The sequence below is a fragment of the Nocardia sp. NPDC050406 genome (assembly GCF_044459025.1).
Lineage (GTDB): Bacteria > Actinomycetota > Actinomycetes > Mycobacteriales > Mycobacteriaceae > Nocardia.
In genome coordinates this window covers 918,973-1,031,527 of record NZ_JBITIM010000003.1, presented here as the reverse complement: position 1 = coordinate 1,031,527, position 112,555 = coordinate 918,973, and the positions used below count along the sequence as shown (strand labels likewise).

Genomic DNA, 112,555 nt, shown 5'->3' with positions numbered 1-112,555 from the left:
GAATCTGGCCCTGCCGGGGCGCGCCAACCGCGGCAATGCCGCCCAAGCCGTGGCCGCGGCCACCGCCGTGGGCGCGAATGCCGCCGCGGCCACCGCCGCCGCGGCCACCGTGCGCGAGATCGCGGGCCGCTACCGCACCGTCCAGGTCGGAGACCACACCACCCGCCTGCTGCTGGCCAAGAACCCGGCCGGATGGCAGGAGGCGCTGTCCATGATCGACCCCGCCGCAACGGGTTTGGTGATCGCGGTCAACGGCCAGGTGCCCGACGGCGAGGATCTGTCCTGGCTCTGGGACGTGCGCTTCGAACACTTCGAGGGCACCCAGGTGGTGGCGGCCGGAGAGCGCGCCACCGACCTCGCGGTGCGCCTCACCTACGCCGGGGTGGAGCACACCACGGTGGCGGATCCCTTGCGCGCCATCGCCTCCTGTCCGCCCGGCCAGGTCGAGGTGCTCGCCAACTACACGGCGTTCCGCGATCTCAACCGCGATCTCGAGGAGAAGGCAGGGGTGCGGGCATGAGCGAATCGACCGTGCGGATCGGGCTGGTGCTGCCCGACGTCATGGGCACCTACGGCGACGGCGGCAACGCGCTGGTGCTGCGGCAGCGGCTGCGCATGCGCGGGTATACGGCCGAGATCGTCGACATCTCCCTGAGCGACCCGGTTCCCGACTCGCTCGACATCTACACCCTCGGCGGCGCGGAGGATTCGGCCCAGCGCTTGGCCACCCGCCACCTCCAGCGCTACCCCGGCCTCCAGCAGGCCGCGGGGCGCGGTGTGCCGGTGCTGGCCATCTGCGCCGCCATCCAGGTGCTCGGGCACTGGTACGAGACCTCCTCGGGCGAGCGGGTGGACGGCGTCGGACTCATCGACGTCACCACCTCCCCGCAGGCCAAGCGCGCCATCGGCGAGGTGGCCACGACTCCGCTCGTCCCCGGACTGTCCCAACCGCTCACCGGCTTCGAAAACCACCGTGGCGGAACCAAACTCGGAGGCGAGGCCACCGGCCTGGCCCGGGTGACGCGGGGCGTGGGCAACGGTGTGGGCGACGGGCTCGAGGGCGTGCTGCAGGGCTCGGTCATGGGCACCTACATGCACGGCCCGGCGCTGGCCCGCAATCCCGAACTGGCGGACTACCTGCTGGCTCGGGCGCTCGGCGTGGACTCCCTTCCACCCCTTGATCTCCCGGAAGTGGAGCAATTGCGCCGCGAACGCCTGCGCGGCTGAAAACAGCTCGGACGTAGCGACTTTCGTGAGCCTGCCACCATATGGCAGGCTCACGGTCGTATTGGGCGCGTATCCCGTGTCCCCCATAGGTATCGACCCCGACGGTTGATGCGTCCGCGCTATGACCGGACCGTGCGGTCACGGTGCGGACGCGTCGGCCCGTCGGATTGTTTCGATCGTGTTGAGGGGACGAGTCGGGGCCGGTAGTGTCGCGCGCGGCCAGACTTGATGAGGGAGGTGGCCGGTTGCGCAGACGCGCCGTGTTGAAGGCTGCGGGTGTGGCCGCACTGTTGGCGTCGACCGGCGCGAGCGCCGTCGCGCGCGCCGAGGGATCGTCGAATCCCGCGTGGCCCGCCCTGTTCCAGGAGTGGGTGCCGGAAATCTTCGCCCCGCTGCCGGATCCGCCGGAGCACACCGAGGCCATCGTCATCGGCTCCGGCTTCGGCGCGGCCGTCACGGCACTGCGACTGGCCGAGGCCGGGGTGCGCAATACCGTGCTGGAGCGCGGCTCGCGCTGGCCCAACGACCCGTGGCGGGAGATCTTCACCGGCGACGATCTGCCGGACGGCCGCGGCTTCTGGCATCGCACCACCTTCACCGGCGTGACCAAGGTGCCGATGTCGTTCGTCGATTTCGGCGGCGTCCTGGATGTGACCGAATATCCCGGCATCGACGTGTGGCGGGCGGCCGCCGTGGGCGGCGGATCGGTCATCTTCACCGGAGCCATGGTCGCGCCGCCGAAGAAGCTGTTCGACTCGGTCTTCGCGGGCATCGTCGACTACGACGAACTCGATCGCGTCTACTTCCCGCGCGTGCGGCAGATGCTGCGGCTGAGCCCCATGCCCTCGGATGTCTACAACTCCGCGCCGTTCACCCATTCGCGCGTCTGGGACCAGCAGGTGCGCGCGGCGGGATACGAACCGCAGCCCAATGATTCGGCCTTCAACTGGGATATCGTCCGTGGTGAACTGGCGGGCACCACGCGCGCCTCGGCCACCGCCTCGCGCAGCAATCTGGGCAACTCCAACGGCGCGAAATTCGATCTCAACCAGAACTACCTGCGCTACGCCGAGGCCACCGGAAAGACCGGCATCTACCCCGGCCACCGTGTGGATTCCATTGCGCAGGAAGGTAATCGGTACGTGGTGACGGTGAGCAAGCTGGCGCCCACCGGCCAGGTGCTCGCCACCCGCACCCTCACCTGCGACAAGCTCTTCCTCGGCGCGGGCTCGGTGGGCACCTCGGAGCTGCTGGTGCGCGCCCAGGCCACCGGGGCGCTGCGAAACCTCAACGAGCACATCGGCGACGGCTGGGGCACCAACGGCGACGTGGTGCTGGCGCGCGGCGCGCAGGCGCTCGCGGGCGTCGGCGGCGGCGTGCCGAGCGCCAGCCGGATCTTCGATCAGTCGGGGACGCCGTTGACGCTCGAGAACTGGTATGTCCCAGGCATTCCCGTGGACACCGGGGCCATCGCCTCGCTCGGTATGGTGCTCGACCCCACCCGCGCCCGTTTCGGCTACGACAGCGCCGCCAACCGGGTCGCGCTGTCCTGGTCGCGGCGCACTCAGGACACGGTCCTCGCCGCCTGCCGCGCGGTGGACGACCGGATCGCCGAACGGGGCCGCGCCATCATCGATTACACGCCCATCGGCTACGACGCCCAGGCATTCTTCACGGCGCATCCGCTCGGCGGCGCGGTGCTGGGCCGGGCCACCGACGCCTACGGCCGCGTACACGGTCACCCGGGCCTCTATGTCATGGACGGTGCGGCCCTGCCCGGCAGCACGGCCACGGTCAACCCGTCGCTCACGATCACGGCCGTCGCCGAGCGCAATATCGAGAACATCCTCCGCAGCGGGCGCTGACCGGCCGGTCCGACCGCACGGATCGCCCGCTCGGAGCCCGGTTCCCCACCGGTCGGCTCACTCCCGGTTACTCTCGGCGGGGCCGTTTCGATGTGGAAGGGGTCAGCGGTGACCGACCTGAATGCTCCGGACGACGAGTTTCCCCGCAAGCCACCCGTGCTGTGGACCGATTTCCTCATGCTCGCGCTGGCGGTGGTGTCGGTGGGCCTGGTCGCGTGGGTGACCTTCTGGAACGTGCCGGATCGGACCTACCGCACGATCGTCGTGGTGGACACCGCCATCTGCGCGATCTTCGCCATCGAGTTCCTGTGGCGCTGGCGGCGCGAGGGCTGGCCCTGGTCCTTCCCGTTCATCTACTGGTACGAGGTCCTGGGCATGATCCCGGTGACCAGTCCGTTCTTCCGCGGCTTCCGCCTGCTGCGCATCATCGCGGTCGTCGTGCGCCTGGCCCGGGTCGCCGATCGCGCCTTCGGCGACCGCGTCACCGCGGCGCTGGTGAACCGCTTCGTCAGCACCATCGTCGAGACCATCAAACGCCCGGTGACCATGGCGGTGATGGACGAGGTCGCGGGCGTGCTGCGCACGGGCCACATCGCCCGCAATATCGCGAACGCGTTGGAGGAGAACCGCTCCGAGCTCGACCAGATGATCGTGGAGGTCATTCGCCGGGACCCGCAGATCGGCCGCATTCGCTATGTGCCCTTCCACGAGGACATCATTCGCACCATCGCCGACGCCAGCTTCCGCGTGGTCTTCGAGGTGCTGGCCGATCCGCGCACCGATGAGTTGGTCGCTGATGTGTTGCGGGAGAACGTGAATCAGATGCGTGAGTCGGTGCGCGAAGGCGTGCGGGTGCCCGAGTCCATCAACCACCGGGTCGATCCCGCACGCCTGGCCTGACTTACGCCGCGTGCGGCGCGTGCCGAATCTCCTCGCGAATATCGCCGTGCCGCACCGTTTCCCATGCGATCAGCGCCATCAGCACCGCGCACAGCATGCCCAGCGCCACCAGCGCGGGCACCGTCGCCGCGAGCGGAATCAGCGCCAGCAGCACCACCGCGGCCACCAGCCGCTGCACGCTGACATTGCCCGTCGCGTACTGCTTGAAGCCGACCAGTGCGACGAGATACGCGATGACACCGCCGTACAGCGCGAACAGTGGAATACCGGTGAGCGCGTCGTGCAGCGTGTGCCCCTGCGCCTCACCGACGTAGTTGAGCACCTTCTTCATGCCCAGCGACAGCGCGATGATGCCCACGATCATCGGGAAGTGCCAGTAGGTGTAGCAGCCGCGCGCGATCCGAATCTGCCGGTCGCCCTGCGCGTGCGCCAGCGCGTGCTCCACCGTCAGCGCGGCCACGTCGAAGTACGCCCACCACAGCAGCCCCGAAATCGCCAGTCCCAGCATGGATCCCAGCGCGATGGGCCACGAGATGGGCAGTCCGCTCACGCCGATGCCGATGGAGACGATGGATTCGCCCAGCGCCACGATGATGATGAGCCCGTAGCGCTCCGAGAAGTGTTTGGCCGAATTGAGCCGCCAGTCGGTGCCCGCGAGCAGGGTCCAGAGCATATCCCCGGCGATCGCCGCGACCCACAGGCCGATCTGCAGCGAACCGTGCGTGAAGGCCGCGCACACCAGCAGGACGCCGCCGATGGTCAGCGACCCGAAGCCCCACCGCACCACCTGCCCGCGCAATTGCGGATCGTTCGCGCTGGCGAGCAGGAAGACGACGAGGTGTACGAGACGCACCACCAGATAGCCGATGGCGAAGACCAGTGGCGCGTACCAGCCGCCCGGAAGATCGTGGAACGCTTCGGGAATGGCCAGCGCCATGAGGAAGGTCCCGCCCATGGCCACGAACATGGCCACCCGGGTGATGCCCTCGTCGGCGCGCACCACATTGCCCAGCCAGGAGTAGGCGATCCACAGCCACCACATGAGCGCGATGACCACCAGCGCCCGGAGCATGTTGACGGCGCTGATCTCGTGCGCCGCCATGGCGGTGACCATGGTGAACGCGAAGACCAGCACCAGATCGAAGAAGAGTTCGAGCTGTGTCACGGAGGAGTCCGCGGACACCGCGACCACTCGCGATCGTTTCGAATCGGCCATGGAGGACATCGTGGCAGGATTCGGACGATATTCGCAGACCTCCGGCGTTTTTCCGCCGACGGCGAAAGATCAGGCGAGACCGGGCTCGAACGATCCGCCGTACAGCCGCCCGGGGGAGCCCTGCGCCTCGTAGGCATTGTCGGTGTAGGCCACCGGCTCGGGTTCGGCCTCGATTCCGGCGAGATCCTCGACGTAGGCGATGAAGTTCTCCACCATCACCTCGCTCTCCCGATTGGCGGTGCGCTTGAGCAACAGTCCGGGCACGGGAATCGGCAGATAGGTCTCCGAGTGGAACCAGACCTCGGTGCCGTCCTCGGTATCGGTGATCTCGAAGAAGCCCTTACCCTTGGCGCCCGCACTGGATTCGCTGACCTGCCAGGAGATCCGGTCCTCGGTGCAGGTGTACTCGACGACCTGACGATCCGGTCGGCCGAGCAGGGTCGCGGAGACATAGACCCGCTTGGGACGCCCGTACTTGTCGCGGGATGCGACGCGCACATCCTGGTGGGAGGGCGACCAGTCGGGCAGCCGCTCGACCGAGAGCAGCGCCTCCATCACCGTTTCGGGTTCCACATCGACTACGAATCGGTGATCAGTCTTGGTACGCATTCCAACCTCCAGCTTCAGGGGCCGATTGTGACGAGCGTCGCTCGTGGAGTCAACCTGCCGGTCTGCTTATCGAGACCATTTCGAGACCTTCGCGCACGCGAATCTCGCTGCTACCCAACAGGATAGGAACGGCGCGGGGTGTGCTCGAGAAATATTGCCGGGCGGCGCTGAAATGCGTTGTGGGAGTGGTTGTCAGCCGGAGGGTTTCACTTCCCAATCCGGCCCGGGGAACACCAGGCTCTCGCGGCCGTCCTCGAACCGCACCACATACGGCGGGGCCCCGTCGTCGCCGCGCACCTCGATGACCTCCCCGGTGCGTTCGCGCAATCCGACCGCGTGGCTGTGGACGACAAGCTGGTCTCCGACATTCGCTCGCATGACTCGATTATCGAACCGTGGTGACGGGCGTCACAAGGATTCGCGACATTCCGCGCATTGACACCACTTCAGACGTAGTACTACATTCGTAATCACTACAAGCGAAGTACAACAATTGGGGCGGTAACATGCGAAACCTGATCTACTACGTCGGCGTCTCGCTCGACGGGTACATCGCGGGCCCGAACGGCGAGTTCGACTTCTATCCGGCACCCGACGACATGGCGGCGGAGATGACCGCCCGCTACCCGGAGGCCATCCCGCATCACCTGCGGCATCACGTTGGCATGTCCTCGGACGAACCGAACAAGGAATGGGACACGGTGCTGATGGGCCGGGCCACCTACGACGTGACGTACCTGAACGGTGTCACCAGCCCATACGCCCATATGAAGCAGTACGTCATCTCCACCACGCTCGGCGGTGTCGACGACCCGGCGGTGACGGTCGTCGGCGGTGACCCCGTGGAATTGGTGCGGCGCTTGAAGAACGAAGAGGGCAAGAAGATCTACCTCTGCGGCGGCGGTCGCCTGGCCGGGCAACTCGTCGGCGAGATCGACGAACTCGTCCTCAAGAGCTACCCGGTGATAGCGGGCGCGGGCGTCCCGGCCTTCTCCGGCAATTTCGACCCGACCCTGTTCCGGCCCACCGAGCGCAGGGAATTCAGCAATGGGGCTCAGGTCACCTGGTTCACCCGCGCCTGACCCTCACGCGGAGTCGGCGAGAAACGACAGCCGCACCTTTCGGTCCGGGTTGTCCACATTGAGATCGACGAACGCGATCGACTGCCAGGTCCCCAACGCCAAGGCCCCGTCCACCACCGGCACCGTGGCATAGGGCGCGATGAGGGCGGGCATCACATGCGAGCGCCCATGCCCCCGCGACCCGTGCGCGTGCCGCCACCGATCATCGGCGGGCAGCAGATCACGCAGCGCCGCCAACAGATCGTCGTCACTGCCCGCGCCCAATTCGATGAGCGCGATCCCGGCGGTCGCGTGCGGCACGAAAACATTCAGCAATCCGTCACCGCCGCCCGCGGTGCGCAGAAACTCCTCGCACAGCGGCGTGATGTCGTGCACCGCTTCGGTACCGCCGGTCTCGACCTCGACAACCGTGCTCTTCATGGATTACCTCCTGAGTCAGGTCTTTTCGCGAAGTAGGGCGGTCACCCGAACCGAGGTGTCGTGCAGCTTCTCGAAGACATCGAGCAGCAGTTCCATCTGTTCGGGGGTGTATTCGCCCATCACCTTGCCGAATTCCCGCGCCAGCACCTCGTAATGCGGTGCGATGTCGTCGATGCGTTCGGCCACCGCGGTGACGATCACCCGCCGCCGGTCCTTCGCGTCGTGCTCGCGGCGCACGTATCCGCTCTTCAGCAGCCGGTCGATCATGCGGGTGATCGCGCCCGTGGTGAGTCCGGTGCGCTGGGCGAGCTCCCCGGCGGTGGCCGGACCGCCCAGGCGCAGCAGGTTCAGGCACCGCAGATCGCTCACGTGCAGGCCCAGCCGGTCGGCGACCGCCTGATGCATCATCACCGCGTCGGTGGCATTGCGCTGGGCGGCGAGCGTCAGGGCCGCGCCCAGCTCCTCGTATTTCTCGCTCATTTGCTTGACAGCATAACCTGATCGGAGCAATATCTTACTAGCTCAACTATTGAGTGAGTCATCTAGTGACTGGTTCAATTTTCTCCGAGAGGTAGGCCATGACCACTCAGCAGCTCACCGACGAGGCCGCCGTCCGCGCCGTCTTCGATCGCCTGAACCGCGCCTGGGCCGACGCCGACGCCGATGCCTTCGCGGCCGAATTCACCGACGACGCCGATTACGTCACCTGGTTCGGGACCTACTATCGGGGCCGCTCCGACATAGCGACGGTGCATCGCCCGGTCTTCGAGAAGTGGCAGAAGGGCACGCGGCTGGACGGCGAGGTCGTCTCGGTCCGATTTCCGACCCCCGATGTCGCGCTCGTGCACGGGCTCGGCGCGGTGGTGAAGCCCCAGCGTCGGCGCACCGCGCGCAATACGAAGGTGAACCTCTTGGTCATGGTCCGCCAGGGCGCTGACTGGCGGATCGCGGCCTTCCACAACACCAAGCGGAACTGGTTGCTGGCCAAGCTTTCCGGCCGTCACGAGCCGACGCCGGTGGCATAACCTGGGTCACAGCCGGGGAGGTGGGGGTAAAACGGCTGGACCCGGCTCGGTAGGGTTGGGGGTCGGTAGCAGCAGTTTGTCGATCTTGTTGGAGGATTCCACCGTGGCTCTCGTCGTTCAGAAGTACGGAGGATCCTCGCTCGAATCAGCAGAGCGCATCCGTCGCGTCGCTGAACGGATCGTCGAGACGAAGAAGGCGGGCCACGATGTGGTCGTCGTCTGCTCGGCGATGGGCGACACCACCGACGAACTCCTGGACCTGGCCCAACAGGTGGCCCCCGCGCCGCCCGCCCGCGAGATGGACATGCTCCTCACCGCCGGTGAGCGCATTTCGAACGCGCTGGTGGCCATGGCCATTCACTCGCTCGGGGCCGAGGCCCGGTCGTTCACCGGCTCCCAGGCCGGTGTCGTCACCACCGGCGCGCACGGCAATGCCCGCATCATCGACGTCACCCCGAGCCGGGTCCGCGACGCTCTCGACGAGGGCACCATCGTGCTGGTCGCCGGATTCCAGGGTGTGAGCCAGGACAGCAAGGACGTCACCACGCTGGGTCGCGGTGGTTCCGATACCACCGCGGTCGCGCTGGCCGCGGCGCTCGAGGCCGACGTCTGCGAGATCTACTCCGATGTGGACGGCGTCTTCACCGCCGACCCGCGCGTCGTGCCGGACGCGCAGAAGCTCGATCAGGTCTCCTACGAGGAGATGCTGGAGCTGGCCGCCACCGGCGCGAAGGTGCTCATGCTGCGGTGCGTGGAGTACGCGCGCCGCTACAACGTGCCCGTGCATGTGCGCTCGTCGTACACCGACAAGGTGGGCACCTACATTTACGGATCGATGGAGGACATCCCCTTGGAGAAAGCAATCCTCACTGGCGTCGCGCACGACCGCAGCGAGGCCAAGGTGACCGTCGTCGGTATTCCGGACGTCCCGGGCTACGCCGCCAAGGTGTTCCGCGCCGTCGCCGATGCCGAGATCAATATCGACATGGTGTTGCAGAACATCTCGAAGGTGGAGACCGGCAAGACCGACATCACCTTCACCCTGCCCAAGAGCGAGGGGCCGCGCGCGGTCGAACTGCTCACCAAGCGCCAGGGCGATATCGAGTTCTCCCAGGTGGTCTACGACGACCACATCGGCAAGGTGTCCCTGGTCGGCGCGGGTATGAAGTCGCATCCCGGCGTCACCGCCACCTTCTGTGAGGCGCTGGCCGACGCCGGAATCAATATCGATCTCATCTCCACCTCCGAGATTCGCATCTCGGTGCTGGTCAAGGACACCGACCTGGATCAGGCCGTGCAGGTGCTGCACCGCGCCTTCGATCTGGGCGGCGACGAAGTGGCGGTCGTGCACGCCGGATCGGGGCGGTAGTCATGGGTGTACGTGTAGGTGTCGTCGGCGCGACCGGACAGGTCGGCGCCGTCATGCGAAAGCTGTTGGAAGAGCGCGACTTCCCGGCCGACGAGGTGCGCTTCTTCGCCTCCTCGCGCTCGGCGGGCAAGACCCTGCCGTGGCGCGGCCAGGAGATCGTGATCGAGGACGCCGAGACGGCCGACCCGACCGGACTCGATATCGCGCTGTTCTCGGCCGGTGCCACCATGTCCCGCGTGCAGGCCCCGCGCTTCGCCGCCGCCGGTGTCACCGTCATCGACAACTCCTCGGCCTGGCGCAAGGATCCCGAGGTGCCGCTGGTCGTCTCCGAGGTGAACCCGGAAGCCACCCGCAACCTGGTCAAGGGCATTATCGCCAACCCGAACTGCACCACCATGGCCGCCATGCCGGTGCTCAAGGTGCTGCACGACGAGGCCGGACTCCAGCGTCTGGTCGTCTCCAGCTACCAGGCCGTGTCGGGCTCCGGCCTGGCCGGTGTGGAGGAGCTGGCCTCGCAGGTGCGCGCGGTCATCGACGATGCCGAGAAGCTCACCCACGACGGTTCCGCGGTGGAGTTCCCCGCGCCGAACAAGTACGTCGCGCCCATCGCCTTCGACGTGATCCCGCTGGCCGGTTCGCTGGTCGACGACGAGTCCGGCGAGACCGACGAGGACCAGAAGCTGCGCAACGAGTCCCGCAAGATCCTGGGACTGCCCGAGCTGCTGGTCAGCGGCACCTGTGTGCGCGTGCCGGTCTTCACCGGCCACTCGCTGTCCATCAATGCCGAATTCGCCGCACCGCTGTCGGTGGCGCGCGCCAAGGAACTGCTGGCCGACGCCCCCGGCGTCAAGCTGGTCGACGTCCCCACCCCGCTGGCCGCCGCCGGTATCGACGAATCCCTCGTCGGCCGTATCCGCCAGGATCCGGGTGTTCCGGAGGGTCGCGGTCTGGCGCTGTTCATCTCGGGTGACAACCTGCGAAAGGGCGCGGCGCTCAACACCATTCAGATTGCCGAAGTACTGCTGAACAACCGCTGAGGCTGTTCGAGAAAGGCCGCCCGATCCGCGATGGATCGGGCGGCCTTCGTCTGTGGGCTCACTCGGTGGGCAATGGCCCGTGGCGGTCCAGGTGCAGATAGGTGTAGCCGGTGACGACCAGGCAGACCACGGTCGAGAGCAGGAGCAGGCCGAGGCCGTCGGTGATCATGTTGATCAGTCCGCCGATGAGCCCGCCGAACAGGAAGCTCGCCCAGATGAGGAAGTAGCCGAGCCAGTCGGCGGGGGTGCCGCCGCCCGCGAGGTGGCGCTCCAGGCCCTGGCCCATCTTCACGAGGCTGCCGGTGTAGTAGGTGATGGGCACCGAGACCTCGCCGTCTTTCACGAACGAGGTATTGAGCGCGCCTGTGCCGAAGGCCACGAACAGGATCGGGAGCAGATCGAGGTCCGGGCCGCTCATCGGGTCCACCGAGAAGTAGTCGATGGTGGTGGCGACGGCCAGGCTGGCCGTGGTGAGCAGGACCGGTCCGTGGGGATGCTGGGTCCAGAAGTGCCGCCTGCACCACGAGGCGACGAAAACCCCGGCCACGAAGCTGATGATCAGCCCGATCGCCGACAGGGCCATACCGCTCTGACCGTCGAACCAGTTCACGATGGCGCGCTCGGAGTTGCCGGTCATGAAGGTGACGAAGTAGCCGGAGGTGTGCAGCAGGGCTGCCGCGCCGATGACCCCGGCCAGGGCGGCCAGCACCCAGGACAACCGGGCCTCGTTGTCGAACATGCCCGCGTAGGGGCTGTCTTTCTGGTCCGGCACTGGTGAAGCTCCTTCCAAGGGATATGAGCTTTTCCAGTCATACCGGTGGAACCTGAGAATCCGCTGCTGCCGGGCGCTATTGCTAGCAGTTTGCTATAAGTCGCGGCTCTGTGCGGGCGTCGCCGTCGGAATTCAGTCCGCCCATAGCTCCGCGCAGGGCAGCGGGCGTAGGTGTTCCGGCACTTGGCTGTCGATGGTGACCTCGATACGGTGCGGGCGTAGTCGCGCCGCAAGACGTTCGGCAATGGCCGTGTCGCAGCGGTAGTCGAGCGCCATTCCGCCGGGAAAACGTAGGCGCACACGAACTTCGGCCATGGCTACCTTCTGTCGATGGTTCGTCGACGGTCTTCATTAAGAAGGTAAACACAGAAAAATTGCGGTGCAATAAGAAAAATCCATGTTCCATACTGTGCGCCGTAAGCTCCCCCGGTCTGCAATCCTTTACGGCAGATCCGATCGGAAGGAGTGAGCATGGGTTCGTTACGACGCCGCCCGGGGATCTACCGGGCGGGGATGCCGACACACTGGCGGTGATCGCCGGGAAAGCCGAATCGGCAGAAGGAGTTTGACCCGGTGGCCGAAAGTACCCTAGGGGCACGGGTAGCGGAGTTGCGCCGGCGTAGAGGGCTATCGCAGAAGGAACTGGGCGCTGCCATCAGGCGCTCGGAAAGCTGGGTTTCGCAGGTGGAGCGCGATGTACTGCCGGTCGAGAGACTGTCGGTACTGCAACGGCTCGCCGATGTTCTCGGAGTCGCGGTCCGAGATCTGCGACCGGAGGCGGCCGAACCGATGGCCGCCGATCGCACCGGTGCCGACCGGGCGGGATCGGCGGTTTTCGAACAATTGCGGCTACTGCTCACCGGACATCCGGCACTCGAGCAGCTGTTCGGCGCGGAGACCGGTCGCGAGCCGGTCGAGCTGTCGAGGCTGCGCGAACGAGTCGATCTGGCCTGGCAATTGGCGCACGAGTCCCGACTCGTCGAAGTGGGCAGCAGCCTGCTGGAACTCATTCCCGACCTCGAGAACGCGGCGCGCGACACGGTATCCGATACCGCGGCGCGGCACGAAGATACGAAGACCCGGCGCGAAGTGCTCGGTCTGCTGTCGCGCGCATATCAAGCCGCGGCAACGGCTTTCACGCGCCAGGAGGAGATCGATGCCGCCTGGGTGGCGGCCGATCGCGCCCTGGCCGCGGCCGAGGGATCCGGTGATCCCCTGCGCGTGGTGGCCGGAACCTACCGCATGGCACAGGCTTTCCTGCGCCTGCAACGCTTCGAGCAGGCCGAACAGGCCGCGCGCAGCTCGGTGGCGGCGCTGACGCCGCTGATCTCCGACGATCAGCGCGGCGGCCCGGAAGTGTTGTCGCTCTACGGTTCTCTCCAGCTCATGCTGGCGGTGATCGCCGCGACGGACGGCAACCGCGCGCACGCGCGCGCCGGTCTGTCCGCCGCGCGTACGGCGGCCGAGCGAATAGGCGAGGGGCGCAACGATTTCGACACCGAATTCGGTCCGACCAGCGTCGCGGTGCACGCGGTGGCGGTGGCGGTCGAATTGGGTGATGCCGGTGAGGCGCTCGATATCGCGCGGGCCGTCGACGCCAGTGCGCTCTCCGCCGAGCGGCAGGCCCGCTTCCAGGTGGATGTGGCGCGGGCACATGCCCAACGGCGACAGGCGCATCAGGCCCTGGAGGCGCTGCTGGCGGCGGAGCGGCTGACACCGGAACTGGTGCACACCCATCATCGGGCGCGGGAGGTGATGCGCGATCTACTACAGTTCGCGGGTCGTCGCCCCTCGGATGAACTGCGGGAACTGGCGGGCCGCGCGGCGGTGACGCCTTAGCTCTCTAAGCCGGTTCGCTATCGAATGCCGGGTGTGCGCGGGTCGGGGCCGACGCATGCCAGGACGAGGCAGCCGGGCGGGGCGTCGGAGAACGGCGGCGCGAGCGGAATGTTCAGGCAGGACAGCAGATTACAGCCGGGGTAGGCGGCCGGACCGACCCCGAGAACGGCCAGTGCGATATCGACGTCGATGTATCTGCGCGCATCGAAGGTGAGCGGACCTTCGACGTACTGGCCGGGATCGGATACCGGACTGTCCTGGAAGGCCGCCAACAGCTGGCGGAAGAATTCGTAGGGCACCTCGTCGCCGTATTGCAGAATTCCGCTGAGCCCCTTGGTGGTGTGGGTGCCGAAGAATCCCGTCCACACCACCATCAGATCCAGACTGGGGACGATGAAGACGTGCTGTAGCCCGAGTCCGGACATGGAATACATATCGGCGGGCAGGAACGCGGGATTCTCCGCGCAGTCGGGGCCGAGCCAGAACAGATAGCCGTAGCAGCCGTTGGTGGCCGACGGACTGAGCGCCCGGCGCAGATAGTCCCGTGAGACGACGCGTCGATCGCCCCATCGGCCGTCCTCGGCGACGAGCATGCCGAGTTTGGCGAGGTCGTTGGGTGGGATCATGAGGTGGGCGTAGCCGTAGGTGTGCCCGGAACGGTCTCGCGCCCAGTAGTAGTCGCCGCGCTCGATACCCAAGGGATCGAACAGCTCCCGTTGCGCGAACTGCTGCAAGGGTTCTCCGACGGCCAGCTCGATGACGTAGGAGAGCAGGTCCACATTCCGCTGGCTGTAGACGAAGGTCGATCCCGGCGGATGGTCGAAGGGCACGCCGAGTGTCTGTACGGCGCTGTTGGGTTCGATGGGGATGACGCCGGTGATGCCCTCGGTGATCACGCCGATCCGCAGTCCGGAGGATTCGGTGAGCAGGTTCTCCACGGTGAGGGACCGGTGTTGGGCATCGCCGAGCCCTGGCGGCAGGTACTGGTCGATGGGTGCCGAGATATCGAGTTTGCCTTGGTCCCAGGCGATTCCGGCGACGAGCGACACGATGCTCTTGGTGACGCTCCAGACATTCCAGGGTGTGTTGCCGGTCAGATGATTGGTCGGACCCTCGCCGACCAGGCAATTGTTGCGGAAGACCTGCACATTGAGCCGATTGCGGCCGCTCGCGAAGGCCAGGGCGGCCGCTAGGCGCTGGCCGTCGATTCCGACGGATTCCGGTGCGGCACGGTGGAATTCGCGGCCGTCGGGTATGCCGCAGCGCTGGCTGTCCGCCGAGGCGGCCGCATCGGGCGCCACCTGTTCGGCGGGGGCGGTCGGCCGGTCGGGTTCGGCGCTCGCCGTCCCGCTGCCGAGCAGCCATACCGCCGTCAAGGTCAGTGCCGCCACGTGGGCCAGCCCCCTGCGCACCATGCGATCAGGCTATCGGTCCAGGCCCCTTGACGGCGGCAGAAATTCCGGGTCAGCTTCGTGCGAATCCGCGAAGGGCGTAGTAGGCGGCGCCGACCGCGAGCACCGCGGCCCCGGCGAGCACCGAACCGAGCGGCAGCGAGAGCGCGACGACGCCGCAGCCGAGCGCCCCGATGATCGGAATCGCGCGTGGGGGACGGTTTTCCGCCGCCGTGAGCGTGGCCGCCGAGATATTCGCGACGAGGTAGTAGACCAGCACCGCGAACGACGAGAAGCCGATGGCTGAGCGCAGGTCGACGGTGGCGGCCAGCACGGCGACGACGAGACCGACCGCGAGCTCCGCCCGGTGCGGCACCCCGAACCGGGGATGCACCGCGGCCAAGGCGTGCGGCAGGTGGCGGTTTCGCGCCATGGCCAGGGTGGTGCGCGAGACGCCGAGCACCAGCGCCAACAGCGATCCGGTCGCGGCCACGACCGCGCCCACCCGCACCACGGGCGCGAGTCCCGGTGCGCCAGCGGCAGTTACGGCCCGCGCCAGCGGATCGGCGGCCGCGGCCAGTCCCGCCGAGCCGAGTACCAGCAGCGCCGCCATCGCGACCAGGGCGTACACCGCCAGCGTGAGGCCGAGGGCGAGGCCGATGGCCCGTGGAATGGTCCGTCGCGGATCGCGCACCTCCTCGCCGAGGGTGGCGATGCGCGCGTATCCCGCGAAGGCGAAGAACAGCAGCCCCGCTGCCTCGAGGATGCCGCGCACCCCTACCTCGTCCCCGAGCGGGCTTGCCCCACCGTGGTTTCCGAGCAGGCATACCGCGACCACGGCGGCGAGTACGGCCAGCGTCACCGCCACGATCATCCGCGTGGCGAGGGCCGACTTCTGTACGCCCACATAGTTGATCGCCGTCACCGCGGCCACCACGCCGACCGCCACCGCCTTGGCCTGCTCCGGCCAGGCGTAGGTGCCGACCGTCAATGCCATGGCCGCGCACGAGGCCGTCTTCCCGACGACGAACCCCCATCCGGCCAGGTATCCCCAGAACGCCCCCAACCGCTCGCGCCCGTACACGTAGGTCCCGCCCGAGACCGGGTACAGCGCCGCGAGCCGGGCCGACGACGTGCCGTTGCAATAGGCCACCACCGCCGCGATCGCCAGGGCGAGCAGTAGCCAGGACCCCGCCGCGGCGGCCGCCGGGGCCAGCGCCGCGAAGATGCCCGCCCCGACCATCGACCCGAGTCCGATCACCACCGAATCGGTCAGTCCGAGCCGACGCCGTAGCGCTCCGTCGTCCGTCGTCATGGGCACATCGTCGATCACTCGGCGAGCGCCCGCGAATCGGGGTCGGCCGGAATCCGCCCCGGAACAGCAGAACGCCGCCAGTCGGGGGGTTACTGGCGGCGTAGCTGGCAGCTTTCGCTGCGCTGGGTGTCGACGTCCAACAAGCGCCTCTCGGCGAGTGGTCGCTCGAAGCGACGAAGGGTGCGGCCCGGGGCTGTTCAGGACGCCGACAGTGGGGTTCAACCAAGGGCCTCCGGAATCTATTCCGGCAGTGGGGATGTGAGGTGCGTTACCGCTTTCCGGACGCGGGCGGCGTGTCTTGCTACCCGAAAATGGGGCCACTACCTGTGCTGATACCCTTTTCTGGAAATATTCCAGAAAATAATCTTGACTAATTCCAGATTAGAGGGAGACTGGCTCTATGCACACCGACTACGACGCGCGAGAGCGTTTGCGGGGAGTTGGCCTGCGGGTCACCGCGCCCCGGGTCGCGGTGTTGGACGCGGTGGCGCGGGCCCCGCACTCCGACGCGGAATCGGTGGCCGTCACGGTGCGGGAGAAGCTCGGATCGGTATCCACACAGGCCGTCTACGACGTACTGCGGGCCTGTGTGGGCGCGGGTCTGCTGCGGCGGATCGAACCGGCGGGTTCGGCGGCGCTGTACGAGGCCCGAACCGGCGACAACCACCACCACCTGGTGTGCAGGAACTGCGGCACGGTCGTCGATGTCGACTGTGTCGTCGGCGCAGCCCCCTGTCTCGAACCCGATGAGGCGCACGGCTTCACGATCGACGAGGCCGAGGTCGTCTTCTGGGGACTGTGCCCCACGTGTGGCCCGCGGAACTCCCCAGCCCCGCAGAACTCCACAGACCGAGGAGATTTGGAATGACCAAGCCGACCACCACCAATACCGGCACCCCCGTCGTCAGCGACAACGAATCGCTCACCGCGGGCACCCAGGGTCCGATCCTGCTGCACGACCACTACCTGATCGAGAAGCTCGCCCAGTTCAACCGGGAGCGGGTGCCGGAGCGGATCGTGCACGCCAAGGGCGCGGGCGCCTTCGGCGAACTGGTGGTCACCGGTGATGTCAGCCGCTATACCAAGGCCAAGCTCTTCCAGCCGGGCGCGCGCACCGAATCGCTCATTCGCTTCTCCACCGTCGCGGGCGAGCAGGGCAGCCCCGACACCTGGCGCGATCCGCGCGGTTTCGCGGTGAAGTTCTACACCGAGGACGGCAACTACGACCTCGTCGGCAACAACACCCCGGTGTTCTTCATCAAGGACCCGATCAAGTTCCCCGACTTCATCCGCTCGCAGAAGCGCCTGCCCGGCAACGGACTTCGCGATCACAATATGCAGTGGGACTTCTGGACCCTGCGTCCGGAGACCGCCCACCAGGTGACCTGGCTCATGGGTGACCGCGGCATTCCGAAGACCTACCGCCACATGGACGGCTTCGGCTCGCACACCTACCAGTGGATCAACGCGCAGGGTGAACGCTTCTGGGTGAAGTACCACTTCAAGACCGATCAGGGCATCGAATTCCTGACCCAGGCCGAGGCCGACCGCATCGCGGGCGAGGACGCCGACTATCACCGGCGCGATCTGTGGGATGCCATCGAGGCCGGGAACTTCCCGAGCTGGACGGTCAAGGTCCAGGTCATGCCGGTCGCCGAGGCCGAGGGGTACCGCTTCAACCCCTTCGACCTGACCAAGGTGTGGTCCCAGAAGGACTACCCCCTGATCGAGGTCGGCAAGTACACACTGAACCGCAACCCGGGCAACTTCCACGTCGAGATCGAACAGGCCGCCTTCGAACCGTCGAATGTGGTTCCGGGCATCGGCTTCTCGCCGGACAAGATGCTGCTGGGCCGCGTCTTCGCCTACGCCGACGCGCACCGCTACCGCATCGGCACCAACTACGCGCAGCTGCCGCCCAACCGCGCCAAGGCCGCCGAGGTGAACTCCTACTCCAAGGAGGGGCCGATGCGCTACGACTACAACGCCCCGGATGTGCCGGTGTACGCGCCGAATTCGTTCGGCGGCCCGCACGCCGATCCGGAGCGCGCCCCCGACGGCGGCATCTGGGACTTCGAGCCCACCATGGTGCACGCGGGCTACATCCAGCACGCGGAGGACGGCGACTTCACCCAGCCCGGCACCCTGGTGCGCGAGGTGCTCGATGACGCCGAGCGAGATCGCCTGGTGTCCAACGTGGTCGGGCATGTGCTCGGCGGTGTGCGCGAGCCGGTACTGAGCCGCGTCTTCGAGTACTGGAAGAACGTGGACTCGGAGCTGGGCAAGCGGATCGAGGAAGGCGTGCGCGCCGGACTCAACGGGTAGGCCCACTCTGGGATCTCGAGCCCCCAACCCTTCGGGTTGGGGGCTCGAAGTGTGTAAGCGGAGGGCTCGCGTCAGCCTGCGGGTTGCGGGGCGAACCACGTCGCGGTTCACTCGCGTCAGCCCGCGGGTTGTGGGGGAATCACGTCGCGGTTGATTGGCGTCAGCCTGCGGGTTGCGTCGTGGTGGGCTCGCTGGTTCGGTCAGCCGCGGCGGGATTCGAGGCCGTCGAGGATCAGGTGCATCTCGGATTCGAAGAACTTGGTGCGGCTCTGCACCGAGGCCATATCCTCTTGGGCCGCATAGCGTTTGCGTAGGCGGGGGTAGTCGGCGGCGACATTTTTCATGGCTCCCATGAGTTTCTCCACCCACTGTCGCTCGCTGAGGCCGCTGCGGGCGACAGTGGTGAGCATGGCGGCCTCGGTGGTGGTGGAGCCGATGACGTAGGCGAACAGCGCGTTGAAGGCGCGGTCGGCTTGTTCGTCGGAGAATCCGGCGAGCTCCAGGGCCTCGAGCGTGGCGTCGGACAGGCGCATGACATTCGGGCCGAGGTAGACCAGTCCGGCGGTGCTCACCACCGCGGGCATCCAGGGGTGGCGCAGCAGCGTGTCGCGCATGCTGTGACCGATCGCGATCATGTCCGCGCGCCAGCTCTCCGCCGAGGGCCGCTGGGGTACGGCCACCTCGCCGAAGATCTCGTCCACCGCCAGTTCGAGCAGCTCCTCCTTGTTCGCCACATGCGTGTAGAGCGACGTCGCCCCGGCATTGAGGCGGGTGCCGAGTCGCCGCATGCTCAGCGCGTCCAGACCCTCGCTGTCGAGCAGGGCGATCGCCTCGGCGACGATCTGTTCCTGGTTCAGCGCGGGGGTGTCGCGGCGCTGGCGTTGCGGGCGGGCCCACACGGTGGGGAACTGCTCGGCTTTGGCTGGCATGGCCCTCTCCTCCTGTGTCTGCGGTCAGCATAACCGCTGTTGGAACGCTGTTCGATCGTCCGCACAACGTTCCCTCTTGCGAACACTGTACGTCAGACCGTACAGTGTTCGACAACACCGAACAGTGTTCGGAGATAACGGAACGACGAGGGGTTCGACATGACTACCAATACGAATGCGGCGGTGAATACCGAAGCACTACAACGCAATCCGAAACGCTGGCTGATTCTGGTGGTGCTCTGCCTGAGCTCGCTGGTGCTGGTGATCGACAATATGGTCCTGAATGTGGCGATCCCGCAGATCTCCACCGAGCTGGGCGCCACCTCGCAGGACATTCAGTGGATCATCGATTCCTACATCCTGGTCTTCGCCGGTCTGCTGCTCACCTCCGGCAGCCTCTCCGACCGGTTCGGCCGCCGCCTGGTCATGGTGCTGGGCCTGGTGCTCTTCGGCGCGGCCTCGCTGCTCGCGGCCTATGCCAGCAGCCCCGAACTGCTGATCGCCGGGCGCGTGGTCATGGGCATCGGCGGCGCGCTCATCATGCCGAGCACGCTGTCCATCCTGATCACGGTCTTCGACGAGCAGGAGCGGCCCAAGGCCATCGCGTCCTGGAGTGCCGTGGCCATGATCGGCATGGTGGGCGGCCCCATCGTGGGCGGCGTACTGCTCAACCACTTCTGGTGGGGCGCGGTCTTCGTGCTGAACGTGCCGATCGCGGTGATCGCCATTGTCGCGGCGCTGGCGCTCATGCCGGAGTCCAAGGGCCCGTGGGCCAAGCCGGACTGGTCGGGCATGATCCTGTCGACGGTCGGCATCACGGCGCTGGTGTGGACCATCATCGAATTCCCGACCAAGGGCATCGAGGGCACCTGGGGTTCGCTCGTGATCGCCGGTGTCGGCATGGCCGCCTTCGTGATTCGTGAGATGAAGGCCGAACACCCGATGGTGCCGCTGCAGCTGTTCCGCAATCGCGTCTTCACCGGTTCCAGCTTCTCCCTGGTGCTGGTCACCTTCGCCAACGGCGGTCTGCTGCTGGTGCTGACCCAGTACCTGCAGTTCGTGCTCGGCTACTCGCCGATCCGCACCGCCCTGGCCTTCACGCCCTTCGCCCTGACCGCGCTGGTCTTCAACGGCATCGGCGCGGGCCTGGTGCAGAAGTTCGGGGTGCGGCCGGTGACGCTGGTCGGTATGGCCATCCTGGCCGGTGGGTTCGGCGTGCTGGCCACGCTCACCACGGAGTCCGGTTTCTGGTGGCCCGCCCTGGCCATGGCCCTGGTCGGCGCGGGCGCCGGTCTGGCCATGCCCGCCGCCATCGGCGCCCTGATGGGTGCGATTCCGCCGGAGCAGGCCGGTGTCGGTTCGGCCCTCAACGACACCATCCAGCAGACCGGCGCCGCGCTCGGCGTGGCGGTGCTCGGCTCGGTCCTGGCCGGTACCTACACCGACGCCATGCCGACCGAAGCCCCCGACGCGGCCCGCGAGAGCATTGCCCCCGCCCTGCTCAGCGGTGACAGCGCCCTGATCGCCGCGGCCCGCGAGGCCTTCACCGACGCCATGTCCGCCACCTTCATCGGCGGCGGGGTGAGCGTGGTGGCCGCCACGGTGATCGCCTTCTTCCTCATGAAGGGTGCGAAAGCCGCTACGGGAGAAGCGCTTCCGGACGTCGACGACGCGAAGGAAGACGCGCTCGCCAAGTAGCGGCGACGAACGAGGCCCCGGCACGGGAGTGTCGGGGCCTCGTCGCATTGTCGGTCAGTCGAGCAGTTCCTCGATACGCGTTGTGCAGAAGCCGGTGATGTTCATCTCCGGCGGGAGTTGAACGCGACTTGCCATGCGCAGCAAGGGAACCGACAGCAGCACCGCCGCCAGGATTTCGTTGAAGCGCAGATTGCGGACCGTGGTACCGGTCTTCGCTTCGTAGTAGGCGATGGTCTCCGCCCGGGAAGGTGTGCCGGGAAGCGGCTCGTGGCCTTCGAAAACGCTGCTGGCCCAGTCCAGGAAGAGCAGCCAGGCGAGGTCGGACTCGTGGTCGCCGAGGTAGGCGATCTCCCAGTCGAGCACGCCGCGGACGCGATAGTCCTTGTCGTAGAGGATATTCGACATCCGCGCGTCACCCCAGCACAGTGTGACGTGCTCGGGCTCGTAGAGATTGGCGCGCAGCCAGGCGATGGCCCGGCGGTAAGTGGGCGGTTGTTCACCGGCCGCCCAGGTGAGCGCCGCGTCGAGATAGTTGACGATCTGCTCGACGGGGCTCGCGCCGTGCTGGGGCATGGCCAGGAACTCCAGCCCGAGCGCGCGCCAATCCACTTGGTGCACAGCGGCGATCGTGTCGACGCACCCCCACCACATGCGTGTCCGGTTCTCCGGGCTCGCGCTGTGGTAGTTGCCCGCCGTGTGATACGACGGGTAGTCGCTGGGAGCCTCGCCGTCGAGTCGGTCCATGACGAAGTACGGCGTGCCCAGGGCGGCGTCGCCGCGATCGAGCCAGCGCACCGTCGGCACCGGAATCTCGGTGTCGGCCAGGCGTTTCATGACCAGGACCTGGCGCAGCAGGTCGTAGTCGGGGAACAGCGACATCTCCGGAGGGCGGCGAAAGACCAGCGGTAGCGCGCCGGTGTCGTCGGCGACCTCGAACAGGAAGGTCTCGGTGGCGAACCCGCGCGGGCTCACCGACCAATTGCGGATGCGCGCGTTGTCGGAGAGCCGAAGATGCTGGCGCAGTTCGGGTTCCAGTGCGGCCGCGATCCGCTCGGAGGGCAGACGGAAGGGTGTCACGGCTCAGTACCCCGCGTAGCCGTAGCGCTCGTTGCGGCCCATGAACACCATTTCGACCAGGCCGTGGCCGACCTTGCCATTGTGCTCGACCCGGCACAGCGTCTCGCTGAGCATGCTCACCTGTCGCAGTTCGTCGGTGTCGGACAGGTTCACCGTGAAGCCGTCGCTGTACCGCGGCCCCTTCCACAGGCCCGACGCGTAACCCCGGTACATGTCGTAACCGGCCAGCCCGGGCCAGAAGTCGTTGATCGGCGTGATGGCGAAATCCCGTGTGCTGCCGTCGGCCCCGACGGTATGGAACGTGCCGCCCCGCACGATCCGGAAATCCTCACGGAACTGGAGATCGTGCTCCACCGAGACGATGGGCATCGGCGGCGCGCCCGAATCGATGCGCGGCACCACCGTGCCCTCGAAATGCCAGCGCTGCCCGTCGGCGGTCTCGCGCTGCGCGAAATGCACCAGCTCGTCCTCGAATTGGAAGATGCCCATGAAGTACAGGACGCCGTCGGGGATATCGGAGGGCTGCAAGCCCTCACCCTCCGACAGGCTGCCGCCGCCACCGCCGTGCCGGGTGCCCCAGGAGTGGTCGCGCCCGAACCACCAGGTGTCGGGGTCGATGTCGATGCGTTCGCCCTCCACCTCGAGCCAGCCGGAGATGCGGCCGTTCTGGTAGTACCGCCGGGCGTCCTCGCGCACGCGCCCTCGACTGCGGAAGAACGCGGGTTCCTGTTCGTAGGCCGGGAATTCGGCGTCGAAGTCGAGTTGCAGGCGCAGGCCGTGGTCGTTGTCGCCGAGGGTGGCGCGCACCTTGCGCAGCGGTTCGACGACCTCGTATCGGTAGGGCCCGACCTGCCAGGAGCCCAGTCCGTCGTAGCGGCCGGAGATTTCGCGGGACAGCCGCACCACGTGCGCCTTGCTGCCGTCCACGGTGACCATGGCGTAGGCGTCCATGACATTGCGGTTGGGGTAGCGCGCCATACCGGTCATGACGTTCACCGAACCGCTGGTGTCGAAGCCGTACATGACGATTCGCTCGGTCCAGCGCAGGTCGCTCTGCAACACGTGGTCGAACGTGGTGGGGAGCTGATGGCAGAGCAGTTCGTCCTGGGGGGTCAGCATGGCTGGTACCTCTCGTGGAGCACGGCGGTCGGACCGCCTGAATTAGAATACGAGGCGTAGCGTATTCCAAAGAGGACGCGGGGATACCCTGATTCGGATAATTTTTTCGACGCCCGTGTTCGACGCCCATGGAGGATCCCGTGACCGCACCCGCAGGCACCCGCTCCGGCCCGGGCCGTCCCCGCGACCCGCAACTGGATGCCCAGGTGCTGGCGGCCGCCCAGGAACTACTGGTCAGCGAGGGTTACGAGGCGACGACCATCGCGGCGGTGGCGCGCCGGGCGGGGGTGGTCACCACGTCGATCTACCGACGCTGGCCGAGTAAGCGGGCCCTGATCGAGGACGCGATCTTCGCCCTCGACACCGGAAATCACCCGGTGCCGACCGGCGATCTGCGCGCCGATCTGCTCGCCTGGACCCGGCTGTTCCTCACCGCGGCCGCGCATCCCGCGGCGCGCTCGGCCATTCCGGGTCTGCTCGCCGCCTATCACGACGACCGCGAGAGCTATCGGCGGCTGCTCGACCGCGGTGAACAGCCGACCCGCGCCGCGCTGCGCGAGCTGCTCGCCAACGCGGCGGCCGAGGGACAGGCCGCACCCGGTTGCGATGTCGACGCGGTCTTCGAATGCCTGCGTGGCGCAACACTCATCCGCGCCCTCACCCACGGTGCCGAGGATGCCGACGCGTTCTGTCGACAGATAGCGGACGCACTCCTCGCGGTGGCGTCCGCCCCGACTCGTTAAAGCAGGCCCCACCAATAGATCAGGCAGGCCAATACGAAGACGACCACGGTTTCCATGTCGCTCCCAATCCTCTTGCCGCACTTGTCTCCATGATGCGCCGAGGTGTGGGCGGCGGACCACGCTATTACCTACAAGATCGGTCGGCGACCGGATCGTGATACACGACGGAGCCCGCCGGATCGGTGATCCGACGGGCTCCGTCTTCGGTCCCCCCGATTACCCCCGTCTCGCCGGACCGGTCACCTCCCCGTGACACGGTCCAGCGAGACTCCCACCCGACCGCCGCACCCGGCTCCTCCCCAGGACGCGCGCGGCGGTCTTCGTACCCCCCCTCCGTCGGACTCGGTACTCCCCGTAGCCGAGTCCGACGGGATTCACACCCGATCCGCCGGGCCCGACACCCCTCGTGGACGGGTCCGGCGGATCGTGGTGGCTGGTCGGCCCTGCCGCCCCCTTCGCGACAGGACCGGGTCGTTGCCCGGGCTCGACCCGACACCCCTCGTGGACGGGTCGAGCCCCGGCGTTCCACCCCCGGTGGTGGTCTACTTGCAGACCGCGAACGTGCCGAGCAGGGTGCGGCCGTCCTTGATCTGGTATCCGGTGGCATCCAGGTCGACGGCGGCGATCGGGTTCTCCTGATCGGGCGAGAGCCATTCGATCTGCTGGATCACGCGGTAGCCGTTGGGGTCACTGCGCACCACTTTGAGCTTGGTGTCGTCGACATCGGCCGCCTCGGTGGCGGTGGCCTTGCCCGAGGAGTACTCGGTGACGGCCGCGATGGTGTTCTGCGCCGCGTCGTAGACGACCGTGCGGTAGCGCACCTGCTGGTGCTCGCCCGGCTGGTAGCCCGCCTGGGCGAAGATCTTCGGCGAATCCATCGTGATCTCGATGGTGTCGTCGGAGTGGGTGCAGGTGGCCGAGGCGACCACGGCATTGCCTGGCGAGCCGTAGGTCTCGGCGGCGGCGGTGCCGGTGGCCGCGAGCGTGAGGGCGGCGGTCGCGGCGGTGAGGGCGATGCCAGCGGTCAGTTTCGCGATCATCGTGTGTCTCTTTCGGTTCCGGTGGTTCCGGGGTGATCCGGTGTCGAGACAAACAATGCGGTGCGGCGCTTGGCGGGCCCTTAACAAGATCTTGCAAGTGTGAAAGTCGCTGAGAACAGCATCCTTTCGGACTCTGTCTCGTAGCTGATGAGTTGCGGATCAAGGAAGAGTCACACCCGCACGATCCGGGGCGGAGGTGAGGTTGGCGAGCTTCAGATTTCTCGCAGACATGTCATCTGTGTAGCAGAGGCACTGGTAGAAGAGGTATCACCAACCGCTTTCGGCGTGGCGCGCAAACCTGTTGTACGGCGAGTCGCGGCGTGTCGGCGACCCTCGCGCGGCGTGTGTCTTCCGATAGCGAAATATTCGCCATTCATTGGGTATCGTCCGCCGCGAATTCGCTCGGCACCCTTCCTATTCGGCATCGGTCGCATTTCACATGTGGCCGAAGCCCTTTCACACCCATGTCCCATTCGAGGAGGAGCAATGAAGTCGTGCTGTGCCCGATGGTGGCTGCCGCTGGCCGTACCGGTACTGGCCGTCACGGCCGGAACCGCACCGGCCGCGGGGGAGGTGATCACCGACTCTCCGCAGGTCATCGATGTCAGCACCGTTCCGGGTAGCCTGTGCGACGGACCGCTCCAGGGCACCGCGGCGGTGCACTTCCCGCCGGGTGTGCCGTTGCGAGCCGATATCGAATGGCGCATCCTCTCCGGCGACGAGGCGTTGCGCTCGGGCGTCGCGACCATGACCGAAGACCTGCTCACCATTCCCTTCGAGATCGACCGGCACGAGCTGCCCGCGGACGGCATCCTGCGCGTGGACGCCCGCGCCCTGATTCCCGGCGGCACCGCCACCGGGTTCGGCGTTCCGTGGCCGGTGCATCCGGTGCGCGATTGCGGTCCGCTGCATGTGGTTTCGGTAGGCGACTCCATGCTGTGGGGCCAGGTGCTGGACCTGGAGCGCAAGTTCGCGCACCTGACCGCGCAGGCCCTGGGCGAGCGCACCGGTCGCGGCGTGGAGCTGCACGACTACTCCTTCTCCGGCGCGGTGCTCGACGCCCCCACCCTGCCCGCGGGCAACGACGACGGCTCCTGCCTCACCCAGCACTACCCGCAGGACGGCTACGGCAGCACCGACGTGGAGATCGTCGAGATCGCCGACCGTATGCCGGATGTGTTCTGCCAGTTGGAGAAAGCCGCCGCCGAGGCGAGTACGGGCGGGTACCGGATAGACCTGGTGCTCGTCGACGGCTGCGTCAACGATCTCGATCCGTTCTTCGGCATCCCGATCGGCGTCACGCCCGGCAGTACCGACCTCGCCGCCGCCGTGCGGCGTGAATGTGGCGGCACGGGTGCGGATTCGGTGAATCCGGCCGCGGGTGTGCCCTACTTCAGCGGTGCGAAGCTCGGCTACGGCGGTCGCGGCATGCGCGAGGCCATCGAGAAGGCGCACACGCTGCCGGGAGCGCCGAAGGTCCTGGTATCCAACTACTTCCACGGCGGGCACGCCGACCATCTGCCCGACGGTGTCGCCCGCTGGGCCGAGTTCGTCCGCCTGTCCGCCGACACCTTCCGCCAGGCCGCCGCCGCGGCCAATGCCGCCGCCGGAGAGGAGTACGCGGTGGCCGCCGACGGCCTGTTCGCACAGGACGGACCCGTGGGCGTCACGCGTCGACCGGCCATGAATCCCTTTGGCGACGAGGCGATCTCACTGCGTGCCCTGGCCTGCCCGGAGGCCGACAGCCTGCCGCTGCTGTGTCGCACACCCGCCGTCGGGCACCCCGATGCCGAGGGCGCGCGCCAGTACGCCGACGCCTTCCTGCTGAATCCGCGCATGCGCGAATGGTTCGGCGGTGGCGGACCCGCCGGTGACGGGTTCACGGCCTCACACGAATCCGGCCCGGTCGGGGTGACGGTGCACTTCGACGCGGCTCCCGCGGGTGGGGCGGTGCGCCAATACGACTGGTACTTCGGCGACGGTATCCACGTCACCACCACCGCGCCGAACGTCTCGCACACCTACACCGGGCGCGGGCCGAGCCTGCCCCGGCTGGTCGTCACCGATATCCAGGGCAACCGCAGCATGTACGAGGCGCGTCAGCCCATCGTGGTCGGCTGAGTTCAATCGTGCAGCGCGGCGGCCAGTTCCGCGATCGCCTCGTCGGAGACCGGATAGCCCGGGAAGTAGCAGCACACCCGGGATGCCGTGTCTCCGAATCGATCTCGAATGCCCGCCGCGCAATCGGCGGGCGTGCCGCTCACGGTGATGGTGTCCACCATGGTGTCATCGACGAGCGCCGCCATCTCCGTCCAGCGGCCCTGCTTGGACAGCAGGTTCAGCTCCGGTTGCAGATCCGCCCAGCCCTCCACCTCCATGACCGGGCGGTAGGCCGGGGTGGAGCCGTAGAACGCCAGCAGGTGCCGCACCGCCTGGCGTGCGGCCTCGATCTCGCGATCCGAGACACCCATGGCCACAATGGCTTCGGCGATGATCTCGAAGGGGCGGTCGGAACCGCCGAGTCCCCTGCCCACCGCCGGAAGCGTCCGCTCCCGGTAGTGTCGGGCGCTGTTGAACGGCATGACGAGTACGCCGTCGGCGACCCGCGCCGCCATCTCGGTCATGCGCGGTCCCAGCGCGCCTATCAGAATCGGCGGCACCCCAAAGGGATTCGGCCCAGGGTTGAACTGCGGCGGCATGAGCGTGTGCGTCCAGAACGGTCCGCGGTGCTCGAGCCGCTCCCCGGTCTGCCAGGCGTGCAGAATGGCCTTGACCGCCAGCACGGTGTCGCCCATGCGCTCCACCGGCCGCGACCAGGTGGACCCGTACCGCTTCTCGATATGGGCCTGGATCTGACTGCCCAGGCCGAGCCGAAATCGCCCGCCCGACAACAGCTGTAGATCGTAGGCCGCGTGCGCGAGGTGAATCGGGCTGCGCGGGAACGCCATCGCGACATTCGTCATGAGCGCGATATCCGGCTCCCGACTGGCGGCGACCAGCGGGAAGAACACATCGTGCGGACCTTCGAAGGTGAACACCCCGTCCACCCCGAGCGCGCGCAGCCGCGCCGCCCGCGCACCCGCCTCGGTCGCGGGTCCGTCGAGCCATACGTCGATCGGTAGGCGCACCGCCGACTCCTCACGCGTCGAGGGGATGAGAACGCACCCCTCCCAGCGCCGCGGAGGGGGTGCGATGAGCGCTGGGAGGGGCGGCCGAGGTACCGCCGGGGCAGGGAAGCAACCCGGCGGTACCGCCAGTCACATATCCGCGGTGATGAACTCCGCGGCCTTCTCGCCGATCATGTAGCTCGGCGCGTTGGTGTTGCCGCCGGTGATGCTGGGCATGATCGACGCGTCGGCGACGCGCAGGCCCTCGATGCCGTTGACCTTCAGTGTCGGATCCACCACCGCGCGCTCGTCCACGCCCATGCGGCAGGTGCCGACCGGGTGGTAGATGGAGTGCACGCGGTTGGGCAGTTCGCGGCGCAGTGCGGTCTCGTCCATGAGATCCGGTCCGGGCGCGAGCTCTTCGGTGACATCACCGGCAATGCTCTTGTGCGCCATGACCTCCCGAATCATCCGGATGCCCTCGATGAGGAATTCGGTATCGCGCGGATCGGTCAGGTAGCCCGGGTCGATGAGCGGCGAGGCGTAGGGATCGGCCGAGGCCAGCCGCAGTTCGCCGCGGCTCTTCGGGTAGATGAGGCTCGGGAAGATGGTGAAGCCCGGCCGCCGGTCCACCATGTGCAGCTTGTCCTCGTCCTGGTTCGGGATCGGGTACGACCACGGCAGGGTGTGGATCTGCATATCGGGGTAGTCGCCCTCGGCGAACTTGGTCTTGACGAAGCCGCACGCCTCGAACACCGTCCGGCCCATCCACGAGCTGCCCGGATTGCGCAGCTCGCGCATGATGCCGCGCGCGAAGTAGGTCGGGATGCCGCGGTGGATGGCCTTCTTGGAGATGTAGGTCATCGGCACGAACAGGTGGTCGTGCAGGTTCTGGCCCACCGGCAGATCGGCGTGCACGGTGATGCCGTGCTCGCGCAGCTGCGCGGCCGGGCCGATGCCCGAGAGCATGAGGATCTGCGGCGAGCCGACCACGCCGCCGGAGACCACGACCTCCTTGGCGGCGCGAATGACGCGGCGCGCGCCCTTCTTGTCGGCGACCTCGACGCCGGTGGCGCGGCCGTTCTCGATGACCACGCGGGTGACGTGCGCGTGCGTGACGACGGTCAGGTTCGGGTTCGGCCGGTCGGTGATGAAGCCGCGCGAGGAGCTGTAGCGAATGCCGTTGCGCACGCTCTGCTGGAAGATCGAGATGCCTTCCTGCGATTCACCGTTGTAGTCCTCGATGATCGGCGTGCCGAGCGTCTCGGACGCGGCGACCATGAACTCCTGGGTGATCGGGGTCAGGTCCTGCTGCCGGGTGACCTCGATGGGTCCGCCCGCGCCGCGCAGGTCGGAGGCGCCGTCCTGCCAGTTCTCCAGCCGCTTGTAGGCGGGCAGCACATCCTCGTAGCTCCAGCCCTTGTTGCCCTCGGCGGCCCAGGAGTCGTAGTTGGCGCGATTGCCGCGCACGAAGAGCATGCCGTTGACCGAGCTGGAACCGCCCAGCACCTTGCCCCGGGTCATGGGGATGAGGCGCTCGTTGGCGTGCTTCTGCGGGGTGGAGTACTGCTTCCACACCACGCGCTGCTTCAGCTGCGGCACGGTGTGCACCATGGTGATCATGCCGGGGCTGGTGACCAGGCGGGTGTTGTCCTTGCGGCCCGCCTCCAGCAGGATCACGCTCGCGCCGCGCTCGGCGAGTCGGCCCGCCACCACTGCACCGGCGCTACCCGCGCCTACGACGACGTAATCGGCTTCGGTTGCGGCGTCCGCGGAGCGCGGCGTAGCGGTCATGTTGTTACCTCATCCTCGAGTGTGCTTGCGATCACTGTAGAACAAGTTCTAGTTTCAGCACAGCGGGGTGTGCTTGTCCAGATCCAACCGGCCGAAGCACTGGTTCCAGACACGTGTCCATGGTTGAATCTCTCGTAGAACCTGTTTCAATTCCGTATCTTTGGGGCGATCAGCCCAGGAGGAACAATGACTGTTCCGTCGATACCGGTCGGCTTCGATTTCACCGATCCCACGCTCTGGGCGGATCGAAGTCCGGTAGAAGAGTTCGCCGCGCTGCGCCGTACCGCACCGGTCTGGTGGAATGCGCAGACACCCGAACAGGCGGCGCCATTCGACGACGGCGGCTATTGGGTGATCAGCCGCCTCGAAGACGTCAAGGAGATCTCCCGGCATCCGGATGTGTTCTCCTCCAATGCCAAAGGCGCGATCATTCGCATCCCGGGCGACAGTACGCCCGAGCAGGTGGATCTGACCCGCAATGCCTTGCTGATCAATATGGATCCGCCGAAACACACCAAGGTTCGCCGCATCGTCTCGAAGGGATTCACACCCCGCGCCGTAGAAGGATTGCGGGCCGCGCTCACCGAGCGGGCGCAGCGAATAGTGGCCGCCGCCAAGGAGACCGGCGGCGGTGATTTCGTGGAACAGGTCGCCTGCGAGTTGCCGCTGCAAGCCATCGCGGAGCTGCTCGGGGTGCCCCAGGAAGACCGGCACAAAATCTTCGCCTGGACCAACGAGACGCTCAACTACGACGATCCCGAGTACGGCGGCGACTCCACCGCCGCATCGGCCGAGATCCTGGGCTACGCCTGGAACATGGCCGAACAGCGGCGCTCCTGTCCGGTCGACGACATTGTCAGCCAACTCGTCAATGCCGATGTGGACGGCGAGGCGCTGGGCTCCGACGAATTCGGATTCTTCGTCATCCTGTTGGCGGTGGCGGGCAACGAGACGACACGCAATGCCATTACGCACGGGATGAAGGCTTTCGTCGACAATCCCGAGCAGTGGGAGCTCTACAAGGAACGGCGGCCGCGCACCGCGCCCGACGAAATCGTGCGGTGGGCCACCCCGGTGACCGCGTTCCAACGCACCGCGACCCGCGATACCGAAATCGGCGGACAGCGGATTCTGGCGGGCCAGCGGGTCGGATTGTTCTACAGCTCGGCCAATTTCGACGAGGACGGGTTCGACGATCCGTTCCGCTTCGATGTGCTGCGCGATCCGAATCCGCACGTCGGATTCGGCGGCACCGGAACGCATTTCTGTGTCGGAGCCAATCTGGCGCGTCTGGAAATCGACCTCATGTTCAATGCGATCGCCGACGTGATGCCGAATCTCACCGAGGTGGCCCCGCCGTCGCGTTTGCGGTCCGGCTGGATCAATGGCATCAAACACTGGCCGGTGCGCTACGGGTAACTCGTTCTAGGATCGGTGATCATGACCGATCTTCGCGAGATTCCCGTGCACACCCTCTCCGACGAGCCCACCACCCTGGCCGACCTGGCCGGGGACAAGGTGGTGCTGCTGGTGAACGTCGCCTCCAAGTGCGGGCTCACCCCGCAGTACGCGGGCCTGGTGGAGCTGCAGCAGACCTACGGTCCGCGCGGTTTCACCGTGGTCGGCGCGCCGTGCAACCAGTTCATGGGCCAGGAGCCCGGCACCGCCGAGGAAATCCAGACGTTCTGCGCGCGCAATTACGGCGTGGACTTTCCGCTGCTCGAGAAGCTCGAGGTGAACGGCGACGGGCGGCATCCGCTCTACGCGGAGCTGACCGAGACCGCCGATGCCGAGGGCGCGGCGGGCGATATCCAGTGGAACTTCGAGAAGTTCCTCATCGGCCGGGACGGCAAGGTGCTCGGCCGCTTCCGCCCCCGCACCGAGCCCACCGACGCGGCCGTCACCGGCGCGATCGAAGCGGCGCTGTAGCGACCTGAAAAAGCAGTGCCCCCCTTCCTGTTCGGAAGGGGGGCACGGTCGTCTCAGCGGCGGCGGCGATAGCGCACGGCGCAGGGCTGTTCGAGCTGCACCACCATCTTCGAATGGTCGTTGCGGTAGCTGTCCGATGGTTGCGCGAGTTCGAATTCCCAGTCGCGCAACAGAATCGAGAAGATCGCCTTCAGCTGCATGAGGGCGAAGGCCGCCCCGACGCAGCGGTGACGGCCCGCCCCGAAGGGGATCCAGGTCCAGCGGTTGGCCAGATCCTCCTGGTTCGGATCCAGATAGCGGCTCGGGTCGAAGCGGTCCGGATTCGGGAAGTCCTCCGGAATCCGGTTGGAGACAGCGGGAGTCGCGGCCACCAGATCGCCCGGCGCGATACCGTGCCCGCACACCTCGAACTCCTCGCGCGCGACCCGCATGAGGATGATCAGCGGCGGATGCATCCGCAGCGTCTCCTTGAGCACCGCCTCCAGGTGTGGAATCTGGCGCAGGGCATGGAAACTCACGTCCTGGCCGTCGGCGTAGAGCGTATCGAGCTCGGCCACGACGCTGTGCAACACCTCGGGATTGCGCAGCAGTTCGATGATGGTCCAGGCCGCGGTGCCGGAGGTCGTATGGTGCCCGGCGAACATCATGGAGATGAAGATGCCGGTGACCTCGCTGGCCGAGAAGCGCGGATCGCCCTTCTCGTCGCGCACCGAGACCAGCACGTCGAGCATGTCCCGATCCTCTTTGCCCTGCGGGGGATTCGCGATACGCCCGGCCATGATGTGGCGCACCAGCTTCACCAGCTGACGGCGCGCCTCGTCACGGCGGCGGAAGCTGTCGATGGGCGCGTAGGGGTCGACGTAGCAGTAGGCGTCGGTGCCCTGCTCGAGCTCGTGGTACAGCTTCGCGAATCGCTCGTCGAGCTCATTGCGGAACTTCACGCCGATGAGACAGGCCGAGGACGTGTAAATGGTGAGTTCGGCGAAGAATTCGAGCAGATCGATCTCGCCCTCGTCGCCCCACCGCGACAGCATGCGGTCCACCTCGTGGGCGATGGTGCTGGCGTGTCCGCGCATCTGCTCGGCGCGCAGGGCGGAGTTGTGCAGCATCTCCTTGCGGCGCTCGGGCGGGGCGTCGAAGACCACGCCCTCGCCGAAGATGGGCTTCATGAAGGGATAGGCCGCGGCCTGGTCGAGTTCGTCGTCGCTGGCGCGGAAGAAGAACTCGTTGGCCTGCGCGCCGGACAGCAGGATCACATCCTTGTCGGCCAGCCGGAAGGAGCCGATATCGCCGCACTCCGCGCGCACCCGCCGCATGAGTGCGATGGGGTCGGTGCGGAACTCCTCGAGATGGCCGTGCTCGTGTTCGCCGCCGGAGACCTGCTGTGGTCGCACCAGGGTCATCGAAAAAACCTCCCACCGTCCCGGTGTTGGACACCTGTCTGGACGGTACTACGGAAGCTGTTGCACGGCAAGAGATCCCACCGAATTCGGCCGTAATTCGAAAGGGTCAGTTCGGCAGCACGTGGCGCGCGGACTTTTCCAACTGATCGGCGATTTGCGCATAGGACGCATAGCCCATTCCGGCGCGCACCAGCGCACCGGCGTAGAGCGATTCGAGGGTCTCCACGATTTCCTCGTCGGCCTCGGATCCGAGGGCGTCGATGAGTCGTTTGCGAATCTCGCTGCCGATGCGGAAACGCAGATGTGCCACATCGGGATCGGTGCCGAGCAGCGCGCTGGTGACGGCACCGGCGAGCGCCGGTTCATCGGCCACCAGCATGGCGATCTGGCGCAGCACCGCGATCACCCGGGTGCTCGGATCCGCGTCGGAATCCTCCGGCGCGGTGGCGGCCAAGCGCCGCCAGAAAAGCTCCGCGACCAGGTGCTCCTTGGAGGAGAAATAGGTGTAGGCGGTGGCCGTGCCGACCCCGGCGGCCGCGGCCACCATGCGCACGGTGAGCCCCGCGAAACCCTCGCGCGAGAGCACTTCCATGGCCGCCCGGGTCAGCTTGTCGACGGTGTCGGCCTGCTTCTCGGTGAGGCGGCGGCGGGTAGCCTCCATGTTCACCACAGGCCGGGCGGAAATGGAATCAGACACGTGTCCGGATGCTACTATGGGTGCGCTCCACAGGCAACTCGTCGATGTTCACCGGACATCAATACGGATGCCACAGAACTGTTTTCGATGAGGCGGGCATATTCAGATGACTCATGCCGATACGGCGATTTCCGCTGCCACCACCGAATTGTTCGCACTCGCCGAACAAGTCACCGGATTCATGCCGCCGGAGGAGGGTCGCGCCCTCTACGAGGCGGCCCGCGCGTACGCGGGTGACGGGGTGATTCTCGAAATCGGCACCTACTGCGGCAAATCCGCGGTCTATCTCGGCGCGGCCGCCCGGGAGACCGGGGCCACCGTCTTCACCGTCGACCACCACTCCGGTTCCGAGGAGCATCAGCCCGGCTGGGAGTACCACGACACCTCGCTCGTCGACCCCGAGACCGGCGTCTTCGACACCGTCACGGCCTTCCGTCGCACCATGGTTCGCGCGGGACTCACCGATACCGTGGTCGGCATCGTCGGCTCCTCGTCCGCCGCCGCGAGCGTCTGGCGCACGCCGCTGCGCATGCTGTTCGTCGACGGCGGCCACACCGAGGAAGCGGCGCAGCGCGATTTCGACAATTGGGCGCACTGGGTGGCGGGCGGCGGGCTGTTGGCCATCCACGACGTCTTCCCCGACCCCGCCGACGGCGGGCAAGCGCCGTACCACATCTACCGTCGCGCCCTCGACTCCGGAAAGTTCCGCGAGCTCTCGGTCACGGGTTCGCTGCGCATCTTGCAGCGCAACGCCGCCTGCAACTGACCCGGGCTTTGTGGATTCAGCGCGAAAGCTGTCCGATTTCTTCAAGACCGGACCACCCGGCGGGATCTAGCTTCGAGATATGGCACCTCAACTCAACGTAATCGGACTGGTGGTCTCCGATCTGGACGCCACTCTCACCTTCTATCGCCGCCTCGGCGTCGAATTCGGCGAGCCGGTCGGCGGGGGGCACTGTGAGGCCCAACTCCCGGGTGGTTTCCGGCTGGCGCTCGATACCGAAGCCGTTATTCGCTCGTTCAATCCGGAGTGGCAGCGACCCGAGAGCAGCGGGCGGATCGGGTTGGCCTTCGGCTGCGCATCTCCCGCCGAAGTCGATGCGGTCTTCTCCGCTCTCATCGCGGCGGGCTATCACGGCGAGCTGAAACCTTTCGACGCCCCGTGGGGGCAGCGGTACGCGACCGTCCAGGACCCCGACGGGAACGGGGTCGATCTCTACGCCGCCTTGGAGTCCTGAGCCGACAGCAGTCGGCGCAGCGGCATGCCGGTGAACTCACGGACGTCCCGCGCCAGGTGCGCCTGATCCGCGTATCCGGTGCGGGCGGCCGTCTCCGCCAAGGGCGTACCCGCCCTGCTCAGAGCCAAGGCTCGCTGCAACCGCAATACTCGTGCGAGGGTCTTCGGCCCATAGCCGAAGGCCGCCAGTGACATTCGATGCAGCCGACGCGCGCCGAGGCCGGAATACTCCGCCACCTCGGTCACCGAACGGCCCGAATTCAGTTGGGCGACAACCCAGCTCAGCAGCGGGTCGACGGGATCGGCCGTGGTGAGCCGCTGGGCCGCCAGCTTTTCCAGACCGATCAGCGGATTCGCGGCCGCCTCGACGTACTCCGCGGATTCTCGGGCCGACGCCGACGCCCACAGCTCGTCGAGTTCGACTCTGGTATCCCGCAATTCGTGTGCGGGCACCCCCAGCAGCGTGGGTGCGACGCCCGGCGAGAAGCGAATACCCGTCACCCGCTGACCGATTCGGAGCGGCTCGGCCGCGGCTCGGGTATCCGGCCCCGCCACCCGCAACCGCCCATCCATCCACAGCAGGTCCATACAGCCGTCGGGCAGCACCGGCAGCTCATCGGCGTCCAGCACCGTCCGAGTCCACACCACCGCCCCGTCGACCAGCGTCGACGGCCACTCCCGATATGCGCTCACGGGCGGGTGAGTCTCCACGCCCCGAGGCTACGCTTCCCGCCCGACAAGCTCGATCGCCGAGCAGACCCCGCACCACGTCATTCCGCCGAGCACCACTGTGGGTCGCCATCTGGCGGCCCGTACCCGGCACCATCCGCCGGACGGCTGGCTGGCTGTCAGGACCGTCGGACCGCTCCAGGCAGCCTCCGCCGAAGCGCCTACTCGGGCTGCCAGGTGATCTTGCCGCCCTGGAAGTCCTGGGCCTTGCCGCCCTCGTAGTCGTACTCGTCGCCCTTGGGCAGCCCGTAGCGGCCGTTCTCGCCGCCCGCCGCGACCCACTGATCGCGAATCGCGCCCCACACGATGTGCGCGCCGGTCGCCTTGGACCAGTAGATGACCCCGCCCTCGAACATGTTGTAGCGACCCTCGCCCTTGCTGGTCTTGGCTTCGTCGCTGATGGGGAAGCCGAGCGGGCTGCCTTCCCATCCGGCCTGGCCCCACTTGTCGCGGATGACGCCGCCGATCTGGTGCGCGCCCGCGCCGACGGACCAGTAGATGGAGCCGTTCTGGAAGTGGTTGAACCGGCCCGTGTTCGCGGGTGTGGACTCCTCGCGGGTCACCGGGTAGCCCAGGACGCCGCTCTCGGAGCCGAGGTTGCGCCACTTGTCGCGAATGAATCCGGCGACGGCGTGCGCACCATCGGTCGGGTTCCAGTAGATCGACGCGTTGCGGTCGAACTCCTGGTACTTGCCCCCGCGCGCCGCGTCCAGCTCGGGACCGCTCGGCTCGCCGAAGACCGCGCCGCCACCGGCCGCGTCGTACTCGGCCTCGATGGCCCCGCCCACCTCGAAGGCCCCGATCGGGCGGGCGGCGGCGGTGTTCACGGTGAGCGTCACCGCGGTGGCCGCGAGGGCCAGCGCGAGCGCGCTCCTGCCGCGCAGGGACGAATTGTTCTTGCGACGCAGCGGACTCACGGCTTACCTCGGACTTCCCGGCTCGGACAGCTACCGCCCGCCATCCTGCAAGGCTGGGCCCACGTCGGCAAGGTGGGAAAGCGGACACCTCGAGAAGTTGCCCGGAATGTCTTGCCTACCCAGTCCGTACCCCAAACTATGAACTACGTCACCTCGACGCACTCGCAGGTGAGATGAGCGGTGACCGGGGGAGCGGGCAACAGGTCCCGGAAGATCCCATTGGCCGGTGTGCCGCGGGTGAGCGCGTCGGCGGCCAGGATCACGGCGGCCCCGGTCCAGGTGGTGCGCTCCTCCGGCCAGCGTTTGCCGTCGGCGAAGACCAAGCCGGTCCAGTAGGACCCGTCGGTTTCGCGTAGATGCTGCATATTCGTGAACAGTCGCAGCGCGCGTTCCTGGTCGCCGAGCGCGTCGAGCGCCAACACCAGCTCGCAGGTCTCCGCGCCGGTGACCCACGGCTGATCCGAGACGCACCGGATACCGAGGTCACCGACCACGAATTCATCCCAGCGAGAATGGATTCGAACGTATCCGGCGCGACCGCGCACCGCCCCGCCGAGAATGGGGTAGTACCAATCCATCGAATAGCGGTTCTTGTCGAGGAACGCCTCGGGATGTTCGCGCAGCGCGTGGCCGAGGCGCATGGCCGCGACCTCCCACTCCGGCTGCGGATCGCCCACGTGCTCGGCGAGCGCGAGCGCGCAGCGCAGGCTGTGGAAGATGCTCGAACAGCCGGTGAGCAGGGCCTCGCCGGAGCTGCCCGATTCTCCTAGGGACCAATGGATTTCGCCGTAGCGTCCGCGCTGGAGCCCGAGCACGAAGTCGATGCCGCGCCGCACCGTGGGCCACATGTCGAGGGCGAAGGCGGAATCGCCCGTGCTGGTGAGGAAGTGGAGCACGCCGGTGGCCAGGTAGGCGCAGAAATTGGTGTCGGCGTCGGCGTTCTCCACCGCGCCGTCACGAAACTGCATGGGCCAGGACCCGTCCGGCCGCTGCGTGGCGGCGGACCAGGCGTACGCCGCGCGGGCCTGATCGCGCAGTCCGGCGACGGTGAGCGCCATCGCACTCTCGATATGGTCCCACGGATCGGTGTGTCCCCCGGTGAACCAGGGGATCGCGCCATCGGATTCCTGTGCGGCGGCGATGGTTTCGGCGGTGCGCAGGCAGTCCTTCGCGCTCAGCACACCGGGCACCGCCGGTAGCTCAGTGTCCGCCACGGCGCACCGCGGGCTTCGAGAAGTACAGGGCCACGCTCTTGCCGATCAGCGGATCGAGCAGTTGCTCCGAGACCCGGGTCAGCCGCGGCGCGGACATCATGTCCCACACCAGCATTCGGTGATAGGCCGCGACCAGCGGATGCTTGTCGTTGGTGACGCCGACCGCGCACTTGAGCCACCAGTACGGCGAGTGCAGCGCGTGCGCGTGCTCGGTGCGCACGTACCGCACGCCCCGCGAGGTGATCTTGTCGCGCAGCTCGTCGGCGCGGTAGATGCGCACATGCCCGCCCTCGTTGGCGTGGTACTCGTCCGACAGCGCCCAGCAGATGCGCTCGGGCAGCCAGCGCGGCACCGTGACCGCCAGCGCCCCACCGGGTTTCAGCACCCGCACCAGCTCGTTGATGGCCTGACCGTCGCGGGGAATGTGCTCGAGGATCTCCGAGGCGATGACCACGTCGAACTCCCCGTCGCCGTAGGGCAGATCGAGGGCGTCGCCGCGCACCGTCTCGGCCTTGGCGTAGTCGGGGGCCTCCCCGGCCTCGGCCATGGCCTCGAACATGACCGCCACGTCGGCGAGGTCGTCGGCGTTCTGGTCGAAGGCGACGATATCCGCGCCGCGCCGGTACGCCTCGAACGAATGCCGACCGGCTCCGCAGCCCACATCGATGACGCGGGTGCCGGGCCGGATGCCCAGCCGATCGAAGTCGACGGTCAGCATGTCTGCGCCTCCTGGCGGGTGGGTGCCGCGCCGACGGGCGCGATGGCGGGACGGAACAGGTGCCGGGCAATGGCCTGCTCGTAGACGGAGACCGTCTGCGCGGCAACGGCTTCCCAGCTGAAGACCTCGAGCACGCGGCGACGCCCGGCCGCGCCCAGTTCGGCGCGGCGGGTGGGGGAGTCGAGCAGCTGCCCGAGCACTCGGGTGAGGTCGTCGACATTGCCGGGCTCGACCAGTTCCGCGCAGTCGCCGACCACCTCGGGCAGCGCCCCGGCCCGGCTGGCCACCAACGGCGTCCCGCTGGCCATGGCCTCCACGGCGGGCAGCGAGAAGCCCTCGTACATGGAGGGTATGCAGGCGATCTCGGCGGAGCTGAGCAGCCGCGCCAGCTCCAGATCGTCGAGTCCGCTGACGGCCGTGACGATATCGGAGATGCCGAGTTCGGCGATGAGCTTCTCGGTCGGCCCGTTCGGCTCCAGCTTGGCGACCAGCCGCAGCTCCAGTTCCTGGGTGTTGCGCAGTCGCGCGACCGCTTTCAGCAGGTGCGCGATGCCCTTGAGAGGTTTGTCGGCGCTCGCGACGGCGACGATGCGCCCGCGCGTACGCGGTTGCTCGCGCGGGCGGAACAGCTCGGTGTCCACCCCCAGCGGCACGGTGCGCAGCTGCTGCGGCTGCACCCCGAAATCCGCACGAATATCGGCGGCCGAGGAGGAGGAGACCGTGATCAGGTCCGGAATCTGTCGTGCCACCCGCATCTGCATGCCGAGGAAGCCGTACCACCTGCGCACGAAGGGTTTTCGTCGCCAGGGCGCGGCCGCGAGATCGACTTCACGATCGCGGGTGATGGGGTGGTGGATGGTCGCCACCAGCGGCAGTCGGCTCGCGATATCGAGCAGTCCGGAGCCCAGGCACTGATTGTCGTGCACCACATCGAATTCCGCCGCCCGCGCCCGCAACAACCGCGCGGCGCGCAGGCTGAAGGTGCGCGGCTCCGGGAATCCGGCCGTCCACATGGTGGCGACCTCGAGCAGATCGATCCCGTCGCGAATCTCGCGGGGATGCGGGGTGCGGAACGGGTCGGGTTCGCGGTACAGGTCCAGGCTCGGCACCTCGGTGAGCCGCACCCGGGGGTCGAGCGATTCGGGATAGGGCTGGCCGGAGAACACCTCGACCTGGTGTCCGAGATCCGCGAGGCCCTGGCTGAGGTACCGGACGTACACGCCCTGCCCGCCACAGTGGGTTTTGCTGCGATAGGACAGCAGAGCGATGCGCACGTCGGTGTGGCCTTTCGAATCAGGGGAACAAAGGGGCGGACCGGCCGCACCCGAGCGGGTGCGGCCGGTCGGTGCACGCCACTATTTCGGCAACGCCTCGAGTTTGGCGGCGAGCCGGTCGAGGTAGGCGAAGACCTCGTCCTCGGATTTGTCCGGCAGGCCGTACAGCACGTCGGTGACGCCCGCATCGGCCCAGCGGGACAGCTTCTCCGGATCCGGCTTGTAGTCGAGGGCCACCACCCGCGGGGTGCCCGCGCGCCCGGCCTCCTGCCAGCACTTCATGAGCAGCGCCGTGGAGGCCTGCACATCCGATTCGTACGGCGTGGTGATCCAGCCGTCCCCGGAGCGGGCGATCCACTTGAACGTCTTCTCGGTGCCGCCCGCGCCGATGAGCACCGGCACATGGGCCTGCGCCGGTTTGGGGTAGGCCCAACTCGGCCCGAACGAGACGAAGTCACCGGAGTAGCTCGCCTCCTCTTGCGTCCACAGCGCCCGCATCGCCTCAACGTACTCCCGCAGCACCGTCCGCCGCTTGTTTCCGGGCACGCCGTGGTCGGTGAGTTCATCGGTGTTCCAACCGAATCCGGCCCCGAGGGTGACCCGCCCGCCGGAGAGGTGGTCCAGCGAGGCGATGGTCTTGGCGAGGGTGATGCAGTCGCTCTCGGTGGGCAGCGCCACCGCCGTGGCGAGTTCGATGCGCGAGGTCACCGCCGCCGCGGTGGCCAGCGCCACCCAGGGGTCGAGGGTGCGCGCGTAGCGGTCGTCCGGCAGATCGGCCCCGCCCGTGAGCGGATGCGCCGCTTCCCTTTTCACCGGAATGTGGGTGTGCTCGGGCACGAAGAACGACTCGAAGCCGCGCTCCTCGGCGGCCTTGGCGGCGGCCGCGGGCGCGATACCCCGATCGCTGGTGAACAGGACGATGCCGAAACGCATGTGCGCCAACCCTTTCAGTTGCCCTTGGCGGCGGAGACGCCCGCGCGTCGGCCGTAGAAGCTGCCGTCACCCAGTGAACAACCCGAGGCGTAGCCGCCCGCGCAGATTCCGGAGGTGACTCGGCCCGCCGCGTACAGCCCCGGAATCGCCTCGCCGTCCACGTGCAGTACCCGCGAATCCAGATCGGTGCGCAGCCCGCCCAACGTGAAACCGCCGGTGTACCCGCGCAAGTCGTACGCGCCCAGCGGGGTGCCGATGGGCTTCACCCACTCCGGCTTCTTGTGCAGGTAGGGGTCCTCACCCTTCTCGGCGTGGTGGTTGTAGAGATCGATGGTGGCCTGCAGCGTGTTCTCCGGCAGCCCCATATCGCTCTCGAGTTCGGCCACCGTCTCGCCCACCCAGGTCGGCGCGATGCGCAGGAACGACATGGAGGACTGCGTCTCGAACGCCTCCTCCAACGCGGCCTCGTCGATGATCAGGTACGCCTGGTTGTCCTGGTCCTGGAGCACCGCCTGGCCCATGCGGCCCGGGTAGGTGTCCTCGGTGATGAAGCGCTGGCCGCGCCCGTTGACGAGAATGCCGCGCACCGCCACCTGCGGGTCGACGATCAGCGCGACCTCGGTGGCGTCCATATGGGCCAGATCCGCGCCGAGCGCCTGCGCGACCTTGATGCCGATGCCGTCGTGCTCCTCCACCGTGGCGGCGGGGCGGCCGAAGATCTTGGGCGCGAACCGCTCCACCATCTCGTGCTCGTAGGCGAAGCTGCCGGTCGCCAGCACCACGCCGCGCTCGGCGCGCACGTACACCGGTTTGCCGTAGCGGGTGGCGGCCACGCCGACCACGCGGCCGGAGTCGTCGACCACCAGCCGCCGCAGCCGCACGTCGTATTCGTGTCGCACACCCAGCTTTTCGGCGGTCTGGGCGAGCGGCTCCATGAGCATGTAGCCGCCGCCCTTCTCGCCGAGCTTCTTGTCCTTGGTCCAGGCGAGGTGGCCGCGCGGCGCGGGATCGGCAATGGTGTTGAACGGCGCGGCGTTCTCGCCGCCGGAGTACATCAGGCCCTGGTCGGCGGGCGGCTCGTAGCCGGGCTCGCCCCAGAACTCCTCCTTGAACGGCACGCCCTGGGCGACCAGCCAGTCGTAGTGCTCCACGCTGCCCTGGCAGTAATCGTGGATCTTGGCCTTGTCCACGCCCGGGCCCAGCGCCGCGGTGAGGAACTTCTCCATGTTCTCCGGGGTGTCGGAGAAACCCAGCGCCTTCTGCAACCCGGTGCCGCCACCGAGGTAGATGAAGCCACCCGACATGGCGGCCGCGCCGCCCCAGCCGCCGGTGCGCTCCAGCACCAGGGTGTCGGCCCCGGCCCGGGCGGCCTCGATGGCGGCGCAGGCCCCGGCGACGCCGAAGCCGACCACGACCACATCGGCGGTCTGGTCCCAGTTCTGCACCTCACTGGCCCGGAGTGGTCGCACGCTTGCGGTTTCGGCCATGGTTCTTCGAATTCCTCACTGGTGAAGGGGATTACTTGCGGTTCTTCTTTTCCTGCGCGACGACCTTGCCGACCTTCTGGTCGAGGGTGGTCCCCGCGGGCCAGCCCACGTAGTGGCACAGGAACAGCGCGATCTCGCGCAGCTGTTCCTCGTCGAGCTCCTCGTTGCGCAGGGCCGCGCCGATCTGGATCTCCGCGATGTCGAACAGTCCCTGCGCGGTCAGCGCGCCGATCAGCAGCAGCCGCCGATCGCGAATGGAAAGCCCTGGGCGCGACCAGATATCGGCGAAGAGGTGATCGGCGGTGACCGCGAAGTGCTCACCGGGCCCGTCCTGGAACTCCCAGCCGTAGACCTCGGACATCTTCTTCAGTCCGCGTTCGCGGCGCTCATCGGTCATGCCTGCTCCTTGGAGATATGTCCCTGTCCCACACCGAGTCCCGGCCCGAGATCGCCCAGCGCGCGCCGCGCCAGCGGCAGCTCGACTCCGAGGCGACGACCCAGGTCGAGGGCGAGCGAGAGGTCCTTCTCGCCCAGATCGCGCACATGGCTGAGGATGGGGAACCAGAAGTCGTCCTCGCGCACGGGCGCGGTGGTGTCGCGCAACATGATCGAGCCCGCACCGCCGGTGTGCGCGTCGGAGTGCCGTACCACCTTGCCGAGTTCGGTGATGTCCAGCTCGGCCGCCTCCGCCAGCCGCTGCGCCTCGGCGGCGGCGGTGAACGCGATGAAATGCAACAGATTGCGCGCCAGCTTCATGCGCGTGCCCGCGCCGACCGCACCCGCGTGCACGATGAGCGAGGCCCACAGCTCGAACGGCGCGCGCACGGTGGCGAAGGCGTCGTCGGAGCCGCCGACCATCACCGCCAACGCGCCGCGCTTGGCCGCCGGAGCCCCGCCGCTGACCGGCGCGTCCACGAATTCCACACCGCGCTCGGCACATTCGGCCGCGAGTTCCACCGCCGTGCCGTCGGCGATGGTGGAGTGCACCGCGATGACGGTCCCCGGCTTCGCGGTCTGGAGTACTCCGTTCGGACCCGTGACCACCGAACGCACCTGCGCGTCGTCGAGTACGGCCACCGACACCACCGCACAGCGCTCGGCCACCTCCGCGGCGGTCGCGGCCGAACTCGCCCCGCCGGTGGTGAAGGGCTCCAGGACTTCGGGGCGGGTATCGCAGACCACGAGCCCGCCCGGCCACTCCAGCAGCCGCTGTGCCATGGGGCCGCCCATATTGCCCAGGCCGATGAACCCCACCGAGAATTCGCTCACGATCGGAAGACCTGTCCGCCATCGACATTCAGAATCTGCCCGGTGACCCACTTGGCGTCGTCGGAGAGCAGGTACAGGCAGGCGCCCACCAGATCCTCGGGCGTACCGAGGCGTTTGATCGCCAACTGCTGCTGCACCATGGTGTCGACGATATTGCCGGGCACCACATTTCGGGTCGCCTCGGTGTCGATCGGTCCGGGCGCGATGGCATTGATGCGAATCTTGGAGCCGCCCAGTTCGTGGGCGAGCTGCTGGGTGAGGCCGTTGACGCCGACCTTGGCCAGACCGTAGAAGCCCGAGTACGTCCATGCCGCCGTGGAGGATTGGTTCACGATCGACCCGCCGCCACCCTTCGACATGGGCTGCCACACCGCGCGCGTCATATTGAGCGCGCCGTCGAGGTTCACGCCCATGAACTTCTTGTAGTAGTCCCACGGCACGGTGAGCAGCAGGTCGAGCTTCATATCGCCGTAGATGGCGGCATTGTTGACCAGGTGGTCGATGCCGCCGAATTCGGCGACGGTGAATTCCGCGGCGGCCGAAGCCGATTCGGGATCGGAGACATCCACCCGCCGGAATACGGCGGTGCCGCCGTCGGCGGTGATCTGCTTGACCACCTCCTCGCCGCGCTCGCTGTTGAGGTCCGCGACAACGACTTTCGCGCCCTCCGCCGCGAGGGCTTGCGCGTAGGCCGCGCCGATGCCCTGCGCGGCTCCGGTGACAATGGCGGATTTTCCAGTGAAGCGGGCCATATTCGTACTCCTCAGCAGCCGGTCGCGATCAATTTGGTCTCGGTGTATTCCTCGAACCCGGCCACACCCATCTCCCGTCCGATTCCGGACTGCTTGTACCCGCCGAACGGCGCGTCGGCCGAGTACCAGACCCCGCCGTTCACGCTCAGCGTGCCGGTGCGCACACCCTCCACCACGCGGCGAATCCGCTCGGTGTCGGTGCCCCACACCGAGCCGGACAGACCGTAGGGGGAGTCGTTGGCGAGGCGAATCGCGTCCTCGTCGCCGTCGTGCGGAATGATCACCAGCACCGGGCCGAAGATCTCCTCCTGCGCCACGGTGGCCGAATTCGCCAGGCCCGCGATGAGAGTGGGTTCGATGTAGTAGCCGCCCGCGGCGCTCTCGGGTCGGCCGCCACCGGTGACGATGGTGCCGCCCTCGGCGCGCGCGAGGTCGAGATAGCGCTCCACGCGGTCGCGTTGGCGCTCGGAAATCAAAGGCCCGCAAATGGTTCCGGGGTTCGATGGGTCGCCGGGCGCGATACCGCCGAGGGTCCGCGCCGCGGCTTTGACGGCCTGGTCGTAGGATTCGCGCGGCACCAGCAGCCGTGTGCTGATCGCGCAGCCCTGCCCCGCGTGCACACACACGCCGAAGGCCGCGTAACTCACCGCCGCGCGAATATCCGCGTCGTCGAGCACGATGAACGCCGATTTTCCGCCGAGCTCGAGGAACACCTTCTTCAAAGACGCCGCGGCGGTGGCCATGACGGCCCGGCCGGTCTGGGTGGACCCGGTGAACGAGATCATGTCCACGCGCGGGTCCGCGACCAACTGCGTCCCCAGCGCGTGGTCGTCCGAGGTCACGATATTCACCACCCCGGCCGGAATATCGGTCTCCTCGGCGATGATTCGACCCACCACCGCCGCGCACCACGGCGTATCGGGAGCCGGTTTGAGCACCACGGTGGTCCCGGCCGCCAGCGCGGGGCCGAGCTTGGCGAAATTGATCTGATGCGGGAAATTCCACGGCGTGATCGCGCCGACCACGCCGATGGGCTCGCGCCGCACCCGCCGGGCGCTCTTGATGCCCATGGGCTCGGCGACCCCGAGATCGGTTTCCCACGAATAGTTCTCGGCCAGGTCCGCGAACCAGCCGAGGTCGCCGACCGGCCCCTCCAGCTGCGGCCCGCTGGTCAGCATGCGCGGCGCGCCCACCTCGGCGATGGTGAGTTCGCGCAATTCGTCGATGTGCCCGCGCAGCGCGTCGCGCAGCTGCCGCAGGCACCGGGCGCGGAAGGCGTGATCGCGCGACCAGTCGGTGGTGTCGAAGGCGGTGCGCGCGGCGGCGATGGCGGCGTCCATATCCGAGGTGTCGGCATTGGCGGCCGAGCCGAGCGTTTCGCCCGTGGCCGGATTGGCGGTGTTGAAGACGCCCGCACCGCCCGGCACCAGTTTTCCGCCGATCAGCAGCTGTGAACCACCGTGGGGGACGAGACCGTTCATCCGTAGCTCCTCTGCTGTCTGGACACGTGTACGGACCATAGCTTCGGAGCTCTGGGGCGCGCAAGAACCTGTTTCAGTATGGCGGCTGCTCGCGGGGATTTCATTTCCACCGAAAACCGACAATCCGTTGTCAGCGACGAACCGCTCCAGTACCGTACAGACACATGTCCAGCTATGTGTCTTCCATGGCGGTCGGACGCCGGTCACGGCCGGTGAACGCGTTCTCGAATCCGAGGTGCATGCGATGACCGCCGCTCTGGAACCGCTGCTCTTCGACCCCTACGACTACGCGGTCCACGAGGACCCGTACCCGCTCTACCAGCGCCTGCGCACCGAAGCGCCGCTCTACCACAATCCCGACCTCGGCTTCTGGGCACTGTCCAGGCACGCCGACGTCGCCGCCGGATTCCGCGACAATATTCGGCTCTCCAGCGCCAACGGGGTCTCCCTCGATCCGGCCGCCTGGGGGCCGCACGCGCATCGCACCATGTCCTTCCTGGCCATGGACGATCCCGAGCACCTGCGGCTGCGCAAGCTCGTCTATCAGGGCTTCACGCCGCGCCGAGTCAGCGAGATGCGCGACCGCATACGGGAAATCACGCTGCGCCACCTCGAACCCGCGCTCGTCCGAGGCGATTTCGACTGGATCGACGATGTCGCGGGCAAACTCCCCATGGATGTCATCTCCGAACTGCTCGGCGTCCCGGAGGCCGACCGCGCCGAGATCCGGCGCATGGCCGACCTGCTCGTGCACCGTGAGGAGGGGATGCTCGATATCCCGGTACCGGCCATGGAGGCCGCGATGCACCTGGCCGGGTACTACGCCGAGATGGTCGCCGACCGCCGCCGCTCCCGCACCGAGGACCTGACCTCGGCGCTGCTCGACGCCGACGCCGACGGGGACCGGCTCACCGACAACGAGATCATCGGCTTCATGTTCCTCATGGTGGTGGCGGGCAATGAGACCACCACCAAACTTCTTGGCAATGCCCTGTATTGGGCGGGCCGCAATCCTGAGCAGTACGCCAAGGTCGTCGCGCATCCGGAGCTGGTGAGCGACTGGGTGGAGGAGACCCTGCGCTACGACGCCTCCACCCAGATTCTGGCTCGCACCGCCACGGAGGAGCTGAGTTTCTCCGGCGGCACCATTCCCGAGGGCGCCAAGGTGCTGCTGCTCCTGGGTGCCGCCAATCGCGACGACGCCATCTTCCACCACCCGGATTCCTACGATATCGAGCGCACCGACAAGGGCGGGCTGATCAGCTTCGGCCGTGGGGTGCACTTCTGCCTGGGCGCGCATCTGGCGCGGCTCGAGGCCGAAATCGTGTTGGGGGAGTTCGCGACTCGGGTCCGTGACTATCGGGTGGACGAGTCCGGCTGCGCGCGCGTGCACTCGATCAATGTGCGCGGTTTCGCGAAACTGCCTGTCTCGGTGGAGGTTCGGTAATGCCACGGTTTCCCTCCCATCCCGCGCGCCGACCGGTGCTGATCGCCGGGGCCTCCTCCGGCATCGGCGCGGCCACGGGCGTGACCCTCGCCGAACTGGGCTATCCCGTGGCGCTGGGCGCGCGCCGCGTGGAGCAGTGCGAGGAATTGGCCGGAAAGATTCGCGCCGAGGGCGGCGAGGCCTTCGCGTACCGGCTCGACGTCACCGACGGAGCCTCGGTGGACGAATTCGTGACCGCCGCCGAAAAGGCGTTGGGGCCCATCGAAATCGTCGTCTCCGGCGCCGGTGACCTCGAATTCGGTCAGGCGCACACCATCGACCCGGATGTCTTCGACCAGCAGCTGCGGGTGCACCTCGGCGGCGCGCAGCGGCTGGCGCACCGGCTGCTGCCCGGCATGATCGACCGCCAGCGCGGCGATTTCATCGTCATCGGCTCCGACTGCGCCGACCGCCCGCGCCCCGGCATGGCCGCCTACAACGCCGCCAAGGTCGGCGTGGAAGCCCTGGCGCGGCAGATGCGCATGGAGCTGGAGGGCACCGGCGTGCGCGCCTCGGTGGTGCGGCCCGGCCAGACCCTCACCGGCATGGGAATGAACGCCACCCCCGAGGTGGTGGGTCCGCTGCTCGAGGACTGGGAGAAATGGGGTTTCGCCCGGCACCCGCACTTCCTGCGCGCCGCCGATATCGCCGCCGCCGTGGCCGCCGTCGTAGCCACGCCGCGCGGTGCGCATCTGGTGCTCGTGGAGGTGCAGCCGGAAGCACCGCTGAAGGAGACACCGTAATGCGTCTCGTTGTCGATCTCGACCTCTGTCAGGGCCATGCCGTCTGCCAAGACGAGGCCCCCGAACTCTTCGAGGTGCCCAAAACGGGTCAGGTGCGGATTCTGCGCGCCGACCCGGGCACCGATCTGGAGGCGGCCCGTCTGGCCGTCCGCTACTGCCCCACCCAGGCGCTGTCCCTCGTGGACGACGAAGCCGAGAAGGAGTCGTAATGACTTTTCCCCGTGAAGAACTCGATGAAATGGTCCAGCGCTGGGAAGAGGAGAACAAACGCTGCGAAGCGCTCGGCGACTGGAAACCGTTGGCGCACTTCTACACCGAGGACGCCACCTACGGCTGGAACTACGGTCCGCAGCAGGAGTTCATGGCCGTCGGCCGCGACGAGATTCGCGATATCGCGCTCGGACAGGAGATGTTCGGCCTCGAAGGGTGGACCTATCCGTATCAGGAATTCGTGGTCGACGACCGCAGCGGCAGCGTCATCGGATTCTGGAAACAGGTGAACGAGAAGCACCGCGCCGACGGCACGCCCTACAGCCCGCAGGGCATCGGCGGCAGCTGGTTCCGCTACGCCGGGAACTTCCAATGGTCGTGGCAGCGCGACTTTTTCGACTTCGGCAATGTCACCGCGCTGTTCGTCGAGATGATGACGGACAATGCGCTCTCGCCGGGAATGCAGAAGCGCATCGAGCGCTCGGTCTCCGGTGAACCGCTGCCCGGCTGGTATCCCGTCGGAAAGGGGCCGGTTCCGCAGTGGTGAGTCGTTACGACAGCCTGTCCCGCGCGGAGCTGGCCGTCCTGGTGCCCGAACTGCTGCTGTGCGGGCACCTCATCGACCGCTCCGGTATGGCGCACACCATCGCGGCGTTCGGGCGCGAGGGTATGACCGCCGTGGCCATCGAGGAGTGGCAGCTGGCCAGTCCGGTGTACACCCGGCGCATGCGGCAGGCGCTGAACATCTCCGGTGACGGCGTGGACACGGTGTTCAAGGGCATGCAGCTGGAGATCGGCGCGCCGCCGCAGTTCATGGACTTCCGCTACACCGTGATCGACCACGACCACGGGGAGTTTCGGCTCGACCACTGCGGGGCGCTCGCGGATGTGGAGCCGATGGGGGAGGAGTACGTGGTGGCCATGTGCCACCACATCGAGGACCCCACCTTCGACGCCACCGCGCTGGCGACGAATCCGCATATCCAGGTGCGGCCGATTCACCGGCCGCCGAGGGTACCGGCGGACCGGCATCCGGTGTGCGCGTGGACGGTCACCATCGATCCGGCCAACACCCCGCCCGAACCGCCGCGCAATGCGGAGATCGTCGCGAAATCCCGTGCCGCACAGGTCGAGCTGGCTCCGATCGAGCGCGACGGTCCGGGGCTGCACGATTATTCGGGCCCGCTGCTCAGCGATATCCGCTTCGAAGACTTCTCCCGCGGTGCGCTCGTGCGGATCGCCGAAGAGGTGTGTCTGCAACAGCATCTGCTCACCCTCGGCTTCCGTGTCGCGCTGGCCGAGCGCGGCGATGCGGACACCGCGCTCGACATCGCCCGCAAACAGTTCACCGGCATAGCCGGGCTCACCGCCGAACGGCTGCGCGCCGCACTGGATCTCGGCGACGATGCCGCCGCGCTGGCCAAGGTGCTGCGCCTGCACCCGGCCTGGAATCCCATGGCCTATGTCGATATCGAGGTATCCGTCGAGTCCGTCGCGGGTGCGCAGACGGTCGAGCTGCGCCTGCGCCGCGACTGCGACGCGGTCGTCGACGGCTCGTGGCCCGCTCTCATCGCACCCGACCATCTCGCGCCCATCGACGCCATGGCCCGCGCGGTCGACCCGCGCTTCCACACCACGCTGCGCGAGGTCGACGAGCGCAGCCTCTGCGTCGAGATCGCGCTGGCCCCAGAGCCTTTCCGCGAAGCGCCCGAGGTCGCCATCACCCGTTTCAGCACGGGCGCGAACTTCACCTTCGCCGACCGCGGCACCCCGCTACCCCTCACCGTCCTGTAGTCAGAAAGCGAAATCCCATGGCGTGCACCTTCGCCGACCTGTTCGAGCACTCCGTCGACGCCATGCCGGACCGGGTCGCCGTCATCCAGGGCGATCGGCGGCTCACCTTCGCCGAACTCGAGCGCCGTGCCAATCGACTGGCCCACCACCTCGCCGCGGCCGGGGCCGGTCCCGGCACGCATATCGGTTTCCTCATGCACAACAGCCTCGAGACCATGGAAACGCTCCTCGCCTGCTTCAAGATTCGCGCGGTGCCCATCAATATCAACTACCGGTATCGGGTCGACGAGCTGCGCTATGTCTTCGACAACGCCGATCTGGAGATGGTGGTGCACCACCGCTGCTACTCCCCGCAGGTGGAGGAGGTGCGGCCCCAGGTCGCCACGCTGCGGCACGCCCTGGTGGTGGAGGACGACCAGGGCGGCGAGTGGCTGGCATCGACCTCGGTTCCCTACGAACAGGCGCTCGAAAATGGTTCCGCCAGCCGGGATTTCGGGCCGCGCAGCCCAGACGACCTGTTCATGATGTACACCGGCGGCACCACCGGACTGCCCAAGGGCGTCATGTGGCGGCAGGAGGATATGTGGCGGGTGCTCGGCGGCGGTATCGACTTCTACACCGGCGAACCCGTCGCCGACGAATACCAGCAGTCCCGCACCGGCGCGGCGGGTGATCAAGCCGTCTGGTTGATCCTGCCGCCGCTCATTCACGCCGCCGCCATGATGCCCACCTTCACCGCGCTGTGGTCGGGCAATGCCGTCGTCTTCGAACCGCGCTTCGATCCGGCGCGGGTGTGGCGGGTGGTGGAACGGGAGCGGCCCTCGGTGCTGGTCATCACCGGCGACGCCATGGCGCGCCCGCTCATCGACGCCTACCGGGCCGCGCCCACCGACGTCTCCGCGCTGTGGGTCATCGCCTCCGGCGCCGCGCTGCTCTCCCAGCCGGTGAAGAACGAACTGCTCACCACCTTCCCGGGAAAGATGGTCTCCGACTCCATCGGTTCCTCCGAAACAGGTTTCGGCGGAATCGGATTCGCGCAGAAGGACGACGATCCCGCGCGCGGCCCGCGAGTGAGCGTCGGTCGCGGTGCCGTGGTCGTGGACGACACCGGCCACGCCGTACCGCCCGGCAGTGAGGGCTGGGTCGCCAAGACCGGCAATGTGCCCCTCGGCTACTACAAGGATCCGGCCAAGACCGACAAGCTCTTCCGCACCGTCGACGGGGTGCGCATGGTCATCACCGACGACCGCGCCCGGGTGGAGGAGGACGGCTCGGTCACCCTCATCGGCCGCGGCAATATGGTGATCAATACCGGTGGCGAGAAGGTCTTCGCCGAAGAGGTCGAGGCCATTGTGAAGGCCCACGAGTCGGTGTACGACGTGGTCGTCATCGGCGTCCCGCACGAGCGCTGGGGGCAGACGGTCGCCGCCGTGGTCTCCACCGCCGACGGCGAGATCGACTTCCCGGCGCTGGAGCGGCACGTCCGCGCTCACCTGGCCGGATACAAACTGCCGCGCCGCATCTGGGTCGCCGACACCGTCTCCCGCACCCCGAGCGGTAAGCCGGACTACCGGTGGGCCAAGGACTACGCGGCCTCCCACGACCCCGACTACGTGGTCGGCTGAGGCCGTCCACCCCAGCTCCCGATCAATGGGATTCCTGTCCCGGACCCTGTACGAAAGCTATGAGAACCTGTTCTAATTTCTCCATGGTGGAGACCCACGCCGTGCTCGGCGAGCAAGTCACGATGCCGGTCGAGATCCGCAGTGCGAATACCAGCTCGGCGCTGTTCCCCGTCGATGCCGGAGCCGCCCGGGTACTGCTCGCCGCCACCGGGCTGGAGCCGGTCACGGCCTTCGGTCGCGCCTTCTGCAATCTCGCCTTCGTGCGTTATGTGGACGGCGATCTCGGCCCGTACCACGAATTCGCCTTCTCGCTCATGGCCCGCCAGCCCGGCCGCAAAGGCAGCACCGGCGCCTACATCCACTGGCTGCCGGTGAATCAGAGTTTCACCTGCGCCGCCGGACAGCAGCTGTGGGGATTCCCCAAGCTGATGGCCGATATCGACATCACGCCCACCCGGCGCGGCCACCGCTGCGAGGTCGCCGTCGACGGCCGAAAAGTGCTGTCGCTCACGGTATCCGACGGCTTTCCCGCGCCCAGCGGCGCGGGTGGGGCGTCCATCGACGCCTACACCTATCGCGACGGCGTGCTGCGCCGCACGCCGTGGGCCATGAACCCGGGCGGTGTGCGCATGCGTCCCGGCGGCGCCCGCCTCGAACTCGGCGACCACCCCGTCGCCGACGAACTGCGGTCCCTCGGACTGCCCCGCTCAGCCCTGTTCTCCAGCCGAATCGGTGCGCTGCGAATGACTTTCGCCGACGCCACCGCGGTCTAGCCCTCCGGGAGATTCGATGACCAAGACAGCACTCGTCACCGGCGCGGCCAGCGGTATGGGCCGCATCGTCGCCCAGCGCCTGGCCGCCGCGGGCTACACCGTGGCCGCGCTCGACCTCAATGCCGACGGCCTCGCCGAGACCGCCCGGCGCTCGCCGAACATGCACACCTACACCTGCGATGTCTCCGATACCGATCAGGTGTTCGCGGTGGTGGAGAAGGCGCGCGCCGAACTGGGCGCCTTCGACCACGTGGTGCACGCCGCCGGTATGTGCCATGTGCACGCCTCCGCGCTCGACCACGATGTGGCGCAGATCCGGAAGATGATCGACGTCAACTACATCGGCACCGTGAACATGTGCCAGGCCATCATTCCGGCCATGAAGCAGGCGGGGTCCGGCACCATCGTGCTGTTCGCCTCGGTCGCGGGCTGGCTGCCCTCGCCCGGTATGGCGGGCTACTCGGCCTCCAAGTTCGCGGTCGTCGGATTCGTGGAGAGCCTGTCCTACGAGCTGAAGGGCAGCGGCGTGCGACTGCTCGCGCTGTGCCCGCCCATGGTGGAGACGCCGTTCCTGACCAAGGTGCGCGAGGAGAACGCCTCCGTACTCGGCGGCGAGGGCGGCATGAGCCCTGAGGACGTGGTGGACGCCCTCGAAAAGGCGCTGGCCCGGCCGAAGAATCCGCTGTTCGTCTTCCCCGGCCAGGCCAAGCCGACCTACTACGCCCGCCGCTTCATCCCGGGCCTGCTGCGCAAGTTGGTCGAGAGCAAGGTGAAGCCGGTCTAGCCGCCTACCGCGATCTCCTCCCCGAGGAATCCGCCGGACTGGTGCTGCCAGAGCTTGGCGTAGGTGCCCTCGGCGCGCAGCAGATCGGCGTGCGTGCCCTGCTCCACCACCCGGCCCCGGTCCAGCACCACCAGCTGATCCATACTCGCGACCGTGCTCAGCCGGTGCGCGACGACAATGGCCGTGCGGTCGGCCATGAGCTCCCACAGCGCCTGCTGGACCAGTAGCTCACCCTCCGAGTCGAGGGCGCTGGTGGCCTCGTCGAGCACCAGGATGGGCGCGTCGCGCAGGATGGCGCGGGCCAGGGCGACGCGCTGGCGCTGCCCGCCGGAGAGCTTCACGCCGCGCTCGCCGACCAGCGTCTCCAGACCCTCGGGCAGGGAGTCGGCGAACTCGGTGACGTGCGCCGCCTTGGCCGCGCGCACGATCTCCTCATCGGTGGCCTCCGGCCGCGCGAAGCGGATGTTCTCCCGCAGGCTGCGGTGGAACATGGCCGGTTCCTGCGGAACGTAGGCGAGCAGACTGCGCAGCTCGGCCTGCTTCATTCGGGAAATATCCTGGCCGCCAATGCGAATCGCGCCGCCCTGGATATCCATCATGCGCAGCAGCAGCTGCGTGATGGTGGTCTTGCCGCCGCCGGAGCGACCGACCAGGCCCACCCGGGTGCCCGCGGGCACATCCAGCTCCAGGCCCCGGAACAGTGGCTGCGCGCCCGGGTGGGTGAAGTCCACCCGCTCGAAGCGCACACTGGAATCCTTGGGGCGCAAGGGTTCCGGTTCGACCGGATCCACGACCGTCGGCTTGGTCAGCAGCAGTTCGGTGAACTGCGCCGCCTCGGTGATCGAACTCTCCAGCCGCCGGTAGATCTGGTTGAACTGGAACATGATTCCGGTGGCGTTCCAGAAGTAGGTGAAGGCCACGATGATCACCTCGACGCCCGCCCCGCGCCCCACCAGCCGCAGCGCCAGCAGCAGGCCGAGCACATTGGTGAGCACGAACAGCGGCGCGACCAGGGTGTCGATCCGCAGATTCGCGTAATCCCAGGACCGCAACGACTTGCGGCGCTGTTCGGCGACACGGACCCGGTGTTCGGCGGCCTCCTGTGGCTCGGCCGCGAAGGCGCGCACCGACTGCATATTCGACAGACTGTCGGCCACATGCCCCGACACCTTGGCAATGGCGACCTCGCGCTCGTCCACCAGTACCTGGCGGCGGCGCACCAGCGGCGTGATGACCAGACCGGTCAGCACGATCAGCCCGATCATGACCAGCACCAGCCGCGGGTCGTAACGCCACAGGATGAACGAGGCGAAACCGATCGGCACCAGCGCGGCCGACACCTCGAAGACCAGGGCGTCCACGAACTGCTCGAAGCGCGCCGCGAAACTGTGCGCCCGCTTGGTGAGCGAACCGGCGAAATTGTCGTGGAAGAACGCGGCGTCCTGGGCGAGCAGCTCGTCCATGGCCGTCACGTACAGGCTCTCGATGCCGTAGGCGTCGGTGCGGTTCAGGCAGTGGATGCCGATGCGCCAGCACAGTTCCGAGCACAGCAGCAATCCGGCGAAGCCGAGCACGTACGGGGTGACGGCCTCGGCGCTCGCATCGCCGGTCGCGACCACGTGGCCGACCAGGCTCGCCACCACCAGGGGTGCGAGGTACAGCTGACAGATATTGCCCAGTGCCGGGGAGAGCATGGCGGGCACGGCGTAGCGGGGACGCCGGGCCAGCTCCCGGCCGTAGTAGCGGAGTGCGAGCCTGACAGCGGTTGCGCGGGTAGCCATCCGCCTCCTCTCGAATCGTGTTCGAGCACAAGCCCCCTCCGTCGAGCAGCACCGATCGTCGTCCCGGTGTGCTTGGTGGCCGGGACGTACACGTGAAAGGGGGAACCCCCATGCTGCCTCTTTTCCGGGCCGTCCGGCCACCGAATTTCTCCGGAAACGCCGAACGGCTCCCACCCCGGTGTGGGTGGGAGCCGTTCTGGTCGGGCGCGAAATCGACTGTGCGCCTGAAAGGTTCGAATTGCCTTACTTGCCTTGGAAGTTCGGCTTGCGCTTCTCGGCGAAGGCGCGCGGCCCCTCCTTGGCATCCTGGCTGCGGAAGACCGGCAGGCCCACCCTGGCGTCGATCTTGAAGGCCTCTTCCTCGTGCATGCCCTCGGTGTCGCGCATGACCTTCAGAATCGCCTGCACGGCCAGCGGGCCGTTGTTGTTGATGAGCTCGGCGATCTCGAGGGCCTTGTCCAGCGCGGTGCCGTCCGGCACCACATGCCCGACCAGTCCGAACTTCAGCGCCTCGGCGGCGGTGATGTGCCGACCGGTCAGCAGCAGCTCCGCCGCCACGGTGTAGGGAATCTGGCGCGGCAGCCGCACCGCCGAGCCGCCCATCGGGAACAGGCTCCACTTCGCCTCGGACACACCGAATTTCGCGCTCTCACCGGCGATTCGAATATCGGTGCCCTGCAAGATCTCGGTACCGCCCGCGATGGCCGGGCCCTCGACGGCCGCGATCAGCGGCTTGCTCAGCCGGTAGCCCTTGAGCAGGCCCGGCATGCGGGTCGGGTCGAAGGAGCTGCCCTCGGTCATATTGTCGCCCGGGCTGGACTTGGCCATGTTCTTCAGATCCGCGCCCGCGCAGAACGAGCCGCCCGCGCCGGTGAGCACACACGAGCGGATCTCCGGATCGCTGTCCACGCGCTCCCAGGCCGCGGCCATGATCGACAGCATCTCGCCGGTGAGGGCATTGCGGGACTTGGGGCGGTTCATGGTGACGATCAGCGTCGCGCCGCGCTGTTCGACGAGGGCGTGCGGCTCCTCGGTGCCCTCGGTGTTGCTACCTGTTTCAGCGGCTGCGGTGGTCATCGTTGGCCCTTCTTCGTTCTGCCGGTGCCATGGATTCTGCGGCAAAGTTACCCGGTGGCGTTGTCCTAAACAATAACGTGTTCTAGTTTGGAACATGGTGACCGCCGTCACGGGCGGAAAGTGCAATGGAGAGGTCCCCATGGACACAACGAGTACGCGCACCGCTTCGCGGGCGAAGCTGCCGCCGAGGATCAACGAAGCCTTGATCAACCGGCTGACCGCCATGGTGACGGCGGGCAAGGCGGGCGATCCCCGCGAACCCTACGAGATGATCGAGGTCTACACCGGCGATATCGTCGGCGAACTGCCGCAGTCCTCGCCCGAGGATGTGCGCGAGGCCGTCGCCATTTCGCGTGCGGCGCAACGGGAATGGGCCACGTGGCCGCTGAGCAGGCGGCTGGAGGTCTTCGAACGCGCCCACGAACTCATACTCTCCGAGATCGAGACGCTCGCGACGCTGATTCAGATCGGCTGCGGCAAATCGCGGCGCATGGCCATCGAGGAGGCCTGCGATACGCCGATGGTCATCGGGCACTACCTCAAGACCGCCAAGAAGGTGCTCAAGCCGCAGCGGCGCATGGGTCCCATGCCGATCATCACCTCCTCCACCGAGGAGCACCGGCCCAAGGGCGTGGTGGCGGTGATCGCGCCGTGGAACTTCCCGTTCGCCATCTCCATGTCGGATTCCACCCCGGCGCTCATCGCGGGCAACGGCGTGGTCATGAAGCCGGACAACAAGACCGCGCTGTGCACGCTCTACGGCATCGAACTGCTGCACAAGGCGGGCCTGCCGCGCGGGCTCGTGCAGGTCGTCTGCGGCGGCGGACCCGATGTGGGCCCGACGCTCATCGACAATGTGGACTTCGTGATGTTCACCGGCTCCACCGCCACCGGGCGGGTCATCGGTGAGCAGGCCGGACGCAATCTCATCGGATGCAGCCTCGAACTCGGCGGCAAGAATCCGATGATCGTGCTCGAGGACACCAATCTCGACGAGGCCATCCCCAGCGCCACCTTCGCGGTATTCGGCAATACCGGCCAGGCGTGTATGCACATCGAGCGCATCTACGTGCAGGAGAAGATCCACGACGAGTTCCTGCGTCGATTCGTCGCGGCCGCCGAGGATTTGGGCAGTAAGGCCGGAGCCACCTACGACTTCGGACCCGAGTACGGCTCGCTCGTGTCGGTGGAGCACATGAATCGGGTGGCCGCGCATGTGGACGAGGCCCGCGAGAAGGGCGCGACCGTCCACACCGGTGGCAAGGCGCGGCCCGATATCGGCCCGGCCTTCTACGAGCCGACCGTGCTCACCGGCGTCACGCCGGATATGGAGCACGCCACCAAGGAGACGTTCGGCCCCGTCGTCGCCATCTACAAATTCCGCGACGAGGCCGAGGCCATCCGCCTCGCCAACGACACCAGCTACGGCCTCAATGCCAGCGTGTGGAGCGGAAACCTGGACCGCGCCTACAAGATCGCCGAGCAGTTGGAGGCGGGCGCGGTCAACGTCAACGACGGCTTCGTCACCACCTACGCCGCCAAGGGCACCCCGTCGGGCGGTGTGAAGCAGTCCGGCGTGGGCACGCGTCACGGTGCCGCGGGTCTGCTCAAGTACACCGACACCATCAATATCGGTGTGCAGAAGAAGCAGATTCTGGCGGCGCGCTCGGGGATGCCGTACGAGAAGCAGCTCAAGAGCACGCTGGTCACGCTGCGGCTCATGAAAAAGCTTCGGATGGGCTGAGTTTCGATCCAGGCCGCGGCCCCCGGACCATCAGGTTCGGGGGCCGTTCGCCGTCGGGACGCGGCGGGCCATGGTCGGGTAAACCTCGACGAGGCCCTGGCCGTCGACCACGATGTCGCTCGTGAAATCACCTGAGGTGAACCGGATCTCGGCACCGGCGGCGACCGTGCGCAGGTGCTCGTAATGCTGCACCGACGCAACGACCTCCAAGGTCGGCACCTCGATGAAGGCCATGAGGAACCGCTCGGAACCGGGGTTTCGGTGCAGCCCCGTGCGGATGATGGGCATGGTGTTGGTCAGCGGCGAGAAGGACAGGTCGCAGTCGCGTGCCCCGGCCAGGTCCGGGCGTGGCTCGCCGTCCACGAACCAGCCGTCGCCGTCGCGGCGCAGGTTCAGGTGGTAGGTCTCGGACGCGGTGGCGGCACTCACGGCCAAACGCGTGGTGACGGCGTGCTCATCGGTGTCGAGGGTGTAGTCCAGCCAGTACGGCTCCGGGCGCTGGCCCACCGCTCGGCCCTCGGCGTGTAATGCCAAGCCGTTCAGCGTGATCCAGCTGGCTTCGAATCCGGCGCTCTCCTCGACCTGCCAGAGCAGGTGGCGCGGCTCGCTCATGGTCACCGCCACCCGCTGATCTCGACGCCCTTGGCGACATCGACCCGGTAGGAGAGCATGACGACGCCCTGCTCGCCGGGCGCGATGCGCAGCCGCCAGGTGTATTCGCCAAGGTCGGACGATTCGGCCGGATCGGGGGAGGTGCGGACGTCCTTGACCGTGATGGCCTCGTCGCGCGAGACCGGAGCTTGGTCCAGGACGGTGATGGCGATATCGGCGGGGCTGTGATTGGTGATGGTGGTGCGGTATTCGGCCTCGTGGCGGCGGCTGGTGGACAGTGCTGCCTTGGTCGCGGTGCGCCGAACGAGCTTGCGCTCCACTCGAACTCGATCGTCGATGCCGAGAGCGAGTTCGAGTTCCTCACCGGGAGCCCAGGTTTCGAGCGCGGTGGTGCCGACGAACTCCTCGGCGTGGAAGATCGAGGCTTTGCCCGCGCGCAGGGTGTGCTCGGAGGTGTTGGTGACGGTCGCGCGCAGATGTGCTTCCTCGGCCAGCACGGGGACGGTGACGTAGCCCAGATCGGCGGGAAAATCCAACTGCGCCAAGGTGGTTCGATGCCCCTTCGCCCCGGACGGGATGGCGACCGGACGTGTCGCCCGGTAGGTCATGGCCGTGGTGCCCTGTTCTACCTCGGCTACGCGTGAAGTCATGCCGCTTCGCATCGGGGACATCGCCGCGTCCTCGGCCGCGATACCGGGCGCGGCCCCGTATCCCCCGGCCACCGCGGCGTAGAGCGGTTGCACCCGCTCGAGGAACCACGGCTCCAGCTCGGGCATTACTACCGCGACGGCGGGTCGCGCGGTCGACAGCGACAGTGCGCACTCCGGCCAGTCCTCGCCGGTGCGCTGGGTGACCAGGCCGTAGGCGGTCACCGCGACCTCCTTGGCCCCGACCCGAATGTCGTAGCCTGCTTCCCAACTCGCGCCGCCGACCACGTAGGAGAGTTCGAGTTCGACCTCGCCGGTGCCGGTCGGCTCCAGTTCGACGATGACATTCGTGCTGTCCCGCGCGGGTTTCGGTCCGCTCGCGGCGATGCGCCGATCCAGGGTGGAGAGCTCCTCGGCGAGTTCGGCGAGTCGGGTGGTGAGCGCCCGGGTGTCCTTCAGGGCGGCCGTGAGCTGTGCGGCGAGCGCACCGCTGACCTCGGCCACCCGGTCGGGCGTCGCGTCGCCGGTGGCCAGTGCCTTGGCGAAACTGCCGCCGCTGCGTCGGCTCGAGCCGGTGAGCAGCTCCACGCGCGCCTCGGCCGCCGTGCGCTCGTCGGTCAAACCATCGACCTTGGCCTGCAAGGCCTTTCGCTGCTCGACGAGCTCCCGCAATCCCGCGTCGGCGGGTTCGGCGTGCCGCTCGACGCGCACATCCACGCCGACGATGCGGGCCGGACCCGAACCGGTCACCCGCACCGAATCCGCCGCCACTCCCACCGGCAGCCCGGCGAAGGTGGCACGCGCATCACCCGACGGGTCGAAGGTGGCCCGGCGGGTGATTCTGGCCTGCTGCGGATAGACGGTGACGGCGACGATCGGAGCGGAGACGGTCGGCATGGCCCCGACGGTAGTCGCCGAATCCGAATCAGGCGGCGCGCAAGGTGAATCCGGCCGTGCGCACCACACCGCCGTGCTTGAAGTCCAGGAAGAGGCGGTAGACGCCGCGTCCCGGCACCGCGGTGTGGAAGGTGATCTCCGGTCCGGGCGCGGTGATCCCGTCTCCCGGTTCACCATTCGGGTGCACGTGCACATAGGCGAGGTCGCCCGCGCGCAGCACCACCAGGTGGCCGAAGGCCGCCAGATACGGCTCCAGATCGGTGACCGGCGCACCGTCCTTGCGTACGGTCAGGGTGAGCAGCTGGCCCGCGCCCTGCACCAGATCGCCGTCCAGGGTCACCTCGTACCCGTCCACCACGGCCGTGCGACCGGCATCCGGCACGGGCCGCGGCTGGTAGTCACCGGCGACCGCGAAGTCGGCCCCCAGCGTGATCGTCTTGCCGAGCGCGACCGGCGCGATATCGGTGAACGCCCGGTAGGCCCCGGCATCCGGCAAGGTCAGTCGCACCTCCCAGGTGCCGTCCGCCGCGCGCACCGGATGTACGTGCCAGAACCCGTCGAGCTCGCGGCGCACCACGATCAGGTGCAGTTCCCGATCGTGGATCGGCGCGTACTCGGTGACGGCGGTGCCGTCCGGACCCACGATCCGGAAGCGGAAGTCGACTTCCCCTGCGCGAACGATGTTTTCGACCAGTTCAAGGGTGTAGCCGTCCTGCGTGACCTGCAATCCGCCAGGCGCGCCGTGAGCGGCGTGATCGCCGTGTCCGGCGTGGGCCGCGTGGTCGCCGTGCGCGGTATGGGCGGCGTGCGCACCGTGCGCGTGTTCGGCGTGGGCGGCGGGATGAGCGTGGCCCGCATGGGCGTTGTGGTCCGCGTGGGCGGTGTGCTGAGTAGTCATTGCCATTGCCTCCGAGCCGTTCTTCGTTCTTCCGTTGAGGAGAACGTTATACCCCCAGGGGGTATCTGGCAACGATGGCTTCACGTGAGCTGGGTCACCTGGTTTCGGATCAGTCTCGCGGGAACGAGAAGTACAGCCAATCGCTGTAGAAGGAGTCGAAGTGCTCCCGCCAATTCGCGCGCAGCGACTCCACCCACTCCGGCTCGCCCCCGGCGATCGCCGCCTCGGCCCGCTTCACGTCGTCGGCGATATCGCCCACCATTCCCTCGACCGCCGCCTCGACGTCTTCCTCTGTGAGCGAATGGATTTCACCGGTCTCCAGCAGGAAGTAGGCCGCCTTCTGCTTCGACAGATGCACCAGCGTCGCGCGCATGCATGCCAGAAACTCGTCCCGCTCGGGAAACTCCGCCTTCCCCACCTCGGTCATCAGGCTGATCAGCAACTTCCCGCCCCGCACATAGTCGCCCACCACCCCGATCCGAGGATTCCAGATCATCGACGGCACCACCTGCGTCTCGTACCCCACCAGCAGTCGATGCGCGAGCGGAATCGCCCAGTTGTGCTCGGACACGCACTTGATCGGCTTGGGCAGATTCTCCGCACTCGGCAGCGAGTCGACGGAGTACAGATACGAGCGGTTCGCCATGCCCTAAACGGTAAGCGACCTCGCGCCCACCCGCCCCCCGGCGAAAAGACCTGCGCGACTTACCGATTCGGCGTACCGGTGGGTGGACGAACAAAAACCGCCTCCGGCCAAGTGGAATGGCCGAAGGCGGTTTCATGTGTCTCAACCAACACGTCGGGGTGACAGGATTTGAACCTGCGACCTCTTCGTCCCGAACGAAGCGCGCTACCAAGCTGCGCCACACCCCGTGAAGCGAACCTGGAGTAGCTTAGCGCAGGGTGGGCGCTGATGCTAAATCGGCTGGTCAGACGGTTAAATCAGGCGGAATGTGGCCATGAGTTTCTTGGCGAAGGCGGCGTCCACGGAGCGGTCGACGCCGGTATCGGCCGCGATGGTGAGGACCAGGGAGCTGCTCGCGCCGCCGGAGACGGCGAAGGTGTAGACCGAGAAGGTTTTGGCGCAGCGGGGGTCGGAGGAGGTGAAGGTGCCCTTGGTCTCCATGAAGGTGCCGCTCAGGTTGCCGTCGGAGGTGGTGAAGGGTTCGGCGGGGCCGGGGGTGCCGCCGGAGCCGGTGGACCAGCCGATGCGGGCCACCCGTTCGCCGATTTCGCGGGCCGAGGCGGTGGAGTCGGCGTTCTGAGTCGCGCTGAGCCACATGTTCGTGCGGACGAAATCGGTGCAGTACCGCGCGCCCTCGGTGGTCAGGCCCGCCACCGGGACCACGTCGGCCCCGCTGCCGAACTCGGTGACGGAGATGTCGCGGATCCAGTCGCCGGGGACCTCCCAGGCCGCGCCGATATTGTCGGGCACCACGACCTGGTAGCCCGGGATCTGCGCGGTCGGCGTGCGCGGGGTGGTGGTCGTCTTGGTGGTGGTCGCGGTGGCCGAGGTGCTGGACGGGGTGGTGGTCGGGTCGGCGATAGGGGTGTCGGGGCCGCGATTCACCAGCACGACCGCGACGACCGCGACGAGCAGCACCACCGCGACCGCCGCGCCGCCGATCAGCAGGGCCTTGCGATTGTCCCCGCCGCCGGTCGGTGGGCCGTACTGGGGCGGCCCGCCATAGGGCGGTTGCGCGGCGGGGTGGGAGTGGCTGGATTGGTAGGCCATCGGTCCGCTCTGATACGGATTCTGGCCGCTCTGATAGGGATTCGCGCCGACCGGGTAGGGCTGGTGGCCGGACTGCAATGGCATGGGGCCGGATTGCTGTGGGGTCGGGCCGGACTGCTGCGGAGTGGATCCGGACTGCTGCGGGAGGGGACCGGGCTGCGAGATCGGTCCCGGCTGTTGCGGCGTCGGGCCGGGCTGGGGGATAGGCCCCGGCTGGTGCGGCATGGGGCCGGACTGTTGTGGCGTCGGACCCGACTGCTGCTGTTGCGGCATCGACCCCAGCTGCGGTGGGTAGCCGGGCTGCGGAGTCGGTCCGGGTTGGTACGGCCCGCCCGGGTAGGGCTGGACCGGATTCGGACCCGCCGGACCGTATCCCGGCGGGTACGCGCCGCGCACCACGGTCGGATCGGCGGGCGGTGGTGTCGCGGCGTCGGGGACGCCCTCCCACCACTCCGGATTGCGTTGTGTGCCTTCGTCCTTGTGATCGTCGGAGTTGGTCACGATCGACCCCCTGTTCTTACGGCCTGCCGTCGATCATCCGCCTAGAGGGGGCGGAGCGTGGCCATGAGCTGCTTGGCGAAATCCTTGGTCACGGACTTGTCCACGCCCGTGTCCGCGGTGATGGTCAGCACCAGGGCGCCCTCCTCGGCCGGGAACGCGAACGTGTAGATCGAATACGTCGACGCGCAACCGGCACTCGGCGCGGGTGCCGTGCCCGTCGTCTCCACGAATATGCCCGACAGATTGCCGTCGGAGGTCTGGAACGGTTCGGCCGCACCGGGATTCGACCCCGTGGAGGTCGTATACGCGAACTTGATCAGCCGCGTGGTGACATCGGTGATCGCACTGGCCGGATCCGTCTCGTCGGACTGCGTCAAGAACATATTCGACCGCACATAATCCGGGCAGTACCCCGCCCCCTCCGACGACATCCCCGTCACCGGCAGCGAATCCACCCCCGAACCAATTGCCGCGGTAGCCTTCTCGACCTTCCAATCCGCGGGCACGTCATAAGCCGCCCCCGCCTCCGGCAACACCACCACCTGATACCCCGGAATCACCGCCGCCGGAGTAGTCGGCTTGGCCGTAGTAGACCGAGGCCCCGACCGAGTCGTGGACGGAGCCGAATTCCCCGTGGTCAACGCACTAACCATCGAAGGCGTCCCACCCGCCGCCCCAGAACTCGAATCCCGGTTCACCAGAACAACCCCCGCAACGGCCGCGACCACAACAACGACCAACACCCCCACCCCCGCAACCAACAACCCCTTACCGCGCTTCCCCTTCGGCGCTACAGGTTGTTGCTGCCCATACCCACCGTGCGGCAGACCGGGCTGCATCCCGGAATGATAAGCCCCAGACCAGGTCTGCCCCTCCGAATACGGCGCACCCCCGCCCCCCGACACCCCATAACCGAACCCCCCAGCCTGCGACCCACCCACGTACGGTGCACCCCCACCGGGATACGCCGAATTGCCGCCCGGGTAAGCCGGATTTCCGCTCGCATTGCCGCCGGGATAAGCCGAGTTCCCTGGCGCATCACCGCCCGGGTAAGCCGGACTCCCGCCCCCATCGCCCCCTGAGTACGTCGAGGCCAGGGGCGTATTACCGCCCTGCTGCGCACCCCCACTCGGGTACGCCGCAGGCGACCCAGCCTGATAACTCCCAGTCGATCCCCCCGCCTGATAACCCGCGCCCGAATAGTCCACCTGCCCCGGCCCAATCGGCTGCCCGAACGGCCCCGGCCCAGCCTGGGTCGGCATGCCCTGCGGCCCACCGGGTTGCGCAGGCCCCGCGAATGGATAAGGGCTGGATGCGTTTTCCGGACCGGGCTGTCCCCACCCTTGCGGGTTCATTCCTTGAGCTCCGCTGGGCATCCACGCCGCGCCGCCTGCTTCTGCGGGTGCGCCCCACGCCTGCTGCTCGCTGGCTTGCGGATTGGTGTGGGAAGGCGCGCCCGGCGGGGCGTTGGGGGCTTCGGGGGGTGCGGAGTGGTCTGGGTCTTGGGGTGTGGCGGGGGTGGGGTTGCGGGGGCCGTAGGAGGCTTCGGCTGGGCTTGGGGGGCGTTGCCAAGTTTGGTCGGGGGTGGCTTGCCACCAGGAGGGGTCGGGGCCGCGCTGTGGCGGCTCGGTGTTCCGGTCTCCACTGCTCATGGTTGTCCCCTCCCGGCTGTCGACTGGGCCCGCGTTGTATATCGCGGTGCGCGGCTAATGCGCGACAGTGGCCGAGGCGGTGATTCCGTGTCCGGATTCGGTGACCGGTTTCTTGGGGGGTGCGCTGACCAAGGTGAGGAGGGTGGCCTCGGGGCGGCAGCAGAAGCGGTAGGGGGCCCACGGGGAGGTGCCCAGGCCCGCGGAGACGTGCAGTTGGGTGTGCGCGCCCCAGCGCGACGCGCCCTTGACGCGGGAGCGGTCGATACCGCAATTGGTCACCAGCGCACCGTAGAACGGCAGGCACAGCTGTCCACCGTGGGTGTGCCCGGCCATCACCAGGTCGTAGCCGTCGTCGGCGAAACGGTCCAGCACCCTCGGCTCCGGCGAATGCGTGAGCCCGATGCTCAAGTCCGCCAACGGGTTCGGCGCACCGGTCACCGTGTCGTAGCGATCCCGCTTCAGGTGCGGATCGTCCACGCCCGCGGTCGAGATCCGCACTCCGGCGACCTCGATGTCGCGGCGCACATGGGTCAGATCCAGCCAGCCGCGCTCGGTGAACGCCGCCCGCATGTCCTGCCACGGCAGCGGATCCCCGAAGACCCGCTTGTGATCGGACTTGAAGTACTTCATCGGATTCTTCGGCACCGGCGCGAAGTAGTCGTTGCTGCCGAACACGAAAATGCCGGGCCGCGCCAGCAATCCGCCGAGCGACTGCACCACCGACGGCACGGCCTTCGGATGCGCCAGATTGTCACCGGTATTGACCACCAGGTCGGGCTCGAGCCGATCGAGCTCGCGCACCCACGCCTGCTTCAACTGCTGTCCGGGCGTCATGTGCAGATCGCTCAGATGCAGCACCCGCAGCGAGGGTTTCCCCGGTTCGAGCACCGGTAGCGTCGCCTCGCGCAGCACGAACGCATTGCGCTCGATCAACGAGGCATAACCGATTCCGGCGACCGCGGCCCCGGCGGCTCCCAGAGCGGCGTTTCGCAGGGCGGAGGTCGAGATAACGGGCATTCGCCCAGAATAGGCGACCCCGGGGCCAAACATCGACCCGAATGCGGCGTGCGCCACTCGTGCCCCGACCCACCCGCGCCCCCGACACCGTCGAAAATCAGTGGCGGCGTCCAGGCCCGAGAGCGGTAGCGTTGCCCGCATGTCGGAACTCAAAGCGAAGCTGCGTGCGGATCTCACCACCGCCATGAAGGCCAAGGACTCGCTGCGCCTCAATACGGTGCGCATGCTGCTGGCCGCGATTCAGAACGCCGAGGTCGCGGGTTCGCAGGCGAAGGAACTCAGCGATGCCGAGGTGATCGCCGTCCTGTCCAAGGAGGCGAAGAAGCGCAACGAGGCCGCCGTCGTCTACGAGCAGAACGGTCGCGGGGAGCTCGCCGCCAACGAGCGCGCCGAGGAACAGATCATCGACGAGTACCTGCCCACCCCGTTGACCGATGCGGAGGTGGCCGATATCGCCGACACCGCCATCGCCGACGTCGCCGAGCAGAACGGCGAGCGGCCCGGCATGAAGCAGATGGGGCAGGTCATGAAGATCGCCACGGCTCTGGCCGCGGGCCGCGCGGACGGGTCGAGGGTGTCGGCGGCGGTGAAGGCGCGGCTCTGACTGCGCTGAGCGGTCACAAATCGCCGCAGGACAGCCGAATTCGCCGACTGCGGTCGATCTCTGACCGTTCAGGCCAAAACAAATCGCCCGGAGTGCTCGAGCACTCCGGGCGATTCATCTACCGAGGCACCGGTATAGGTATCGGTATAGGCGGTAACTGCGGCAGCCCAGGTATCTGAATCCCCGGCGGCGGCGTCTGAGCCGGAGCAGGCGCGGGCCGCTGCGTCCCATCGCTCACGTAGATCGTGATCACCGACCCCGGAATCGCCGACCCGTCCGGCGAAATCCCCATCACCGTCCCCTTGGTCGGCCCGGGTGCCGAGGCCACCGACACCTGGAACCCGGCCCCGATGAGCGTCGACGTCGCCTCCGCCTGGGTCATGTTGATGACGTCCGGAATCTGCGCGTTGTTCGACCCGCGCACGTACTTGTCGTCCAGCGGCGGCAGGGCGGCGGGCGGGAACTTGTCGAGCACGTTCCTGATCGCGCCCAGCCAGCTGCGCGCGGGCTCGTTACCGCCGTAGAGGTCGCCGCTGCCGCAATTGCGCAGCGGGAAGGAGCAGATCTCGCCCGGCGTCGGCGTGTCGCCGTAGATGTAGGCCGAGCCCGCCAGCGAATTGGTGAATGCCAGGAACGCCGAGGACCGGTGGCTCTCGGTGGTACCCGTCTTGGCCGACAGCGGCGCGTTCCAGCCCACCGCCTTGGCGGCCGCGGCCGCGGTACCGCTGATGTCGTCCTTGCTCATGGCATTGGCGAGGGTATTGGCCAGCCCCGGCTCCACCACCTGCTCGCACGCCTGCTGGGTGAGCGGCACCGTCTTCCCGCTGCGGTCCACGACCTCCTTGATCGGCGTGGGCGGGCACCACTTGCCGCCGGAGGCCAGCGTGGCCGCCACATTCGACAGCTCGAGCGGATTGATCGCGAGCGGCCCCAGCGTGAACGAGCCCAGATTCTGGTCCTTCACCATGTCGGCCAGGCTCTGGTTCCCGTGCCCCGAGGTACCCGGCATGGTGTAGGACCGCATGCCCAGGCGCACCGCCATGTCCACGGTCGGCGAGACGCCCACGGCCTGAATCAGTTTGACGAAGGCGGTGTTGGGCGAGGTGGCCAGCGCCTCGGTCACCGACATGGGCGATTTGTAGGCACCGGCGTTCTTCACGCAGTAGGTCTCGGGCGGACATCCGGGCGTGCCGGAGTTACCCATGCCCTTGGCCGCGAAGGTTCCGGGCACATCGAGCTGGGCGTTGATGCCCAACCCCTTCTCCATGGCCGCCGCGGTGGTGAACAGCTTGAAGATCGAGCCCGCGCCGTCGCCGACCATCGAATACGGCTGCGGCTGCACGGTCTGTTTGGCGTTGGCATCCAAGCCGTAGGTCCGGCTCGACGCCATGGCGAGCACCGGATGCGAATCCTGCCCGGGGGCCACGATATTCATGACCTGGGCGATATCGTCCAGGTTCGGATCGGCGTTCTGGGTGACAGACGCCTTGACGGAGTCCTGCACCGCCGGATCCAGGGTGGTCCGGATCAGGTACCCGCCCTTGTCGATCTGATCGCGACTGATACCCGAATTGGCCAGGTATTGCAGCGCGTAATCGCAGAAGAACCCGCGATCTTGGGCGGCGATGCACCCGCGCGGCAGGCCCTTGGGCTCGGGCAGCACGCCCAGCGGCTCGGATTTGGCCTTGCGGAATTCGTCGCTGCGGCTGGGGATGTTCTGAATCAGCGTGTCCAGCACGGTATTGCGCCGCTCCAGCACGCCCTGCGGATTGGTGTAGGGGTTGAGCTTGGAGCTGGACTGCACCATGCCCGCGAGCATGGCCGACTGCACGATGTTCAGATCCTTGGCATCGATGCCGAAGTAGGTCTGCGCGGCGTCCTGAATGCCGTAGGAGGAGTTTCCGAAGGGCACCAGGTTGAGGTATCGGGTGAGGATCTCGTCCTTGGTGAGCTGCTTGTCCAGCGTCAGCGCCATGCGGATTTCGCGGATCTTGCGCGCGGGCGTGGTCTCGATGGCGGCGCGGCGCTCGGCATCGGTCTTGGCGACGACGAGCAGCAGGTAGTTCTTCACGTACTGCTGGTCGAGCGTCGACGCGCCCTGCTGCACTTCACCACTGGAGGTGTTGGTGAGGAAGGCACGGAAGGTGCCCTGCCAGTCCACACCGTGGTGTTCGGCGAAGCGGCGGTCCTCGATGGACACGATCGCCAACTTCATATCGTTGGAGATCTTGTCGCTCGGCACCTCGAACCGGCGCTGCTCGTACAGCCACGCGAACGGGTTGCCGTTCGCGTCGACCATCGTGGACACCGCGGGGACACTGCCCTCCACCAGTTCGGCGGAGACATTGTCGACGGCGTCGGCGGCGCGGTTGGAGATGTATCCGAATCCACCGGCTAGAGGGAACAGCAGCCCGGCGAGCAGCACCGCCGCCAGCACGCAGCTGCCAGCAAGTCTCGCGAGCGTTCGTGTGATCGGCACGAGCCCTAGCCTAATTGCCCTTTCGGACACTCGGCGTGTGCGTGTCGTCGGCGTCGGTTTGTCCTGATAAAGCCCGACTGCCCGGTTTCATGTCGCGATTGCATGGACGGACGTACCAGAAAATCTCGGGACGGTCTTGCGCAGGGCGCGCACCACTATCTAGATTGAGAACCCAGTGTGATAGAGCTAACACTCAAAGTGGAATGTGGTGCAGGACGCAGTGGGGTTGGGTAGCTGCGCGCTGTACACGCGATTCTGGAGCGCCGTGACCCGGTGTTCGGACTGCAAAGGGGCACACCAAATGCACATGACTACCCCGATCGCTCGATTGGACGTGGAGCAGGCCGAAGCGAGAATCGCCTGGGTTTCCCAGGCCCGATGCAAGGAAGTGGATCCCGACCAGCTTTTCGTGCGCGGAGCGGCGCAGCGGAAAGCGGCCACCATCTGTCGGCATTGCCCGGTATTGATGGAGTGCGGGGCTGACGCCCTGGACAATCGTGTGGAGTTCGGCGTGTGGGGCGGCATGACCGAAAGGCAGCGCCGAGCACTGCTGAAGCAGCACCCCGAGGTGACATCCTGGGCGGACTTCTTCCGCGTCCAGCGTCAGCAGAAGGTAGCGATGTAATCCCGTATCCCCCATAAGCAGAACGGACCGAGCCCGCGCATAGCGGGCTCGGTCCGTTTCTGGGGCAAATTCGGTCTTTTCGACCAGACCGTACCAATCGGATGAGGGCGAGTTATGTGCGATCGCTATTGCGTCGCACGCTGATTCGCGATCTCCGATCGGCGGGTTCGTCGGCTCAGGCCGACCGAGCGGGGGAGGCGGCCGCCTCCAGTTGGTCCGCCACGGCCCGCAGCGCCTCGAGATCGGCCACCTCGAACGGCAGCGCCGTCACCGCGGCGATGGGCACGCGCGGATGCGCGCCCGTGAAGCGGTGCAGCAGATGCTGTTCCCGGCGGGCGGTCTCGGTGCGGCGCGCGTGAATGCGCAGCACCGCCGCCGCCAGCACGGCCGGAGTGGCCTCGGCGGCCTGCTCGGTGCTGTCGGCGGGAGCCAGCCGGTCCGCGGCGACGAGGGACTCCTCGACCGAGAGCGAACTCAGCACCGGATGCGTGCGATTGAGCACCAGCCCGGCCAGCGGCATCTTGTCGGTGGAGAGCCGGTCGACGAAGAACGACGCCTCGCGCAGCGCGTCCGGTTCGGCCGCCGCCACCACGACGAAATGCGTGCCCGGCCGCGACAGCATGGCGTAGGTGCGGTCCGCGCGATCCTGGAAGCCACCGAACATGGATTCCAGCGACTGCAGGAACAGCGAGGCGTCCTTGAGCAGCTGACCGCCCACGATGGTGGAGACGCCGCGCAGCGCCAGGCTCATCGCGCCCGTCACCAGTCGGCCCACGCCGCGACCCGGCATCATGATCACGCGAATCATTCGGCCGTTGAGGAAGTTTCCGAGCCGTTTGGGCGCGTCGAGGAAGTCCAGGGCATTGCGCGAGGGCGGCGTGTCGACCACGATGAGGTCCCATTCGCGCTTGCTGGCGAGCTGGCCCAGCTTCTCCATCGCCATGTACTCCTGCGTCCCGCCGAAGGACGAGGCCACCGTCTGGTAGATCGGATTGGCGAAGACCTGCTCGGCCTTCTCCGGACTGGTGTGCTCGAGCACCATCTCGTCGAAGGTGCGGCGCATGTTCAGCATCATGGCGTAGAGCTCGCCCTTGGCCTCGGGCCCGAGCTGTACCCGCTGCGGCACATTGCCGAGGTCGCTCACGCCCAGCGACTGCGCCAGCCGCCGTGCCGGGTCGATGGTCAGCACCACGACCTTGCGGCCCTCCTCGGCGGCGCGCAGGGCGATGGCCGCGGCCGTGGTGGTCTTGCCCACGCCGCCGGAGCCGCAGCACACGATGATGCGCGAGGACTTGTCCGCGATGATCTTCGAAATATCCAGCGGGACAGTGCTTGCCGGAAGAGTCATGGTCAGCGGACCCCCTGTGCGCTCAAGTATTCGGCCAGCTCGTAGAGCCCGCCCAGATCCATCCCGTCGGCCAGCGAGGGGAGGTACAGCCGCGAGATGTCCACCGCGGCCAGCTCCGCCGAGCTCTCGTCCTGCGCCTGCAAGCGGGTCGAATGCTCCACGGTCTCGGTGACCAAGCCCTGGAAATCGGCCTCCGACAAGGTGATTCCGGCCTCGGCCAGGCCCGCGCGCAGGGCGTCGGTATCGAGACCGCCCTGTGCGACCTTCTCCCGGACGGTCCGCGGCAGATAGCCCTCGCCCGCGCGGTTCACGATGACCGTGCCGATGTTCAGGTCGTTGGCGGTGAGTTCGGCGACCGCGTCGGCGGTCTCCTGCACCGGCAGCGCCTCCAGCAGCGTGACCAGGTGGATCATGGTCTGCTCGGAGTGCAGCAGCTTGGAGACGCCCTCGGCCTGCGCGGCGATCGGCCCGCCCTTGGCGATCTCGGCCATGGCCTGGGTGACATCGAGGAAGCTGGCGATGCGGCCCGTCGGGGGAGCGTCGATAACGATTTCGTCGTAGGCCGGTTTGCCCGCCTTGTCGACGCGCACCGCGCATTCCTTGATCTTGCCGGTGAGAATGACATCGCGCAGCCCCGGCGCGATGGTGGTGACGAATTCGATGGCGCCCACCCGGCGCATGGCGCGCCCGGCGAAGCCCAGGTTGTAGAACATGTCCAGGTACTCCAGGAACGCATGCTCCACATCGAGGGCCAGCGCCATCACCTCACCGCCGCCGTCGGCGGTGGCGATGCGAGTCTCGGTGGGCGGCAAGGGCGGCAGGTCGAAGAGCTGGGCGATGGATTGGCGTCCCTCCACCTCCACCAACAGCACCTTGCGACCACCGGCCGCCAGTGCGAGCGCCAATGCGGCCGCGACAGTCGACTTCCCGGTCCCCCCTTTCCCCGAGACGTAGTGCAGACGCGCCTTCTCGGCACGCTGCGGCCAACCTGATTGGACCCCTGGCTCCGCCGAAACGGGCACTGCGATCGGTACTCCCACGATCGCGAGCCTATAACTCGTTCCTTATTCCTGCCCAGAGGGAAGATCGAACTGTCTGGTACACCACTGTCGGGTGTCGCGAAACCGGGTCTGCGCAGCGCACAGGGAGGGTCGGGGGTGCTTCGGGGCGGGCCGGGCATCTACGCTCAGGCCATGAGTGATCTGAAGGTGTGGGAATACGCGACGGTGCCGCTGCTGACGCATGCGACCAAGGCGATCCTCGACCAGTGGGGTGCCGACGGTTGGGAACTCGTGACGGTGCTGCCCGGTCCGACCGGCGAACAGCACGTCGCCTACCTGAAGCGGCCCAAGAGCTGATGGCCGCCGACGGATCGGCCACCAACTGGGCCGAGAACCTGGAGAAGCTGGGGCTCACCCTGCCCCCGGTCGCGCCCCCGGTGGCGGCCTACATTCCGGCGATTCGCACCGGTGACCACGTGTACACCTCCGGCCAGCTGCCGTTCGTGAACGGCGAACTCAGCGCGGTCGGCAAGGTCGGTGCCGAGGTCAGCGTGGCCGATGCCAAGGAGGCCGCCAAGTACTGCGCGCTCAACGCGCTCGCCGCCGTGCACGATCTGGTGGGCCTGGACAATGTGGTGCGCATCGTGAAGGTCGTCGGATTCGTCGCCTCCGCACCGGGATTCGACGGTCAGCCGGTCGTCATCAACGGCGCGTCGGAATTCCTCGGCGAGGTCTTCGGCGACGCCGGTGTGCACGCCCGCTCCGCCGTCGGCGTCTCGGAACTGCCGAAGAACACCCCGGTAGAGGTAGAACTCATCGCGGAAGTCCGCTGACACAATGCCTTTCCGCGCCGCGAAGCGAGTCCCGTCCAGCGGGACTTCTTCGCGGCGACGCGAAAGCGGTTGGCGCACAGTCCAGTCGATGTGATCACAATCCTGGACTCCCCGCGCCCGGTGCGTTAGGACGAAAGTATGACCCTCACCCACCCCGCCTACGAGCAGCTGCGACCGGTGACGCCGTCGGCCTCGGTGCTGTTGGCGGACAACCCGAATCAGATGACGCTCGAGGGCACCAACACCTGGATCCTGCGCGCACCCGGCAGTTCCGACTGCGTGGTGGTGGACCCGGGTCCCAAGGACCGCAAGCACAGTGAGGCCATCGCCCGCGAAACCGGCGGGAACATCGCCCTCACCCTGATCACCCACCACCACCACGATCACACCGGCGGCATCGCCCGCCTGGTCGAGCTCACCGGCACCCCCGTGCGCGCGGTGGAATCCGAATTCCTGCGCGGCTCAGGCACTTCCCTCACCGACGGCGAGGTCATCGAGGCCGCCGGAGTCCGGCTCACCGTACTCGCCACCCCCGGCCACACCACCGACTCGGTGAGCTTCCTGCTGGACGGCCCCGACGCCGAAGCCGCCCTCCTGACCGGCGACACCGTACTCGGCAGCGGCACCACCGTCCTGGAATCCCGCGACGGCGCGCTGGCCGACTACCTGAACTCCCTGCGCCGCTTGGCCGATGCCGCCCCCGGCCGCACCCTGCTCCCCGCCCACGGCCCCGACCACCCCGACGCCGAACCGGTCATCGCCTACTACATCAAGCACCGCGAGGAACGTCTCCAACAGGTCCGTGACGCATTGGAGAAGCTGGGCCCCAAGGCCAAAGCCTTACAAATCGTCGCCCTCGTCTACGCCGACGTGGACAAGCGCCTCTGGCCCGCCGCCCACAGCTCCGTCAAAGCCCAACTGGCCTACATCCGTTCGCACGGATAGCGATTCGCGGTCGGACCCATGACCGGAGGGGCCGGAGGCAGTGCCTCCGGCCCCTCGCTTCGAGTGGGCGGTCCGTGTGGTCAAACGCCCACGGCCACCATGGCATTCGGGTGGTGTCGCGAGCGGCGAGTGCGCAGAAGTCCGCCGAGGTAAGCGGCGGGCAGGCCGACGGCCGCGACGGCGAGTGCGTAATAGTGCGGGCCGATGTTCATATTCCAGGTCGCGATGGCCGCACCGAAGCCGCCGAGACTACCGAGCGCGCCGAGGACGAGCGCGTGCTTCATCGGCTTCGACGGAGCGAGGGCCGCCGCGACGTAGGCCCCGACCACGTCGAAGACCGTGCGGTACAGCACGACGCTGAGCACGACCGGGACGGCGGCGTAGATATGGCCGGACGGCAGATATCCGGCGGACTCCAGCACCTTGTCGGTGGCGGAGGAGGCGACGGCGGTGACGGCGAATCCGGCGACGACGGCGCCGACGCTCTTGGTGACGGTGCTCGTGATGACGTTCATGACTGGCTCCTCGACTATGGGGGTTCCCCGGCTGGGGTTCTTGCCCATGGGTCGGAGCCCACGACGCCATCTCGACACAGTTCGCGAAAGTCCTCGAAAGTTTTTCCGCGAAGCCGAACCAGCAGGCCGGAAGTGCCGAAACACGCGAAAGGACCGGGGCGTCACCCGAAGGCGACGACCCGGTCCCGACGAGTTCGGAGTTTCGGCGACCTAGCGGGCTCGGCGCGCGAGGCGCTCCGAGTCGGAGATCAGGACGCTCTTGCCCTCGAGTCGCAGCCAGCCGCGGTGCGCGAAGTCGGCCAGGGCCTTGTTCACGGTTTCGCGGGAGGCGCCGACCAGCTGGGCGATCTCCTCCTGGGTCAGGTCGTGGGTCACGCGCAGCGCGCCCGCTTCCTGGGTGCCGAAACGCTGTGCGAGCTGCAGCAGCGCCTTGGCGACACGGCCCGGGACGTCGGTGAAGATCAGGTCCGCGAGGTTGTTGTTGGTGCGGCGCAGACGGCGCGCGAGCACGCGCAGCAGCTGCTCCGCGATCTCGGGCCGCTGGTCGATCCACGACTTGAGCGCGTCACGGTCCATCGTGACGGCGCGCACCTCGGTGACGGTGGTGGCCGTCGAGGTACGCGGACCCGGGTCGAAGATCGACAGCTCACCGAACATGTCCGACGGGCCCATGATGGTCAGCAGGTTCTCCCGGCCATCCGGGGACCGACGGCCGATCTTCACCTTGCCGGACGTGATGATGTACAGCCGGTCGCCGGGCTCGCCCTCGTTGAAGATGACATGGCCGCGCGGAAAGTCCACGGGCTGAAGTTGTTTGGCGAGAGCCGCCACCGCGGTGGGCTCTACGCCTTGGAAGATGCCTGCTCTGGCGAGGGCCTCGTCCACGAATGTGCTCCTTATGGGAAATGGCTCTGTCCTGGACCGAAACGACTCGGCCGACAGTGCAGTCTACTTTGCAATATGTCCGGGTAGTGATAGACACCACGCGCCACGCTCATTCTCCGGCACGCGGAGCCTATTCTCACGACACGCCCTGCCCATATTCGCGACACGCGGAACACTCACGTTGGCCGCTTCGACCGGCCCGGATTCTTGCGCCAGTGATCGACCGCCGATCAGCTGGCTTGGGCGACATCCATCGTGTCACCACTGGTACGGCGTCGGCGAGTCCGCGCCGCGGCGGCGGGCAGACCCAACTTGGTCAGATCGCTGACCTCTGCGTTCGTGGCTCGATCCAGGTACTGCTGCACCTCTTCATCGGGTTCGAGAAGCTTACGGAGCCGATTCTCGACCCTTTCCATCACCAGCGCGAACAGCATCAACGCCACTGGGAAGAGCACCACAGCGAGTCCTTGCATACGGAGGAGTAAACACGGCGAAGGTCTCAGATGGAACACGGGAGGTGCTCAGCCCGGTTGTCGAGTCGGTCCCGTTCCGTAAGGTGGACGAGTGCGTGTCTCCGAATCCAGCGCGGCCGCGAAGCGGTCGGCCGACGCCGCCGTGCCCTCGGCAGGCGATGCCGCGCAGGCCGAATCGGTCACCGTCGACGATGCCGCCGAGGCGCGTCGCGCCCGCCCGCTCAAGGCCAACCCGCGCCGCAATGAAACCCGCACCGGTTTGGTGCGCCGGGCGCGTCGCATGTACCGCGAACTCACCGTCGCTTTTCCCGACGCGCACTGCGAACTCGATTTCACGACGCCGCTCGAATTGGCAGTCGCCACAATTCTTTCCGCGCAGTGCACCGATGTGCGGGTGAATATGACCACCCCCGCGCTGTTCGCGAAGTACCGCGATGCGCGCGCCTATGCCGAGGCCGATCGGACCGAGCTCGAGGAGTACATCCGGCCGACCGGGTTCTACCGCAACAAAACCAATTCGCTGATCGGATTGGGGCAGGCGCTCATGGAGCGCTACGACGGCGAACTGCCCGACACCCTCGAGCAGTTGGTGCAGCTGCCCGGTATCGGCCGCAAGACCGCGAATGTCATTCTCGGCAATGCCTTCGGTGTGCCCGGGATCACGGTGGACACCCACTTCGGACGGCTCGTCCAACGCTGGAAGTGGACCGCCGAAGAGGATCCGGTGAAGATCGAGCACGCCGTCGGCGCGCTCATCGAGCGCCGGGACTGGACCATGCTCTCGCACCGGGTGATCTTCCACGGCCGTCGCGTCTGCCACGCCCGCAAACCCGCCTGCGGCGCCTGTGTGCTCGCCAAGGACTGCCCGTCCTACGGGACCGGGCCCACCGACCCCGCCACCGCCGCCGCCCTGGTGAAGGGCCCGGAGACCGAGCATCTGCTCGAGTTGGTGGGGCTGTGAGCCCGAAGCCGCCCACCGGCAACAAGGTGGTGCGCTGGCTGCTGACCGACCGGACCGTCCGCTGGGTGCTCGTGGTCGTGGTCGTCGTCGCCGCGCTGGCGGTCGCGCTGTGGCCGCGCGGCGAGGACGGCGAGGCGACCGGGGAGGGCGCGAAACCCCGCCCGGTTCCGGCCGTTTCGGAGCAGGAGCGCACGGCCGCCGCCCTGGCCCCGTGCCCGCGGCCCAGCGGTGCCGCCGTCGGTGACAGCCCGCTGCGCGGCATCACCCTCGACTGCCTGGCCGACGGGCAGCCGGTGGATCTCGCCGCCGCCCTGGCGGGCAAGCCCGCGCTGCTGAACCTGTGGTCCTACTGGTGCGGTCCGTGCGCGGAGGAACTGCCGCTGCTGCAAGAGTTTTCCGAGCGGGCCGGGGATGCGCTCACCGTGCTGACCGTGCACAGTGATCCGGAGACCGCGAAGGGATTGGCCCGGGCGGCCGGTCTGGGTGTACACCTACCCGGTGTCGAGGATCCGGATGCGCGGGTCCGCACCGCCGTCGGCGCACCCGCGGTACTGCCGATCTCGGTCCTGCTGCGCGCGGACGGCACCGTCGCGAAAGTGGTGGTCCGGGCGTTCACGAGCGTCGACGACATCGCGGCCACCGTGGACGCCGAACTCGGAGTGAAGGCATGAGATACGAGGTTTCCACCGACGGCGTCCCGGCCTGGCTGCGCAATGTGGCCGAGCACGAGCCCGCCGATCCGACCGGAGTGAATCCGGTGCTGCGCCGCACCGTCATGCGCGCGGCCGTGCGCAAGGTCGCCGGGGCCACCGGGCGCACCCGGGACGCGGCGGTGCTGGTGCTGTTCGGCGGTGCTCCGGAGGCGAATCCGAATGCCGAGGGCGGACTGCCCGAGGATGCGAACGTGCTGCTCACCCAGCGCGCCGCCACCCTGCGCCAGCACAGCGGGCAGGTCGCGTTTCCGGGCGGCGCGGTCGATCCCGGCGATCAGGGGCCCATCTTCACCGCGCTGCGCGAGGCCGAGGAGGAGACCGGTCTGGATCCGACGGGTGTGCAGCCGCTCGCGGTGCTGCCCAAGATCTTCGTGCCGCCCTCGGGCTTCGACGTGACCCCCGTGGTCGCCTACTGGCGCACGCCGGGCGAGGTCGGGGTGGTGAGCGAGAACGAGGCCACCCGGGTGGCGCGCGTACCGCTGGCCGATCTGATCGATCCGGCCAATCGATTCGTGGTGCGGCATCCGCTCGGATACATGGGTCCGGCATTCGTCGTGGACGGCATGTTGGTGTGGGGGTTCACCGCGGGCGTGCTCGCGGGACTGCTGGCGGTATCGGGGTGGGAGAAGGAATGGGACTATCACGATGTGCGTGATCTACAGGCCGCATTGGCCGCGGTAGGGATGACGTTATGAGCGCCTCGGCCTGGCTCGACCTCGGTGTCGTGATCATCGCGCTACTGGCCGCCTCCTCCGGGTGGCGGCAGGGCGCGGTCGCGTCGGCGCTCGCCTTCCTGGGCGTGGTGTTGGGCGCGGTGGCCGGAATCCTGATCGCGCCACACATACTCATCCACCTGAGCGAGGGGCGCAGCCGCGTCCTGGTCGGCGTACTGCTCATCGTGGCGCTGGTGATCATCGGCGAGGTGGCGGGCATGGTGCTCGGGCGGGCCGCCCGCAGCGGTATGCGCGACCCGTTCACCCGCAGTGTGGACAGCGTGGTCGGCGCGGGCCTGCAGATGGTGGCCGTGCTGGCCACCGCCTGGCTGCTCGCGCTGCCGCTGGCCAGCTCCTCGCAGCCGGGAATCGCGGCGGCCGTACAGAATTCGGGTGTGCTGGCCCAGGTCAACAAGGTCGCGCCGGATTGGCTGCGGCAGTTGCCGAACGAATTCTCCAATCTGCTCAACACCTCCGGGCTGCCGGATGTCATCGGCCCGTTCGGCCGGGTGCCGATCGCCGCCGTGGAGCCGCCGGACGCCAGCGTGCTGCAACTTCCGGCCGCGCAGCAGTTGCAGCACAGCGTGCTGCGCATTCGCGGTGTCGCGCCGAGTTGCCAACGCGCCCTGGAGGGTTCGGGCTTCGTGGTCGCGCCGGAGCGCATCATGACCAATGCCCACGTGGTGGCGGGCACCACCAGTGTCGCCGTCGATACGGCGCGCGGTGCGCTCAACGCGACGGTGGTGCTGTTCGACCCGTCCAAGGACATCGCCATCCTCGAGGTCCCCGGCCTGGTCGCCCCGGTCATCCCGCTGGCCCCCCAGCCCGCGGAGCCCGGCGAGAGCTCCATCGTCCTCGGCTACCCCGGTGGCGGCGCGTACTCCGCCAGCGCGGCCCGAGTCCGCGAAACCCTGGACCTCAAGGGCCCCAACATCTATCGCGACGGCAATGTCCAACGCGAGGTGTACACCGTCCGCGGCCTGGTGCGCGCGGGCAACTCCGGCGGCCCCCTCGTCGACACCGACGGCCAGGTCCTCGGCGTGGTCTTCGGCGCGGCCGTCACCGACGAGGACACCGGCTACGTCCTCACCCTCAACGAGGTCCGCCCCGAACTCGAGGCAGCGGCCTCAGCCAGCACCCCTGTCCCAACAGGAGACTGCGTCCTGAGCTAGACCGGAGGCGGGCGAGAACCTCGCCCGCCCCGAACGGACCCACGCACTCGACACGCGAAGCGGGCGACGAGTATCGCTGTGCGACGGCCGGACCCGGGAAGCGGGTGCGGCGTGAGGCGGTGGGCGTGGCGCATGAGATGGCCGTCTCGATGGGAGCCGCCGGGCCACCTTTCGTTCAGGGGTTTCAGGGGCGAAGCCCCTGAGAGCCTACGAGAGTTGTCCCTCCCTCAGGCGAGCAGTTTCGCCAGCTCGGCGGTGACCGCCTCCGGGTTCTCCTGATGCGCGAAGTGCCCCGCGTCCGGGATCGCCGCCATGCGGCGGTTGGGCGACAGTTCGTGGCCGCGCCGCACCGTCGACCCCAGGATGTAATGGTCGCGGTCGCCGTGCAGCGCCAGCACCGGCACGCGCACCGGCTCGCGCATGGTGGACATGAAGCGCGCGCCGTCGGGCCGCCACTGCGACCGGAAGGCCCAGCGCTGGTACTCCAGCGCGCAGTGCGCCGCACCGGGTATCCGGATCGCGGTTCGCATCCGTTCGGCCGTCTCCGCGAATTCCGGCGTGCGCGCCCACCGTTCGCTCACCCGCTGCCGCAGCAGCCGTTCGATCTCCGCGCCGCCGTCGGTGGTGAGGAGGTTCTCCGGATACCGGGGGAGCTGATAGCGCAGGAAGTTGGGCAGCCACGCCTTGCGCTGCTTCGCATCCCGCAGCACCGCGGCCTTGAGCGTCGCCGGATGCGGCGAGCTCACCAGTGCGATGGAGCGCACCAGCCGAGGATGCAGCACCGCCGTCGCCCAGCAGACCAATCCGCCTTCGGCGTGGCCGACCAGCGTGGCCTCGGTATGTCCGAGCGCGCGAATCAGCCCCGCCACATCACCGGCGAGCGTCCACCCGTCGTAGCCGCGCGGCGGCTTGTCGCTGTCGCCGTACCCGCGCAGATCCACGGCCACGGCCCGGAACCCGCGCTCGGTCAGCCCGGTCAGCTGATGCCGCCACGACCACCAGAAGTCGCCGAAGCCGTGCAGCAGCACCACCAACGGCGTGCCGGGATCCGCGGGCGGCGACCCGGCACCGGCCGCGGCCTCGACCACATGGAAGCGGATGCCGTTGGCATGCACATCCCGATGGGTCCAGGGGCCCTCATAGCGGACACTGGACGGATCCGGAAGCGTATTCGACGACACGCCGTCGAAGCGTAGTGGAAGAACTATGACCGGTACTTGTCGAGCTGCGGCGACGCGCCCGCCTCATGTGCCCCGTGCGCTCCGAAACCGCTGGGCAGCACCGTCTTCGCTTCCTTCAGCGATTCGATGGTCTTCTCCGGCGCGCGCAGTTTGCGCACCTTGAGATAGCCCAGCAGGCCGAACGCCGCCACCGCCACGATCATGAGCAGGAAGACGATCAGGAAGGCCAGCCAGCGGTAGACCCACACATCCAGCAGCTCGGCCAGGAAGAAGAAAAAGAAGAAGGAGCTGAACAGCAGGATGGTCAGCGCGACGATGAAGAAGACGCTGCCCTGCAGACCCTTCTTGATCTCGCCGGTGACCTCCGCCTTGGCGAGCTCCACCTCGGCCCGCACCAGTGTCGACATCTGCTCGGTGGCGTCGCGGACCAGCCCGCCGATGCTTTCCGACTGGCGGGTGTCGACCTCGGAGAGTGGAATCGAGGTGAGGGTGCGGGCATGCCGCCCGTCCTGCCCGCTACCGCCCTGTGTGAAGCTCAATTGCTCGACCCTTCCGCGTGTCCTCGAGTAGACCCGGCCCGGTTGCGGCCGGTCAGTCACTCTCTAGTTCTTGCAGTTCCCGCTCGTCACGTCGCGCCTGGTGGACGCGGCCACGACGCAACAGTAGCGCCGATCCGGCCAGCGAAGCCGCCATTGACGTCAGCAACACCGCTGCTTTCGCGAGTTCCACCGCGGAGCCGTCGCCGACATCCGTGAGTGCGAGTTCTGCCACCAAGAGGCTAACGGTGAAGCCGATCGCGCCGAGTACCGACAGGGCGAACATATCCCGGTAACCGAGATCGTTGGGTTTCACCGCGATGCCGAGCCGGATTGCGACCCAACTGAATCCGAAGATGCCGACGGTCTTGCCGACCAGGAGTCCGAGCACGATGGCCAGTGACATGCGGTCGGTGAACAGCTCCGAGAACACCTCGGTGTCCAGCGGAACGCCCGAGGCGAACAGCGCGAACAGCGGGACGCACAGACCGGCCGAGATGGGCTGGAAGAAGTGCTCCAGATTGGCGGCCGGAACGCAGTGCTCGTCCTCGCCCGGATCCGGCCGCACCCGGGTGAGCAGACCCAACCCCACGCCCGCGAGTGTCGGGTGGATACCGGCCTCGTGCAGCGCGTACCAGGTCACCAGGGCGATGGGTATGTAGAGGACGGGTGAGCTCACGCGGTACTTCTGGCCCAGGAACCACGCCGCGAAGCAGGCCGCGGCCACCAGCAGCCAGAGCATCTGCACGGTGGTGGTGAACAGCACCGCGATGAGAATGATGGCCATGAGGTCGTCCACCACGGCCAGGCTCAGCAGGAACACCCGCGCGCTCGGCGGGATGCGCGAGCCGGTGAGCGCCAGCACGGCCAGCGCGAAGGCGATGTCGGTGGCCACCGGGATCGCCCAGCCGCGGTCCATACCGGGCACACCCCAGCCGACGACGACGGCGATGAGCGCGGGCAGCACGACGCCGCCGCAGGCCGCCACGATGGGCAGGGTGGCGCTCTTGCGGTCGGCGAGTTCGCCGACGATGAGCTCGCGTTTGAGCTCGAGTCCGGCGACGAAGAAGAAGATGGCGAGCAGACCGTCCTTGGTCCAGTCGGCCAGGGTGAGATCGAGGTGCAGCGCCGGAATGGCGAGTTTGGTGTCGATCATGGTGGTGTAGCCCGCGCCCCACGGGGAGTTCACCCAGATCAACGCGGCGGCGGCGGCCACGAGAAGCAGTACGCCACCGACTGTTTCGGTCCGCAGATAGCGAGCGAGCTCGGTTCGGACCTGTGCGATCACGGGTGCACCTTTCAGCCGGGTCGACGGAGCTGCGGCGTGCGAACCACCTCCACAGGACGTCACAGCCGCATGCCGACCAGACTTCCCGGCACACCTTTTGCGCAATTCTAACGGTTTGCCGGGTTGCGCCCGACCACCGCATGCCGCGCGGCCGGGCCCGAGATACGCGAATCGCCCCCGTGATCAGGTCACGGGAGCGACGGGTCAGCGCGCACGCGCACGGGCGCGGCACCGCGGAGCCAGCGCTGATCATTCGGCGTGGCTCCGCGGAGGGCGCGCCCCGTTGTCCGCCCTCCGTGCCCGGTGCACCAGCACCGGGCACGAGAGATCACGGAGTGTGCCTACGCTTTGCTGGCGCGGATGGCCTCGAAGACGTTCGGGTCCACCAGCGTCGAGGTGTCACCGAGTTCGCGGCCCTCGGCCACATCACGGAGCAGGCGACGCATGATCTTGCCCGAGCGGGTCTTCGGCAGTTCGGGCACGACATGGATCTCGCGGGGCCGGGCGATGGGGGAGATCTCGCGGGAGACCTCGGCCTTGAGTTCGGCGATGAGATCGTCGCCGGTGTCCTTGGCCTCCGCCGTGAGGATCACGAACGCGACAATGCCCTGTCCGGTGGTGGCGTCGGACGCGCCGACCACCGCCGCCTCGGCGACGCCCGAATGCCCGACCAGGGCCGACTCCACCTCGGCGGTGGAGATGCGGTGCCCCGACACGTTCATCACGTCGTCGACGCGACCGAGCACCCACAGGTCGCCGTCGGTGTCGAGCTTCGCACCGTCACCGGCGAAGTACCAGCCCTTGTCGGCGTAGCGCGCCCAGTAGGTCTCCTTGTAGCGCTCGTTGTCGCCCCAGATGCCGCGCAGCATGGACGGCCACGGCTTGTCGAGCACGAGGTAGCCGTTGGCCTCGGTCTCGCCGAGCGCGACCGGATTGCCTTCCTCGTCAACGACTTTCGCTGAAATGCCGGGCAGCGGGCGCATGGCCGCACCGGGCTTGGCGGCGGTGACGCCGGGCAGCGGGGAGATCATGATCGCGCCGGTCTCGGTCTGCCACCAGGTGTCCACGATGGGAGTCCGGTTGCCGCCGATGACCTCTCGGTACCAGCGCCAGGCTTCGGGGTTGATCGGTTCGCCGACCGAGCCCAGCAGTCGTAGCGAGGACAGGTTGTGGGCTTCGGGAATCTCCTTGCCCCACTTCATGAATGTGCGCACCAGCGTCGGCGCGGTGTAGTAGATCGAGACGCCGTACTTCTCGACGATCTCCCAATGCCGGTGCTCGTTGGGGAAATTCGGCGTCCCCTCGTAGACCACCTGCGTGGCGCGGTTCGAGAGCGGCCCGTACACGATGTACGAATGTCCTGTCACCCAGCCGATATCGGCGGTGCACCAGTACACGTCCTGTCCGGCCTTGTGGTCGAACACGTAGTGGTGGGTGTAGGACGCCTGGGTCAGGTATCCGCCGGAGGTGTGCAGGATGCCCTTGGGCTTCCCCGTGGTTCCGGAGGTGTAGAGGATGAACAGCGGATGCTCGGCGTCGAAGGCCCGCGCCTCGTGCTCGGGCGAGGCGTTCGACACGGTCTCGTCCCACCACAGGTCGCGTCCGTCGGTCCACGGCACCTCGATGCCGGTGCGGCGCACCACGAGTACGTGTTCGACGCTCTTCGCGCCACCGTCGGCGGCGAGGGCCTCGTCCACGGCCGTCTTGAGCGGGGCCGCGGTGCCGCGCCGCCACTGTCCGTCGGTGGTGATGACCAGGCGCGCCTCGGCGTCGTCGACGCGCTGGCGCAGCGCGGTGGGGGAGAAACCGGCGAACACCACCGAGTGCGTCAAACCCAGTCGCGCGCAGGCCAGCATGGCCACGATCGCCTCGGGCACCATCGGCATGTAGATGGCCACCCGGTCCCCGGCCGTCAGCCCGAGTTCGGTGAGGTAATTGGCCGCCCGCGACACCTCGGCCAGCAGCTCGGCATAGGTGATGGCCCGCGAATCGCCCGGTTCACCCTCCCAGTGGATGGCGACCTGATCCCCGTGCCCGTCGAGCACATGCCGGTCCACGCAGTTGTAGGCGACATTGAGCTGGCCGTCGACGAACCACTTCGCGAACGGCGCGTCGTCCCAGTCGAGCACCCGGGTCCACGGCTGATGCCAGTGCAGCCGCTGCGCCTGCTCGGCCCAGAAGCCCTCGCGATCGGCCTCGGCCCGCTCGTAGATCGACGCGTCGGTATTGGCCGCCGCGGCGAATTCGGCGCTCGGTGGATACGCGTCCAGGTGGTCAGCGGTGGTTTCGGTCATCTCTCTTCTTCTCTCGCATCTGCCCGTCTCGTATCTGCCCCGGGGGTGACCGCGGCCACTTCGACAGTATCGGACCGCGGGTAGGCAATGTGCCATCGTCCACCGCCGCAATGAGTCCTCTGTGTTGCCACATTGCTAACAAGCCGAACAATCCCTGAGCGATCCGCTGACAACGGGTGGGCGGGTGGCTACTGTCCGTTTCACCCAAGACGACCTCCACGGTGCGCTCGGCGGATCCCGATGTGTACCGGTGCCGTCTTCCTGCGATCGGGAGAATGCGTTGAGAGCGAAGATGATTGCCGCGGTCGCGGCGGCGTTACTGGCCACGAGCGTGACCCTGACGGCCTGCTCATCCGGTGGCGGCGGCAGTTCCGACATCGTCACCGTCAACGGTGCCGAGCCACAGAACCCGCTGGTACCGACCAATACCAACGAGAACATGGGCGGCCGCGTGGTCGACCGGCTGTGGGCCGGACTGAAGTACTACGACGCCAACGGCGTGGCGCACAACGAGATGGCCGAGACCATCGAAACCACCGACCGCAAGAACTACAAGATCACCTTGAAGCCGGGCTGGACATTCACCGACGGCACCCCGGTGACCGCCGAATCCTTTGTCAAAGCCTGGAATTACGGCGCGCTCTCCACCAACGCGCAGTTGCAGAACTACACCTTCTCCTCCATCGTCGGCTTCGAAGAGGTCTCCAAGAAGGACCCGACGGTGCAGACCATGTCCGGTCTGAAAGTACTCGACGACCGCACCTTCACCGTCGAATTGGTGTCTCCCTCAATCGATTTCGAAGGCGCGCTCGGATACGCGCCGTTCTACCCGCTGCCCGAGGTCGCCTACAAGGACATGAAGGCCTTCGGCGAGAACCCGATCGGCAACGGGCCCTACATGTTCGCCCGCACCGGAGCCTGGCAGCACAACAGCAGTATCGAACTGAAGCCCAACCCGGATTACAAGGGCGGCCGACCGGCCAAGAACAACGGCCTGAAGTTCGTCATGTACCAGTCCTTCGACACCGCCTACGCCGACCTGCAGTCCGGAAATCTGGACGCGCTCGACACCATCCCGCCCAGCTCCCTCACGGTCTACAAGGACGATCTCGGGGATCGCGCGATCACCAAGCCGACCGCGCAGAACCAGCACATCGGCATCCAGTCCAATGTGCCGCACTTCGCCGGACAAGAGGGACTGCTGCGTCGACAGGCCATCTCCATGGCCATCGACCGGGAATCCATCTGCGACAAGATCTTCAACGGCACCCGTCTCCCGGCCCGCGACTTCACCGCCGCCACCCTGCCCGGCTTCAATGGCAATCTGCCCGGCTCGGAGGTGCTGAAGTTCAATCCGACCGAGGCCAAGAAGCTGTGGGCGCAGGCCGACGCCATCTCACCGTGGTCGGGTCGCTACGACATCGCCTACAACTCCGACGGCGGCCACCAGGCCTGGATCGAGGCCGTGGCCAACAGCATCAAGAACACCCTCGGTATCGAGACCAGCACCGTGCCGTACCCGACCTTCAAGAACGTTCGTGACGAGGTGAACGCCGAAACCATCGGCAAGGCTTTCCGTTACGGCTGGCAGGGTGATTACCCGAGCATGTTCCAGTTCCTCACCTCGCAGTACTACAGCCTCTCGGAGACGAACAACGTCAACTACAACAGCCCCGAGTTCGACAAGCTGCTGGGCGAGGCGCTCGCCGCGCCCACCGAGGAGGAGGCCTACCGCATCATCGCCCAGGCGCAGGCGCTGCTGATCAAGGATATGGCGGACATCCCGGTGCTCGATTACGTTGCGGCGGCTGGTATTTCGGAGCGCGTCCGCAAGGCCGAACTGGCCTGGAACGGGCTGTTCGACTTCGAGAACATCGAGAAATAGCAGCCGTTGCGCCGGGGCCGATATCGACATCGACCCCGGCGCAGCACTTTCCGGGAGAAAATATGGCTTGGTACGTCCTGCGGCGCATACTCCAGATGATTCCGGTGTTCCTCGGCGCGACCTTCTTGATCTACGCGATGGTCTTCCTCATTCCGGGGGACCCCATCGCGGCGCTGGCCGGTGAGAAGCCCCTCACCCCCGCCATCGAAGCGCAGCTGCGCGCCCAGTACCACCTCGACAAGCCGTTCATCACGCAGTACCTGCTCTACCTGAAAGGCATCTTCACCCTCGATTTCGGCGTCGCCTACTCCGGTCAGTCGGTGCGCTCCAAACTGGTGGACGCCTTCCCGATCACCATCAAGCTGGCGGCGCTGGCGGTGCTCATCGAGGGTGTGTTCGGCATCCTGTTCGGACTCGTCGCCGGATTGCGCAAGGGTCGGCTGTTCGACTCCACGCTGCTGGTGGCCAGCCTCGTCATCATCGCCGTGCCGGTGTTCGTGGTCGGCTATGTGGCGCAGTTCCTGCTCGGGGTGAAGTGGGGTATCGCCCCCACCACGGTCACCGGTGACGCGAGTTTCGCCGAATTGCTGGTTCCCGCAGTGGTACTCGGCTCCCTGTCGTTCGCCTATGTGCTGCGGCTGACGCGAAACTCGGTGGCGGAGAACATGTCCGCCGATTACGTGCGCACCGCCACCGCCAAGGGCCTGGGGCGACGGCGGGTGGTGACCGTGCACATCCTGCGCAACTCCATGATTCCGGTGGTGACCTTCCTGGGCGCGGATCTCGGCTCGCTGATCGGCGGCGCCATCGTCACCGAGGGCATCTTCAATATTCCGGGCGTTGGCGGGACGCTGTACGACGCCATCATGTTCGTGGAGCCGCCCACGGTGGTGTCGTTCGTGACGGTGCTCGTGGTCATCTTCCTGCTGTCGAACCTGATCATCGACCTGCTCTACGCCGCACTCGACCCGAGGATCCGCTATGCCTGACCTCGTCAAGGAACCCGGGGCCGACCCGCGGCCCGGACAGGAGCTCTACGTCGCGCCACCCGACGAGGTGGAGGTGCTCGCCACCGACCGGGTGGTGGAAACCCAGGAGCCGACCAGCATTTGGGCCGATGCCTGGCGGCGGCTGCGGCGCAATCCGATCTTCATCGCCGCCGTCGGGCTCATCGTGCTCGTCACCGTGGTGGCGCTGTGGCCCGGATTGTTCACCGATCAGGATCCGCACCTGTGCCAGATCAACGACAGTATGGGCGCGTCACGGCCCGGCCATCCCTTCGGTTTCGACAAGCAGGGCTGTGACGTGTACGCCCGCACCGTCTACGGCGCGCGGGCGTCGGTGCTGGTCGGGCTGGGCGCGGCGGCGCTGTTCGTGCTGGTCGGCGGCACCCTCGGGGCGCTCGCCGGGTTCTTCGGCGGACTGCTCGATTCGATCGTGTCGCGGATCGCCGAGATCTTCTTCGCCATTCCGCTGGTACTGGCCGCCATCGTGCTGTTGCAGATGTTGCGGCCCGCCACCATGTGGAATGTGATCCTGGTGCTGGTCTCCTTCACCTGGCCGCAGGCGGCGCGGATCGCCCGCAGCGCGGTCATCGAGGCGAAGAACAGTGAATATGTCACGGCGGCAAAGGCATTGGGCGTCTCGCGGCTGGGCATTCTGGTGCGTCACGTACTGCCGAACGCGGCCGGACCGCTCATCGTGGTGTCCACCCTGTGGCTCGGCGTCTTCATCGTCACCGAGGCCACGCTGTCGTTCCTCGGGGTGGGGTTGCCGCCCGAAATCGTCTCCTGGGGCAGCGATATCGCCCGGGCCAGGAACGAGCTGCGCAATTCGGCGATCCTGTTCTATCCCGCCGCGGCGCTGGCGATCACGGTGCTGAGCTTCATCCTGCTCGGTGACGCCGTCCGCGACGCACTCGACCCCAAAGCCAGGAAGCGGTGAGCGGAGATGACCGACACGAATACGCCGTTGCTCGAAATCCGCGATCTGAACGTCTGTTTCACCTCCGAAGGCAAGCGGGTACCAGCGGTGCGGGACGCGAACCTCACCGTCTACCCGGGGCAGACCGTGGCGATCGTCGGTGAATCGGGCTCCGGGAAATCGACTACGGCACACGCCATCATCGATCTGCTGCCAGGTACGGGTCAGGTCACCTCCGGGTCCATCGTCTTCGACGGCACCGACCTCACCAAGGCGACGTCGGAGCAGATTCTCGCGGTGCGCGGGCGTGGCATCGGGCTGGTGCCGCAGGACCCGATGTCCAATCTGAATCCGGTGTGGAAGATCGGGTTCCAGGTGCGGGAAACCTTGGAGGCCAACGGGATCGCCAAGGGCGCGGCGGCCCGGCAGCGGGCCGTCGAGCTGTTGGAAGAAGCCGGAATGTCCGACGCCGCGCGGCGGATGAACCAGTATCCGCACGAGTTCTCCGGCGGTATGCGCCAGCGCGCGCTCATCGCCATCGGGCTGTCCTGCCGACCGAAACTGCTCATCGCCGACGAGCCGACCTCGGCGCTGGACGTGACCGTGCAGCGGCAGATCCTCGACCATCTGGACGGGCTGACCAGCGAGCTCGGCACCGCCGTGCTGCTGATCACCCACGACCTCGGCCTGGCGGCCGAACGTGCCGAACATCTGGTGGTCATGTACCGGGGGCGAGTGGTGGAATCCGGTCCGGCACTGCGGATTCTGCGTGAACCGCAGCATGCCTACACCAAGAAGCTGGTGAACTCCGCGCCCTCGCTGGCCTCGCAGCGGCTCTCGGCGGTGCGCAGGCGCAGCGAGATTCGCGAACAGGCGGTGGAGGTCGCCGAGCAGGTCGCGGAGGCCGATACCGAGATCACCGAGGTGACCGACGACGTGGTGATCGCCGAGAAGCTCACCAAGACGTTCCGGATTCGCGGTGGAAGGCCTTGGAAGGCAACAGATTTCACCGCCGTCGACAATGTGTCGTTTCGTTTGCGGCGCGGGACCACCACGGCGCTGGTCGGCGAATCCGGCTCCGGGAAGTCCACCGTGGCGCAGATGGTGCTCGGCCTGCTGGAGCCGACCTCGGGGCGCGTGCTCTTCGACGGCTCCGAAGTGGCGACGTTGAAAGGCAAGTCCTCCTTGTCTTTTCGCCGACGCGTACAACCGGTGTTCCAGGACCCCTATGGCTCACTGGACCCCATGTACTCGATCTTCCGCACCATCGAGGAGCCGCTGCGCGTGCACCGCATCGGCACGTCGAAGGAGCGCGAAGCCACCGTCCGCGACCTGCTCGACAAGGTCGCGCTGCCCGCCTCGGTCATGCGCCGCTATCCCAACGAACTCTCCGGCGGCCAGCGCCAACGCGTCGCCATCGCCCGCGCTCTCGCCCTCCAACCCGAGGTGGTGGTCTGCGACGAGGCCGTCTCCGCCCTCGACGTCCTGGTCCAAGCCCAGATCCTCAACCTCCTCAACGACCTCCAAGCCGAACTGGGCCTGTCCTACCTGTTCATCACCCACGACTTGGCCGTGGTCCGCGAGATCGCCGACAACGTCCTCGTCATGGAGCAGGGCAAGGTGGTGGAAGCCGCCTCCACCACAACCGTTTTCGACAACCCGCGATCCGAATACACCCAACGTCTCCTCGCCGCCATCCCGGGCAGGGAACTCTTGGCCAGCTGACCCCCGCCGGGCACGACCGAACACAGGCCCGTCCGCCGCGGCGCGTTGGCGGCGCGACGGTTCGGTGAGTGGGGTGACCTCGCGTGTGTGCGGCGTTCCGGCCGGGAGCCAGGCCACAAGTCGCCTCCCAGTAGCCTCGTATCTCGTGACCGACCCGTTGCAGCCCCTAGTCGACCTGCCCGGCGTACGCGAGGCCGCCGACAAGGCCCGCGACGCGCTCGCCGAAGTGCACCGCCACAAGGCGAACCGGCGCGGGTGGCCGACCACCGCCGCCGAGGCCGCCGTGCGCGCGGCCCGCTCGTCGGCGGCCATCGACGGCGGCACCATCGACATTCCCGCCGACGGGCAGGTGGAGGACCCGATCCTGGCCGGATCGCTGCGGGTCGGCCAGGCCCTCGACGCCGAGGGGCTGCGGAACCTGGCCGGAATCTGGCAGCGCGCACCCCTCCAGGCTCTGGCCCGACTGCATCTACTGGCAGCCGCCGACATGGTCGACGACGAGCAGCTGCTCGGCCGCCCCCGCAATGTCCCCGGCGTGGCCGAACGCCTGGACCTGCTGGCCCAAACCATCCTCGCCACCGAGGCCCCCGCCCCCGTGGTCGCCGCCGTGGTGCACGGCGAACTCCTCACCCTGCGCCCCTTCGGCACCGCCGACGGCATAGTCGCCCGCGCCGCGACCCGCCTCGTCGCCGTCTCCAGCGGCCTGGACCCCCACAGCCTCGGCGTCCCCGAAGTCTTCCTCCTCCGCCGCCGCCAGGCCTACCTCGACGCCGCCGCCGCCTTCGGCACCGGCACCCCGAACGCCGTAGGCGGCTGGGTCATCTTCCACTCCGGTGCCCTGGAAGACGGTGCCCGCGAAGCCCGTTCGATCGCCGACTCCGCCTCCGGCTAGCCCGGCAGTAGAGGATTCCCAGCGCCGCCGACCCCCTTGCCGCCTTTGGGGTTTCAGGGGCGAAGCCCCTGAGAGTTCCGAGAGTTGGTCCCCGCGCATCAAAGCGGGCGGCGTTGTCGCTACTGCGACCTCACCGCCCGCTAGCACGGACTACCCGGTTACCAAGCGTGCTCTCTCGGGTTGTGTAATTTCGGCCTCGGCGAGCTCTCCGGACTCCGCCGATTCATCCCCACAGCGTGTGCGAGGCCGTCATCGTCGAAATCGCGGATAACGCAGGCCCACAACACTCGTGCCCTTGTCGCGGCGTGCTCCGCGTGGGTGCCTGGTGTCCGTGCTCGGAAGGGTGGGATGGGAGATTGGACCTTCTCTTCCGATCCGATCTTGGCCTTCCGTCCTTCCTTGGTTCCATTGTTACTCTGTGACCCCACTCACAGCAAGACCTGCGAAAACTTTCATTTCCTGCGCCGCATCAGCTTGTAACTGAGCGCTCCCGCCGCCACCGCGCCGATCCCCACCGCGACACTCGCCGCCACCGTCGTGCCGGACGGCGCGGGAATCCGCGACCACAGCGACACCGGGTTCTCGAAGGTCAGAATGGGCCAATTGCGCTGATGCGCCTCACGCCGCAGCGCCCGGTCCGGATTCACCGCGGTGGGATGCCCGACCACCGACAGCATGGGCAGATCGGTCACCGAATCGGAGTACGCGTAGCAGCGCGACAGGTCGTAACCCTCGCTGGCGGAAAGTCTTTCGATCGCCTCGACTTTGCCCTCGCCGTAACAGTAGAACTCGACTTCCCCTGTGTACTTACCGTTTTCGACCACCATGCGGGTGGCGGCCACGTGATCCGCGCCCAGCGCGGCGGCGATCGGCCCCACGATCTCCTCGCCGGAGGCCGAGACGATCACCACGTCGTGGCCCCGAATCCGGTGGTCGGCAATGAGATCGGCGGCCTCGGCGTAGATGAGCGGATCCACGATCTCGTGCAGCGTCTCGGCCACGATCCCCTTCACCTGCTCGACGTCCCATCCGGCACACATGCTGGTCAGATGGGCGCGCATCCGCTCCATCTGGTCGTGGTCCGCGCCGGAGAGCAGGAACAGGAAGTGCGCGTAACTGCTTTCGAGCACCGCGCGTCGGCTGAGCAGCCCCTGATCCAGGAACGGCTTGCTGAACACGAAGGCGCTCGACCGGGCGATCACCGTTTTGTCGAGATCGAAGAAGGCGGCGACTCGTCCGCGTTGGGCTGTCACAGGGACCAGCTTATGTTTCGCGGGCGGATCGGGCGGTATGTGACGGGAATGCCCGGGTTAGCCAGTCGGAAGCCGGGGTCCGTGCGTCGGAAAACGACTCGCCCGCCGGACTTGCATTCCCGGCGGGGCTTGGGTGTAGTATCGCAGATACCTGGACATGGTCCAGGCGCGTTCAGCCCGACCCCCCGGGGCTGAACCCGACGGCCCCAGCCTCCTCCCCCCCCGGCTGGGGCCGTCCTCTATTTCGGGACGGGTTCACCACTTTTCACGCTCGCGAGTTTGTCCACAGGCCGCGTGTTGTCCACACTCGCCGAGCGGGCCCTTTCGGCGTTCTTCGCGTTCGGCGACGCTGACCTGCATGAACTCCGAGGCCGCCGCTCCGCCCGCACTGCTGCTCGTATCCGAGCCGCGGCTGCGCGAGGAAATCCGCCGCATTGCCGCTGCCGCCGACCGTCGGGTCGAGGACCGCGCGCTGCCGCTCGGCCGCCATACCTGGCTCGGCGCCTCCCTGGTCCTGCTCGACAGCGCGGCGGCGCGGGCCTGCGCGGCCGCCCGCTGTATCCGGCGCCCCGGCGTGGTGCTGGTGACCGAAGGTGAAGCGGGTTTGCTCGACTGGCAGACGGCCACCGCCATCGGCGCCGAACAGGTGATCGCCCTACCCGAATCCGCCGAAGCCCTGATCGCCGCTTTCGCCGCCTATACCCAGCGTGGCAGCGGAAACGGCGTGGTCGTGGCGGTGGCCGGGGCCTGCGGCGGCGCGGGTGCGTCCACGCTGGCGGCGGCCATTGCCCGCACCGCCGCCGCGCATCGCTGCCGTGAACGCACTCTTCTGGTGGACGCCGCGCCCTTCGGCGGCGGGCTCGATCTGCTGCTCGGCCTCGAGCAGACGCCCGGACCGCGCTGGCCGGATCTCGCCATCGAGGCGGGGCGGGTCTCCGCCGCGGCCCTGCACGCCGCCCTGCCCGGTGTGCGCGGTGTCACCGTTCTCGCCTGTGCCAGAACGACATCCGAGCCGGTGCCGCCCGCACCCGCGATCCGAGCCGTCCTCGAGGCCGCGCACGGCTCCGGCGACTTTCTCGTGGCCGACCTCTCCACCGAGCGCGGCCCGCACACCGACCAGCTCCTCGACGCCGCCGACCTGGTGGTGCTGATTACCCCCGCGACCCTGCGCGCCACGGCCGCCGCGGAGCCCACGGTCGCCCATATTCGAGGTCGAAATCCCAACGTGGCCTTGATCGTTCGCGGGCCATCACCGGGCGGCCTCCGCGCGGACGATATCGCCGAGGCGCTCGGCATCCCGCTGTTGTTCGCGATGCGCCCGCAGCCGGGGTTGGCCCGTCGGCTGGAGAACGGAACCCTGCCGCTGCGGCGGCACGATCCCTTGCGCCGAGCGGCGGAGCGGGTGTTGACGGTGGCGGCGCGGTCGGAGGTTGTGCCTTCAACTCGACGACGAGAAGCGGCTCTCGCGTCCGCACCGAAACCGACTGCGGCCGAACACGAGCCACGCGATCGCCGCGCCGTAGTGGGAGCACGGCGATGATCCCGCGCACCGACGGCGAGGGAGGCCCTCGATGAGCGCCTTGGTGACGGCCGAACTCTTGGATCGGGTGCGAGATCGCCTGGCCGAGGGAGTGGGGGAGCCGGACCCGGCTCAGGTGGCCGCCGCGATCCGCGCCGAGGCGGGCGGCGTACTGGGCGATACCGACCTCCTGCGGGCGCTGCGCTTGTTGCAGACGGAGCTGACCGGCGCCGGGGTTCTGGAGCCGCTGCTGCACGACCCGCGCGTGGCGGATGTCCTGGTGACCGGCCCCGACGCGGTGTGGGTCGATCGCGGCGAGGGTCTGCGGCGGACTTCGGTGCGCTTCCCGGACGAGGCCGCGGTCCGCCGACTGGCGCAGCGCCTGGCCTTGGCGGCCGGACGGCGGCTGGACGACGCGCAACCGTGGGTGGACGGGCGGCTGACGGGCAGCGACGCCGCGATGGGCGCATCGTTCGGCGTCCGCTTGCACGCCGTCCTCGCCCCGATAGCGCACGGCGGAACCTGCCTGTCCCTGCGAGTGCTGCGCCCCGCCACACAGGGCCTGGACGCCTTGGCCGCCTCCGGTGCGGTACCGGCCGCCGCGAAAGCGCTGCTGGAGAACATCATTCGAGCCCGCCTGGCCTTCCTGGTGGTGGGCGGCACCGGCGCGGGCAAAACCACCCTCCTCTCCGGCCTGCTCGCGAAAGTCGATGCGGCCGAACGCATCGTCTGCGTGGAGGACGCCGCCGAACTCGCCCCGCCCCATCCTCATGTGGTTCGCCTGGTGGCCCGCACACCCAATGTCGAAGGCGTAGGCGAGGTGACCGTCCGCGACCTGGTCCGCCAATCACTGCGTATGCGCCCCGACCGCATAGTCGTCGGCGAGGTCCGCGGCCCCGAGGTGGTCGACCTGCTCACCGCCCTCAATACCGGCCACGACGGTGGCGCGGGCACCGTGCACGCCAACTCGCCCCGCGAGGTGCCCGCCCGCCTCGAGGCCCTGGCCGCCTTGGGCGGCATGGACCGCGCCGCCCTGCACTCCCAACTGGCCGCCGCCATCCAGGTGATCCTGCACGTCCACCGCCGCCCCGACGGCTCTCGAGCCCTGCGCGAAATCGGCCTGGTAACCCGGGCCCTCGACCACACGGTTCACATCACCCCCGCCTGGTCCGCCACCGCCCACCCCACCCCCGCCGCCCACACCCTCACCAACCTCATCGACGAACGGCTCGCCCAATGACCCCCACGGCTGATCCCCGTCGCGCCACCTCCCGCTCGTCCGCCGCCCGGTGGCTGGTGCGGATTTGCTTGTTCAGGCGACGCCGCGAGCTCGGGCGGCTGACATGACCACGCTCGTCGGCTATCCGAGTACCGTGCTGGTCTGTCTCGCGTTCGCCGCGCTGACCGCGCCCGCGCCACCCGCGTCCCGCCGCTTGGCCGCTCTCTTGCCGCATGCACGGAAGCGTCGAAAACTGCCTTTTCGCTGGGGGTTTCGGCTTGCCGGTGTGGTTCTCCCGCTGACGTTGCTGGGTATCGGCGTGGGGCCCACGATCGCGGCCGCCTTGGTCGTCGCCACCGTGAGCCTTCGGTCCCGCCGGGCGCGTCGCGGGCGTCGGCGCGCAGCCGAACTCGGGCGCTTGGTGGACGGCTTGGAAGTGGTGATCGGGGAGCTGCGGGTGGGGGCTCATCCCAGCGTCGCCGCTGAGACCGCGGCGCAGGAGATATCGGGGGAGTCGAGTCGGGCGTTCGCGGTGAGCGCCGCGCGCAGCCGACTCGGTGGCTCGGGTGCGGACGGGATGCGGGATCCGAAATCCGTTGTCGCCGAAGAGCTTTTTCGGATCGCCGACGCCTGGCGGGTCGCGGACCGGCACGGGCTCGCACTGGCCGAACTGCTCACCGCGGCACGCCTGGATCTGCTGGGCCGCAAGCGCTTCCACGCGCGAACACAAGCGGCGCTCGCCGGTGCCCGCGCCACCGCCACCGTGCTGTCGTGCCTCCCGCTGCTGGGCATAGCGCTCGGTCAACTGATGGGCGCGTCACCGTTGCGGGTCCTGCTCACCTCCTCGGCGGGCACGGTGCTGCTACCGCTCGGCACGGCTCTGGCCTGTCTCGGCCTGCTCTGGACCGACTCCATCACCCGAAAGGCCCTGCGATGACCGCACTGTCGATCCCGGTCCTGCTCGTGGCTCTCGCGGTCCTGCTGTCCCCGGGGCGGGTGGCGGGCACACGCCGGTTGCGACGGCTCACCGCCCGACCGGACCCGGAGAGTCCGACCGAGGTTCGCGGCACCGCTGATCCCATGGCCGTCGCGGCCGCACTGGATCTCTTCGCCGCCTGCCTGCGCTCCGGACTGCCGACCTCGGCGGCCGCGGACGCCGTCGCTCCCAGCGCGCCCGAACCCTTGGCCGCGGTGCTGCACCGCGCGGCGGACCTACTCGCACTGGGAGCCGATCCGGCCGATGCCTGGGAGCAAGCCGGTGCCGACGTCTCGGACGAGGCGGTCGTCGCGCTCACCCGCCTGGCCCGCCGCTCGGCCCGATCCGGCGCGTCGTTGGCGCTCGCTGTCGGCGAACTGGCCCAGCAGCGCCGCGGCGAGACCGAGGACGCGGCGGCCGCGCGGGCCGAACGGGCCGGGGTGCTCATCAGCGGACCGCTCGGGCTCTGTTTCCTACCGGCCTTCCTGTGCCTGGGAATCGTGCCGGTCGTCATCGGCCTGGCCGGTCACGTTCTGAACGGCGGCCTGCTGTGACAACCACGACCGTGCCGGTGCGGAACGGCCGCACCGCGGCGAAGAGAGGAATTCCCCATGCGATCCACGATTCGAACCCTCACTCTGAACCTGCGCACCAGACTGTGCCTCGCGGCGCTCGCGGACGACGGAATGAGCACCGCCGAATACGCAATTGGGACAATTGCGGCAGCAGCTTTCGGGGCGGTTCTGTATGCGGTGGTCACCGGCGACAGCATTGTCACCGCCCTGACCAAGATCATCGACAAGGCCCTGAAAACTTCCGTGGGCTGATGAATTCACCAGTGCCCTCCGGGGTTTCGCGCGCGAGACCCCGGAACCTCGGCGGCCGAAAACCGTCCTGTCGCGGCGGCGAGGACGGTATGGCGACGGTCGAGGCGGCGATCGCACTGGCCGCGATCATCGCGGGCACGGTGTTGTGCGTCGGCGCGCTCACCGCGGCCTCGGTCCAGGTCCGCTGTATCGACTCGGCCCGGGAAGCCGCGCGCCTCACCGCCCGCGGCGACCATGCGGGCGCGCTGACTGCCGCGCGACGGGTCGGCCCCCCGGGAGCCGCTATCGCGGTCCGTACCGAGGGCGACCTCATCGTCGCCACCGTGACCGCCCGACCGCCACTGCTACCGCTTCGCCTGCGAGCCGAGGCGGCGGCCACGCGCGAACCGGGGGTGTCGAGGTGATCAAGCACTCGGCCGCGAACCGCCCGGTCGATACGTGGCGAGATTCACAGGGCGGCGCGACGGTGGCCGCCGCGCTGGCCGTGGCGGCCCTCCTCGCCGTGACGCTGCTGATCGCCCAGATCGGCGTGGCCATCGCGGCACGCCATCACGTCCAGTCCGCGGCCGACCTGTCCGCCTTGGCGGCGGCCGGTGCCTTGGACCGAGGAACGGCAGCGGGCTGCGCCGAAGCCGAGCGGATCGCACGGCGCATGGTGGTCCGCGTCCGGGAATGCGCGGTCGCCGAGTGGGATGCGACCGTGACCGTCGAATCACCTATTCGGCTCGGCCCGCTGGGCACGCGCATGGTGTCCGCATCGGCACGCGCGGGACCCGCCGAAGAGCGGACGACACTCCCGGAGTAGCTCGCGGCGCGCCAGGAAGTTGCAATACCGGAAGGTCGGTCTACAAATACCGAACGGTTGGTGATGGAAACGGCAAGATCATCCATCGCGACCAATGATGTGTACGCCACACGAGAACATGATCAATACCGAAATTGGATGACTCGGACCGTTCATTAATGTCGGAAATGATCACAATGCATTCCACGCGTAAACCGCGATTCGAATAAATGCACTGGTAAATGCGCGTGGCGATTACCCCCTCGGAGCAACGCATCAGTTAACAGGATCGCATCCCTCTTTAATCTTGTGTGAGGTGCGTCGTGCACGACTCGCGGCGAGTCTTCCGGTTTGCCTGGTTCGCCCGGTATGTCCTACCCGCGACACGCCGTAGAACCAGGTGGAGCTTCGATCTCGCCGCGACGACGGCCGCGTCTCACCCCGACCACGACACCGTCACGATTCGGCGTGCGGTTCGTCATCATCGGGCAGCTCGCCCAAGACCGCCGCCAGCAGCCGCGCGGCCCCCGCCTTGTCCAGCGGATTATTGCCATTTCCGCACTTCGGGGACTGTACGCAGGACGGGCACCCCGTCGCGCACCCGCACGATTGGATGGCCGCCAGGGTCGCCGCCAGCCACCGCCGCAGCCGCGCGAAGCCGCGTTCGGCGAACCCCGCTCCGCCCGGATGCCCGTCGTAGACGAAGACCGTCGGCAATCCGGTATCCGGGTGCAAGGCCGTGGACACGCCGCCGATATCCCACCGGTCACAAGTCGCGACCAGCGGCAACATGCCGATCGCGGCGTGTTCGGCCGCGTGCAGCGCCCCCGGCACTCGCCGCTCGTCGAGCCCGGCGCGTTCGAGTAGTTCGGGCGTCACGCTGTAGAGCACGGCCCGGGTCGGCAGTGGCTGTGGCGGCAGGTCCAGGGGGATCATGTCCAGCACCTCGCCGCTGGGCAGCCGCCGCAGATATCCCACCACCTGCCGGGTGACCAGCACCCGCGCCAGCGCGGTCGTCACCGAACCGTATATCCGCTGTTCATCGACCTTTTCGACGGCGATCGTGGTGACCTCGCGCGCACTGGTGGTCCAGTTCGGCGTCTCGGCGCGCACCAGGGCCACGCCCTCGTCCAGATCCAGTTCATCCACCACGAAGCTCTCGCCCTGATGCAGGTGAACGGCCCCGGGATGCAGTGTCGCGGGCGCGCGACCGGCGTCGGTGCTGCCGAGCAGCCGCCCGCTCTCGCAGTCCACCACCGCCACGGTCGTGCCGATCCCGCCGCGCACGTCGACCGCGTCGTGCGGATGCGCGTCGGCGGTCACGAACCACCGCCCCGACCCGTCCGGCCCGATACCCGCCCGCCGCCGGATCACACCCTGTTTCGCCAGGTCGGACAGCAATTCCCAGGCCTCGAACCCGCGTACCTCGTCGTCGGTGAGCGGCTGTTCCATGGCCGCGCACAGCAGGTGCGGCCCCAAGACATAGGGATTGTGCGGATCGGTGATGGTGGCCTCGATCGGCTTGCCGAGCAGGGCCTCCGGATGGTGGACGAGGTAGGTGTCGAGCGGATCGTCACGGGCGATGAGCAGCACCAACGCCCCCTGCGTGCGCCGCCCGGCCCGCCCGGCCTGCTGCCAGAACGAGGCCACCGTCCCCGGATACCCGGTCACCACAACGGCATCCAACCCGGCGATATCGACGCCGAGTTCCAGCGCGTTGGTGGTCGCCACGCCGAGCAAAGAGCCTTCCGACAAGGCGTTTTCCAGGGCCCGCCGATCCTCGGCGAGGTATCCGGCGCGGTAGGCGGCCACCCGCTCGGGCAGTGTCGGATCCACCTGTGCGAGTAGATGCCGGGTGTCCATGGCGACCAGCTCCGCGGCCCGTCGCGACCGCACGAAGGTGAGCGTGCTGGCCCCCTCGGCCACCAGTTCCGACATCACCCGCGCCGCCTCGGCGCCCGCCGAACGTCGCACCGCGGCGCCGTTTTCCCCGGTCACGCCCTCGATCAGCGGTGGTTCCCAGAGTCCGACGGTGCGCGGCCCCTGCGGTGATCCATCCTCGGTGACGGCCACACAGGGCGCGCCGATCAGCCGTGCCGCGCTCGCGGCCGGGTCCCCGGTGGTCGCCGAGGAGAGGATGAAGGTGGGATTCGCCCCGTACCGGGCGGCGAGTCGCCGCAGCCGCCGCAGCACCAGTGCCACGTGCGATCCGAATACGCCCCGGTAGGAATGACATTCGTCGATCACCACGTACCGCAGATTCCGCAGCAGCCGCGCCCATCGCTGATGCGAGCGCAGTATGCCGAGGTGCAGCATGTCGGGATTGGTGAAGACCCACCGACCGTTGGTCCGCACCCACTGCCGGATCTCGCTCGGCGTGTCGCCGTCGTAGGGCGCGGGATGGATACCGCGCAGCCCCTCGGAGAGCACGGTCGCGGCCCGCAGTTGGTCGGCTCCGAGCGCCTTGGTCGGCGAAAGATAAAGGGCGGTCGCCCTGCTGTCCTCGTGTAATGCGGTCAGGATGGGCAGCTGGTAGCCGACCGATTTCCCGGAGGCGGTACCGGTGCTGACCACCACGTTCCGACCGGAAAAGGCCAGGTCGGCGGTGTGTACCTGATGGGTCCACGGCGTCTCGATCCCGCAGTCCCGCAGCGCGTCGACCACCGGCGCGGCCGCCCATAGCGGCCATTCCGTGACCTGGGCCGCACGGGCTGGTAGCTCGGTGATATGAGTGAGTCTGGCGTCACTATTTCCGAAGCCGAATAGGACACGATTCAGCAACGATCTACCGTAGGTGGGGCCTCCGCTTAGGGCCGCCTGGTCTGCCTGATTCATCGAACCTGTCGCGCGACACGCACGCACGGTGCGAACGGTGTGTATGTCCGGGGCTCTACCTGCCATTTCACTACAGAGTAGCGGCTTGGGTCACAGCCCGTTTGCCGGATGCTCGCTCGGTTATCTAGAGGCAAACCTACTTCAAGTACGGATTTGGGCATTATGCCCCTCACCTGCGCATTCGCAAGATCAACTTTTTTGCAAATTGTGGGTAACTCTGCTGTTGAATTGCCCGAAGACATGGTTCACTGGTTCCTGGTCGCAAGCTTCTGTGTTCGAGGGACGGATCCAAAGTCCAAACCATCAGCAGGATCGATGTTGCGAACGGTGTGCTTGGTGCTTTCCTGCAGGGGGAACAAGAGTACAGCGGTCGGAACGGACCCGGTGGATGAACCTACTTGTCCGCCGTTCCGGTATGGAAAGAGAAGGAACAGAATGGCACAGGGAACTGTGAAGTGGTTCAACGCGGAGAAGGGGTTCGGCTTCATCGCGCCCGAGGACGGCTCCGCTGACGTCTTCGTCCACTACTCCGAGATCCAGGGCAGCGGTTTCCGCACCCTCGAGGAGAACCAGAAGGTCGAATTCGAGGTCGGCCAGGGCACCAAGGGCCCGCAGGCCACTGGTGTTCGCGCGCTCTGACGAGCGGGCCTACCCCTACAGGTATCCGTCCCTCACCGCCACCCGGCGGTGGGGGACGACCCATATCTGGACCCATTACACTCGATCACAACCCGGGGCCACATAGGCGCTGTGCCCGAGACACAGCCCTTGAACACGGTATAAACGTTGCTGGCAGCGATATCAGTAGTCGCAGCCGCTTGCCCCAGCCGCGTATCAGCGCGCATACCAAGCGCCGCGCGGATCGACAGGAAAGGTGTGTTCGCCGGTGGCAACACGAGACCGCGGTGCAGCGCCGAACTCCCAGGCAGCGCCCGACCAGGGGCGTCCCCTGCGTCGTCTCGTGATCGTCGAGTCACCGACGAAGGCCCGGAAGATCGCTCCTTATCTAGGTCGCAACTACGTCGTCGAGGCGTCGGTCGGCCATATTCGCGACCTGCCGCGCGGTGCGGCGGATGTGCCCGCCAAATATAAGGGGCAGGACTGGGCCCGCCTCGGCGTCGACGTCAACAATGACTTCGAGCCCATCTACGTCATCAGCCCGGATAAGAAGGCCAAGGTCAGCGAGCTGAAGAGCCTGCTCGCCGATGTCGACGAGCTCTATCTCGCCACCGACCCCGACCGCGAGGGCGAGGCCATCGCGTGGCATCTGCTGGAGACCCTCAAGCCGAAGGTTCCGGTTCGGCGCATGGTGTTCCACGAGATCACCGAGCCCGCCATCCGCGCGGCGGCCGCCGACACGCGCGACCTGGATCAGGATTTGGTCGACGCGCAGGAGACGCGGCGCATCCTGGACCGGCTATACGGCTACGAGGTCAGCCCCGTGCTGTGGAAGAAGGTCATGCCGAAGCTCTCGGCGGGCCGCGTGCAGTCGGTGGCGACCCGCGTCATCGTGCGGCGCGAGCGCGAGCGCATGGCGTTCCGGTCCGCGGAGTATTGGGATATCGCGGCCAAGCTCGATGCGGGGGGCGAGAACGGGGATTCGAATCCGCGCGTTTTCGGCGCCCGCCTGGTGCAGGTGGACGGGGCGCGCGTGGCGACCGGTCGCGATTTCGGACCGGACGGGCAGCTCAAGACCCAGTCGGGTGTGACCGTGCTGGACAGTGCGTACGCGCACCGGCTGGCGGAGTCGCTGCACGGGGTGGACCTCGGTGTCACCTCCGTCGAGTCCAAGCCCTACACGCGTAAGCCCTACGCGCCGTTCATGACCTCGACCCTGCAGCAGGAGGCGGCGCGCAAGCTGCGCTTCACCTCCGAGCGCACCATGCGCATCGCGCAGCGGCTCTACGAAAACGGCTACATCACCTATATGCGTACCGACTCGACGACCTTGTCGGAGTCGGCGATTCGCGCGGCGCGGGCGCAGGCCACGCAGCTCTACGGCGCGGAGTACGTGAGTCCCACACCGCGCCAGTACAACCGGAAGGTCAAGAACGCGCAGGAGGCGCACGAGGCGATTCGTCCCTCGGGCGACACCTTCGCCACCCCCGGTGAGCTGCACGCGCGGCTCGACAACGACGAATTCCGTTTGTACGAACTGATTTGGCAGCGGACCGTGGCCTCGCAGATGGCCGACGCCCGCGGCACCACGCTGACCGTGCGCATCACCGGTGTCGCGAATACCGGTGAGGAGTGCGTCTTCTCGGCCTCGGGTCGCACCATCACCTTCGCGGGCTTCCTCAAGGCGTACGTGGAGAGTGTCGACGAGGAGGCGGGCGGTCAGTCCGACGACGCCGAATCGCGGCTGCCCGCACTGTCGGAGGGGCAGAACGTCACCGCGGTGGAGCTGAATCCTGATGGGCACACCACCAATCCGCCGCCCAGATTCACCGAAGCCTCGCTGGTGAAGGCCCTCGAAGAGCTCGGCATCGGCCGTCCTTCGACCTACGCCTCGATCATCAAGACCATTCTCGATCGCGGGTACGTCTACAAGCGCGGTAGCGCGCTGGTGCCGTCGTGGGTGGCGTTCGCGGTGGTCGGTCTGCTGGAGGCGTACTTCGGCCGCCTCGTGGACTTCGACTTCACCGCGGCCATGGAGGACGACCTCGACGCCATCGCCGGTGGACGCGAACAGCGCGGAAACTGGTTGTCCAGCTTCTACTTCGGCGGCGAGAACGGTGTCGAGGGTTCGGTCGCGCGCAGCGGCGGACTCAAGAAGATGGTGGGTGAGCAGCTCGACGACATCGATGCGCGAGTCATCAACTCCATCAAGCTTTTCAGCGATTCCGAGGGCCGCGACGTGGTGGTCCGGGTCGGCCGATTCGGGCCGTATCTGGAGCGCATGGTCGCCAATCCCGATGACCCGCAAGGGGATCCGGTCTCGCAGCGGGCGAATCTGCCCGACGAGCTGCCGCCGGACGAGCTGACCCCGGAGGTCGCGGAGAAGCTGTTCTCGACGCCGCAGGAGGGTCGTCGACTCGGCACCGATCCGGCGACCGGGCACGAAATCGTCGCCAAGGAAGGACGTTTCGGCCCCTACGTCACCGAGATCCTGCCCGAGCCCGCCGAGGACGCCGACACCGGCGCGAAGAAGACCAAGAAGGCGGCCGCGCCCAAGCCGCGCACCGGCTCACTGTTCAAATCCATGGATCTGTCGACCATTACGCTCGACGACGCGCTGAAGCTGCTGTCGCTGCCGAGGGTGGTGGGTGTCGATCCGGAGTCGGGCGACGAGATCACCGCGCAGAACGGGCGCTACGGGCCGTACCTGAAGAAGGGCACCGATTCGCGGTCGCTCGCCGGTGAGGAGCAGATCTTCTCGGTCACGCTGGAGGAGGCGTTGAAGATCTACGCCGAACCCAAGCGGCGCGGCGGACAGGCGGCAAGTGCGGCGCCGCTGCGCGAGCTGGGTATCGACGCGGCGACGCAGAAGCCGATGGTGATCAAGGACGGCCGGTTCGGTCCGTATGTCACCGATGGCGAGACCAATGCCAGCCTGCGCAAGGGCGACGAGGTCGAATCCATCACCGATGAGCGGGCCTCGGAGCTGTTGGCGGACCGCCGGGCGCGCGGCCCGGTGAAGAAGACCGCGAAGAAGGCGGCCAAGAAGGCACCGGCCAAGAAGGCCGCCTCCAAGACCGCCGCCAAGAAGGCGGCGATCAAGGCGACCGATCCCACCAATGTGGTGAAGAAGGGCACGACCAAGAAGGCGGCCGCCAAGAAGGCCGCGAAGAAGGCCAGCGCCTCGAAGTCCTGACCGGTCGCGGGGGTTATTTCTGTCGGTGCCTTCCCGTAGCGTGTGAGCACGGGAAACGCACCAGCGGAAGGATTTTCGATGACCGTGGATCGGGAGCGCGAGGATCTCATCGCCAGCCTCGCCGAGCAGCGCCGCCTGTTCGGTATCACGCTGCGCGGTATCGACGACGCGCAGGCGCGTGAGCGCACTACGGTCAGCGAACTCACCCTGGGTGGGCTGCTACACCACATCGTCAGCACCGAACGGCACTGGACGACCGTCATCATCGAACGCGACGAGAACTCGGAATTCGATGTGTCCGGGATGGATTCGGCGTATCGGCTGGGCCCGGACGAGACCGTCGCGGGGCTGCTCGTCGAATGGGACGAGGTGGCGGCGCGCACCGAGAAGCTGATTCGCGAGGTGGACAGCTTCGACACCCCCATTCCGATTCCCACCGCGCCGTGGGCGCCGGAGCGGGAGTGGTGGTCGGTGCGGGTGATTCTGTTCAATATCTTCCGCGAGATCGCGCACCACAGTGGGCACACCGACATCATCCGGGAGTCGCTGGACGGGGCGAATACGACACATCAGCGCGTCTGACTTCTCTGGTGGACGTCGGCGAGGCTGTCGGCGGGTGCCGCTAGGGTGTACGACGTGGCGGGTGTCTTCGATCGGCTGGTAGGGCAGGATGCGGTCGAGTCCGACTTGACTGCGGCCGCGGTGGCCGCGCGGGGTGGGGCGGTGTCGTCGTCGGCCATGACGCATTCGTGGTTGTTCACCGGGCCGCCCGGTTCGGGTCGGTCGGTGGCGGCGCTGTGTTTCGCGGCGGCTTTGCAGTGCACCGATCCCGAGCGGCCCGGGTGCGGGAAGTGTCATGCCTGCACCACCACCATGGCCGGAACACACGGCGACGTGCGGCGCGTGGTGCCCGAGGGTTTGAGCATCGGCACCAAGGAGATGCGCGAGATCGTGCAGATCGCCTCGCGCCGTCCCAGCACCGGGCGGTGGCAGGTGGTCGTGGTCGAGGATGCCGACCGCCTCACCGAGGCCGCCGGAAACGTCCTGCTCAAGGTGGTCGAGGAGCCGCCGGAGCGGACCGTGTTCCTGTTGTGCGCGCCGTCGGTGGATCCCGAGGACATCTCCGTGACGCTGCGGTCGCGGTGTCGGCACGTGCATCTGGTGACGCCGTCGGTCGATGCCATCGCGAAGGTGCTGGTCGAGCGCGACGGCCTCGATGCCAAGACCGCCGCGTGGGCGGCCTCCATCAGCGGCGGCCATGTCGGGCGCGCCCGACGCCTGGCCACCGACGACGAGGCGCGGACCCGACGCAAGCGAGCCCTGGCCCTGGTCGCCGCCACCGCGCGCCCCGGCGCGGCCTACGCCGCCGCCGACGCCCTGGTGAAATCCGCCGATGAAGAGGCCAAAGAGGTCAGCGCCACCCGCGACGAGAAGGAACGCGACGAACTCGCGACGGCCATGGGCGCGGGCGGCACCGGCAAAGGCACCGCGGGCGCGACCCGAGGCTCGGCCGGAGCCCTCAAAGATCTCGAGCGTCGCCAGAAGTCCCGCGCCACCCGCACCGGCCGCGACGCCCTGGACCGCGCCCTCATCGACGTCGCCGGTCTCTACCGCGACGCCCTCGCCGTCGGCCTGCGCGCCGCCACCCCCGACTCCACCTCCGGCGTAGCCCTCACCCACCCCGACATGTCCGACCAAATCCGCGAACTCGCCTCGGACGTCCGCCCCGAGGGCCTACTCCGCTCCATCCAGGCCGTCCTCGAATGCCGCGAAGCCCTCGACACCAACGTGAAGCCCCGCTTCGCGGTAGCGGCCATGGTCGCCACCCTCATGGCCGCCCGCTCCGCGTGACCACTACCACGGGTTTTCGCAATCCGCCCCCGAGACGATAGACTCGCACCGCCGAAAGGCACGCCGCCTTAGCTCAGTCGGTAGAGCGCTTCACTCGTAATGAAAAGGTCGGGGGTTCGATTCCCCCAGGCGGCTCCAAAAACCACAGGTGAGCACCGTTTTCGGTGCTCACCTGTTGTCGTTTTCCGGCCCGTGTTCGGTCCGGGCATTCACTCGGATCGATCTGTCACCCGAAGTCGGCCAAGTGGCGGGTTGCCCACTGGCGGAAGGTGTTTGGGGCGGTGCCGGTCAGTTCCCGCACGGTGGGGTGGATGGCGGAGGTGAAGGATTCCGTGGCGGTGGCGCGTAGGGCCATGATGGCGTCGGCCATGCGGGGAGGGACGCCGTGGGACAGGAGGGTTCGGTGGGCGGTGGCGGGGTCGACTTCGACGAATCGCAGTGGTTTGGCCAGGGTGTCCGCGAGGGTGGCGGTCATGTCGGCGGGGGTCAGGGGTTCGGGGCCGCTGAGTAGGTAGGTCTGGGAGTGGTGGCCGGGGGTGGTGAGGACTGTGGCGGCTACGGCGGCTATGTCGTTTTCGTCGATCGCGGCGATGCGGCCGGAGGCGTAGGGGGCGTAGACGGTGTTCTGGTCGCGGATCGTGTTGGCCCAGTGCAGGGCGTTGGCCATGAAGCCGAGGGGAGCGAGGATGGTCCAGTCGAGGCCGCTGGCGCGTAGGGACTCCTCGCCGTGGCGGTGCCAGGTGGGGATGGGGTCGGTGGCGGTGGCGTCGGCGGTGCGGGCCGAGGAGAGTTTGACGACGTGGGTGACCTCGGCGCGGGTGGCCTCGTGGAGGAGATTGGCGTCGTGGACCGGGATTTGGGGGCCGGTGGACAGGAGGAAGACGCGGTCCACGCCCGCGAGGGCGGCGGCGATACTGGCGCGGTCGTTCAGGTCGCCAGCGACCACATCGACGGCGTCGGGGAGTGCGGCGGTGGCGGGGCGACGGGTCAGGGCGCGAACCGGTGCCCCTGCGGTGACGAGTTGGTCGACCAGGGCGCGGCCGACGGTGCCGGTGGCACCGGTTACGAGAATCATGGCGGTCCTTCGGTGAGTCGGTGGGACGCGGCGTCCCGGGACTCGACCACCATCCGGCTGCGATGACGGATACCTCCACCCGCACGGTGGGATTGGTGGAAAGTTTCCATCGGCGGCGGAATACTGAGAGAAATGACCGTCCTCGACGAGTTGGACCGGCGTCTCGTACACGCGCTGCGCATCGACGGACGCGCGCCGTTCAGCCGCATCGGCGAGGTGCTCGGCGTCTCGACGCAGACGGTCGCCCGTCGCTATCGACGACTGCGGGCCGACGCGGGATTGCGGGTCGTCGGCTTGGTGCACCACGAGCGCGACGAGCACACGCGCTGGCTGGTCCGGCTCGGCGCGACCACCGCGGCGGCGCGGACGCTCGCGGATTCGCTGGCCCGCCGACCGGATACCTCGTGGGTGAAGCTGCTGTCGGGCGGCACCGAAATTCTGCTCATCGTCCGCATGCCGGGCGACGCGGATGCGGCACAGTCGTTTCTGCTCCGCGAAATCCCCAGGGCCGCAAGCATTACGACGGTCTCGGCGCACTATGTGCTGCACACCTACCTGGGCGGTCCGACCGCGTGGCACGGGCAGGTCGCGGCGCTGGACGAGCGGCAGTGCCGTCGACTCACGCCACGACTCGACGGTCCGGTGTCCGGACGAGCCGTCTCCGATGCGGACGACGCCCTGCTGGCGGCATTGCAGGCCGATGGACGGGCGGGATTGGCCGACCTGGCCACCGCCACCGGGTGGTCACCGGCGACGGTGGCGCGTCGGCTGGCCGATCTGCGTGGGCGCGACGAAATCTTCTTCGACGTGCAGCTCGACGACGCGCTGCTGGGCGCGAATACCCAAGCGCTGCTGTGGATGTCGGTGGCACCGGCTCGGCTCGATGAGGTCGCCAGCGAATTGGCCGGGCACCCCGAGCTCGCCTTCGTCTTCGCCACTACCGGGCCGAACAACCTTGTGGCACAGGTGATGTGCTCGGATACCGGTGCGCTGCACCACTACCTGACCCGCCGCCTCGGCACCTTCGAGGCCATCCGAACACTCGAAGTCGCACCGGTATTGGCCACGATCAAGGCCGCGGGCCGCCTCAACCCGTCGTGCACCGGCCAGCGCAGCGCCCGCGCGATGAAGAAGGCGCTCGCGCCTACAGGTCCGGCAGGCCCAGGTCGAGGTTCGGGGCGGTGAGGCCGCCGTCCACCTCGAGGATCTTGCCGGTGACGTAGCCGCCCGCGGGGGAGCAGAGGTAGACGGCGGCGGCGGCGATTTCCCAGGGTTCGCCGATGCGCTGGAGTGGGGTGGCGTCCTCGATGCGCTTCTTGATATCCGGTTGCTGCGCAACGACATCCAGGGCGGAGGTGAGGACCGAGCCGACGGCGATGGCATTGACGCGAATGCGGGGGGAGAGGTCGGTGGCGGCCATGCGGGTCCAGTGGGCCAGGGCGGCCTTGGCGGTGCCGTAGGCGAGGTAGCCGCGGCCGGGGACGCGGCCCAGGGCGGAGGAGATGTTCACGACGGAGCCGCCGTCGTTCTCGAGCATGTGCGGGGTCGCGGCGACCGTGAGGGCGTGTGCGGTGGTGACGTTGAAATGGAACGCCTGGTCGAGGAATTTCGGGGTGGTGGTGAGGAAGGTGTTCGGCATGGTGCCGCCCACATTGTTGATCACGATGTCGAGGCGGCCCAGCTCGGCCGCCGCGGTGTCGGCGAACGCGGTCAGCGTATCGGTGTCGGAGAGATCGCCCGGGAAGACGACCGCGCGGCGGCCCAGGGCGCGGACCTTGCCCGCCACTTCTTCGAGCTGATCGGCGGTACGGGCGGCGATGGCGACATCCGCGCCCGCCTCGGCCAATGCCAGGGCGGTGGCGGCGCCGATGCCGCGGCCCGCTCCGGTCACCACGGCGACGCGGCCGTCCAGTCGGAAGCTGTCCAGGATCATGGGGCGTATCTCCTCGGTGCGGGCGGAGGCCTGGCGAACCCGCTGTCCCGCCGCGCCTGACGCGACCGGACCAGCCGAGCGGTCGACGGTCCGCTGTGTGATGGCGATCACGAAGCAGTTTTTAGAACACGTTCTCGTCTGTCAAGGGGAAGCCGTGCACCGGACACCGATCTGGCGGGCGTGGAAAGGCGCGACTACCGTTGATCCTCGTGGACGCCACGCTCGCGAATACGCCGAATCCCCCCGTTCGCCCCAGGTGGCGGGCCGTGGCGATGCCAGTGCTCACGGGGGCGGCGGTCGCCGGAGTGGTTGCGGCGCTGCACTTTCGCGATCCCCACCAGGAAGGCTCCTGGGGCCTGTGCCCCTTTCACGAGTTCACCGGCTGGTGGTGTCCCGGATGCGGCGGCCTGCGCGGCATCAACAATCTGACCGATGGGCGGGTGCTCGACGCCGTCCAGAGCAATCTGCTCCTGGTCCCGCTCATGGCGATCTTCGCGCTCTGGTGGGGCGATTGGCTGGTGCGCAGTTGGCGCGGTCAGCGCTCCCGACCCCTGCCGACCGGATTGTCGCGCATGTGGCTGTGGGGAGCGCTCGCCTTCCTGGTGGCGTACACGGTGCTGCGCAATTCACCGTGGGGGACCTGGCTCGCCCCGGTGTGATCATCGGCGTGCCGGGGGATGGGATCGGCGGATCGGGGCATGCTGTCGATATGGGTGATTCGCTGAAAGAACGAGTACGGGAGAAGTTACTGCGGCAGCTCAACGAGGACGGTGCGCAGGATCCGGATCAGGACGACATTCGACAGTTGTCGGTCTCCACCGATCTCGATCTGCTCAACACCGTCGCCGACGACGACCCGGTGGTCGAGGAGTTGGCCGAGCGCTATCTCGTGTTCTGAAACCCGCAAATGTCCGCCCCCGGTGACTCACCGGGGGCGGACGCGCGACCTCAGAGCACGCAGGGAGCCGCTCCGGCGGCATCCCCGCCGAACGGGCGGGTCTCCGGCACCGGATTCCAATGTCCTTCGGTGCGACCGTAATTCCACTTCGCGCCGTGCTCGACCAGGCTGGACACCGCATCGATGAGCCGGTCCACATCGGCGGCCGTGGTGCCCAGACCGATACTGGCGCGCAGCGCGCCGTCCACCCCGAGCTTGGCCAGCAGCGGATGCGCGCAGAAACGCCCGTCACGCACCCCGATGCCGTGTTCGGCGGAGAGATACGCCGCCACCTGCCCGGGTTCGAAGCCGTCGACGGTGAAGGCGACAATGCCGACGGCATCGGTGCTGTCGCGCCAGATGCGCAGGAACTTCACTCCCGGAACGGTTTTCAGGCCGTAGCGCAGGCGGTGGGCGAGGTAGAGCTCGTGCTCGGTGACGGTGGTCTCGTCGAGGGCGGCCAGGGCGTCGCAGGCGGCGGCCAGCGCGGCCGCGCCGAGCACATTCGGCGACCCGGCCTCGTGGCGCTGCGGCGCGGGAGCCCAGTCGGCCTCGGTCGCGGTGACCTGGCGGACCGCGCCGCCACCGGCGAGGTACGGTTCGGCCGCATCCAGCCAATCCCGGCGTCCCACAAGCACTCCCGCGCCGAACGGTGCGTAGAGCTTGTGCCCGGAGCAGGCGAGATAGTCGATTCCGGTGCCCTGCAGGTCGATTCGGCGATGCGGCGCCAGCTGCGCGGCATCGACCAGAATGCGGGTGCCGCACTGGTGCGCGATCCACGCCAGTCGCTCGATCGGCAGCAGCTCCCCGGTCACATTCGACGCGCCCGTAATGGCCAGCAGCGCAGCGGGTTTGGCGCACAGCTCGGCGACGATGCGCTGAATGGTCTCCTCGATGGTGTCGGCGGCGCGCACCACGCGGCGGCCGTTGCGGGTCCACGGCAGGAAGTTGGCGTGGTGCTCGGTGTCGAGTACCACGGTGTCGCCCGGTACGCAGGAGGCCAGCAGGTTCAGCGAATCGGTGGTGTTGCGGGTGAAGACCACGCACTGGTCGTCGGCGGCATTGAGGAAGCGCGCCACCGTCTTTCGCGAATTCTCGTAGCAGTCGGTGGAGACGCGCGAGGCGTAGCCCGCGCCGCGGTGCACGCTGGCGTAGTACGGCAGCAGCTCGGCCACCCGGTCGGTGACCTGGCGCAGGGCCGGGGCGCTGGCGGCGTAGTCGAAGTTGGCGTAGGTGGCGGTCCCGCCCTGCACCAGCGGCACCGCGAGATCACATCCGGAGACGGTGGCGAGGGCGGCGCAGCTCTGGTCGGCGAAAGCAGTCATGACGAAATCCCGTCGGTTCAGGGACTCGTGATCGGTGATCGAAGAGTCCGCGCTTGCCGCGTTCTTGTGAACGACGGCCCGGTCGTCACCCGGAGCACCCCACCGCGGAGGAGGGTTGCCGACCAGCTAGCCGGGGCTTGACGCTGGTACTCATGACCTGGTTGGAGAGGTTGGCAGACGCGGCCGGAACTTGTCAACCCTCTCCCGAGAATCATCCGAAAGTTGGATCGGGAGGACCGCAAAGTAGGAAGTAGCGGTTTGTAGGCGTCGGTAGCCTCGATGGTGAAGTTAGGGTAGCCATAGTGCGGTCTGCCCCTGGATCGACAACGAGGAGCACGACCATGCTGGACACCGCGACGCCGTTCTCGACCCTTGTTCGCACCGCCACCGAGCAGCAGCACAACGAGGCCGAGCACAGCTCGTTCATGCGCGACATGCTCGGCGGCACCCTCGGTATCCAGGCGTTCTACCGCTACACCGCCCAGTTGTGGTTCGTGTACGAGGCGCTCGAGCGGCACTCGGCCGAACTCGCCGCCGATCCGGTCGCCGGACCCTTCGTTCGCCCGGAACTTGCTCGCCTGGCCGCACTGGAAATCGACCTCGCCCATCTCGGCGGCGCGGGCTGGCGTGACGAGCTGCGTCCGCTGCCCTCCACACTCGCCTACGCCGCCCGCATCGCCGAATGCGCGCGCACCTGGCCCGCCGGATATGTCGTTCATCACTACACCCGCTACCTCGGCGACCTCTCGGGCGGGCAGGTCATTCGCGGTACCGCCGAGAAGCTGTGGGAGCTGCCCAAGAAGGGCGACGGCGTGCGGTTCTACGTCTTCGACCAGATCTCCAACCCGGCGGCCTTCAAGCGCGAGTACCGCGAGGCCCTCGATGCCCTGCCGATCTCCGGTGAGGAGACCGAGCGGGTACTCGACGAGGCGCGCCTGGCCTTCGCTATGAACACCGATATGTTCGGCGAGCTGGCCGCGGAGTTCCGCGCCTGAACCCAACAGCCGCTTGCTGAAAGTTCGCCATTGGTAAGTGGGTTGCCTCGGCGGACATTGTGCGCTGCCATTGACGGGTGAGCCTTCCGCTGCTGCTGAGCTTTATCGGGCTGTGTGTCCTGCTGTCGGTGACGCCCGGCCCGGATTCGTTTCTGGTGCTGCGGTTTTCGATGGCGGGGCGACGACCCGCGATCGCCGCGGCGGTCGGGTCGGCGCTGGGCGGAATCGTCTGGGCCGTGGTGGTGGCGGCGGGCGTCGCCGCGCTGCTGGAGCAGTCGGCCACCGCCTATCGCGCACTGAAGGTCG

The 112,555-nt window shown here is 67.7% G+C and carries 109 protein-coding genes, 2 tRNA genes and 1 riboswitch (2 of these 112 running past the window's edge); of the genes, 58 read left to right on the top strand and 53 right to left on the bottom strand.

Annotation, left to right across the window (positions count from 1 at the left end):
• The 4 genes from ACIBH2_RS28180 to ACIBH2_RS28165 all read left to right on the top strand — a co-directional run.
• On the top strand, nt 1-520 hold the 3' end of the coding sequence (locus tag ACIBH2_RS28180) for a MurT ligase domain-containing protein (protein WP_397123076.1). 713 nt of this gene lie to the left of the window's left edge; only the last 520 of its 1,233 coding nucleotides appear in the window; its start codon lies off the left edge, out of view; it ends in the stop codon at nt 518-520.
• Complete coding sequence (locus ACIBH2_RS28175; protein WP_397122746.1) at nt 517-1,227, top strand: type 1 glutamine amidotransferase; 711 nt, start codon at nt 517-519, stop codon at nt 1,225-1,227. Before ACIBH2_RS28180 ends, ACIBH2_RS28175 begins: the two co-directional genes overlap by 4 nt.
• Nucleotides 1,228-1,472: 245 nt before the next feature.
• A complete protein-coding gene (locus ACIBH2_RS28170) occupies nt 1,473-3,092 on the top strand; it encodes a GMC oxidoreductase (protein WP_397122744.1) in 1,620 nt (539 codons plus the stop codon).
• Nucleotides 3,093-3,200: 108 nt separating this feature from the next.
• Nucleotides 3,201-3,992 (top strand): ion transporter, encoded by a 792-nt coding sequence (locus ACIBH2_RS28165; protein WP_397122742.1) that lies wholly within the window; start codon nt 3,201-3,203, stop codon nt 3,990-3,992.
• A gap of 1 nt (nt 3,993) precedes the next feature.
• On the opposite strand, the gene ACIBH2_RS28160 is transcribed toward ACIBH2_RS28165, so the two are convergent.
• The 3 genes from ACIBH2_RS28160 to ACIBH2_RS28150 form a co-directional block, all read right to left on the bottom strand.
• Nucleotides 3,994-5,208 (bottom strand): low temperature requirement protein A, encoded by a 1,215-nt coding sequence (locus ACIBH2_RS28160; RefSeq protein WP_397122740.1) that lies wholly within the window; start codon nt 5,206-5,208, stop codon nt 3,994-3,996.
• Nucleotides 5,209-5,277: 69 nt separating this feature from the next.
• Nucleotides 5,278-5,817 (bottom strand): SRPBCC family protein, encoded by a 540-nt coding sequence (locus ACIBH2_RS28155; protein WP_397122738.1) that lies wholly within the window; start codon nt 5,815-5,817, stop codon nt 5,278-5,280.
• A gap of 192 nt (nt 5,818-6,009) precedes the next feature.
• Nucleotides 6,010-6,195, bottom strand: coding sequence for a DUF1918 domain-containing protein (locus ACIBH2_RS28150; RefSeq protein ID WP_397122736.1), 186 nt, complete (start codon nt 6,193-6,195; stop codon nt 6,010-6,012).
• 128 nt (nt 6,196-6,323) lie between these two features.
• On the opposite strand from ACIBH2_RS28150, the gene ACIBH2_RS28145 reads away from it, so the two are divergent.
• A complete protein-coding gene (locus ACIBH2_RS28145) occupies nt 6,324-6,899 on the top strand; it encodes a dihydrofolate reductase family protein (protein ID WP_397122734.1) in 576 nt (191 codons plus the stop codon).
• A 3-nt stretch (nt 6,900-6,902) separates the two neighbouring features.
• On the opposite strand, the gene ACIBH2_RS28140 is transcribed toward ACIBH2_RS28145, so the two are convergent.
• Both ACIBH2_RS28140 and ACIBH2_RS28135 read right to left on the bottom strand, forming a co-directional pair.
• A complete protein-coding gene (locus tag ACIBH2_RS28140) occupies nt 6,903-7,319 on the bottom strand; it encodes a secondary thiamine-phosphate synthase enzyme YjbQ (RefSeq protein ID WP_397122732.1) in 417 nt (138 codons plus the stop codon).
• A gap of 15 nt (nt 7,320-7,334) precedes the next feature.
• A complete protein-coding gene (locus tag ACIBH2_RS28135; protein ID WP_397122730.1) occupies nt 7,335-7,799 on the bottom strand; it encodes a MarR family winged helix-turn-helix transcriptional regulator in 465 nt (154 codons plus the stop codon).
• A 98-nt stretch (nt 7,800-7,897) separates the two neighbouring features.
• Between ACIBH2_RS28135 and ACIBH2_RS28130 the strand changes: the two genes are divergently transcribed.
• The 3 genes from ACIBH2_RS28130 (at nt 7,898) to ACIBH2_RS28120 (ending at nt 10,750) form a co-directional block, all read left to right on the top strand.
• Nucleotides 7,898-8,344: an SgcJ/EcaC family oxidoreductase gene (locus ACIBH2_RS28130; protein WP_397122728.1), complete on the top strand. Its 447-nt coding sequence runs from the start codon at nt 7,898-7,900 to the stop codon at nt 8,342-8,344.
• Nucleotides 8,345-8,447: 103 nt separating this feature from the next.
• A complete protein-coding gene (locus ACIBH2_RS28125) occupies nt 8,448-9,713 on the top strand; it encodes an aspartate kinase (protein ID WP_397122726.1) in 1,266 nt (421 codons plus the stop codon).
• A 2-nt stretch (nt 9,714-9,715) separates the two neighbouring features.
• Nucleotides 9,716-10,750 carry an aspartate-semialdehyde dehydrogenase gene (locus ACIBH2_RS28120; RefSeq protein ID WP_397122724.1) on the top strand — a complete coding sequence of 345 codons (1,035 nt, stop codon included), beginning with the start codon at nt 9,716-9,718 and terminating at the stop codon, nt 10,748-10,750.
• A gap of 58 nt (nt 10,751-10,808) precedes the next feature.
• Here ACIBH2_RS28120 and ACIBH2_RS28115 read toward each other — a convergent pair whose 3' ends face one another.
• Complete coding sequence (locus ACIBH2_RS28115) at nt 10,809-11,489, bottom strand: YoaK family protein (protein ID WP_397123074.1); 681 nt, start codon at nt 11,487-11,489, stop codon at nt 10,809-10,811.
• A gap of 165 nt (nt 11,490-11,654) precedes the next feature.
• A complete protein-coding gene (locus ACIBH2_RS28110) occupies nt 11,655-11,837 on the bottom strand; it encodes a hypothetical protein (RefSeq protein WP_397122722.1) in 183 nt (60 codons plus the stop codon).
• A 258-nt stretch (nt 11,838-12,095) separates the two neighbouring features.
• Between ACIBH2_RS28110 and ACIBH2_RS28105 the strand changes: the two genes are divergently transcribed.
• On the top strand, nt 12,096-13,361 hold the full coding sequence (locus ACIBH2_RS28105) for a helix-turn-helix domain-containing protein (protein ID WP_397122720.1): 1,266 nt from the start codon (nt 12,096-12,098) through the stop codon (nt 13,359-13,361).
• A gap of 17 nt (nt 13,362-13,378) precedes the next feature.
• Here ACIBH2_RS28105 and ACIBH2_RS28100 read toward each other — a convergent pair whose 3' ends face one another.
• Entirely contained in the window at nt 13,379-14,776 is a 1,398-nt protein-coding gene (locus ACIBH2_RS28100) for a serine hydrolase domain-containing protein (RefSeq protein WP_397122718.1), read from the bottom strand.
• Nucleotides 14,777-14,825: 49 nt separating this feature from the next.
• Complete coding sequence (locus tag ACIBH2_RS28095) at nt 14,826-16,067, bottom strand: APC family permease (protein ID WP_397122716.1); 1,242 nt, start codon at nt 16,065-16,067, stop codon at nt 14,826-14,828.
• 400 nt (nt 16,068-16,467) lie between these two features.
• Between ACIBH2_RS28095 and ACIBH2_RS28090 the strand changes: the two genes are divergently transcribed.
• Together ACIBH2_RS28090 and ACIBH2_RS28085 are read left to right on the top strand one after the other, a co-directional pair.
• The gene (locus ACIBH2_RS28090) at nt 16,468-16,935 is read left to right on the top strand and encodes a Fur family transcriptional regulator (protein WP_397122714.1); all 468 of its coding nucleotides are present in this window, start codon (nt 16,468-16,470) and stop codon (nt 16,933-16,935) included.
• Nucleotides 16,932-18,392 (top strand): catalase, encoded by a 1,461-nt coding sequence (locus ACIBH2_RS28085; protein ID WP_397122712.1) that lies wholly within the window; start codon nt 16,932-16,934, stop codon nt 18,390-18,392. Before ACIBH2_RS28090 ends, ACIBH2_RS28085 begins: the two co-directional genes overlap by 4 nt.
• 200 nt (nt 18,393-18,592) lie before the next feature.
• Here ACIBH2_RS28085 and ACIBH2_RS28080 read toward each other — a convergent pair whose 3' ends face one another.
• Nucleotides 18,593-19,321, bottom strand: a complete 729-nt coding sequence (locus ACIBH2_RS28080) for a TetR/AcrR family transcriptional regulator (protein WP_397122710.1) — start codon at nt 19,319-19,321, stop codon at nt 18,593-18,595.
• A 159-nt stretch (nt 19,322-19,480) separates the two neighbouring features.
• On the opposite strand from ACIBH2_RS28080, the gene ACIBH2_RS28075 reads away from it, so the two are divergent.
• Nucleotides 19,481-21,019, top strand: a complete 1,539-nt coding sequence (locus ACIBH2_RS28075) for an MFS transporter (protein ID WP_397122708.1) — start codon at nt 19,481-19,483, stop codon at nt 21,017-21,019.
• A gap of 54 nt (nt 21,020-21,073) precedes the next feature.
• Here the strand turns inward: ACIBH2_RS28075 and ACIBH2_RS28070 are convergent, their stop codons facing one another.
• Together ACIBH2_RS28070 and ACIBH2_RS28065 are read right to left on the bottom strand one after the other, a co-directional pair.
• A complete protein-coding gene (locus ACIBH2_RS28070) occupies nt 21,074-22,096 on the bottom strand; it encodes a phosphotransferase family protein (protein WP_397122706.1) in 1,023 nt (340 codons plus the stop codon).
• A gap of 3 nt (nt 22,097-22,099) precedes the next feature.
• Nucleotides 22,100-23,215: a hypothetical protein gene (locus ACIBH2_RS28065; RefSeq protein WP_397122704.1), complete on the bottom strand. Its 1,116-nt coding sequence runs from the start codon at nt 23,213-23,215 to the stop codon at nt 22,100-22,102.
• Between the two features lie 140 nt (nt 23,216-23,355).
• On the opposite strand from ACIBH2_RS28065, the gene ACIBH2_RS28060 reads away from it, so the two are divergent.
• Entirely contained in the window at nt 23,356-23,958 is a 603-nt protein-coding gene (locus tag ACIBH2_RS28060) for a TetR/AcrR family transcriptional regulator (protein ID WP_397122702.1), read from the top strand.
• 542 nt (nt 23,959-24,500) lie between these two features.
• On the opposite strand, the gene ACIBH2_RS28055 is transcribed toward ACIBH2_RS28060, so the two are convergent.
• Entirely contained in the window at nt 24,501-24,998 is a 498-nt protein-coding gene (locus tag ACIBH2_RS28055) for a hypothetical protein (protein ID WP_397122700.1), read from the bottom strand.
• Nucleotides 24,999-25,484: 486 nt separating this feature from the next.
• On the opposite strand from ACIBH2_RS28055, the gene ACIBH2_RS28050 reads away from it, so the two are divergent.
• Entirely contained in the window at nt 25,485-27,119 is a 1,635-nt protein-coding gene (locus tag ACIBH2_RS28050; protein ID WP_397122698.1) for a PKD domain-containing protein, read from the top strand.
• Nucleotides 27,120-27,121: 2 nt separating this feature from the next.
• Here ACIBH2_RS28050 and ACIBH2_RS28045 read toward each other — a convergent pair whose 3' ends face one another.
• Together ACIBH2_RS28045 and ACIBH2_RS28040 are read right to left on the bottom strand one after the other, a co-directional pair.
• Nucleotides 27,122-28,126, bottom strand: coding sequence for a TIGR03617 family F420-dependent LLM class oxidoreductase (locus ACIBH2_RS28045; RefSeq protein ID WP_397122696.1), 1,005 nt, complete (start codon nt 28,124-28,126; stop codon nt 27,122-27,124).
• Nucleotides 28,127-28,255: 129 nt separating this feature from the next.
• Nucleotides 28,256-29,899, bottom strand: a complete 1,644-nt coding sequence (locus ACIBH2_RS28040) for a GMC family oxidoreductase (RefSeq protein ID WP_397122694.1) — start codon at nt 29,897-29,899, stop codon at nt 28,256-28,258.
• 186 nt (nt 29,900-30,085) lie between these two features.
• Between ACIBH2_RS28040 and ACIBH2_RS28035 the strand changes: the two genes are divergently transcribed.
• Together ACIBH2_RS28035 and ACIBH2_RS28030 are read left to right on the top strand one after the other, a co-directional pair.
• The gene (locus ACIBH2_RS28035; RefSeq protein WP_397122692.1) at nt 30,086-31,318 is read left to right on the top strand and encodes a cytochrome P450; all 1,233 of its coding nucleotides are present in this window, start codon (nt 30,086-30,088) and stop codon (nt 31,316-31,318) included.
• Nucleotides 31,319-31,339: 21 nt separating this feature from the next.
• A complete protein-coding gene (locus ACIBH2_RS28030; protein ID WP_397122690.1) occupies nt 31,340-31,828 on the top strand; it encodes a glutathione peroxidase in 489 nt (162 codons plus the stop codon).
• A 53-nt stretch (nt 31,829-31,881) separates the two neighbouring features.
• On the opposite strand, the gene ACIBH2_RS28025 is transcribed toward ACIBH2_RS28030, so the two are convergent.
• Complete coding sequence (locus ACIBH2_RS28025) at nt 31,882-33,231, bottom strand: cytochrome P450 (protein WP_397122688.1); 1,350 nt, start codon at nt 33,229-33,231, stop codon at nt 31,882-31,884.
• Nucleotides 33,232-33,337: 106 nt separating this feature from the next.
• On the bottom strand, nt 33,338-33,898 hold the full coding sequence (locus ACIBH2_RS28020; protein ID WP_397123072.1) for a TetR/AcrR family transcriptional regulator: 561 nt from the start codon (nt 33,896-33,898) through the stop codon (nt 33,338-33,340).
• 136 nt (nt 33,899-34,034) lie between these two features.
• Between ACIBH2_RS28020 and ACIBH2_RS28015 the strand changes: the two genes are divergently transcribed.
• Together ACIBH2_RS28015 and ACIBH2_RS28010 are read left to right on the top strand one after the other, a co-directional pair.
• On the top strand, nt 34,035-34,694 hold the full coding sequence (locus tag ACIBH2_RS28015; RefSeq protein ID WP_397122686.1) for a class I SAM-dependent methyltransferase: 660 nt from the start codon (nt 34,035-34,037) through the stop codon (nt 34,692-34,694).
• A 79-nt stretch (nt 34,695-34,773) separates the two neighbouring features.
• Entirely contained in the window at nt 34,774-35,166 is a 393-nt protein-coding gene (locus tag ACIBH2_RS28010; RefSeq protein ID WP_397122684.1) for a VOC family protein, read from the top strand.
• Here the strand turns inward: ACIBH2_RS28010 and ACIBH2_RS28005 are convergent.
• The 11 genes from ACIBH2_RS28005 to ACIBH2_RS27955 all read right to left on the bottom strand — a co-directional run bounded on the left by ACIBH2_RS28005 (nt 35,145) and on the right by ACIBH2_RS27955 (nt 45,939).
• Nucleotides 35,145-35,858 (bottom strand): helix-turn-helix domain-containing protein, encoded by a 714-nt coding sequence (locus tag ACIBH2_RS28005; RefSeq protein WP_397122681.1) that lies wholly within the window; start codon nt 35,856-35,858, stop codon nt 35,145-35,147. The two genes, ACIBH2_RS28010 and ACIBH2_RS28005, sit on opposite strands and share 22 nt — an antisense overlap.
• A gap of 197 nt (nt 35,859-36,055) precedes the next feature.
• Nucleotides 36,056-36,811 carry an LGFP repeat-containing protein gene (locus tag ACIBH2_RS28000; RefSeq protein WP_397122679.1) on the bottom strand — a complete coding sequence of 252 codons (756 nt, stop codon included), beginning with the start codon at nt 36,809-36,811 and terminating at the stop codon, nt 36,056-36,058.
• A gap of 143 nt (nt 36,812-36,954) precedes the next feature.
• Nucleotides 36,955-38,025 carry a prenyltransferase gene (locus tag ACIBH2_RS27995; protein ID WP_397122677.1) on the bottom strand — a complete coding sequence of 357 codons (1,071 nt, stop codon included), beginning with the start codon at nt 38,023-38,025 and terminating at the stop codon, nt 36,955-36,957.
• Nucleotides 38,012-38,743, bottom strand: a complete 732-nt coding sequence (locus tag ACIBH2_RS27990; RefSeq protein WP_397122675.1) for a class I SAM-dependent methyltransferase — start codon at nt 38,741-38,743, stop codon at nt 38,012-38,014. The genes ACIBH2_RS27995 and ACIBH2_RS27990 overlap by 14 nt, the downstream gene beginning before the upstream one ends.
• Nucleotides 38,737-40,017, bottom strand: coding sequence for a glycosyltransferase family 4 protein (locus tag ACIBH2_RS27985; RefSeq protein WP_397122673.1), 1,281 nt, complete (start codon nt 40,015-40,017; stop codon nt 38,737-38,739). Before ACIBH2_RS27985 ends, ACIBH2_RS27990 begins: the two co-directional genes overlap by 7 nt.
• Before the next feature lie 81 nt (nt 40,018-40,098).
• Nucleotides 40,099-40,950, bottom strand: coding sequence for an LLM class F420-dependent oxidoreductase (locus ACIBH2_RS27980; RefSeq protein WP_397122671.1), 852 nt, complete (start codon nt 40,948-40,950; stop codon nt 40,099-40,101).
• 14 nt (nt 40,951-40,964) lie between these two features.
• Nucleotides 40,965-42,437 (bottom strand): FAD-dependent oxidoreductase, encoded by a 1,473-nt coding sequence (locus ACIBH2_RS27975; RefSeq protein ID WP_397122669.1) that lies wholly within the window; start codon nt 42,435-42,437, stop codon nt 40,965-40,967.
• A 31-nt stretch (nt 42,438-42,468) separates the two neighbouring features.
• Complete coding sequence (locus ACIBH2_RS27970; protein WP_397122667.1) at nt 42,469-42,834, bottom strand: carboxymuconolactone decarboxylase family protein; 366 nt, start codon at nt 42,832-42,834, stop codon at nt 42,469-42,471.
• Entirely contained in the window at nt 42,831-43,706 is an 876-nt protein-coding gene (locus tag ACIBH2_RS27965) for an NAD(P)-dependent oxidoreductase (RefSeq protein WP_397122665.1), read from the bottom strand. Before ACIBH2_RS27965 ends, ACIBH2_RS27970 begins: the two co-directional genes overlap by 4 nt.
• Complete coding sequence (locus tag ACIBH2_RS27960; RefSeq protein WP_397122663.1) at nt 43,703-44,458, bottom strand: SDR family oxidoreductase; 756 nt, start codon at nt 44,456-44,458, stop codon at nt 43,703-43,705. The genes ACIBH2_RS27965 and ACIBH2_RS27960 overlap by 4 nt, the downstream gene beginning before the upstream one ends.
• An 11-nt stretch (nt 44,459-44,469) precedes the next feature.
• A complete protein-coding gene (locus tag ACIBH2_RS27955; protein ID WP_397122661.1) occupies nt 44,470-45,939 on the bottom strand; it encodes an aldehyde dehydrogenase in 1,470 nt (489 codons plus the stop codon).
• A gap of 244 nt (nt 45,940-46,183) precedes the next feature.
• Between ACIBH2_RS27955 and ACIBH2_RS27950 the strand changes: the two genes are divergently transcribed.
• The 8 genes from ACIBH2_RS27950 (at nt 46,184) to ACIBH2_RS27915 (ending at nt 53,354) form a co-directional block, all read left to right on the top strand.
• A complete protein-coding gene (locus ACIBH2_RS27950; protein ID WP_397122659.1) occupies nt 46,184-47,386 on the top strand; it encodes a cytochrome P450 in 1,203 nt (400 codons plus the stop codon).
• Nucleotides 47,386-48,168 (top strand): SDR family oxidoreductase, encoded by a 783-nt coding sequence (locus tag ACIBH2_RS27945; RefSeq protein WP_397122657.1) that lies wholly within the window; start codon nt 47,386-47,388, stop codon nt 48,166-48,168. Before ACIBH2_RS27950 ends, ACIBH2_RS27945 begins: the two co-directional genes overlap by 1 nt.
• Nucleotides 48,168-48,377 (top strand): ferredoxin, encoded by a 210-nt coding sequence (locus ACIBH2_RS27940; protein WP_397122655.1) that lies wholly within the window; start codon nt 48,168-48,170, stop codon nt 48,375-48,377. Before ACIBH2_RS27945 ends, ACIBH2_RS27940 begins: the two co-directional genes overlap by 1 nt.
• Nucleotides 48,377-48,925 (top strand): nuclear transport factor 2 family protein, encoded by a 549-nt coding sequence (locus tag ACIBH2_RS27935; protein ID WP_397122653.1) that lies wholly within the window; start codon nt 48,377-48,379, stop codon nt 48,923-48,925. The genes ACIBH2_RS27940 and ACIBH2_RS27935 overlap by 1 nt, the downstream gene beginning before the upstream one ends.
• Nucleotides 48,919-50,172 (top strand): hypothetical protein, encoded by a 1,254-nt coding sequence (locus ACIBH2_RS27930; RefSeq protein ID WP_397122651.1) that lies wholly within the window; start codon nt 48,919-48,921, stop codon nt 50,170-50,172. Before ACIBH2_RS27935 ends, ACIBH2_RS27930 begins: the two co-directional genes overlap by 7 nt.
• A gap of 17 nt (nt 50,173-50,189) precedes the next feature.
• Entirely contained in the window at nt 50,190-51,797 is a 1,608-nt protein-coding gene (locus ACIBH2_RS27925) for an acyl-CoA synthetase (RefSeq protein WP_397122649.1), read from the top strand.
• A gap of 83 nt (nt 51,798-51,880) precedes the next feature.
• Nucleotides 51,881-52,570, top strand: a complete 690-nt coding sequence (locus tag ACIBH2_RS27920) for an acetoacetate decarboxylase family protein (protein ID WP_397122647.1) — start codon at nt 51,881-51,883, stop codon at nt 52,568-52,570.
• 16 nt (nt 52,571-52,586) lie between these two features.
• Nucleotides 52,587-53,354 carry an SDR family NAD(P)-dependent oxidoreductase gene (locus ACIBH2_RS27915; protein WP_397122645.1) on the top strand — a complete coding sequence of 256 codons (768 nt, stop codon included), beginning with the start codon at nt 52,587-52,589 and terminating at the stop codon, nt 53,352-53,354.
• Here ACIBH2_RS27915 and ACIBH2_RS27910 read toward each other — a convergent pair.
• The gene (locus ACIBH2_RS27910) at nt 53,351-55,135 is read right to left on the bottom strand and encodes an ABC transporter ATP-binding protein (RefSeq protein ID WP_397122643.1); all 1,785 of its coding nucleotides are present in this window, start codon (nt 55,133-55,135) and stop codon (nt 53,351-53,353) included. The two genes, ACIBH2_RS27915 and ACIBH2_RS27910, sit on opposite strands and share 4 nt — an antisense overlap.
• Nucleotides 55,136-55,378: 243 nt before the next feature.
• Complete coding sequence (locus ACIBH2_RS27905; protein WP_397122642.1) at nt 55,379-56,212, bottom strand: crotonase/enoyl-CoA hydratase family protein; 834 nt, start codon at nt 56,210-56,212, stop codon at nt 55,379-55,381.
• A 139-nt stretch (nt 56,213-56,351) separates the two neighbouring features.
• Between ACIBH2_RS27905 and ACIBH2_RS27900 the strand changes: the two genes are divergently transcribed.
• Entirely contained in the window at nt 56,352-57,956 is a 1,605-nt protein-coding gene (locus ACIBH2_RS27900) for a succinic semialdehyde dehydrogenase (protein WP_397122640.1), read from the top strand.
• 30 nt (nt 57,957-57,986) lie between these two features.
• On the opposite strand, the gene ACIBH2_RS27895 is transcribed toward ACIBH2_RS27900, so the two are convergent.
• The 8 genes from ACIBH2_RS27895 to ACIBH2_RS27860 form a co-directional block, all read right to left on the bottom strand.
• Nucleotides 57,987-58,568 (bottom strand): putative glycolipid-binding domain-containing protein, encoded by a 582-nt coding sequence (locus ACIBH2_RS27895; RefSeq protein ID WP_397122638.1) that lies wholly within the window; start codon nt 58,566-58,568, stop codon nt 57,987-57,989.
• A 2-nt stretch (nt 58,569-58,570) separates the two neighbouring features.
• A complete protein-coding gene (locus ACIBH2_RS27890; RefSeq protein ID WP_397122636.1) occupies nt 58,571-60,112 on the bottom strand; it encodes a DUF4139 domain-containing protein in 1,542 nt (513 codons plus the stop codon).
• A 28-nt stretch (nt 60,113-60,140) separates the two neighbouring features.
• Nucleotides 60,141-61,010, bottom strand: a complete 870-nt coding sequence (locus ACIBH2_RS27885) for a hypothetical protein (RefSeq protein WP_397122634.1) — start codon at nt 61,008-61,010, stop codon at nt 60,141-60,143.
• 109 nt (nt 61,011-61,119) lie between these two features.
• Nucleotides 61,120-61,656, bottom strand: coding sequence for a hypothetical protein (locus ACIBH2_RS27880; protein ID WP_397122632.1), 537 nt, complete (start codon nt 61,654-61,656; stop codon nt 61,120-61,122).
• Between the two features lie 153 nt (nt 61,657-61,809).
• A tRNA-Pro gene (locus ACIBH2_RS27875) sits at nt 61,810-61,883 on the bottom strand.
• Nucleotides 61,884-61,947: 64 nt separating this feature from the next.
• Nucleotides 61,948-63,246: a hypothetical protein gene (locus tag ACIBH2_RS27870; RefSeq protein WP_397122630.1), complete on the bottom strand. Its 1,299-nt coding sequence runs from the start codon at nt 63,244-63,246 to the stop codon at nt 61,948-61,950.
• Between the two features lie 41 nt (nt 63,247-63,287).
• Nucleotides 63,288-63,806, bottom strand: coding sequence for a hypothetical protein (locus ACIBH2_RS27865; protein WP_397122628.1), 519 nt, complete (start codon nt 63,804-63,806; stop codon nt 63,288-63,290).
• Nucleotides 63,807-64,952: 1,146 nt separating this feature from the next.
• Nucleotides 64,953-65,915: a metallophosphoesterase gene (locus tag ACIBH2_RS27860; RefSeq protein ID WP_397122626.1), complete on the bottom strand. Its 963-nt coding sequence runs from the start codon at nt 65,913-65,915 to the stop codon at nt 64,953-64,955.
• A 139-nt stretch (nt 65,916-66,054) separates the two neighbouring features.
• On the opposite strand from ACIBH2_RS27860, the gene ACIBH2_RS27855 reads away from it, so the two are divergent.
• Complete coding sequence (locus ACIBH2_RS27855) at nt 66,055-66,519, top strand: GatB/YqeY domain-containing protein (RefSeq protein ID WP_397122624.1); 465 nt, start codon at nt 66,055-66,057, stop codon at nt 66,517-66,519.
• Between the two features lie 118 nt (nt 66,520-66,637).
• Here ACIBH2_RS27855 and ACIBH2_RS27850 read toward each other — a convergent pair whose 3' ends face one another.
• Nucleotides 66,638-68,998 carry a penicillin-binding protein gene (locus tag ACIBH2_RS27850; RefSeq protein WP_397122622.1) on the bottom strand — a complete coding sequence of 787 codons (2,361 nt, stop codon included), beginning with the start codon at nt 68,996-68,998 and terminating at the stop codon, nt 66,638-66,640.
• A 301-nt stretch (nt 68,999-69,299) separates the two neighbouring features.
• On the opposite strand from ACIBH2_RS27850, the gene ACIBH2_RS27845 reads away from it, so the two are divergent.
• A complete protein-coding gene (locus tag ACIBH2_RS27845; protein WP_029932757.1) occupies nt 69,300-69,623 on the top strand; it encodes a WhiB family transcriptional regulator in 324 nt (107 codons plus the stop codon).
• Nucleotides 69,624-69,798: 175 nt separating this feature from the next.
• Here the strand turns inward: ACIBH2_RS27845 and ACIBH2_RS27840 are convergent, their stop codons facing one another.
• Both ACIBH2_RS27840 and ACIBH2_RS27835 read right to left on the bottom strand, forming a co-directional pair.
• On the bottom strand, nt 69,799-70,971 hold the full coding sequence (locus ACIBH2_RS27840) for an ArsA family ATPase (protein WP_397122620.1): 1,173 nt from the start codon (nt 70,969-70,971) through the stop codon (nt 69,799-69,801).
• A gap of 2 nt (nt 70,972-70,973) precedes the next feature.
• Complete coding sequence (locus ACIBH2_RS27835) at nt 70,974-71,993, bottom strand: ArsA-related P-loop ATPase (protein WP_397123069.1); 1,020 nt, start codon at nt 71,991-71,993, stop codon at nt 70,974-70,976.
• Nucleotides 71,994-72,164: 171 nt separating this feature from the next.
• Between ACIBH2_RS27835 and ACIBH2_RS27830 the strand changes: the two genes are divergently transcribed.
• The 3 genes from ACIBH2_RS27830 to ACIBH2_RS27820 all read left to right on the top strand — a co-directional run bounded on the left by ACIBH2_RS27830 (nt 72,165) and on the right by ACIBH2_RS27820 (nt 73,750).
• On the top strand, nt 72,165-72,329 hold the full coding sequence (locus ACIBH2_RS27830; RefSeq protein ID WP_397122618.1) for a hypothetical protein: 165 nt from the start codon (nt 72,165-72,167) through the stop codon (nt 72,327-72,329).
• Nucleotides 72,329-72,805: a RidA family protein gene (locus tag ACIBH2_RS27825; RefSeq protein WP_397122616.1), complete on the top strand. Its 477-nt coding sequence runs from the start codon at nt 72,329-72,331 to the stop codon at nt 72,803-72,805. Before ACIBH2_RS27830 ends, ACIBH2_RS27825 begins: the two co-directional genes overlap by 1 nt.
• Before the next feature lie 138 nt (nt 72,806-72,943).
• On the top strand, nt 72,944-73,750 hold the full coding sequence (locus tag ACIBH2_RS27820; RefSeq protein WP_397122614.1) for an MBL fold metallo-hydrolase: 807 nt from the start codon (nt 72,944-72,946) through the stop codon (nt 73,748-73,750).
• 80 nt (nt 73,751-73,830) lie between these two features.
• Here ACIBH2_RS27820 and ACIBH2_RS27815 read toward each other — a convergent pair whose 3' ends face one another.
• From ACIBH2_RS27815 to ACIBH2_RS27805, 3 genes are all read right to left on the bottom strand, one after another.
• Entirely contained in the window at nt 73,831-74,265 is a 435-nt protein-coding gene (locus ACIBH2_RS27815; RefSeq protein ID WP_397122612.1) for a hypothetical protein, read from the bottom strand.
• A 210-nt stretch (nt 74,266-74,475) separates the two neighbouring features.
• Nucleotides 74,476-75,150, bottom strand: a complete 675-nt coding sequence (locus tag ACIBH2_RS27810; protein ID WP_011206875.1) for a Crp/Fnr family transcriptional regulator — start codon at nt 75,148-75,150, stop codon at nt 74,476-74,478.
• Nucleotides 75,151-75,380: 230 nt separating this feature from the next.
• Nucleotides 75,381-75,608, bottom strand: a complete 228-nt coding sequence (locus tag ACIBH2_RS27805; protein ID WP_397122611.1) for a hypothetical protein — start codon at nt 75,606-75,608, stop codon at nt 75,381-75,383.
• Nucleotides 75,609-75,882: 274 nt separating this feature from the next.
• On the opposite strand from ACIBH2_RS27805, the gene nth reads away from it, so the two are divergent.
• Genes nth through ACIBH2_RS27785 form a run of 4 tightly spaced genes read left to right on the top strand, consistent with a single transcriptional unit; the run spans nt 75,883 to nt 79,182 of the window.
• The gene (gene nth, locus ACIBH2_RS27800; RefSeq protein ID WP_397123067.1) at nt 75,883-76,584 is read left to right on the top strand and encodes an endonuclease III; all 702 of its coding nucleotides are present in this window, start codon (nt 75,883-75,885) and stop codon (nt 76,582-76,584) included.
• A 41-nt stretch (nt 76,585-76,625) separates the two neighbouring features.
• Entirely contained in the window at nt 76,626-77,255 is a 630-nt protein-coding gene (locus ACIBH2_RS27795) for a TlpA family protein disulfide reductase (RefSeq protein WP_397123065.1), read from the top strand.
• Nucleotides 77,252-77,992, top strand: coding sequence for an NUDIX hydrolase (locus ACIBH2_RS27790; RefSeq protein WP_397122609.1), 741 nt, complete (start codon nt 77,252-77,254; stop codon nt 77,990-77,992). Before ACIBH2_RS27795 ends, ACIBH2_RS27790 begins: the two co-directional genes overlap by 4 nt.
• Complete coding sequence (locus ACIBH2_RS27785; RefSeq protein ID WP_397122607.1) at nt 77,989-79,182, top strand: MarP family serine protease; 1,194 nt, start codon at nt 77,989-77,991, stop codon at nt 79,180-79,182. Before ACIBH2_RS27790 ends, ACIBH2_RS27785 begins: the two co-directional genes overlap by 4 nt.
• Nucleotides 79,183-79,409: 227 nt before the next feature.
• Here the strand turns inward: ACIBH2_RS27785 and ACIBH2_RS27780 are convergent, their stop codons facing one another.
• The 4 genes from ACIBH2_RS27780 to acs all read right to left on the bottom strand — a co-directional run bounded on the left by ACIBH2_RS27780 (nt 79,410) and on the right by acs (nt 84,481).
• Nucleotides 79,410-80,363, bottom strand: a complete 954-nt coding sequence (locus ACIBH2_RS27780) for an alpha/beta fold hydrolase (protein WP_397122605.1) — start codon at nt 80,361-80,363, stop codon at nt 79,410-79,412.
• Between the two features lie 23 nt (nt 80,364-80,386).
• On the bottom strand, nt 80,387-80,902 hold the full coding sequence (locus ACIBH2_RS27775; protein WP_397122603.1) for a phage holin family protein: 516 nt from the start codon (nt 80,900-80,902) through the stop codon (nt 80,387-80,389).
• Between the two features lie 52 nt (nt 80,903-80,954).
• Complete coding sequence (gene nhaA / locus ACIBH2_RS27770) at nt 80,955-82,187, bottom strand: Na+/H+ antiporter NhaA (RefSeq protein ID WP_397122601.1); 1,233 nt, start codon at nt 82,185-82,187, stop codon at nt 80,955-80,957.
• A gap of 341 nt (nt 82,188-82,528) precedes the next feature.
• Nucleotides 82,529-84,481, bottom strand: coding sequence for an acetate--CoA ligase (gene acs / locus ACIBH2_RS27765; RefSeq protein WP_397122599.1), 1,953 nt, complete (start codon nt 84,479-84,481; stop codon nt 82,529-82,531).
• Nucleotides 84,482-84,773: 292 nt separating this feature from the next.
• Between acs and ACIBH2_RS27760 the strand changes: the two genes are divergently transcribed.
• The 5 genes from ACIBH2_RS27760 to ACIBH2_RS27740 all read left to right on the top strand — a co-directional run bounded on the left by ACIBH2_RS27760 (nt 84,774) and on the right by ACIBH2_RS27740 (nt 90,906).
• Complete coding sequence (locus ACIBH2_RS27760; protein ID WP_397123063.1) at nt 84,774-86,366, top strand: ABC transporter substrate-binding protein; 1,593 nt, start codon at nt 84,774-84,776, stop codon at nt 86,364-86,366.
• Nucleotides 86,367-86,428: 62 nt separating this feature from the next.
• Nucleotides 86,429-87,355 (top strand): ABC transporter permease, encoded by a 927-nt coding sequence (locus ACIBH2_RS27755; RefSeq protein WP_397122597.1) that lies wholly within the window; start codon nt 86,429-86,431, stop codon nt 87,353-87,355.
• Nucleotides 87,348-88,310, top strand: coding sequence for an ABC transporter permease (locus tag ACIBH2_RS27750; RefSeq protein WP_397122595.1), 963 nt, complete (start codon nt 87,348-87,350; stop codon nt 88,308-88,310). The genes ACIBH2_RS27755 and ACIBH2_RS27750 overlap by 8 nt, the downstream gene beginning before the upstream one ends.
• 6 nt (nt 88,311-88,316) lie before the next feature.
• Nucleotides 88,317-90,014, top strand: a complete 1,698-nt coding sequence (locus ACIBH2_RS27745; protein WP_397122593.1) for a dipeptide ABC transporter ATP-binding protein — start codon at nt 88,317-88,319, stop codon at nt 90,012-90,014.
• Nucleotides 90,015-90,159: 145 nt separating this feature from the next.
• A complete protein-coding gene (locus tag ACIBH2_RS27740) occupies nt 90,160-90,906 on the top strand; it encodes an oxidoreductase (RefSeq protein ID WP_397122591.1) in 747 nt (248 codons plus the stop codon).
• A 452-nt stretch (nt 90,907-91,358) separates the two neighbouring features.
• Here ACIBH2_RS27740 and ACIBH2_RS27735 read toward each other — a convergent pair whose 3' ends face one another.
• Complete coding sequence (locus ACIBH2_RS27735) at nt 91,359-92,159, bottom strand: HAD family hydrolase (RefSeq protein WP_397122589.1); 801 nt, start codon at nt 92,157-92,159, stop codon at nt 91,359-91,361.
• Between the two features lie 358 nt (nt 92,160-92,517).
• On the opposite strand from ACIBH2_RS27735, the gene ssd reads away from it, so the two are divergent.
• From ssd to ACIBH2_RS27700, 7 genes are all read left to right on the top strand, one after another.
• Nucleotides 92,518-93,699, top strand: coding sequence for a septum site-determining protein Ssd (gene ssd / locus ACIBH2_RS27730; RefSeq protein ID WP_397122587.1), 1,182 nt, complete (start codon nt 92,518-92,520; stop codon nt 93,697-93,699).
• Between the two features lie 31 nt (nt 93,700-93,730).
• A complete protein-coding gene (locus ACIBH2_RS27725; RefSeq protein WP_397122585.1) occupies nt 93,731-94,918 on the top strand; it encodes a TadA family conjugal transfer-associated ATPase in 1,188 nt (395 codons plus the stop codon).
• Between the two features lie 103 nt (nt 94,919-95,021).
• Entirely contained in the window at nt 95,022-95,834 is an 813-nt protein-coding gene (locus ACIBH2_RS27720) for a type II secretion system F family protein (RefSeq protein WP_397122583.1), read from the top strand.
• Nucleotides 95,831-96,427 (top strand): type II secretion system F family protein, encoded by a 597-nt coding sequence (locus ACIBH2_RS27715; protein WP_397122581.1) that lies wholly within the window; start codon nt 95,831-95,833, stop codon nt 96,425-96,427. Before ACIBH2_RS27720 ends, ACIBH2_RS27715 begins: the two co-directional genes overlap by 4 nt.
• Before the next feature lie 57 nt (nt 96,428-96,484).
• Nucleotides 96,485-96,700 (top strand): DUF4244 domain-containing protein, encoded by a 216-nt coding sequence (locus ACIBH2_RS27710; RefSeq protein WP_397122579.1) that lies wholly within the window; start codon nt 96,485-96,487, stop codon nt 96,698-96,700.
• Nucleotides 96,701-96,789: 89 nt separating this feature from the next.
• Nucleotides 96,790-97,104 (top strand): TadE family type IV pilus minor pilin, encoded by a 315-nt coding sequence (locus ACIBH2_RS27705; protein ID WP_397122577.1) that lies wholly within the window; start codon nt 96,790-96,792, stop codon nt 97,102-97,104.
• On the top strand, nt 97,101-97,505 hold the full coding sequence (locus ACIBH2_RS27700; RefSeq protein WP_397122575.1) for an Rv3654c family TadE-like protein: 405 nt from the start codon (nt 97,101-97,103) through the stop codon (nt 97,503-97,505). Before ACIBH2_RS27705 ends, ACIBH2_RS27700 begins: the two co-directional genes overlap by 4 nt.
• 435 nt (nt 97,506-97,940) lie before the next feature.
• Here the strand turns inward: ACIBH2_RS27700 and ACIBH2_RS27695 are convergent, their stop codons facing one another.
• The gene (locus tag ACIBH2_RS27695) at nt 97,941-100,319 is read right to left on the bottom strand and encodes a DEAD/DEAH box helicase (RefSeq protein WP_397122573.1); all 2,379 of its coding nucleotides are present in this window, start codon (nt 100,317-100,319) and stop codon (nt 97,941-97,943) included.
• Nucleotides 100,320-100,754: 435 nt separating this feature from the next.
• On the opposite strand from ACIBH2_RS27695, the gene ACIBH2_RS27690 reads away from it, so the two are divergent.
• From ACIBH2_RS27690 to ACIBH2_RS27670, 5 genes are all read left to right on the top strand, one after another.
• Nucleotides 100,755-100,958 (top strand): cold-shock protein, encoded by a 204-nt coding sequence (locus tag ACIBH2_RS27690; RefSeq protein WP_029925108.1) that lies wholly within the window; start codon nt 100,755-100,757, stop codon nt 100,956-100,958.
• Between the two features lie 247 nt (nt 100,959-101,205).
• The gene (gene topA, locus ACIBH2_RS27685) at nt 101,206-104,133 is read left to right on the top strand and encodes a type I DNA topoisomerase (protein ID WP_397122571.1); all 2,928 of its coding nucleotides are present in this window, start codon (nt 101,206-101,208) and stop codon (nt 104,131-104,133) included.
• 78 nt (nt 104,134-104,211) lie between these two features.
• Complete coding sequence (locus ACIBH2_RS27680; protein ID WP_397122569.1) at nt 104,212-104,715, top strand: DinB family protein; 504 nt, start codon at nt 104,212-104,214, stop codon at nt 104,713-104,715.
• Between the two features lie 54 nt (nt 104,716-104,769).
• Entirely contained in the window at nt 104,770-105,984 is a 1,215-nt protein-coding gene (locus ACIBH2_RS27675) for a DNA polymerase III subunit delta' (protein WP_397122567.1), read from the top strand.
• Between the two features lie 62 nt (nt 105,985-106,046).
• A tRNA-Thr gene (locus tag ACIBH2_RS27670) sits at nt 106,047-106,122 on the top strand.
• Nucleotides 106,123-106,210: 88 nt separating this feature from the next.
• Here ACIBH2_RS27670 and ACIBH2_RS27665 read toward each other — a convergent pair.
• A complete protein-coding gene (locus ACIBH2_RS27665; protein WP_397122566.1) occupies nt 106,211-107,059 on the bottom strand; it encodes an NAD(P)H-binding protein in 849 nt (282 codons plus the stop codon).
• Between the two features lie 132 nt (nt 107,060-107,191).
• Here ACIBH2_RS27665 and ACIBH2_RS27660 point away from each other — a divergent pair, with 132 nt between their 5' ends.
• Complete coding sequence (locus ACIBH2_RS27660; protein ID WP_397122565.1) at nt 107,192-108,244, top strand: Lrp/AsnC family transcriptional regulator; 1,053 nt, start codon at nt 107,192-107,194, stop codon at nt 108,242-108,244.
• On the opposite strand, the gene ACIBH2_RS27655 is transcribed toward ACIBH2_RS27660, so the two are convergent.
• Nucleotides 108,204-108,992 (bottom strand): SDR family oxidoreductase, encoded by a 789-nt coding sequence (locus tag ACIBH2_RS27655; protein WP_397123061.1) that lies wholly within the window; start codon nt 108,990-108,992, stop codon nt 108,204-108,206. The genes ACIBH2_RS27660 and ACIBH2_RS27655 overlap by 41 nt on opposite strands.
• Nucleotides 108,993-109,264: 272 nt before the next feature.
• Here ACIBH2_RS27655 and ACIBH2_RS27650 point away from each other — a divergent pair, with 272 nt between their 5' ends.
• Entirely contained in the window at nt 109,265-109,651 is a 387-nt protein-coding gene (locus ACIBH2_RS27650; RefSeq protein ID WP_397123059.1) for a DUF2752 domain-containing protein, read from the top strand.
• 50 nt (nt 109,652-109,701) lie between these two features.
• A complete protein-coding gene (locus ACIBH2_RS27645) occupies nt 109,702-109,890 on the top strand; it encodes a hypothetical protein (protein WP_397122564.1) in 189 nt (62 codons plus the stop codon).
• Between the two features lie 50 nt (nt 109,891-109,940).
• Here ACIBH2_RS27645 and ACIBH2_RS27640 read toward each other — a convergent pair whose 3' ends face one another.
• Nucleotides 109,941-111,254, bottom strand: coding sequence for an aminotransferase class V-fold PLP-dependent enzyme (locus tag ACIBH2_RS27640; protein WP_397122562.1), 1,314 nt, complete (start codon nt 111,252-111,254; stop codon nt 109,941-109,943).
• Nucleotides 111,255-111,298: 44 nt separating this feature from the next.
• Nucleotides 111,299-111,412: riboswitch (SAM riboswitch) on the bottom strand.
• A gap of 183 nt (nt 111,413-111,595) precedes the next feature.
• Here ACIBH2_RS27640 and ACIBH2_RS27635 point away from each other — a divergent pair.
• Together ACIBH2_RS27635 and ACIBH2_RS27630 are read left to right on the top strand one after the other, a co-directional pair.
• Nucleotides 111,596-112,249: a heme oxygenase (biliverdin-producing) gene (locus tag ACIBH2_RS27635; RefSeq protein WP_397122560.1), complete on the top strand. Its 654-nt coding sequence runs from the start codon at nt 111,596-111,598 to the stop codon at nt 112,247-112,249.
• 77 nt (nt 112,250-112,326) lie between these two features.
• Nucleotides 112,327-112,555 carry the start of a LysE family translocator gene (locus ACIBH2_RS27630; protein ID WP_397122558.1) on the top strand. 413 nt of this gene lie beyond the right edge of the window, so only the first 229 of its 642 coding nucleotides appear in the window; the start codon lies at nt 112,327-112,329; its stop codon lies off the right edge, out of view.

What these genes read in the sequence shown, in the direction of transcription:
- ACIBH2_RS28175 (WP_397122746.1), top strand. Translation starts at nt 517, where the DNA reads ATGAGCGAATCGACCGTGCGGATCGGGCTGGTGCTGCCCGACGTCATG.
- ACIBH2_RS28160 (WP_397122740.1), bottom strand. Translation starts at nt 5,208, where the DNA reads ATGGCCGATTCGAAACGATCGCGAGTGGTCGCGGTGTCCGCGGACTCC.
- ACIBH2_RS28155 (WP_397122738.1), bottom strand. Translation starts at nt 5,817, where the DNA reads ATGCGTACCAAGACTGATCACCGATTCGTAGTCGATGTGGAACCCGAA.
- ACIBH2_RS28150 (WP_397122736.1), bottom strand. Translation starts at nt 6,195, where the DNA reads ATGCGAGCGAATGTCGGAGACCAGCTTGTCGTCCACAGCCACGCGGTC.
- ACIBH2_RS28145 (WP_397122734.1), top strand. Translation starts at nt 6,324, where the DNA reads ATGCGAAACCTGATCTACTACGTCGGCGTCTCGCTCGACGGGTACATC.
- ACIBH2_RS28140 (WP_397122732.1), bottom strand. Translation starts at nt 7,319, where the DNA reads ATGAAGAGCACGGTTGTCGAGGTCGAGACCGGCGGTACCGAAGCGGTG.
- ACIBH2_RS28135 (WP_397122730.1), bottom strand. Translation starts at nt 7,799, where the DNA reads ATGAGCGAGAAATACGAGGAGCTGGGCGCGGCCCTGACGCTCGCCGCC.
- ACIBH2_RS28130 (WP_397122728.1), top strand. Translation starts at nt 7,898, where the DNA reads ATGACCACTCAGCAGCTCACCGACGAGGCCGCCGTCCGCGCCGTCTTC.
- ACIBH2_RS28120 (WP_397122724.1), top strand. Translation starts at nt 9,716, where the DNA reads ATGGGTGTACGTGTAGGTGTCGTCGGCGCGACCGGACAGGTCGGCGCC.
- ACIBH2_RS28115 (WP_397123074.1), bottom strand. Translation starts at nt 11,489, where the DNA reads ATGTTCGACAACGAGGCCCGGTTGTCCTGGGTGCTGGCCGCCCTGGCC.
- ACIBH2_RS28110 (WP_397122722.1), bottom strand. Translation starts at nt 11,837, where the DNA reads ATGGCCGAAGTTCGTGTGCGCCTACGTTTTCCCGGCGGAATGGCGCTC.
- ACIBH2_RS28100 (WP_397122718.1), bottom strand. Translation starts at nt 14,776, where the DNA reads ATGGTGCGCAGGGGGCTGGCCCACGTGGCGGCACTGACCTTGACGGCG.
- ACIBH2_RS28095 (WP_397122716.1), bottom strand. Translation starts at nt 16,067, where the DNA reads ATGACGACGGACGACGGAGCGCTACGGCGTCGGCTCGGACTGACCGAT.
- ACIBH2_RS28090 (WP_397122714.1), top strand. Translation starts at nt 16,468, where the DNA reads ATGCACACCGACTACGACGCGCGAGAGCGTTTGCGGGGAGTTGGCCTG.
- ACIBH2_RS28085 (WP_397122712.1), top strand. Translation starts at nt 16,932, where the DNA reads ATGACCAAGCCGACCACCACCAATACCGGCACCCCCGTCGTCAGCGAC.
- ACIBH2_RS28080 (WP_397122710.1), bottom strand. Translation starts at nt 19,321, where the DNA reads ATGCCAGCCAAAGCCGAGCAGTTCCCCACCGTGTGGGCCCGCCCGCAA.
- ACIBH2_RS28075 (WP_397122708.1), top strand. Translation starts at nt 19,481, where the DNA reads ATGACTACCAATACGAATGCGGCGGTGAATACCGAAGCACTACAACGC.
- ACIBH2_RS28065 (WP_397122704.1), bottom strand. Translation starts at nt 23,215, where the DNA reads ATGCTGACCCCCCAGGACGAACTGCTCTGCCATCAGCTCCCCACCACG.
- ACIBH2_RS28055 (WP_397122700.1), bottom strand. Translation starts at nt 24,998, where the DNA reads ATGATCGCGAAACTGACCGCTGGCATCGCCCTCACCGCCGCGACCGCC.
- ACIBH2_RS28050 (WP_397122698.1), top strand. Translation starts at nt 25,485, where the DNA reads ATGAAGTCGTGCTGTGCCCGATGGTGGCTGCCGCTGGCCGTACCGGTA.
- ACIBH2_RS28040 (WP_397122694.1), bottom strand. Translation starts at nt 29,899, where the DNA reads ATGACCGCTACGCCGCGCTCCGCGGACGCCGCAACCGAAGCCGATTAC.
- ACIBH2_RS28035 (WP_397122692.1), top strand. Translation starts at nt 30,086, where the DNA reads ATGACTGTTCCGTCGATACCGGTCGGCTTCGATTTCACCGATCCCACG.
- ACIBH2_RS28030 (WP_397122690.1), top strand. Translation starts at nt 31,340, where the DNA reads ATGACCGATCTTCGCGAGATTCCCGTGCACACCCTCTCCGACGAGCCC.
- ACIBH2_RS28025 (WP_397122688.1), bottom strand. Translation starts at nt 33,231, where the DNA reads ATGACCCTGGTGCGACCACAGCAGGTCTCCGGCGGCGAACACGAGCAC.
- ACIBH2_RS28015 (WP_397122686.1), top strand. Translation starts at nt 34,035, where the DNA reads ATGACTCATGCCGATACGGCGATTTCCGCTGCCACCACCGAATTGTTC.
- ACIBH2_RS28010 (WP_397122684.1), top strand. Translation starts at nt 34,774, where the DNA reads ATGGCACCTCAACTCAACGTAATCGGACTGGTGGTCTCCGATCTGGAC.
- ACIBH2_RS27990 (WP_397122675.1), bottom strand. Translation starts at nt 38,743, where the DNA reads ATGCTGACCGTCGACTTCGATCGGCTGGGCATCCGGCCCGGCACCCGC.
- ACIBH2_RS27980 (WP_397122671.1), bottom strand. Translation starts at nt 40,950, where the DNA reads ATGCGTTTCGGCATCGTCCTGTTCACCAGCGATCGGGGTATCGCGCCC.
- ACIBH2_RS27975 (WP_397122669.1), bottom strand. Translation starts at nt 42,437, where the DNA reads ATGGCCGAAACCGCAAGCGTGCGACCACTCCGGGCCAGTGAGGTGCAG.
- ACIBH2_RS27970 (WP_397122667.1), bottom strand. Translation starts at nt 42,834, where the DNA reads ATGACCGATGAGCGCCGCGAACGCGGACTGAAGAAGATGTCCGAGGTC.
- ACIBH2_RS27960 (WP_397122663.1), bottom strand. Translation starts at nt 44,458, where the DNA reads ATGGCCCGCTTCACTGGAAAATCCGCCATTGTCACCGGAGCCGCGCAG.
- ACIBH2_RS27955 (WP_397122661.1), bottom strand. Translation starts at nt 45,939, where the DNA reads ATGAACGGTCTCGTCCCCCACGGTGGTTCACAGCTGCTGATCGGCGGA.
- ACIBH2_RS27950 (WP_397122659.1), top strand. Translation starts at nt 46,184, where the DNA reads ATGACCGCCGCTCTGGAACCGCTGCTCTTCGACCCCTACGACTACGCG.
- ACIBH2_RS27945 (WP_397122657.1), top strand. Translation starts at nt 47,386, where the DNA reads ATGCCACGGTTTCCCTCCCATCCCGCGCGCCGACCGGTGCTGATCGCC.
- ACIBH2_RS27940 (WP_397122655.1), top strand. Translation starts at nt 48,168, where the DNA reads ATGCGTCTCGTTGTCGATCTCGACCTCTGTCAGGGCCATGCCGTCTGC.
- ACIBH2_RS27935 (WP_397122653.1), top strand. Translation starts at nt 48,377, where the DNA reads ATGACTTTTCCCCGTGAAGAACTCGATGAAATGGTCCAGCGCTGGGAA.
- ACIBH2_RS27925 (WP_397122649.1), top strand. Translation starts at nt 50,190, where the DNA reads ATGGCGTGCACCTTCGCCGACCTGTTCGAGCACTCCGTCGACGCCATG.
- ACIBH2_RS27920 (WP_397122647.1), top strand. Translation starts at nt 51,881, where the DNA reads ATGGTGGAGACCCACGCCGTGCTCGGCGAGCAAGTCACGATGCCGGTC.
- ACIBH2_RS27915 (WP_397122645.1), top strand. Translation starts at nt 52,587, where the DNA reads ATGACCAAGACAGCACTCGTCACCGGCGCGGCCAGCGGTATGGGCCGC.
- ACIBH2_RS27910 (WP_397122643.1), bottom strand. Translation starts at nt 55,135, where the DNA reads ATGGCTACCCGCGCAACCGCTGTCAGGCTCGCACTCCGCTACTACGGC.
- ACIBH2_RS27905 (WP_397122642.1), bottom strand. Translation starts at nt 56,212, where the DNA reads ATGACCACCGCAGCCGCTGAAACAGGTAGCAACACCGAGGGCACCGAG.
- ACIBH2_RS27900 (WP_397122640.1), top strand. Translation starts at nt 56,352, where the DNA reads ATGGACACAACGAGTACGCGCACCGCTTCGCGGGCGAAGCTGCCGCCG.
- ACIBH2_RS27895 (WP_397122638.1), bottom strand. Translation starts at nt 58,568, where the DNA reads ATGAGCGAGCCGCGCCACCTGCTCTGGCAGGTCGAGGAGAGCGCCGGA.
- ACIBH2_RS27890 (WP_397122636.1), bottom strand. Translation starts at nt 60,112, where the DNA reads ATGCCGACCGTCTCCGCTCCGATCGTCGCCGTCACCGTCTATCCGCAG.
- ACIBH2_RS27885 (WP_397122634.1), bottom strand. Translation starts at nt 61,010, where the DNA reads ATGACTACTCAGCACACCGCCCACGCGGACCACAACGCCCATGCGGGC.
- ACIBH2_RS27880 (WP_397122632.1), bottom strand. Translation starts at nt 61,656, where the DNA reads ATGGCGAACCGCTCGTATCTGTACTCCGTCGACTCGCTGCCGAGTGCG.
- ACIBH2_RS27860 (WP_397122626.1), bottom strand. Translation starts at nt 65,915, where the DNA reads ATGCCCGTTATCTCGACCTCCGCCCTGCGAAACGCCGCTCTGGGAGCC.
- ACIBH2_RS27855 (WP_397122624.1), top strand. Translation starts at nt 66,055, where the DNA reads ATGTCGGAACTCAAAGCGAAGCTGCGTGCGGATCTCACCACCGCCATG.
- ACIBH2_RS27845 (WP_029932757.1), top strand. Translation starts at nt 69,300, where the DNA reads ATGCACATGACTACCCCGATCGCTCGATTGGACGTGGAGCAGGCCGAA.
- ACIBH2_RS27840 (WP_397122620.1), bottom strand. Translation starts at nt 70,971, where the DNA reads ATGACTCTTCCGGCAAGCACTGTCCCGCTGGATATTTCGAAGATCATC.
- ACIBH2_RS27830 (WP_397122618.1), top strand. Translation starts at nt 72,165, where the DNA reads ATGAGTGATCTGAAGGTGTGGGAATACGCGACGGTGCCGCTGCTGACG.
- ACIBH2_RS27825 (WP_397122616.1), top strand. Translation starts at nt 72,329, where the DNA reads ATGGCCGCCGACGGATCGGCCACCAACTGGGCCGAGAACCTGGAGAAG.
- ACIBH2_RS27820 (WP_397122614.1), top strand. Translation starts at nt 72,944, where the DNA reads ATGACCCTCACCCACCCCGCCTACGAGCAGCTGCGACCGGTGACGCCG.
- ACIBH2_RS27815 (WP_397122612.1), bottom strand. Translation starts at nt 74,265, where the DNA reads ATGAACGTCATCACGAGCACCGTCACCAAGAGCGTCGGCGCCGTCGTC.
- ACIBH2_RS27790 (WP_397122609.1), top strand. Translation starts at nt 77,252, where the DNA reads ATGAGATACGAGGTTTCCACCGACGGCGTCCCGGCCTGGCTGCGCAAT.
- ACIBH2_RS27785 (WP_397122607.1), top strand. Translation starts at nt 77,989, where the DNA reads ATGAGCGCCTCGGCCTGGCTCGACCTCGGTGTCGTGATCATCGCGCTA.
- acs (WP_397122599.1), bottom strand. Translation starts at nt 84,481, where the DNA reads ATGACCGAAACCACCGCTGACCACCTGGACGCGTATCCACCGAGCGCC.
- ACIBH2_RS27760 (WP_397123063.1), top strand. Translation starts at nt 84,774, where the DNA reads ATGATTGCCGCGGTCGCGGCGGCGTTACTGGCCACGAGCGTGACCCTG.
- ACIBH2_RS27755 (WP_397122597.1), top strand. Translation starts at nt 86,429, where the DNA reads ATGGCTTGGTACGTCCTGCGGCGCATACTCCAGATGATTCCGGTGTTC.
- ACIBH2_RS27750 (WP_397122595.1), top strand. Translation starts at nt 87,348, where the DNA reads ATGCCTGACCTCGTCAAGGAACCCGGGGCCGACCCGCGGCCCGGACAG.
- ACIBH2_RS27745 (WP_397122593.1), top strand. Translation starts at nt 88,317, where the DNA reads ATGACCGACACGAATACGCCGTTGCTCGAAATCCGCGATCTGAACGTC.
- ssd (WP_397122587.1), top strand. Translation starts at nt 92,518, where the DNA reads ATGAACTCCGAGGCCGCCGCTCCGCCCGCACTGCTGCTCGTATCCGAG.
- ACIBH2_RS27725 (WP_397122585.1), top strand. Translation starts at nt 93,731, where the DNA reads ATGAGCGCCTTGGTGACGGCCGAACTCTTGGATCGGGTGCGAGATCGC.
- ACIBH2_RS27720 (WP_397122583.1), top strand. Translation starts at nt 95,022, where the DNA reads ATGACCACGCTCGTCGGCTATCCGAGTACCGTGCTGGTCTGTCTCGCG.
- ACIBH2_RS27715 (WP_397122581.1), top strand. Translation starts at nt 95,831, where the DNA reads ATGACCGCACTGTCGATCCCGGTCCTGCTCGTGGCTCTCGCGGTCCTG.
- ACIBH2_RS27710 (WP_397122579.1), top strand. Translation starts at nt 96,485, where the DNA reads ATGCGATCCACGATTCGAACCCTCACTCTGAACCTGCGCACCAGACTG.
- ACIBH2_RS27705 (WP_397122577.1), top strand. Translation starts at nt 96,790, where the DNA reads ATGGCGACGGTCGAGGCGGCGATCGCACTGGCCGCGATCATCGCGGGC.
- ACIBH2_RS27695 (WP_397122573.1), bottom strand. Translation starts at nt 100,319, where the DNA reads ATGAATCAGGCAGACCAGGCGGCCCTAAGCGGAGGCCCCACCTACGGT.
- ACIBH2_RS27690 (WP_029925108.1), top strand. Translation starts at nt 100,755, where the DNA reads ATGGCACAGGGAACTGTGAAGTGGTTCAACGCGGAGAAGGGGTTCGGC.
- ACIBH2_RS27680 (WP_397122569.1), top strand. Translation starts at nt 104,212, where the DNA reads ATGACCGTGGATCGGGAGCGCGAGGATCTCATCGCCAGCCTCGCCGAG.
- ACIBH2_RS27665 (WP_397122566.1), bottom strand. Translation starts at nt 107,059, where the DNA reads ATGATTCTCGTAACCGGTGCCACCGGCACCGTCGGCCGCGCCCTGGTC.
- ACIBH2_RS27660 (WP_397122565.1), top strand. Translation starts at nt 107,192, where the DNA reads ATGACCGTCCTCGACGAGTTGGACCGGCGTCTCGTACACGCGCTGCGC.
- ACIBH2_RS27655 (WP_397123061.1), bottom strand. Translation starts at nt 108,992, where the DNA reads ATGATCCTGGACAGCTTCCGACTGGACGGCCGCGTCGCCGTGGTGACC.
- ACIBH2_RS27650 (WP_397123059.1), top strand. Translation starts at nt 109,265, where the DNA reads ATGCCAGTGCTCACGGGGGCGGCGGTCGCCGGAGTGGTTGCGGCGCTG.
- ACIBH2_RS27645 (WP_397122564.1), top strand. Translation starts at nt 109,702, where the DNA reads ATGGGTGATTCGCTGAAAGAACGAGTACGGGAGAAGTTACTGCGGCAG.
- ACIBH2_RS27640 (WP_397122562.1), bottom strand. Translation starts at nt 111,254, where the DNA reads ATGACTGCTTTCGCCGACCAGAGCTGCGCCGCCCTCGCCACCGTCTCC.
- ACIBH2_RS27635 (WP_397122560.1), top strand. Translation starts at nt 111,596, where the DNA reads ATGCTGGACACCGCGACGCCGTTCTCGACCCTTGTTCGCACCGCCACC.